The sequence below is a fragment of the Nodosilinea sp. FACHB-141 genome, from assembly GCF_014696135.1.
In the GTDB taxonomy this organism is placed as follows: Bacteria; Cyanobacteriota; Cyanobacteriia; order Phormidesmidales; family Phormidesmidaceae; genus Nodosilinea.
Window position 1 is genome coordinate 630973 of record NZ_JACJPP010000007.1, and the last position, 113192, is coordinate 744164.

The window sequence follows — 113192 nt, forward strand, 5'->3', positions numbered from 1 at the left end:
GACATGGGCTTGGCCGGTGCGATCGCGAACTTTTACAGGCTACCAGATGAGGCGAGAGTAGATGGGCAAGTCAGTGGATGGGTGAGAGGGGTAAGGGGATGAGGAGGTGGAGTGACTAACGGCCAAGGTCGTGGAGGCGATGGATTTCGGTGGCGCACTGGGTGGTGATGACCTCTAACCCCTCGCGGGCAGTGGAGGGGGGCGGGGCTATGGGGGCACCAATTCGAATGGTCAGGGGGGTAGGGCGGGGTATCGACGAACCCTTGGTGAAAATGCGTTGGGTGCCCCAGAGGCTAACGGGCAGCAGCGGTACCTGGGCTTTGGCCGCAATCAACGCCGCGCCGATTTTAGGCTCAGGAATGCGGCCATCGGGTGTGCGAGTGCCCTGGAGAAAAATGCCCACTGCCCAGCCCTGCTCCAGCTGCTTGAGGGCTTCGCGAATGGCGCTGCGATCAGCGCTACCCCGCTTTACTGGGTAAGCCCCGTAGAGGCGAATGGCTTGACTGAGCACCGGCACCTTGAACAACTCTTCTTTGGCCATGTAAGAGACGGGACGGCGCACGGCGGCGGATAGCAGCGGCGGGTCAAAGTCGCTGGCGTGGTTGGCAACTACCACCAGTCCTCCGGTTTTGGGCACCTGATCGGTACCGTAGACCCGGCCCCGAAAATATAAGCCCAGCATCGGGCTCACCACCGACCATTTGAACAGGTGGTACCACAGCAGGTTAACGGGGGGTTCGCGATCGCGACTCATGTCGGGCTTATTCTGTAAAACCATCAAAGTCCCTTTACCAAGGAGATTAGGACTGCCGTGGGAGCTCAGCCTGCGCTGGCGACCTGCTCTAGATTGCCTACGTTTACCAGCGCGAGTTCTTTGCAGGTGCGCTTGGTCAATCCGGTGAGCACGTTGCCCGGTCCCACTTCGACCACCGTATCAATCCCCAGTTCTGGCAACGCCAGGGTGATTTCGCGCCAGCGCACTGAACCCGTCATCTGCTGGACTAGACGCTGCTTCAACACCGACCCGTCAGTGGCAGGGGTAGGGTCTACGTTAGAGAGCACGGGCACTTGGGCCGTGGCAAAGGAAATTGGTTCTAAAACTGCCTGAAATGTTGCGGCAGCATCGGCCATCAGCGGCGAGTGGAAGGCACCGCTGACGTTGAGCTTCACGGCCCGCTTAGCTTTCATGCCTTCCATCACGGTGGTCACGGCCTCTGGGGTGCCCGAAATCACCACCTGACCTGGGTTGTTGTCGTTGGCCAGCACTACTCCAGGAGTAGCTTCGATTTTGGCAGCTAGCTCGTCGGCGTCAAAGCCCAACAGAGCGGCCATCATGCCGTCAGAGGCTTGGGCCATCAACTCGGCACGACGCTGCACTAGGGTGAGTCCGGTGGCGAAATCAAAGACTTCAGCAGCGTAGAGGGCGACATATTCTCCCAGGCTGTGACCGGCTACAACTGCTGGCTGGTGGCCCTGCTCCTTGAGCAAATCGACCAGAATGCTTTCTATGACGTACAGACAGGGCTGGGTATAGAGGGTGTTCGAAACCTTATCGTCAGTGTCTTGAACCACATCGAGCACTGACCAACCCAGGGTGGCCTCGGCTTCGGCAAAGCGCCCTTGGGCCAGGGCCACGGTGGCGAGGTCTGTCCCCATGCCGATCGCCTGGGAGCCTTGCCCAGGAAACACCCATGCTGCGTTTGTCATGCCTCTACCTTCCCGACTTGCGTGGCGATCGCGACCAGCCCCAACACCTGCCTTACCTCCTCCCCAGATTCAGGGATGGTTTGCAAAGTGATCAGCGCTGCCAGAACTACACAAGATACTGTCTCACAAAATGCCCATTGAAACCGCTGTGGAGAGGAGGGCTATCATGAGGGAAAGTCCCAAGTTGACCACAGTGACTTAGCAAAAAGAGAGGGGTGACTGTTACCCATAGGTGTTGAAGGTGCTATTGCCTAGCCCCATTGAATGATGGCAGAGCCCCAGGTTAGCCCAGCCCCAAAACCGGCGGTAGCAATCACATCTTCAGACTTGATTTTTCCTGCCCGCACGGCTTCGTCGAGAGCAATGGGGATAGAGGCGGCGGAGGTGTTGCCGTGACGGGCCATGTTGCTGACTACGCGCTCAGTGGGCACATTTAGGCGATCGGCTACTGCGTCAAGAATGCGCTGGTTGGCTTGATGCAGCACCAGCCAGTCGATATCGGCGGTGGTGAGGTTGGCCCGGAAGAGCGCTTTTTCGATCACTTCGGGGACGCGGTTGACGGCAAATTTGTAGACCTCGCGCCCATTCATGGTGATGGGGGCGAAGGTGCCTTTCTGAACGGTGATGTCTCCAACTAGCACCTCTGGTTCAGGCTGGTAAGCTAGGTTCAGGCAGTGATTTAAGGAGCCATCACTGCACAGCTCGAAGCCCAGCAGGCGATCGCGCTCAGCCGCCCGTAGAACCACGGCTCCTGCCCCGTCGCCAAACAGCACGCAGGTGGTGCGATCGTCCCAGTCCGTCCAGCGTGAGAGTACGTCGGCCCCGATCACCACCACATTCTTGAACACCCCAGTGCGGATATATTGAGCTGCCGTCACTAGAGCAAACACAAACCCTGAGCAGGCGGCAGTGAGGTCAAAAGCCACAGCGCGGGTTGCTCCCAAAGCCTTCTGTACCTGACAGGCCGTCCCAAATAAATCGTCGGGAGTAGAGGTGGCCAGCACAATCAAATCAACCTCTTCAGCGCTCACCTCGGCCATGGCTAACGCATTGCGGGCTGCCTCCGCCGCCAGAGATGCAAGGGAATCTTGAGGAGCTGCTACATGGCGCTGACGAATGCCGGTACGGGTCGCAATCCAGTCATCGGAGGTGTCAACGCGCTGGCTTAGATTGTCATTGGTAAGTTGTACGGTTAGGCAGGCTGAACCGCTGCCCACCAGTGACACACCGGGCATAAACTGTTCCACGGGTTATTCTCCGTCTGCTGCGGGGATGGCCACCCGCTGATACTGGGCCTGAATGCGGTCTTGAACGCGGTTGTCCACCGCCTCTTTGGCAAGTCGAATAGCGTTAAACACCGAGGGCGCCTGGGAGCTGCCGTGGCTAATCACCGTCACCCCAGCTACACCCAGTAATAGGCCACCGCCGTGCTCGGCGTGGTCGACCCGCTGCTTAATGCGACGCAGGTTAGGTTTGAGGATTGACGCCCCAATCTTGCCGCGAACGCCCTGGGGCAGCTCTTCTCGCAAAATTTGCAGCACCGACTCACCCACCGCTTCGGCAAATTTGAGTAGCACGTTGCCCACAAAACCGTCGCAGACCACCACATCAAACTGGCCAGAGAGAATATCGCGTCCCTCAGCATTTCCCGCGAAGGGAATGTTGGGGTTTTCTTCAAACAGTTGATGAGCCTTTAAGGCCAAGTCGTTGCCTTTGCAGGGTTCTTCGCCAATGTTGATTAGCCCAACACGGGGGGTATCGACTCCCAGCACGTAGCGGGAATAGATGGTGCCCATGATGGCGAACTGTTCTAGATACTTGGGGCGGCAGTCAACATTTGCTCCCACGTCTAAAATCAGCACCGATTTGTTGGCGACTACGGTGGGAAACACGGCCCCGATCGCCGGTCGGTCAATACCCTTCAATCGCCCCAAACGCAGCAGGGCGGCAGCCATCGCTGCCCCAGAGTGCCCTGCAGACACCACTGCATCGGCCTCATTGCGTTTGACCAAGTCCATTGCCACGTTGATGGAGGCTTGGGGCTTTTTGCGCAGGGCGCTCAGCGGCTCTTCGTGCATTTCGATGCTGCCCTCGGCGGGCACTAGCTCAATGCCCACCAGCTGCTCCGGACTAGCCGTAGACGCCTTGATTTGGTCAACATCGCCGACTAAAGCGACATCGACATCTAGCTCGGCCTTGGCGCGAATGGCACCTGCAACGATCTCGCCTGGGGCGAAGTCTCCCCCCATGGCATCAATGGCAATGCGTGCCCGGTTAAAACCCATCTGCTAAATCTGTTAAAAACCTGAGCAAATTCTAGCAGACTACCCTACCGACTATTCTTCGCCGGGCTCCACTATCCGCTGAAACAGGTAGCCGGTACCCCGAGCGGTGAGAATCAGCTCTGGGTTGCTAGGGTCGTCTTCGAGCTTGGCCCGCAAGCGAGAGATGTGCACATCGACCACGCGGGTATCAACGTGACGCTCGGGTGTGTAGCCCCATACTTCCTGCAAAATTTCGGAGCGGGAAAAGGGCTCTCCGGAGCGGCTAACCAGCAGCTCAAGCAGGCTGAACTCCATGCCAGTGAGGCGAATGCGCTCGTCGCCTTTGTACACCTGGCGCTTGTTGGTGTCGATGCGAATGGTGTTGACAGAGATGACGCCAGAGCTGGGAATGCCAGTCATACCGGTTTTGTCGACCCGGCGTAGCACGGAGCGAATGCGGGCCTCTAGTTCTTTGGGAGAGAAGGGTTTGACTACGTAGTCGTCGGCCCCAAGCTCTAGGCCGGTGATGCGATCGGCCACATCGCCCAGGGCGGTAAGCATAATAATAGGAATATCAGACTCTTTGCGTAGCTCTTGGCAGACGCCGTAGCCGTCGAGCTTGGGCATCATCACATCGAGCACAACCAGGTCAGGAGCGGCGTTGCGAAAGGTTTCTAGGGCTTCTTCGCCATCGGCGGCGGTGACAACGTCATAGCCAATCATCGATAGACGAGTCTCGAGAATTCGCCGAATGCTGGCCTCATCGTCGACCACTAGAATTTTTTCTTTGTTGTTTTCCAAGGCTTTCAAGGCTCCCTACATAACGTCATATTCTATAAACAATCGCAACGTTTAATGATTAACTTTTGAAAGCTAATTAGTTGATTAAGCTAAACAACCGTGGGCACCGCCACAGCAGCCCTCTCAAACGCTGCCGAAGCAGAACCTACGACGTTTGATTATTCTATGTGTATTGATTCATGCTGCATGCGTGGAACATCTGTGCTTCAGGCTTTTTTAAGGTTTATTGCGCAGCAGCAGCCGTGTTTTGGAGCCAAGTATCGCCCTGAATAATCGGCGGGGCAAGGGTAGTGATGGCTAAATCTCGTTCAATTTTTGTTTGCAATGAATGCGGAGCTGAGTCGCCTCAGTACTTTGGCCGCTGCCCCGTGTGCAACAGCTGGAATGCTCTGGTGGAGCAGGCTCAGCCTGCTAAGGAGACGACCGCTCGGGCCTCTGCTTTAAGCCGTAGTCGGGGCGGGTCAACGACGGCTAAGGCCAGTCAGCCACGTCTGGCGATGACCCTTAACCAGATTCAAGACCATCCTCAGGCGCGTCTGCCCTCGGGCTATGGGGAGCTTGACCGAGTGCTGGGCGGTGGCATTGTGCCGGGGTCGCTGGTGCTGCTGGGGGGTGACCCCGGTATTGGCAAATCTACCCTGCTGCTCCAGGTGGCGAACCAGCTAGCAGCGCGGCAGCGGGTGCTGTACGTGTGCGCGGAGGAGTCGGGTCAGCAGGTGAAGCTGCGGTGGCAGCGGCTAGGGCCGGTGGGGAGTATTGAGGTAGGGAGTAGGGGGGAGCATCCTAAAGGGAAGAAGGGAAACGGGAAGCGGGAAGAAATACAAGAAGAGGCGGAGCTGGAGGAGTTTGAGCCAGCTGGGTTGGAGGCAGTGGATTCGCAGTTGTTTTTGCTGCCGGAGATTGACCTAGAGACTATTTTGATGGAGCTAGAGTCGCTGAAGCCGACGGTGGCGATTATCGACAGTATTCAAGCGTTGTACTATGCGGCGCTGACGTCGGCACCGGGGTCGGTGTCGCAGGTGCGGGAATGTACGTCGGCGCTGATGCAGTTGGCGAAGCGGGCGAATATTTCTCTGTTTATCGTGGGTCACGTGACGAAGGAGGGGGCGATCGCAGGTCCCAAAGTGCTCGAACACCTAGTTGATACGGTGCTGTACTTTGAGGGCGATCGCTTTGCCAGTCACCGACTGCTCAGGTCGGTCAAAAACCGGTTTGGCGCCACCCACGAGCTGGGCGTGTTTGAAATGGTCGATCGCGGCCTGGCAGAGATTAGCAACCCCTCGGCGCTATTTCTGGGCAACCGGGACGAGCAGGTGCCGGGTATTGCCACCATCGTCGCCTGCGAGGGCACTCGGCCCCTGGTGGTGGAACTGCAATCGCTAGTCAGCCCCACCAGCTACAGCTCGCCCCGGCGCTCAACAACCGGGGTGGAGTACAACCGGCTGCTGCAAATCTTGGCGGTGCTAGAGAAGCGGGTGGGCATTCCTCTGTCTAAGCTAGATGCCTACGTGGCATCGTCCGGCGGGCTGGCAGTGGGGGAACCGGCGGCGGATCTGGGCATTGCGATTTCGGTGGTGGCCAGCTTTCGCGATCGCCTCGTCGATCCAGAACTCGTGCTGATTGGCGAAGTGGGTTTAGGCGGGCAGGTGCGGCCGATTTCTCAGCTAGAGCTGCGGCTGAAGGAGGCGGCGAAGCTGGGCTTTAAGCGGGCGATCGTGCCTAAAGGACAATCGGTAAAAGTAGACGGGCTGGAGATTGTTGAGGTGTCGCGGGTGGTGGATGCGATCGCTCACGCGCTGAAGGGGAGTGGGTGACGGATATGCCTGTCGAACTGTGGACGTAGCGACAGTACCGAGAAGACTAAAATAATGTAAAGAACCTTAAATACCGCCCTTGGAGGTGCGCTATGACCCCTAACGTCGAAATTTACACCTGGAGCAGCTGCCCCTTTTGCATTCGTGCCAAGCGACTGCTTGATCAAAAGGGCATTGCTTACACCGAGTACTGCATTGATGGTGATGAAGCCGCTCGCAGCAAAATGTCTCAACGGGCTAACGGGCGGCGATCGCTGCCGCAAATCTTTATCAACGACCACCACGTGGGTGGCTGCGATGACCTTTTTGCTCTAGACGCTAAAAACGGTGTCGAGCCTTTGCTAGCTGGTTCTCCTGCTTAATATTGCTGACGCAGATAGAACCCAAGGTTTTAGTTCTACAAAAAAGCCCTAGCCTGCGCAGGCTGGGGCTTTTTTTAAGGGTCGATTTATATAGGATTAGCTGTGAGCAGCGGTCTCAGCGTGGCTCTTGGCCTTGCTGTCGTGGCCGTTAAGATGGCCGTTTTGGTTGGGCTTGCGGGGTTGAATGAGCCCATAGCCGCCGTGGTTGCGCTCGTAAATCACGTTGATTTCCTCAGTTTCTGCATTGAGGAACATATAAAAATCGTGATCGATGACCGCTAGTTGCTCCAGTGCCTCTGTCACAGACATGGGCGACATAGCGAAGTACTTAGTGCGAATCACCTCTTCAGGAAGCTGGGGCTCGCTAGTATTGAGCACGTGGGTGACATCGGTCAGCGGCGCTTCATTCAGGTAGGCCTCGGTCGTTTTGCCCAAACTGCCCTGCATGCGAGTGTTGCGCTTTTCTTTAAACTTGCGCAGTTGGCGGCTAATTTTGTCGGCTACTAGGTCGATGCTGGCGTAGAGATTTTCGCTGCTTTCTTCGGCTCTAACAACGGCTCCGTCTACGAATAGGGTAACTTCAGCGGCTTGATTGGCCCCAATTCTGGGGTTCTTGGCTACGGATAGATGGACATCAACCTCGTTGGTGAGGTGTTTGAAGTGACTCACCGCCTTGAGGATTTTTTGCTCTACATGCTCCCGAATCGCGTCTGTGATCTCAATATTTCTGCCATGGATTACCAGCTTCATAAAGCGGACTCCTTGATACGTCGGCTTGGTTTCACCCTAACACCTTGTATTCTGCACAACAGCGTCCGTTAGAATCCTTTGCATGGGTTGATAATTCTTGATTGCAAAACCCAGGAAAAATGGGCTATTCCCGCTGATTTACGCTTGACAGGAATGAATCAAAACCACGGGGAATCAACGCCCGGCTGCGATATTTACGAGCTGGGGGTCATGCCCTTTACAGAAGCTTGGGCGTTGCAAAAGACATTAGTAGAGCGCCACCGGGAGCACTCTCAGCCCGATTGCCTGCTCTTGGTCGAGCATTCCGGTGTCTATACCTTGGGCCAGGGCTCAACCCTAGACCACCTCAAGCTCCCGGCTGAGGAATTGCCTTATCCGCTGTTTCGTATTGAGCGGGGGGGCGAGGTCACTCACCACTGCCCCGGTCAGCTAGTGGGCTATCCCATTCTCAACCTGAAACGGCACCAGCCCGATTTGCACTGGTATTTGCGCCAGCTGGAGGAAGTGCTGATTCAAACGCTGGCCCAGTTTGGCGTGAGCGCAGGGCGGCAGGTTGGGCTAACCGGAGTATGGGTGGGCAACACTAAGCTGGCAGCGATCGGCATTAAGGTGAGCCGCTGGGTGACGATGCACGGCTTTGCGCTCAATGTATGTCCCGATTTGAGTGGGTTTGAGGCGATCGTGCCCTGTGGCATTGCCGACAAATCGGTGGGTAGCCTGGCCCAATTTTGCCCAGGCATTACGGTGGAGTCGGTGCGACCCGTCGTGGTCACTCGCTTTGCTCAGGTGTTTGGGGTAAAGCCCGTCATACAGAATGTCGCCCGACTGGGCCTTTGAGCTCTTTGACCGCACAAATGCTGCACCGTCCCCAGCGCTTGAGTTCTCCCGTGGGGCAGTGGCAGTGACACTGGGGGCAGAGGGGCTGCTGGGCCGCCAGCTGTTGGGTCAGGCCCGCCCAGCGCTCAAAGCTCTCTTCGGCTGTTTCGGGCCGCTGGGGCGATCGCGGGATGGCTCGAGGTTCATAGCTGGGATGCTGCCGCAGCCACTCAGGTAGTTCTGAGGCAGCCGAGGTCGTAGTGGTTTTACCGAACTTATTTTGTCGATACCAGTCGCCGCTTGAAAAGCGAATGTCGCTGAGGTGGAGGTGGAGGCGATCGTTGAGCTTGGCCAAAATTCGCCGCCGCTCTAGCGTCAGGGTTTGAGCCCACATGGGGTTGACTACCGCAACGTGCAGCACGTCTTGATCGAGCCGCACGGGGGCGGCCTGACGGGCTACCCCATCGCCTACGACGGCGGCCCAACTGTTGAGCACCTGGCGAAAATGGCCCCGACTGCGCCAGCGAGGCTGCTGTTCAAAGTGGTTAATGACGTTGTGGATAGAGTCGAGGGGCATGGGCGATCGCAAGTTGCGCTGTTATTTAGAGGGAATAACCACCAAATCTCTACTGAGGAGAGCGATGTCCATCTCGTCACCTGCTCGCTCTACCCGGAATGAATTTAGCTTAGCCTGCCTGCGCTGAATCATTGCCGCTGCTGCATAGGCGGCTCGGCAATTTTAGGAAACACAGATTACCCTAAATGAGGGCCTTTCGACTTTGGGGCCAGCTCTCAATCGCCGCATAATATAATTTACTCCTGACCCATGGCTTCCATTCTTGACCCGCCCATTTTGACCAAAGTCGCCAAAATGAAGGAGCGGGTTTGCTGGCAGCATCCGATGTTAATGCAGCGCCGCATCGACCAGACTCGGCTGATTTTGGAGGACGGTCGCAGCGATGACAGAGAGTTCTCGTTTTTGGTGATTGGCGATAGCGGCTCTGGTCCTCACCCCGACCATCACCCCCAGCGGCGCATTGCCAAGCAAATGCTTCCCCATCTGCAAGACTGCCGCTTTTTGCTGCACACGGGCGATGTGGTCTATCAGGTGGGCTCTAGCGAGCAATATCCAGAAAATTTCATTAAGCCCTACCGGGAATGGCTAGTGGGGGGCGATCGCCCCGATCGCATCGCCTTTGACGACATGGTGTTTCAGTTCCCGTTTTTGGCGGTGCCGGGCAACCACGACTATTACAACTTGCCCCGGCTCTACAGCATTTTGGTGCAGCTGTCCCGGCCCGTGCGTAAGCTGCTAGGGCTTAACCTCAATCCCAATGTGGGCTGGCACGGTTCTGGCATAGGCGATGCCTATGCCCGCGCTTTTTTAGATTACTTAAAAACGCTGTCGGATGAAGATCTAGATGCTCACCTCGAGCGCCACTATGGCCCTTGGGGCGAGAAAACCCTGGGGCTGCGCTACCAGCCGGGAGAGTTTACTCGGCTGCCCAACCGCTACTACACCTTTCGCTACGGCGGCATCGACTTTTTTGCCCTCGACAGCAGCACCTTTAACGACCCGGCCCTGTCGCCTCAGCGGGCCTCAAATGCGGCCTATCGAGGCCGGTTGCTGGCCCAGCGAGAGGCAATTCAGCGTCAGCAGCAGGAGGTGCGAGACGAAGCCATGCACCTACAGCGCACCGACCCCCATGCCCAGGAGCGCTTAGACGACCTTCAAGCCAAGATAGAGCAGATGGAGGAAATGCTGCTCGATATCGAAAAGCAGGTGCACCCTCGACCCACCACGCTGGTCGATACCGAGCAGCTGCTATGGCTGCGGGACGGGCTAATTGCCTCTTGGCAGGATAAGGCGGTACGAGGCCGCATTCTTTTCTTTCACCACCCGCCCTACGTGACTGAGAACACCAAGTGGGGCCAGGGGCAGACGATGGCCATTCGCCAGAATCTGCGCTGGGTGCTCGACCAGGTGGCGGCGGCGGTGCCTGAAATTGGCACAAATCGCCCCCCAGTTAACCTGGTGCTCAACGGCCACGCCCATTGTTTTGAATATCTCAGAACCGAGGCCACGGGCTACGCCGACAGCCACATGAATTATTTAGTCTGCGGTGGCAGCGGTCTGAGCCTACGACGGCAACGACCGGAGGGCACCATGCTCTACGAACCCCTGGGGGCCGACCCCGATGGGCAAATGGAGTTTAAGCTGGTGGCAAAATCGCAGTTGTATAAAGGCCTAACCGGCCACAAAGCCGAGCGACGGCGACCTTACTCCTTTGTGCGCATCGATGTCACCCAGGATGAGGTGCCCCAATTTATTGTGACGCCCCACATTTCGGAGCGATCGCACCAGAGCTGGGAGGACTACGCGCTGGATCCGCTTGTGCTGGAGTAGGTGAGTAGATGGAGCGTTGGGAAGAGATTCTGCGGTTTTGGTTTGGCGATTCAGAAGATCCGGCTAGCGAGTACGGTCAGCAGCGCCGGGTCTGGTTCAAGAAAGACCCAGCGTTTGATGACACTATTCGACAGCGGTTTTTGACTGACTATGAGCAAGCTTCAACTGGTGCTCTGGCGACGTGGCGGCAGCAACCGCGATCGTGCCTTGCCTTGGTGATTCTGCTCGATCAGTTTCCTCGTAATCTGTTTCGGGGCAAGGCGCGCAGTTTTGCCAGCGATCGCGCTGCCCGAGACATCGCCAACTACGCCCTGACCCAGGGCTACGACCAGCAGGTTTTGCCAGTGGAGCGCATTTTCTTTTACTTACCACTGGAGCACAGCGAAAATCTAGCCGATCAGGAGCGGTCGGTGGAGTTGGTGCGATCGCTCCACGCTGCCCATCCTGAACTTGAGAATTTCCTTGACTATGCAGTGCGCCACCGAGACGTGATTGAGCGGTTTGGCCGGTTTCCCCACCGCAACGAGATTTTGGGGCGAGAGACAACGGCCGAGGAGGCAGAATTTTTGAAGCAGCCAGGGTCAAGATTCTAAAAAGTTTTGAATTTCGAGGTCTAAGTTTTGAGTTCGCCAATGAAAACTCAAAATTCAAAACTTACCTCTCACCCACCCAGCCGATATCCCTTGCCGTAGACCGTGTGAATAATTGGCGCGGTGCCTTTGGGCTCTATTTTGCGGCGCAGCAGGCGCATTTGGGCAGCGACCACGTTGCTGCTGGGGGCGTCTTGGTCATCCCAGACGCTTTGATAAATCTGCTCGTGGGTGAGCACCTGATTGGCGTGGCGTAGCAGGTAGGCCAGCAGGCGAGTTTCTTTTTCAGATAGTTCGACGGGCTGACCCTGGCGATGGGCCAGCTGGTTAGATTCATCTAGGGTGAGATCGTTGAAGGTGAGCCGGGGCTGGGGGGGCTCTAGATTGGGCGATCGCCGCAGCAGCGCCCGCACCCGCGCCAGCAGTTCGCGCAGCTCAAAGGGTTTGACCAAATAATCGTCGGCCCCAGCATCGAGACCATCAACGCGATCGTTGAGAGTATCTTTGGCCGTGAGAAAGAGCACGGGGGTGTTGTCTTGGCGCGATCGCACCTGCCGACAAATCTCTAACCCGCTCAGCCCCGGCAGCATCCAGTCGAGAATGAGCAAGTCGTAGCCGCCTTGGCCAGCTAGATCGCAGCCCGTCTCTCCGTTAGTAGCCACATCCACCTCGTAACCTTCCCGATTGAGCAAGCGACTCAGCGGGTCGGCGAGTTCTACTTCGTCGTCAACGAGCAGGATCTTCATTTTCCCTAAGATAGGCAACAGTGGTCTTTGCCCAAAGACACAACCTCATTATGGAGCTGACGCCAATGAGGAGTCTTGGGCCTAGCGCTAAGGCAGGCGAAAGCCATTCATCAGTTTAAGCTACGCCGGTGATGGACAATCTATCACCGGCAGTCGCGGATCGCCTGCTCCAAAATCGCCAGGCCTTCGTCTAGTTCCTCGTAGGTAACGGTTAACGGCGGGGCGATGCGCCACACACTGCCCATGCCAGGGAGAGCGGTGATGTTCATACTCAGCCCTAGTTCTAGACAGCGGCGGGTGATAGCGGCCCCGGTTTCTGGGTCAGGTTCACGGGTGGTGCGATCTTTAACCAGCTCTACCCCCAGCAGCAGCCCTCGACCGCGCACATCGCCGATCGCCTCGTAGCGATCCTTGAGCTTGAGCAATCCGTTCTTCAAGTAGGTCCCCATGGTTGCGGCTTGCTCCGTCAGATTTTGGCTGGTCAATACCCGCAGCACCGCTAGCCCTACCGCCGCAGGCATGGGGTCAGATACATGGGAGGTGTAGTAGATAAAGCCTTTCTCATAGCAATCGGCCTCGATCGCCTCGCTGGTCACGGTCGCCGCCAGGGGCAAGCCACCTCCCAGGGTTTTCGACAGGGTGAGAATGTCGGGCACCATGCCCAGTTGTTCAAAGGCAAAGAAGCTGCCCAGACGACCAAAGGCGGTTTGGGCTTCATCCAAAATTAGCAGCATGCTCCGCTCTTGGCAGTAGCCCTGCAACCGCTGAAAGTAGCCCTCGGGAGGCACGACCACACCCCCGGCGCTGAGCACTGGTTCTACAATCAGCGCGGCGTATGCCCCCACCGACTGGCTGTCAACTAAGTCAAACCCCACCTCTAGGCAGGTCATGTCGCACTGGTCTTGGCAGTGGCGAATGGGACAGCGGTAGCAGTTGGGCGTGGGCAGCGCTAGGTTGCCTGGGATGGCGGGGCCGTAGCCTTTGCGGGCCGACACAAAGGTGCTGGCGCTGGCTCCGGCGGTCATGCCGTGCCAGGAGGCGCTTAAGCCCACCACCTCAAAGCCGCCGGTGTGCAGTTTCGCCATGCGCAGGGCGGCTTCGTTGGCTTCGCTGCCGGTGTTGAGAAATAGGGCCTTTTGCAGGGTGGGGGGCAAGAGTTGGCAGAGGGAGTCGGCCAGTTCTATTACTGCTGGAGACAGCATGCCGCTGAACAGGTGCAGCACGTCTTCGCAGGCTTTGTGGATGGCCTGCACCACATCGGGATGGTTGTGGCCTAGAGTGGCGCACATCTGCCCAGAGGTAAAGTCGAGAATCTTGCGGCCCTGGCGATCGTAGAGATAGCTGCCCCGCGCCCGCTCGATCAGCATAGGAGCAAAGCTGCCCCCGTAGCGCACTAGGTGATGCTCAACGATGTCCCACATTTCCTCATCCGAGGGGACACTTGCCGTAGGGGGAGTTGCGCTGACGTCATGGGTAGAGTCGGGCATGGCGGATGGGGAGAAGGGGCATGTCTCCCTAGATTAGCGAGAATTTCATTTTGCTTGAAACTGCACCGCTAGTCAGCCCAACCCTTGGCCCGCTCGACGGCCTTTATCCACAGGGCAAAGTTTTCCTGCGCTGCGGCTTGGCCAGTACTGGGTTCAAACACGCGATCGATCGCGCGGCTCTCCACCAGAGTGCGATAGTCATCCCAAAAGCCGACCGCTAGGCCTGCGGCAAAGGCGGCTCCCTGGGCGGTGACGTCTAGCATCTGAGGCCGCTCAACGGGAATGCCCAACACGTCGGCCTGAAACTGCATGAGAAAGTCGTTGTTGCAGGCCCCGCCGTCGACCTTGAGCTGACTAATGGGGGTACCGGCATCCTGGTTGACGGCGTCGACGACTTCTTTGACTTCGTAGGCGATCGCCTCTAGCACCGCCCGCACCATGTGCTCTCGCTGAGTACCGCGAGTCAGACCCAGGAAGGCACCCCGAGCGTTCATGTCCCAATGGGGAGCACCGAGGCCACTGAGGGCGGGCACAAAGTAGACGCCGCCGTTGTCGCGAGCATTGCGGGCAAGAATTTCAGTCTCCGCCGCGCTGGAGATAATTTGCAGGCCATCGCGCAGCCACTGGATGCAGGCCCCAGCGGTAAACATGCTGCCCTCGATCGCATAGCCCAGATGGGGCCGCAGCGGATCGAGCGTTGCTTCAGACCAGGCCACGGTGGAGAGCAGATGGTGCTGCGATCGCGCCACCTCATCCCCCGTGTGGGAGACCAGGAACGCACCAGTGCCGTAGGTGCACTTGAGCAGGCCGGGGCGATCGCAGCCGTGGCCGTAGAGCGCCGCCTGCTGGTCGCCAAAAATTGCCGCGATGGGGATTTCGGCACCCCAAACAGTCGGATCTGTATGGCCAAACACCCCCACGCTGGGCTTAATTGCAGGCATGATCTGGGGCGGAATGCCAAATAAATCCAGCAGAGTGTCGTCCCACTGGCCGCTGGCAAGGTTGAGCAGCATGGTGCGGCTGGCATTGCTGTGATCGGTGGCATGGACCTGCCGCCCGGTGAGGTTCCACAGCACCCAGCTATCAATTGTGCCTGCCAGCACCTGGTCAAAATCAACCGGCGGATCCACCTCTTTCTTGGCCTGCTCTAGCAGCCAGGCTAGCTTGGTGGCGGAGAAGTAGGCGTCAAGGACTAGGCCGGTGCGATCGTAAATATCCTCCGCCTTTCCCTCATCTCGCAGCTGGTTGCACAGCGGTGCCGTGCGGCGATCTTGCCAGACGATCGCATTGGCGAGGGGGCGACCCGTGCGGCGATCCCACAGCAGGCAGGTTTCACGCTGCACTGTGAGGCCAATGGCGGCAATATCGGTGGGCTGGAGTCTGGCTTTGGTAAGGGCCGACTCTATGGCCCAGGCGATCGCATCCCAAATCTCGCGGGCGTCGTGCTCAACCCAGCCGGGCTGCGGGTAATACTGGGTGAGTTCGCGGTAGGCTTGACCGGCGATCGCCCCCTCCTGGTTAAAGATGATCGCTCGGTTGCCGGTGGTGCCCAAATCTAGGGCCATGATGTAGTTGGCAGTCATCTAGAACTCTCATTGATGGTCTCAGCTGTACCCACGACGCTACCGGTAGCGGTGTCTTTCATCATGCTATTAAACTTGGGCTTTCGGCCTTAACCACTCGAAAGTACGGTATCCCCCTCCCCCGCTAAGTGGGCAGTTGTGGAACAATTTTGATCAATCGACGGGATACTACCCCCCGCTGTTGTGCGTCGAATTTGCTTTATGAGGTCTGCTCCCTTGAAACAAGGACTCTGGATACCCCTAAGACGGCTGCTGGCCATGATCGCTGCGGCGGTGATGATGTTCAGTGGCGCGATCGCATCTCCGGCTGAAGCCCAGTCGGCGGCAGCAGCGGCGATCGGCAACGAAAGTTTTGTGGCGGCGGCTGTGCGCCAGGTTGGCCCAGCGGTAGTTCGCATTGACACCGAAAAAACGATCACTCGCCAGACACGGGATCCGTTTTATGACGATCCCCTTTTGCGCGACTTCTTCGGCGGTATGCCGCGTCAGCCCCAAGAAGAACTGTTGCGGGGCCAGGGTTCAGGGTTCATCATCGACGACACCGGCAATATCTTGACCAACGCCCACGTGATCAACGGTGCTGATCGGGTGGTGGTTACCCTCAAGGATGGCCGCAGCTTTGATGCCGTGGTGGAAGGGGTAGACGAAGTCACCGACCTGGCCGTGGTCAAAATTGATGATGGCGAAGACGATGTGCTACCCATCGCCACCCTGGGTGACTCTGACCAGATTGAAGTGGGTGACTGGGCGATCGCCGTTGGCAACCCCCTCGGCCTCGACAACACCGTCACCCTCGGCATCGTCAGCACTCTCAAGCGCACCAGCAGCTCCGTAGGTATTCCCGGCAAGCGGCTAGAGTTTATTCAGACCGATGCCGCCATTAACCCCGGCAACTCAGGTGGGCCGCTGGTCAACCAGCGGGGCGAAGTGATCGGCATCAATACCGCCATTCGTGCCGACGCCATGGGCATTGGCTTTGCCATTCCCATCAACAAGGCCAAAGAAGTTAAAGACATGCTGGCTCGGGGCGAAACGGTTGCCCACCCCTACATTGGCGTGCAAATTGCCAACCTCACCCCTGAGCAGGCCAAGCGCAGTAACGAAGACATCAACTCGGGCATGTATCTCCCCGAAGTCAATGGCGTCCTTATCATTCGCGTGCTCGAAGGCACCCCTGCCGCCGATGCCGGTCTGCGTCGTGGCGATGTGATTTTGCAGGTCAACGGTGTCCCCATTCGCAGCGCCGATGGGTTGCAAATTCAGGTTGAAAATACCCGGATTGGCGATGCGTTGGAGCTTAAGATTCAGCGGGGCGATCGCCCCCTGACGGTGCAGGTCAAAACCGCTGAGCTTCACGAGCAGGCTAGTTAACACTACCCATTTACCCTTTTACCTATCCCTTGAATTAGGAGACTTTTCATGCATTCCACTGAAGACATCGGTACCCGCAAAATTCTTTCTGCCGTTAGCCACGGCTCAATTTTCTTTAACACTCTAGTCGTGTCTGTTGGCGTTCCTATCGCCATTCTGCTGATTTCTAATGACTCAGTCGTTAAAGAAAACGCTAAGGAAGCCATAAACTTCCACCTAAATATATGGTTTTGGAAGGTAGTCGCAGGAATTTTGGCCTGGGTGCTGATCGGCATTCCGCTGTTGTTGGTTGTGTTTCTTGTGGACTTGATTATGCCTATCTTTGGCATCTTCCACAGCATCACCAACCCCAACACAGCATTCCGATATCCCCTCATTCTGCGCCTGTTTTAGGGGCTGTGATCGATTAACTGCTGCTGGCTCAAGAATCAGCGGTTCCAGTCCCTAAACCTTTTGGGGGTGGGCGTGGCAACGCTAACGTAAAGAGGATTGTAGTGAGAATTGATGATAGGCCTAAGAGGGCGTTTGAGAGGTAATTTGCTGTAGCTTTAGCCACCTACCGATCCCCCTAAATCCTCCTCAGAAAGAGGGATTTAGGGGGATTCCCACTTTTGCTACGACATGGAATTTTTCAAACACCCTCTAACATATTGTTCACAGAGTTCTCCATGGCCTAGGGTGCGGTTCAAAAACACGGTGGACTTAGCTACGTCAATCTAAGGTAGTCTGCCGCTCTACCCAGTCCAGCGCGCGGTTCCACGCCCACCAGGGGTCGCTATCTCCGGCTTGGCGTTGTCCGGCGCTGCCGTTGTAGTAGCCCACGTGGCCACCGTAGTCAGTGAGCATCAAGTCGATCTTGGGGTTGGCCGCACAGACCTTCTTTAGGTCGGGGATGATCTCTGGGCTAAACAGCGGGTCATCGGCAGCGTAGAGAATCAGCGTCGGAGTCGTTAGATCGGCCATGAAGGGCAGCGGGCTGCTGGCGTTGTAGTAGTCTTCGACTGAAGCAAACCCCAGGCGGGGAATCACTAGTTCGTGGTCAAAGCCCCAGATGCTGTTGGCGCGATCGATCGCAGCTAGGTCAAAGTGGTCGGGGTGAGCCTCGTAAAGGCGTTGGGCTAGGCGCTTGAGTTCTTGGGCGATCGATCGCTCTAAAAACTTGCCTAGCGGATCGGCAGTCAAGTAGCGTAGCGATCGGTTGGAGTCGAGGCTGGGGCAGATCACCACTACTCCGGCAATATCTCCCGGTGCTAAACCACTGTCGGATGGCAGCTGCATGGCTGCTTTCGCCCCCCACAGTGCCAGTTGCCCGCTGAGGGAATAGCCCATAAACCAGAAGGGTGGCGCACAGCCAAGCGCCTTTGCTTGGGCCGCCAGAGCCACATAATCCTCCCCTTCATAGATGCCATCGGAGGTGAGGGTGGGCGAAAGGTCTGCGGTTTTGCCGTGGGCGCGCCAGTCAAACACCACCAGGCCATAGCCTTGATGGTGGGCTTTGCGGCCCAAAATCTCGAGCTGCCACTGGTCGTCGAGGCTGCCGGTAATGCCGTAGGTGGCGACAATGGTGCCCTTTGACCGCTCGGGTACCGTCCAGCGACCAAAAATCGGCACATCCCCCTGGCCTGTGAAGATATGGTCTTGGTAGGTGACGGGCGGCAGGTCAATGCTCTGGGGCCAGGTTTGGCTCGACACCAGGGTGGTGTAGAGGGTCATGGCCAAACCATTTTGCAAAAACCAGGGGGGCACAAAGGGAGGCATAGGTTCGTGCTAATACTGCCTTCAGCATTCCAGAGAACCCGTTGCAGCACCATCCCCCTGCTGGAGAAAAATGTACTATGGCGGTGGCGACGCAGCTGAGGAATGGGTGATGGCGACCCCCAGGGTTGAGAGCGATGTAGTGCGAGTCGGCATGGTCGGCACGGGCTTTGTAGCGCGGCTGCGGGCCGATGCGCTACGGGCGAGCGATCGCGCCTCCCTGGTCGCCGTGGCCGGCCACAACACCGCCGATACCCAAGCCTTTGCCGCGCAGTACAACGCCGTCGCCGTAGACAACTGGCAAACCCTAGTCGATCGCTCTGACCTAGATCTGATCGTGGTCTGCCACATCAACCGCGACCACAGTACCGTGGCTGCCGCTGCCCTCGAGGCCAACCACCATGTGGTGGTGGAATATCCCCTGGCGCTGAGTGCCGACGAGGCTCAGCTGCTGCTTACCCTGGCCAAGGCCAAGCAGCGCCTGCTGCATGTCGAACACATCGAGCTGTTGGGGGGCACCCATCTGGCGGCGAAAGCTAGTTTGGAGGCGATCGGTCAGCCCTTCTACGCCCGCTACTGCACCTTAGCCCCTCGCCGCCCTGCTCCTACCACCTGGACCTATTGCCCTGAGCTGTTTGGCTTTCCGTTGGTGGGGGCACTGTCGCGCCTACACCGGCTGATCGACTGCTTTGGGCCAGTGGCGCGGGTCTACTGTCAAAACCACTACAGTGACCTCGCCCCTGGCCCCGAAGGTCTGACCTGCTACGCCACCTGCCTCTGCACCGCCCAGCTCACCTTCACCTCAGGGCTGATCGCAGAGGTGACCTATGGCAAAGGTGAGGCTCTGTGGCAGACGACGCGGCGGCTAGAGGTGATTGGCAGCGACGGCTCGCTTTGCCTAGACGGTGACCAGGGTGCTCTGACCGACGCCCAAGGTACCCGCGCTATAGAGGTCGGCTCTCGCCGAGGGCTGTTTGCGGCTGACACCGCCCAGGTGATCGAGCATTTGCTAACCGGGCAGACACTATACTGCACACCCGAGGCCAGCCTCTACACCTTGCAGGTGGCGTCGGCTGCCCAGCGATCGGCGGCGACGGGGCGGGTGGTCGACGTTGCTGCGCCTAGGCCTGCACCGTATAGCCCGCCTTCTGAATCGCCTCGGTAAGTGCCTCGGCGGTCACGCTGGCGGTAATGTCTACCGCCTTAGACGCGAGGTCGGTTTTGACCTCGGCGCTGGGGTCAACGGCCTGCACGGCTTGGGTAATGGTGCTAACGCAGGCTCCGCAAGCCATATCGGGCACGGTCACAGAAAGGGTGGTCATAGGGATTGGTGTGGGAAATTAAGGACTCAATCACTGTAGGCCATGGATATCGGCACGGGCACGATCGCTTTTGATCTGCTGGAGCGATCGCCGTTCCCTGCCTACATGTGAAAGTCTCTGCTGACCTTCGGCCTCAACTGAATTGGGTCTAACAGGAAGGGCTGTTACACTGCCATTCTCCCCACTCGGTTGACAGCAGCGCTAAGGTTGATCAAATGATTTGGTAGCGTTGATTCTAAGGGGCTAACGCCCTTGGAATCACAGGTCAGCAAATGGGAGCGACAACTATTATGACCGTATGTGAGTACAGGCCCGGTTTAGAGGGTGTACCGGCCACCCAGTCGAGCATTAGCTATGTGGATGGCCAGGCGGGAATTCTGGAGTATCGCGGCATTCCCATTGAAGAGTTAGCCCAGCGGGGCACCTTTCTCGAAACGGCCTACCTGTTGATCTGGGGCGGGCTGCCCTCCAAGCAGGAGCTGGAGGCTTTTGAACACGAAATTTGCTACCACCGCCGCCTCAAGTACCGCGTCCGCGACATGATGAAGTGCTTCCCCGAGAGCGGCCACCCGATGGATGCCCTGCAAGCCTGTGCGGCCGCTTTGGGCTTGTTCTACTCTCGCCGAGCGCTGGATAACCCTGTCTACATTCAACAGGCGGTGGTGCGGCTGCTGGCCAAAATTCCCACCATGGTGGCGGCGTTTCAGCTGATGCGCAAGGGCAATGACCCGGTGCAGCCTAGGGATGACCTCAACTACTCCGCTAACTTTCTCTACATGCTCAACGAGCGCGAGCCCGACCCTCTGGCGGCGCATATCTTTGATGTTTGCCTTACTCTCCACGCCGAGCACACCATCAACGCCTCGACCTTTTCGGCAATGGTGACGGCCTCGACGTTAACCGACCCCTACGCAGTGGTGGCCTCGGCGGTGGGCACCCTGGCAGGGCCGCTCCACGGCGGCGCCAACGAGGAGGTAATCGACATGTTGGAGGAGATCGGTTCGGTCGAAAACGTGCGCCCCTACGTGGAGCGCTGTATTGCCGAAAAGGCTAAAATTATGGGCTTTGGCCACCGGGTCTACAAGGTCAAAGACCCCCGTGCCACCATCTTGCAGGGGCTGGCTGAGCAGCTGTTTGCCAAGTTTGGTCAAGACGAGTACTACGCGATCGCTCTAGAGATGGAGCAGGTCGTTTCTGAAAAGCTCGGCGCCAAAGGTATTTACCCCAACGTTGACTTTTACTCGGGGCTGGTCTACCGCAAGCTGGGCATTCCGACCGATCTGTTTACGCCGATCTTTGCGATCGCTCGGGTGGCTGGCTGGCTGGCCCACTGGAAAGAGCAGCTGGGCGAAAACCGCATCTTTCGCCCTACCCAGATCTACACTGGCCCCCACGACCAGCCCTATGTTGATCTGGCCGACCGTCCCCACATCTGGGATAAGCAGGGTTTTTCGGTGTCTCTACCCTCCTGATAGGCCACTGATGGGTCAGACCCCCCTGGGCACTCTTCTCCCCTGCGCAGATTATTGATCTAGTGACGATTTTCAGGAACTCCTGCCCCTCTGGCGCTTGCGCTGGGGGGCTTTTGTTTGGGTGTGTGAGAGGTTTAAGGTGCAGGGTATAGGGTTTCAGGGGATTGGGAAGCGGGATTTTGAGTGCGGAACTATTTAGGACATCCCCGGAGCTTTATACCGTAAACCTTGAACCCTCCACCCCAGCCCCCACTGCTTACACCATTCCTTCAATACCCTCCCGCCAAAACTTCCTATGAATCCCACCCGTCTGGCTCGGTGGATGGGGGAAGATAACGGTAGAATCTAAAGTGTTTTCTCTCTGCCAGAGTTAACTGTACCGTTGCTAAGGACTGGCCCATGAATCAAGGAATTGACCTACAGGGTAGTTTTGTCACCGCCCTCGTCGACCTGGGACTGCCAGCTGGAGCGGCAAAGGCTCTGTGGTTGCCCTTGCCCATGGTGGTGATTCTGATTGGAGCCACGGTCAGCATTTTTGTGACGGTATGGCTAGAGCGTAAGATTTCTGCCGCCGCTCAGCAGCGGATTGGGCCTGAGTTTGCTGGACCCCTCGGTACTCTTCAGGCCGCTGCCGATGGCATCAAGCTGATCTTCAAAGAGGACATCACCCCCGCCAAGGCTGACCCGATTCTGTTTACGCTGGGGCCTGCGATCGTTGTGATCCCGGTGTTTTTGTCGTACCTGATTGTGCCCTTCGGCCAAAATCTGGTGATTACCGACATCGGCGTTGGCATCTTTCTATGGATTGCCCTCTCCAGCATTGCCCCCATTGGCCTGCTGATGTCGGGCTATTCCTCTAACAACAAGTACTCCCTGCTGGGGGGCTTGCGGGCAGCGGCACAGTCCATCAGCTACGAAATTCCCATGGCGCTGGCGGTGCTGGCCGTGGTGCTGATGTCAAACAGCCTGAGCACTATCGACATTGTCAATCAGCAGTCGGGCTATGGCATTTTGGGTTGGAATATCTGGCGACAGCCCGCCGGGTTCCTGATTTTTTGGATTGCGGCCCTGGCGGAGTGCGAGCGTCTGCCCTTTGACCTACCAGAGGCGGAGGAAGAGCTGGTGGCCGGCTACCAGACTGAATACACCGGCATGAAGTTTGGCCTGTTCTACGTAGGCTCCTACGTCAACCTGGTGCTGTCGGCGCTGATCGTCTCGATTTTGTATCTGGGCGGCTGGGAATCTCCCATCTCGGTGAGCTGGTTAGCCAGTTTGATTGGGGTCAGCGAAACTACCCCCTGGCTCCAGGTCATCACCGCTTCCCTCGGCATTGTGATGACCCTGTTCAAGGCCTACGCCCTGGTCTTCATTGCGGTGCTGCTGCGGTGGACCGTGCCCCGCGTTCGCATTGACCAACTGCTTGACTTTGGCTGGAAGTTTCTGCTGCCGGTAGCGTTGGTCAACCTGTTGCTGACTGCCGCCCTCAAGCTGGCGTTTCCGGTTGCCTTTGGTGGCTAGCTCAAAGCGCTTGCCCTACCCTGTAAATAGGTGGCTTCTGGTAGCTAGCCTCTGCTGAAAGCTCAACTACCCCACTGACAACCTGTACCACTGCGGAGATTTTCCCCATGCTGGGTTTTCTTAAACAAGTCGGCGATTATGCCAAAGAGAGCTTACAGGCGGCCAAATATATCGGTCAGGGGCTTTCTGTAACCTTTGACCACATGAGTCGCCGACCGGTGACGGTGCAGTACCCCTATGAGAAACTGATCCCCTCAGAGCGGTTTCGGGGACGCATTCACTTTGAGTTTGACAAGTGCATTGCCTGTGAGGTGTGTGTGCGGGTGTGCCCCATCAACCTGCCTGTAGTTGATTGGGAGTTTGATAAGGCGACTAAGAAAAAAGACCTGAAGCACTACAGTATTGACTTTGGGGTCTGCATTTTCTGCGGCAACTGCGTGGAGTATTGCCCCACCAACTGTCTGTCGATGACTGAAGAGTATGAGCTGGCTGTCTATGAGCGCCACGAACTGAACTACGACAACGTAGCCCTGGGTCGTTTGCCCTACAAGGTCACCCAAGACCCGATGGTCACTCCCCTGCGGGAGCTGGCCTACTTGCCCAAGGGCGTCATGGGTCCTCATGATCTGCCGGTCAACGCTCGACGGGCGGGCCAGATGCCCCAAGAAATTTTGGAGGCGGCTCAGAAAGAGGCTAAAGCGGCTGAAGGCGAAGCTCAGGCTAGCGAAGCCAAGCCTAAGGAGTAATGCACCCGTTAGGGTTACGTGGTACATTCGCCTAAGCTAAGACCACGGCTGCGATCGCTCAATTTTTACAGGAGTCAAAACTGTGACGCTAGCGGAAGGGGTACAACTCGTTGCCTTTGGCATCCTAGTTGCAATGACGCTGGGGGGTGCCCTGGGGGTCGTGCTGTTAGACAACATTGTCTATTCGGCGTTTTTGCTGGGGGGCGTATTTACCAGCATGTCGGGCCTTTACATCTTGCTCAATGCAGGGTTTGTGGCCGCCGCTCAGGTGCTGGTGTACGTGGGTGCCGTCAGCGTGCTTATTCTGTTTGGGATCATGCTGGTAAATAAGGAACAGCAGTTCACCCCCATGAAGCAAGCCTGGGTGGGCAAGGTTGCCACAGCCGGAGTTTGCGTCGGTCTATTTGCCCTGCTGACTACCTCAACCCTAAACACGCCCTGGGCTATTTCTACCGAGGTGCCCAAGGGTGAGATGGCCACTGTCGCCATTGGCATTCACTTTTTTACCGACTACCTGCTGCCCTTTGAGCTGGCCTCGGTGCTGCTGCTGATTGCGCTGATTGGGGCGATCGTGCTGGCCCGCCGCGAGTTGATTCCTGACATGGCTCCTGGGGATGCTTCTGAAGCATTGCAGCTACCGGAGCGGCCGCGCGAATTGGTGTCGTCGTCGGCAGGTCCAGAGTCAGAGAGCTAAACCTCTATTAGGCTGCTTTGGCGGGCTGAGAAACCCCTGACCAAAGCTCAAAACTGTTGTTAGGGATTGGAACGGATTCTTCTCAGCCATGCAACTAGAGTATTTTCTGCTTACTGCCGCTGCCCTATTCTGTATTGGCATCTATGGCTTGGTCAACAGCCGCAACGTGATTCGTGTGCTGATGTCTATTGAACTGATGCTAAATGCGGTCAACCTAAACCTGCTGGCATTTTCGAACTACCTCGACCCAGTGGGCATCAACGGTCAGGTGTTTGCGGTATTTGTCATTAGCATTGCGGCCGCAGAGGCGGCGGTAGGCCTGGCTATTGTGCTGTCGATCTACCGCAACCGTGACACAGTGGATATGGAGCAGTTCAACCTGCTCAAGTGGTAGGCCTGCCGAAGCGTAAGAATATCTGAATTGTAGAGGGGGTGGCATTGCTCTCTCTACAATTGTTTTAAAAGCACTGAGGTGTCGCTGTCTAGGGACGCTGGAGACGGTGTGCTCTCTCGCTCTGTACTGTCAACCCACGGCATTTTGTTGTGCAACTTGAGCAAGTCATCATTGTCCATAAGGCTGGTAATCGGCTGAGCCAAAAGTGGGCCGAGAAGTGCGCCCACCAGCTAGAGGCTCTGGGCAGCAAGGTCTTGCGCGGTCCCAGTGGGCCTAAGGACAATCCCTACCCGGTGTTTTTGGCCTCGGTGAGTCAGCCCATTGACCTGGCCATTGTGTTTGGCGGCGACGGCACGGCACTGACGGCAGCTCGCAATCTGGCCGCCGAGAATATTCCTATTCTGGCGGTCAACATTGGCGGTCATTTGGGGTTTTTGACCGAAAGCTCTGAAGAGATGGACGACACCGAGACGGTGTGGGAGCGGCTGATGAGCGATCGCTTTGCCGTTCAGCGCCGTATGATGCTGCAAGCCCGCATCTACGAAGGCCATCGCACCAACCTCGACCCGGTGAGCGAGGTCTACCTGGCCCTCAACGAAATGGCCATCAAGCCCGCCTCCCCCGATCGCATGATCACCTCCATGCTCGAAATGGAAATCGACGGCGAAGTGGTGGACCAATACCAGGGGGATGGTCTGCTGATTAGCACCCCCACTGGCTCGACCGGCTACACCGTGGCGGCGGGCGGCCCGATTATTCACCCCGGTATGGATGCGATCGTGGTGACGCCGATTTGCCCCCTGAGCTTGTCGAGCCGCCCGATTGTGCTGCCGCCGGGCTCAGTGGTCAGCGTGTGGCCCTTGGCTGACCCCGACCTCACTACCAAGCTGTGGACCGATGGGATATTGGGCACCGCCATCTGGCCAGGGCAGCGGGTGGATGTGCGCAGCGCTGAGGCCATGGCCCAGTTCATCATTCTGCGCCAGGACCACTCCTACTACGGTACTCTGCGCAACAAGCTCAACTGGGCCGGCACCCGCGTCAACTATGTGAACAACCATAGAAACTAGGGTGAAATCTGCTGCTCAAGAAATGTGGCGATCGCGGTGGATGTCATAGATCGCTTTTTCCCAACACCACTGCTCACTCTGGCTGGGATTGCGCAGCTGCACTTGCTCGACCAAGCGCTCGGCTACAGCTTGGTTGCCCCCTACTAAGCGCAGGAGCTGTCGCTGGGTGTGGCCCCGCACCGACCGACTCGGGACGGTGGTGGCTGGCGAGCGATAGGTGGCAGGTCGCCGTCGGCTCTGGCGACGATTAAGCCAGAAGATGAGCGCAATGATCAGTGCGATCGCCAACAAAAAAGATAAATCCATTCCAGCGGCATAACGTGGCTATAACCCTTGAACCCCTCAGCTAGAATTGGCTGCGGCCAATGGCCTCATGCTCAGGGCCGAATTGAGCTAACTCTAGTTCTACACAAAAATGCCGTCTACCGGCAGGTGGTCTCAAGGCCGCTGCCATTAAACCGCCAGGGTTTGCTAGTGTAATTTATATATTTGTCTAGCCTAGCCCCCGAGCTGCTGCTGCGGCAACACCACCGCCGCTGGGCTTAGGTAAGCGTTAAGTCCCTCATTTGCGCGTCGCTACCCATGCCAAGAACCCAACGCAACGACAACTTCATTGATAAATCCTTCACCGTCATGGCCGACATGATTTTGAAGATGATGCCCACTAAAAAGAGCCAGAAAGAGGCTTTTGCCTACTACCGTGACGGTATGTCTGCCCAAGCCGATGGGGAATACGCTGAGGCCATGGAAAACTACCGCGAAGCCCTGATTTTAGAGGAAGAACCCTACGATAAGAGCTTCATCCTTTACAACATGGGTCTGATTCACGCCAGCAACGGCGAGCATGAAATAGCCCTAGAGAAGTATAAGGAGGCGCTCGATCTGAACCCTCGCCTCTGTCAGGCCCTCAACAACATTGCGGTGATTTATCACTACAAGGGCGAGCAGGCTGAGGCCAGCGGTGACACCGACACTGCCGAAAACCTCTTTGACGAAGCGGCTCGCTACTGGCTAGAGGCGATCACCATTGCCCCCAACAACTACATCGAAGCTCAAAACTGGATGAAGAACACCGGCCGCATGAAGAATGACATTTTCTTCTAAGGCAAGCTCTGTAGCCCGTAGGGTGGGCACTGCCCACCACCGCTTGTCACTGTATCAATTGGATTTTGCCTTGGTGTTCCCCAGTTCGGGCGTTGGGTTCCACGCATTTCTCCTAACCTATAGCTGACGAGATTCAATTCCCTTTTCTGGATGACGTTTCCATGATCGATCTTGAACAAGTTCGCAAAGTTGCTCTGCTGGCCCGCCTAGAACTCACTGCCGAAGAAGAAGACCAGTTCACCGGGCAGCTCAGCGGCATTCTCGACTATGTGGAGCAGCTCAAGGAGCTCAACACCGACGACGTAGAGCCTACCACCCGTGCTATTGAGCTCAGCAACATCACCCGCACTGACAGTCTTCAGACCTTTGCCGAACGAGATGCTATTCTCGACTGCGCTCCCGATTGCGAAGATGGCTTCTTCAAGGTGCCCAAGATCTTAAGCGAGTAGTAGAGAGTTCAAACCTAACTAATTCAGCATTAATGGCCACCTAGTCCACGAACAGTGGACTAGGGTCCGTTTTCTTACGATTTCCTACTGATAGCGCTAGCAAATCTCAACCTATAGGACAATCGACCTCAGTTTGAATATGCGGCAGTCGCCGATGATGGCTGCTGCTTTGTTTTGTCCTGGGGTTTCCCTACGTTGAGGTGCCATGAAGCGTCGGCAGTTGGTTAAAACGACAACCTGGGGCGTAGCAGCGGCTACGACCGCGAGTATGGCCGCCTGCACCGGGGCTTCTTCCCCAGTGGCAGAGGGCACCGCTGAGGATTTGCCCCAGATCGATTGGCAAATGGCTACTAGCTGGCCTGCCGCCCTTGACACGATTTTGGGCGGGGCTCAGACCTTTGCCGATCGCGTCAGCACCATGAGCGGCGGACGGTTTACCATTTCACCCCGCTCCGCTGGCGAAATTGCTCCCCCGCTAGAAGTGCTCAATGTGGTCTCTCAGGGAGCGGTGCCCTGTGGCCACACGGCGTCGTATTACTACGTGGGGCGCAGCCCGGTGATGGGCTTTGGGGCCAGTCTGCCCTTTGGCCTCACCCCCCAACAGCAAAACGCCTGGCTTTATGAGGGGGGCGGGCTAGACAAGCTCCAGGAGTTTTACGCCCGCCAGTTCAATGTGATCCAGTTTCCAGCTGGGAATACCGGGGCGCAGATGGGGGGGTGGTTTCGCCGCGAGATCGCCAGCGTCAGCGACTTGGCTGGGCTCAAGATGCGCATACCCGGTCTGGGGGGCCAGGTGATGAGCAGGCTGGGGGTGACGGTGCAGACGCTGCCGGGGGGAGAGATCTTTCAGGCGCTGCAAACCGGGGCGATCGACGCCGCCGAGTGGGTTGGCCCCTACGACGACGAAAAGCTGGGGCTGAACAAGGTGGCTCAGTACTACTACTACCCTGGCTGGTGGGAGCCGGGCAGCACTCTCGAAGTGCAGATCAACCTCGACCAGTGGAATCAACTGCCCGAGGTCTATCAGCAGATCGTGCGTGCGGCGGCCTTTGAGGCCAACATGGAAATGTTGTCGCGCTACGAAACCCGCAACAATGAAGCTCTCCAGCGCCTAGTTGACGACGGTGTGCAGCTGCGTGAATATAGCGCCGAGATTATGACCGCCGCTCAAGAGGCCACCTTTGACCTCTATGACGAGTTTGCCGCTAACGACGCCGACTTTAAGGCCATCTATGACGACTGGCGCGGGTTTCGCGATCGCATTTATGCCTGGAGCCAGCTCAATCAGGGGGCCTTTGAGCGCTTTGTCTACAGCAATTTGAAGGCTGGGGGCGAGCCGCCCGCCTAGCACAAGGGCTGACGCTACGGTGGAGCTATTGGAGCGATCGCTCCACCAGCCAGCTCACTGTCTGGGGAAACACCATCACTACCACCAGCACTACTAGCTGAATGGCCATAAACGGCAGCGCGCTGCGGTGAATTTCGCGGGTGCTGATGGTCTTTGGTGCCACGCTCTGCAAATAAAACAGCGAGAACCCTACCGGCGGCGAAATAAACGCCGTCTGCAAATTCAGCGCCATCACCACCCCAAACCACACCATGTCAATGCCTAGAGCTTGGGCGGCGGGCACCAGCAGCGGCATGGCTATGAAGCAAATTTCAATGAATTCTAAAAACACTCCCATGGCGAAAATCACTAGGTTGGCCACTAGCAAAAAGGTCACGTAGCCCCCCGGCATGTTCACCAACAGATTGGTGATCAGGGTTTTGCCTCCTAGGGCATCAAACACCAGGCCAAAAAACGACGAGCAAAACAGAATAATCAGCACTACCCCCGTCACGATCGCTGTGGCGTGGGCGGCCTCTTGCAGCAGCTTGAGCGTCAGTCGTCCGTTGAGGGCGGCCAGCCCGCAGGCCCCCACCGCCCCCACTGCCCCCGCTTCGGTAGGGGTGGCAATGCCAAAGAAAATGCTGCCCAGCACCACAAAAATCAGCACTATTGGCGGCACGATCGCCTTCATCACTCGCTTTAGCAGATTCCAGGGGCTGATCTGGCGCATGGCTAGGGGCAGCGGCGGCGCGGTGCCAGGCTTAAAGTAAGCCACCATCAGCACATAGACCGCGTAAGCTCCAGCCAGCATCAGCCCTGGAATCAGCGCCCCTAGGAACAGATCGCCCACCGACACCCCCAGCTGGTCGCTCAGCACCACTAGCACCAAGCTAGGCGGAATCAGCTGTGCCAGGGTGCCTGAGGCAATGATGGTGCCAGCGGCCAGCTCTTTGTCGTAGCCGTGGCGCAGCATAATCGGTAGCGAAATCATGCCCATGAGAATGACCGTGGCGGCCACCACCCCAGTCGTTGCCGCCAGCAGGGTGCCGACCAGCACCACCGCCAGGGCCATGCCGCCGCGCAGGGGGCCAAGCACCAGGCCGATGGTCTCTAGCAGTTCCTCCGCCAGGCCCGACTTTTCGAGCACCGCGCCCAAAAACACAAAAAACGGAATCGCTAGCAAGGTGAAGTTGGCCATGGTGCCAAACCAGATGTTGGGCAGCAGCAAGAGGCGGGCGGGCTCAAAGGCCCCCAGCAGCCAGCCCACCAGGCCAAACACCAGCCCCGTACCCGCAAAAGAAAACGCCACGGGGTAGCCGCTCATCAAAATCAAAAAGAAGCCAACGAACATCGCGATCGCTAACCACTCGTAGCCCATGGCGCTCCTTACAAGGGGGACTAAAGAAACTGAATCTAAATCCTGAAAACTATCAACCGCCCGTCACCGCTCACTCCAGGGGCGGCAGGTCAGCCTCGGCCTCCGGCAGCAGCCTGCCCTCGATATAGCCGCACCACACTGCCCAGTACTTAATCGCCTGGGCTACGGCTTGGAGCAGCAGCAGCCCAAAACCCACCAGCACCATCGATTTGATCGGTGCCCTGGGCAGCCCACTGGCGTCGGAGGAAACCTCCCAGCGGCCCCAGGTGCCGTCGGGCAGCAGCCCCCACGACTGCATCACCGGGTTCACCGTCACCCACAGCCCCAGCACGCAAAAGGGAATCAGAAACAGCACCGTGCCCCAGAAGCTAATCATGGCCTTGCGGCGATCGCTCCAGCCCGACTCCAAAAAATCGACCCGCACATTTGCCCCCTGCTGGAGGATGTAGGGAAAGCTGAGCAAGAACGTGATCGAAAATAGGTACCACTGCCATTCAAGCAGTCCGTTCGAGGCCAGCTGCAAGCCCACAAAACGGCCAATGTAGCGGGCCATAACGTTGTAAAATCCGACAACAACGGTGAGCAGCACCAGCCAGCTCAGGCTCTTGCCAATCCACTCGCTCAAGTTATCGATGGCTTCAGCCACCCGCAACAGCCGTCCAATCAGTCCAGGACTTAGCACTCTTAGCTCCCCCGCCGACTCGCGTTGGAGTTGATAATACCGCCTAATGGAATGGGCTAGATGGGAGTCAACTCGCTAGCCCGGTCGTAAATGATTACGCCAACGCGATCGATGTGGTCAGCCAACGGTTGGCTCTCCAAGGTGTTGTAGTGCACAACATCAAAATAATAGGGCAGCGGCAGATCCTCATTGAGCACGTCGGCGAGCTGGGCGATGGTGCGCTGGGTTATGCGATCGCCCTTCACCGCTAGATCCACGTCTGACCCTGGCTTATAGTTGCCCTTGGCCCGCGAGCCAAACAGCACCACCGTTGTGATCTCCTCGAACTGGCGAAAGGCGCCAACGATCTGAGCCCTGTCGCTCTCTGTAAGACCGTAGGCGTTAGCCATCAGTCTTCACCTTGAGAACTTGGTAAAGTTCGGCCAGCAGGGGAAAGTAGTCGTTGCGAATGCTGGTTTCGACTGCGATCGCCGTGGCTTCATTGTAGGTATGCGTGGTCAGGTTGCGGTCTTGCAGAGCGTTCATCCAGCCGTGACCTTGGGCAATCAGACCGATCTGAAACCCCTGCTTAATGGCTTCTCTAGGGGTTTTAACCACAATCCCCTCAGCCTCCTCGTAGTCTTTCATCACCTTCCACGCCAGCTCAAAGGCCAATTCAAAGAACTGAATGATTCCCGCGCGCTCCACCAGCGAGGGTGACTCAATATCGAGGGCATCGCGCAGCAGCAAAAACGTGCGCTCGAAGTTAGCGAATCGCTGAACCCAGCGGGTATCGGGGGGATGCATGGGAGCGCTAGGCAAGGTGAACTCTTCTAGGTTAGGCGGGTCTGTGGTGCTCGTGCCAGTGGCGAGCGATGTCGATGCGGCGGCAGATCCAGACGCGATCGCGCCCCTGCACATAGTCTAAAAACCTCGCTAACGCCGCCGTGCGCCCCGGCTTGCCTGCCAGGCGACAATGCAGGCCAATGCTCATCATTTTGGGGCACTCCTCGCCCTCGGCGTAGAGGGTATCAAAAGAGTCGCGCAGGTAAGCAAAAAACTGATCCCCCGAGTTAAACCCGGCGTAGGTGGCAAAGCGCATGTCGTTATTGTCGAGGGTATAGGGGATTACCAGGTGCGGTCTACCGTACTCAGTGTTCCAGTAGGGCAGGTCGTCAGCGTAGCTATCGGCATCGTAGAGAAAGCCGCCTTCTTCGACCACCAGAGCACGGGTGTTGGGGCTGTTGCGACCCTGGTAAAAGCCTAGGGGGCGACTGCCCGCTACCTGGGTGTGAAGCTCCACTGCCCGGCGAATGTGCTCGCGCTCGGCCTCAATACCGAAGTACTGGTAGTCAATCCAGCGGTAGCCGTGGCTGGCGATCTCCCAGTCGGCCTCGACCATGGCCGCCACAGCTTCGGGGTTCCGGGCCATCGCCATGGCTACGGCATAAACCGTCAGCGGCAAGCCGCGACCCGTGAATAGTCGATGCAGCCGCCAGAACCCGGCCCGGCTGCCGTACTCATACATCGACTCCATATTCATGTTGCGCACCCCGGTTAGTGGTGCGGCCCCCACGCTTTCCGACAAAAACGCCTCCGAAGCCGCATCGCCGTGGAGAATGCAGTTTTCGCCTCCTTCTTCGTAATTGATCACAAACTGCACCGCAATTTTGGCGTTGCCGGGCCACTGGGCGTGGGGCGGGGTGCGGCCGTAGCCAACCAAGTCGCGGGGGTAGGAGGGAGTAATGGCCATAGGGAGGGTGAGTTTTGCGGCAAGATTTAGGCAGGATTTTAGGGGTTAAATCATGCTTTGGTCTAGCTAAATCACTGCGCAAATTGCCAATTTTTCATCACAAATCGGATCCCTCAAATTCGGGTTTCCGAAAGAAAACGCTTTCAGGTCACGAATTGTCCCTGCTACGCTCGTTTATGATCTACAGATCGGCTAATGTCGAAATACGGCTAAAGGCGGATAAGAATACAGGGGGCTGAGCTACGGTGTAGCATGAACTTTGTGTTCTTAAACATCAATTGACTCTGCTGGCGGCCTGGCTGACAGCACAACCACCACAGAATTGTGGCACTGGAGCTACGACTTTGTTGAACGGAAGGAGTAAACCCATGTCAGATGTCGCACTCTTGCCTAGCAAGAGGCAGGCTGCCCCCGTTCTTGACCTCGATGCTATCAATCGAGAGTGGGGAGAGGCTGACGCCACCAGTTTGGTGCAGTGGGGCCACAGTACCTTTGGTGACGGTCTGGTTCTCAGCACTAGCTTTGGCATTCAGTCGGCGGTGATGCTGCATCTGGTGACACAGGTGGTGCCTCAGATTCCAATTATTTGGGTTGATACTGGCTATCTACCGGTTGAAACGTACCGTTTTGCTGAAGACCTCACGACCCGCCTCAACCTCAATCTTAAGGTCTACCAGTCACCCCTCAGTCCGGCCCGCATGGAAGCACTGCACGGCCGCCTTTGGGAGCAGCATGACGTAGAGGCGCTAAACCGCTACGACAAAATTCGTAAGGTAGAGCCCATGCAGCGAGCCTTGGGCGATCTCAATGCCACGGCTTGGCTTACTGGGCTGCGATCGAACCAGACCGACCACCGCAAGTCGCTGGGGCGGGTGGGCCAGCAAGGGGGGCGTTACAAGCTGCTGCCCATTCTCAAGTGGACCTCTAAGGATGTGTACGACTACTTGGTGGCCCATGACTTGCCCTACCACCCGCTGTTTGATCAGGGCTATGTGACCGTGGGCGATTGGCACTCTAGCCGCCCGATCACGGCGGCTGACGACAACGAACGCGACACCCGTTTTAAGGGGCTCAAGCAAGAATGTGGTCTGCACCTGCCTCAGTCGCCTGAGGAGGCGGCCAGCTTAGACTCTAGTTCGCTGTAGGCAGGCTGGCGCGATCGCCCCTCCGCTTGAGCCGACATCCTGGTAGTGCCGCCTTTTTGCTTACGATTTAGCAATAGTGGCTGAAACAAAAAACTGCTTCTTTTGGGATGTTCTAAAGGCTGGATCACACCAAATTCTGCGGCGCTGCCTGCTGCTGATTTGAGCATTGTGCTAGTAGAGTCAGCTTCGAAAAGTTGAAGCGATCGCTCAAATCAACCAGCTTTTGTTAGAGAAGTGAAGGACCAATTTTTGGCCTGCCGCTTGAGTTTGCCAAACAAAGATGGTGCAGGCAGAGCGCAGTTTAAAGGCCTGAACTTAAGCTGGTTTCAAGTTTGAGAGCAGCTATCGAAAATATCGAGGACGGGCATACTAATAGCTAGTCTGTTTGTGGGCAAAAGTGGAGTTTGTCGAACGTGTATTATGCCGGGATCAACGTCTGCCCCAGGGGGGAGGTCTTCGTGTCTGAATTCTCCTACACTTTGGAGGTTAGACCAGAGGCATACTTCTAACCACGCAAAGACGCCCATCAACGGCATAGCTCATCCTTTTTGGTACATGCCCTGAATCCCTAATGTCCTCAGCTCCCCTACCTAACGACGAAGCGGGACGGTTAGAAGCCCTGCGGCGCTACGAGATTTTAGATACTCCTCCCGAAGCTGGATTCGATCGCATCACCGCTTTGGCAGCACGATTGTTTAATGTGCCCATGGCCCTGGTTTCCTTGGTGGATGAATCTCGGGCTTGGTTTAAGTCTTGTTATGGGTTTGAGGGGCAAGAAATTCAGCGGCACAGTACGTTTTGTAGCCATGCGCTGCTGTCTGAAGAGGTGTTGGTCGTGCCTGAGGCGCGCCACGACAGCCGCTTCGCCAATAACCCCCTAGTGCAGGATGAGCCAGGGCTGCGCTTTTACGCTGGGGCACCCCTGTGCAACCAAGACGGTTTTATTTTGGGCACGCTTTGCGTGCTTGATACTCAGCCGCGAGACGATTTTGGCCCCAACCAGAGGGCGATGTTGGCAGATCTAGCCGCCATGGTGGTCGACGAACTCGACCTGCGTTTGGCGGCCCACCGGGTCGATGCGATCGACCAAGCCCTGCTGACGATCACTCAGGGGGTAGCCACCCAAACGGGGGATGCCTTTTTCGCGGCTCTGGTGCTGCATCTCACCCAGACCCTGGGGGTTGACTATGCCTACATCGGACTGGTCGAAGGCGACGGGCAAGAGGCCATTCAGACCCTTGCCGCCTGTGCCCAGGGGCAACTTGTCGAAAACTTTGAGTATCTACTGCACCACACTCCCTGTCATCAGGTGCTGCTTAAGCGCGAACTGTGCTGTTACTCCAGCGGCGTCAGGGTTCAGTTTCCCGAGGCGACGCTGCTGCACCCCCTGGGCATTGACAGCTACGCGGCGATTCCCTTTTTTGACCCCGAGGGCATTCCGCTGGGTCTGCTGGGGGTGATGGATAGCAAACCCTGGAGCAACGTGCAGCTGATCAAGGCGCTGCTGCCCATTTTTGCCCTGCGCATTGCCACCGAACTCGATCGCCAGCGCACCGATGCCGCTCGTCTCCAGGTGCAGCAAGACCTGGAGCACTTGGTGGTTCAACGCACCGCTGAACTCTCCCAAACCAATCACCAACTACAGCTAGAGATTGAAGAACGCAGGCAAGCTGAAACCGCCCTCGCAAAAGAGCAGGAGCTGCTGCGGGTGCTGCTCGAAAACGTGCAGGCGGGCATTGTAGCCTGCGATGAAGTGGGCATTTTAAGCCTGTTTAACCAGGCGGCGAGAGACTTTCACGGCCTGCCAGAATCCCCCCTGCCCCCCGACCAGTGGGCAGACTACTATGACCTCTACCATCCCGATGGCAAAACCCCCTTGGGCAAGGAGGCGATTCCGCTGTTTCGTGCGCTGCAGGGCGAACGCGTAGTCGATGCTGAGATGGTCATTGCTCCCAAGGGAGATAAGGCGCGCACGGTGTTAGCAAGCGGACAGGCGATCGCCTCCCCAGACAGCAGCAGCAAGGGGGCCGTGGTAGTGATGCACGACATCACCGAACGCAAACAAATGGAAAATGCGCTGCGCGACAGCGAGGCCCGGCTGTTTAGCATTTTTGAGACCATTCCCAATGGCGTGGTTATTCTTGATGCCCAGGGGCAGTTGGTCAGCGCCAACTCAGCCGCTGAGAAAATTTTGAGACTGACTCGCAGCAATCTGGCCAGTCGAGCCTACAACGACCCGGCCTGGGTCATTACTGCGATCGACGGGCAACCCTTTAAGGAAGAAGACCTACCCTTTGCCCAAGTGATGCGCACCGGAGCGGCGGTACATGGTGTGGAACATGCCATCACCCACGACGATGGCACGCAGAGCATTCTGTGCATCAATGCATCGCCGCTCTTTGATACCGAGGGACACATTGCCAATGTCGTTGCTTCAATTAGCGATATTACTGCCCAGAAGCAGGCGGAGGCTACCCTTCAGGCCTCTGAAGAACGCTATCGCTCGGTGATTGAAACGGTGGCCGAGGGCATTGTGCTACAGCATGCCGATGGCAGCATTTTTACCTGCAACGCTAGCGCCGAAGAGATCTTGGGGCTGACGGCTGAGCAAATGATGGGGCGCAGCTCCCTCGATTCCCGCTGGTCATGTACCTACGAGGATGGCTCTCCCTTTGCTGGCGATCAGCACCCGGCGATGGTCACGCTGCGCACCGGTGAACCGCAGTCTAACGTGGTTATGGGGGTACACAGACCCGATGGCACCCTTACCTGGATTTCGATTAACACCCGGCCGCTGTTTCATCCCAATGACCCGACGCCCCTTGCCGTAGTGGCCTCATTTTCGAACATTACTGCCCGCAAATTGGCCGAGGCTGAGCGGGCCCAGCTGATTCGAGAGCAGGCAGCTCGTCTCGATGCCGAAGTGGGTCAGTTTCGCTCAGCGCTCCTGGTGGATATTAGTACTACGCTGGCCTCGCTGCTCAACCATACAGACACCCTAGAACGGGTTGCCGATCGGGTGGTGCCGTTTTTTGCCGACTGGTGTGCAATTGATCTGCTGCACCTGACCCAAGGCCCAGGTCAGAGCCTTGAGCGGGTGGCGATGGCGCACTGCGATCAAACTAAGGTCGAGCTGGGCTGGCAGCTGCATCGACAATACCCACCGTCGCTGGATGCTCCAGAAGGAGTGCCCAAAATTTTGTGCACGGGCCAAACCCAACTGGTGGTTGAGATTCCGCCAGCGATGCTAGAGGCGGCCGCCCACGATGCTAAGCACCTGCGTTTGCTGCAAGAGCTAGGTCTGAAGTCTTGTATCATTGCCCCGCTGATTGCTCGGGGCCAAACCCTGGGAGCAATTTCCTTTGTGATGGCTGAAACTGGCCGCCGTTACACCGCCAATGACTTAGCCCTGGCCGAAAACATTGCCCATCAAGTGGCGATCGCGGTGGATAACGCCCGTCTCTACCAGGCAGAGCAAACCGCTCGCAACGAGGCTGAGGCGGCTAATCGCATCAAAGACGAGTTTTTGGCGGTGCTCTCCCACGAGCTGAGGTCGCCCCTTAACCCTATTTTGGGCTGGTCGCAGCTGCTGCAAAAGCGATCGCCCGATGCCACCACGCTGACGCGAGGGCTACAGACCATTGAGCGCAACGCCAAGCTGCAAACTCAGCTGATTGCCGATCTGCTCGATATGTCTCGCATTTTGCAGGGCAAGCTCAGCTTGGAGGTTGCGCCGGTACAGCTTCAGACCGTCGTTGAAGCGGCGATGGAAACCGTGCGGCTGGCGGCGGAGGTCAAGGCCATCGACATGCGCACTCAGTTTGACCCTGCGGTTGCCCCTGTGATGGGCGATGCCGGGCGGCTACAGCAGGTGGTTTGGAACCTGCTAGCCAATGCGGTGAAGTTTACCCCTGAGGGCGGCCGCATTGAGATTCAGCTGCGGGCCATTATTCCAACTAACCATCAGGCTGGGTTACCCACTGCCAGTTCCCTGGCTCAGGCTGAGCTGACGGTGACTGATACCGGCAAGGGCATTGCCCCAGAAGTGTTGCCCTACATTTTTGAGCGCTTTCGCCAGGCCGACGGCAAGACTACGCGCCAGTTTGGTGGGCTGGGGCTGGGGTTGGCGATCGCCCGGCAGCTGGTTGAGCTGCACGGGGGCACAATCACCGTGGCTAGCTCTGGCGATAACCAGGGTGCTACGTTTACTGTACGTTTGCCCCTTCAGCGCCGCCTAAGCAATGGGTTGAATGGTACAGATCTTGCATCCCACCCACTAAGTTTGGGTCAGGCAAATACACTGGCCGGGATCCGCATTTTGGTAGTTGAAGACGAAGCCGATGCCCGAGAGCTGCTGGAGTTTGTACTAAAGCAGGCCGGGGCTACCGTCACCGCTGTGGCCTCTGCTGAAGAGGTGCTGAAACGGTTGCCTAGTTTGGACGTAGACATCTTAGTCAGCGACATTGCCATGCCCCAAATGGATGGCTATATGCTGATGCAACAGATTCAGGCTGAGCTAAACCGTCAAGGCCAGCGCTGCAAAGCTATAGCGCTAACCGCCTATGCCAGCGATCTAGACCAGCGGCAGGCTCTCGCAGCGGGGTTCCAACGCCATATCAGCAAACCCTTTGAGTCTGCAGAACTGATTGAGGCGATCGCTACTCTAGCTGCTGAATAGATATAGCTAACCCTCTTTGAAGGTAAAGCTGATTCATAGTCACCAAACAGACTTCTGTGTTGCAGTTCAGCCTTGTACTTGTCGCCAGAACTGTAGATTAATTCGAAACGTTAGCATCCAGTTTCTATTAACAAAAAGACAAAAGTGAAAGGTTGAAAAGTTCAAAGTGTGGTGTGTTTCTAAGACTTTAAAACTTACGCTTTGAGCCTTTCCAGTTCATAACAACGGAGGCGGTGGCTTACTAATAGGCTTGAGCCAATGTCAAACACCCCTTCACGTTTTAGCTAAACGCTTCGTCACTATGCTGAGTCTAGAAACGCAGTACAGCCAGCTATTTCATGGATAGCCTTTTATACGAAATCCGATTTGGCAAACCCCGATTCACAATCAGGAACCCTGTAGGGGCGTAGCATGCTACGCCCCTACGAATCAGGGGTATTTATTCGGGTTTGGGTATTAGTGGTGATGGTTGGCTTCAAGCAGGGCTGCAACCTTGGTGAGCAACTGGTCAAACTCGATCGGCTTGCGAATAAAATTGTTGGGCTCCAACGCCAGCCCTTGACTGGTTTGGAGAGTGTCATAGGCTGTAACAATCAAAATTGGCATTTGAGGGAGGGCGGGATTTTGCCGGATCTTTTTAGTGACTTCATAGCCATTCATATCTGGCATCATCACATCCATCAAAATTAGGTCGGGAGGAGCATTCTCAACCTTGGCTAGAGCCGATCCACCATTGCCGGCGGTCTCAACTTCATAGCCTTCTGTTTCTAAAACAGTTCTCAACAAAAACAAATTATCTTCTATGTCATCGACGACAAGAATACGAAAATCAGAGGGGGTACACACAGCAAAGGTTTTAAACAGGATTATATGATTACAGCTAGTTTAATGGATAAGCCATTCTACTTACCTCGAACTTGAGGCACAGATCAAAGTCATAAAAAAGGTAGGCATAAGCCTACCTTTTTACTGTCTGCTGTGTTGACAATTAACCGCGGGCGTTGTTAGCGAGGAGCAGCGCCGTAGGTGCGGGGGCTACGAGCACCGGTAGCGGCACCAGCAAGGGAAGCCACTAGGCCCAGCAGAGACCCTAGAGCAAATGACCAACCAACCTTGGCAGCATTGCCAGCAATGTTTTGGGCTTGCTCTTGACTCACGTTGGGGTCAGCGGCATTGGGCAGAGCATCGGTGGGCACCTGATTAACGACGGCGTCGGCTCCTTGGGCTACTAGACCAAAAGCACCAGCTACGCCACTCGAAAGCAGCCAGGCGCTAACGGCCAGGGTAGTTGCCCATAAAATAGCACCGTTGAGCAAAGCGGTTTTGCGGTTCATGGGGCCGCAGGCGCGAGAGGTAACGTAGCCGCCTAAGAACAAGGCAATCAGCAGGCTGATAATCGACCAGATGCCTACGGCAGTACCAACGTCGCCGGCGTTACTTTGGGCAGCATCTGAGCCAGCTATATTGGTGAGGCCCACGGCCGCACCTAAGGCAGTAAGCACGAGCTGAGTGGCGATCGCCACAACTAGACCGGCAATAATTGGACCCCAGCGTACCAGGTCATGGTAGCCGGTAACGGCAACGGGCGCTGCGTCTGCTATGCGCTGGCCTGGAACGGTACCGTAAGCAGGCTCTTCTCTGTAAGCACCGGAAGCACCGGGTTCATTGGTGTAGGACATGGAAACTCTTTACCTCTCTGTAGGACAACGCTAGGGGTTGATAAATCTTGTCCCCAATTTATGACGTTGTTTGGATGTGGCCATCTACACAGAGACACAAACTAAAACACCTAAAGAGGTAGATGCGGTGCAACGTATTGAGATGTCTAAAAGAGACTTAAACTACCCTACTGGTAGGAGCAAAAAGCGTAAAAGAGGCAATAAGAACATTGTTAGATTTTTTATTTACAAAAAGCAAGCAGCTCACCTTAGCAATTCTGCCCTTAGGTGTATGCCTCAAATGGGGTAATACTCCACCCTAGGAAAAGCTGCCAAGCGGCGATCGCCCTTTGGTGGGTGAGTTGGGCGGTTAGTTGTCGTGGCGATCGAGCGTGATTTAAGGAGATGCTGTGAATAAAGTATTAGGTATTGTGCTGGGCGGCGGTGCTGGAACCCGTCTCTATCCCCTGACCAAGACCCGGGCCAAGCCGGCGGTGCCCCTAGGTGGCAAACATAGGCTAATCGATATTCCCATTAGCAACTGCATCAACTCAGGTATCTCAAAAATTTACGTTCTCACTCAGTTTAACTCGGCTTCACTGAATGCACATATTTCTCGGGCCTACAGTTTTTCAGGCTTTCAGCAAGGTTTTGTAGAAGTATTGGCAGCCCAGCAAACCCCAGAAAATTTAGACTGGTTTCAGGGTACTGCCGATGCCGTGCGACAGTATCTGCCGCGCTTTGAAGACATGGATGTAGACGAGTATTTAATCTTGTCGGGCGACCACCTATATCGCATGGACTACAGCGATTTTGTGGAGCATCATCGACGCACCAACGCTGACATTACCCTGTCGGTGCTGCCGGTTGATGAGGCTCACGCCTCCAGTTTTGGGTTGATGAAAATTGACGATTCGGGTCGCATCATTAACTTTAGCGAAAAGCCCAAGGGTGATGCCCTCAAGGAGATGCAGGTCGATACGACCACCCTAGGCCTTTCCCCAGAAGGGGCCAAAGAAAAGCCATACATTGCCTCTATGGGCATCTATTTGTTTAAGCGAGACGTGTTAATCGATCTGCTTAAACAGAAGCCTGAATCACCTGATTTTGGTAAAGAGATTATTCCAAATTCTGCAAAAGATCACAATGTGCAGGCCTATCTCTTTAACGATTATTGGGAAGACATTGGTACGATCGAGTCGTTCTTTAACGCCAATTTGGCTCTAGTTAAGCAGCCTAACCCGCTGTTTAGCTTTTACGATGAGTCGGCCCCTATCTATACTCGCGCTCGCTACCTGCCACCTACCAAACACCTTAAGTGTGATATCACCGAGTCGATGATTAGCGAGGGCTGCATTCTTAAGGAGTGCCGCATTACCAACTCAATTATTGGCATTCGCTCTCGCATTGAGTCGGGCTGCACCATTCAAGACAGCCTGATTATGGGAGCTGACTATTACCAAGACAACTTTGAGCGCCGTGGTAGTTGTGACACGGCTAGAGTTCCCCTTGGTATTGGTGCCAACACCACCATTCAGCATGCCATTGTCGATAAGAATGCCCGCATTGGTTGCAATGTGCAAATTCTCAATAAAGACCGTGTTGAAGAGGCCGAACGCGAAGATGAAGGATTTTACATTCGCAGCGGTATTGTTGTTGTTCTGAGGGGGGCCGTTATCCCTGACGACACGATTATTTAGGCTGAGCTAGCTAAGTAGTGTAAACCACAAAAAAGAGGCTCTGGTCGCGACCAGAGCCTCTTTTTTGGCACGTTGTTATGGCTGAATCGAACATACTGAGAATGTTCATTGGATTAGGGCAGGTTCGGCGTAGGGGCATTGCACTGCAATGCCCTTACCAGAGAAGTTTGCCTATCAAGGTGTCCTAACTAAATCAACTGCTGCAATAGGGCGTTGATAACTATACTTAAGACCATAGTTATCACCACTGGCAAAATTTGGGCCTGTGCACTGGTGTATAGCCATTGCTCCGAGAGGTTACCCAGAGTGTCCTAACTGGTATGACCGAGGATGGCTCTGGGAGTGAAGTCTGACGTTCTGGGTTGCCTTGGCAATACTGCCGCTGCGATCGCTCTCCAGGATGGAATACTAGGCCGTCTCAAGTTTGCCTGCGGCATTCCCTTGCTGCGTGAAGTGAGCCTAATGCTGAATGTCACGCGTTTTAGGACGATCTCTGTAACTCACTAGCTTTTGAAAAGGGGGTAAAAGTCTTGCTTTTTAAGGGGGATCCTCACTTTTTCTGTTGTAAGAAACAGAACTTTTCAGACACCAATTAGACCTTTGCAATTCATTGTTGGGTAGTTTGCATTGACGCGAGCAATAAAAAGGGCGATCGCGCTACTAACGCGATCGCCCCTATCTGTCGGTGTTCTGTATCTAGCTGTATCTAGGTCCCGGCTGCCCAACCGCCGCCGATAGCAGCAAAGATGGCTGAAATCGTAGCGGTAGCAAAGATCCACCAGGAGGCCGCGGCGGCGGTTTTACGGGTGTCTTCCACCTGCTGGTAGGCCTGGTGCTTGATCTCGCTCAAGCGGCTCTCAACCGCATGTTCGAGCTGTTCGGCTTTGCTTAAAGCGCTGTTACGGACATCTTCGATCTGGTCGATGATGCGGTTGGCATCGGTCTCTGAGATCGCATCGTGGGAACTCATAAGTGCTACCAACGTGCCGCGATCGACTTGACCGAGACGTACCTTGAGAGACTCAAAACCTGCTTGAGGGTCATCCAAAAGTTGCTGCAAATCGCGGCGGATGCCGTAGTAGTTGAGTTCGGGGCGACCTAGGGAGTCAAGATAGTTGCGAATTCGGGACATAATGCCGCTCACAACCGACGTAACCCGCGCCTGCACATTGCGAATTTGGGAGACGACCTGGTTCCGCACCGACAGCACCTGATCGACCGCCGCCTCAGCCTCAGCCTGAGTCATATCGGGGCGCTGGGCCAGCAGAGCCACAACGGTATCGCGGTCGATTCTCGACAGGCGAGCTTGCAAACGCTCGGCCCCTAGGCGGGGATCGTTGAGCAGCAGCTTAAGATCGCGCTTAATGTCGTCAGGATTCAGCGCTGCTTTATCGGTGTTGCGCAGGTAGTCTTCCAAAGCCGTCTCGAAAGAGACAACCTGGGCCTGGGCCCGACGAGCCAGCCGCTGAGGCATGTGCAGAATATCGCGAACGGTACCCAGCACATCGTCAATAATGCGATTGGCTTCTGCCTCGCTGAGGTCTTCACGCTGGCTGAGCAACTGCACCAGGGTGTCGCGGTCCATGGCCGACAGGCGATCGCGCATGGCCCCCATCCCCGCCTGAGGATTGTTCACCAGTAGCTCTAAGTCGCGCTTAATGCCCTCGGGGTTAAGCTCGGGCTTGCCAGTTTCGAGCAGATAGCGCTCGATGGCACTGGTGGCTTCGTCGTACTTAGCCTTGGCCTGGGCCGTTAGTGCGCCCGGCGCATTAACCGTCTTGTACCAGGTCGATTCAACCTGGTCGAGGGTGCGGTTGATCTCAGCCTCAGAGAGATCTTGACGCTGGTTGAGCAATTGCACCAGGGTGTCGCGATCGAACTGGGCCAGGCGCTGACGCAGGCGATGGACCCCAGCATCGGGTTCGTGCAGCAGGGTAGCAATGTCGGCCTTGATGCCCTCAGGGTTAAGCTCAGCTTTGTTGGTGTTTTGCAGGTAGTGCTGTAACCCCATCCACTGGTTCTCAACTCGGGCTTTGGCTGCAGATTGCAGCCCGGCGGCATTAGCCCGCACGTTGTTCATCACCCCTTCTAAACGGCTAGCAACAGCCTGAATTTCTGCCTCACTCAGATCGCCACGGGTGCTCAGGGTCTGGGTAAGAGCCTCATAAGTAAAGGGCGAGAACCGCTCTTGCAGGTCATCAGCATCGGCGTAGGGATCGTCTAGTAGGCTGCTAAAGGCGCTGGCACCCGTTTCAGATAGCAGCTCTTCGCGCGGAGTTTGACGCAGGAACGTATAGACCTTGGTCTGTGCATCCTTAGCCGCTTCGAGGCGATAGCGCTCAGAAACTTCGCCCAGGGCTTGAGTCCGCACGACTTCAAGCTGGCGCGAGACCTCGGCAATTTCGCTCTTAGTTAGCAGCCCCCGCGAAGCCAAAAGCTCGGCGAAGAATGATTGATCCAAGTTCATTAGCTCTTGGCGCATCAGACCGGGGTCGGCAAAGGGATCGTAAATGACATCCCAAAACTCTTTCTGCATGCGCTGGGTGTTGAGCTGCCATGGGTAGGCGTTGAGTAGGTAGGTCTCAACGTCGGCTCTAACCACACTGTAGCGATCGCTGCCGCTTACCTCGCTGGTAACCGTGTCAACCTGGCTGGTGACCTCGTTCTTGAGCTGCTTGAAGCGATCGCTAATTTTTTGCACGTCTAGGTCGGAGAGGTCGGCTCGACCCATCACAACACCCATCAAGGTGGTTAGCCCCTGGTTGAGCGGGTTAGTCTTAGCCTCCTTGCCCTTACGCTGCTGGCGCATTTCGCCAAGAAACTCGTCTAGGCGGCTGCCCAGCGATTCGGCCAACAGTTCCTCTGGGTGGGCTGACTTGAGGTAGTTGACCAGTTCACCCAAGCTGTCGCCGCCGGAAGCTTTGCCCAGAGCCTTGCTCCAGGTTCCATAGAGGCGATCGGCAATGCGGCTGGCTTCTTTGCGGGAGAGGTCGGTGCGGCTGCTGACGAGCTTCTCGAAGCTGTCGCGGTTGAGCTGAGATAGGGTGTCGCGATCGGCGATCGAAGTCAGATCAGACTCGCGAAGCAGGCGCTCAAACTCAGCTTCTAACCCTTCAATATCTAAAGAAGGGGAGGCGAGAGAAGTAACGTACTCTTGCAGAGTGTCTTTGATATCTTTACCTGACCAACCGGCAGTGAGTTCGCGGCGCACAGCGGCAGCGGTGGCTTCGGCGGTCTCGATCAGCTGGTTGCTAGCCATCTTGGCACCCATGGCCCCGGTAGCAGCCCCCATCAGCGACTGAAAACTAGAGGTGGCAGTCTTAACCACCGACCCAATTAGCGACCCAACGGTGGTTGAGCTGAACCAAAACAGCAGGCAAAAGTAGGTGCCCCACACCACCAACCCGGTGATGGCGCCTAGCAGCGCGCTGGTGTAAAGGCTGAGCTTAACGGCTAAAAAGCAGGCAAAAAAGAGGGCCAAACTAACCGTGATTAAGGTCCAAAGGCCAAATTTGGTGGCAATTTTTTTGTCACCGCTACCAGAGCTGCTGCTACTGCTGCTACTCGATGAAGACTGGCCGATGTAGGTGAGGCCAGCGGCGACCGACAGGTTGGTTAGCAAAAGCTGGAAGCCAAAGGCCAAAATTACGCCCGAAAGTAGGGCGATAAAAAACTGGGGGCCAGAAAAAATTAGGGAGGCCTCTTCAGGGGTGGTAACTCCTGGAGCCACTACCTGGGCCAGAGGGCCACTTAATAGGTTTAATCCAATGTGCTCAATCACGGTACTGTTCCTTTGAGAATTGCAACTGTCTCGATGCCGCTTGGTCTACTCGTTTCTAGTAACTGTTAGTGGAGGTACTGAGAATGCAGTTTGGTCTGCCAAAGACTAGAAGGCTATGTGTGAGAATCAGCTTGGGCGATCGCTCCTAGTTCTTCGGAATATAAAACCGATGGAACAATGCCAGGCTGAAGCCACACAAAAAATAGAGTTATAAATGAAAAAATCTGAGTAGTCTGAGTCGCAACTCTAGATATCTCAGGACAACGATACAGCCTCTAGGCTTACATCAAACTCTATTAGTCGACATAAAGCATCTATCCCGCTGCCTAACTCTTTAGGGGGATAATATGTGAGCGTAAGCCTGTCTAGGTCTAGGATATGGCTGATGATGGGTTATCCCTGGGGAAGAGCGATCGCCCCCCAACCCAGTCTGGCACCGCAAAAATATTAGAATCCTGACCTTTGCCCAACAAAGACCCTAGCCTCTGCTAGCTAGCTCACCCTGACGGAATAGATCGCAGCATTTTTTCAACAGTACCGCAATCTGATGCCGCCAAAGCAAAGTGTTCCTGTAGGGGGATGGTGCTTACCAAACCGGTTTCTAAGCTGTAAAGGTGAAAAACGAAGAAGTAGAGGATTCACCAATGAGCATTCAAGATAGAGCCGAAGCAACCGGCAAAAATATTCAAGGCAAAGCACAGGAAGCCGCTGGCAAAGTAACCGGCAATACTTCTGACGAAGTGGAAGGTAAGTCTAAGCAGGGTGAATCTAGTGCCCAGCATGCCAAAGAGGATGTCAAAGATCAAGTCAAAAAAATCATTGATTAGTTTTGACTGACAATTTGCTGTAGACCATTGAAGGGAGAGCAGTTTTGGTGCTCTCCCTTTTTTGTTTGATCAATTTTTTGGAGTTAAGTGTTTTGGAGTCGAGCAACTCGTTTGGCCTCACTTAGTTAGTTTGCGATAGAGCGCACAAGCAGACCGCAAACCACAATATTCAGCTTCTTGTCCAAGGGCTGTCTGAAAAAAGACTAGTCACCGCACCTCTAATCAGCCGCGTCCTCTGCCTTCAATACTTAGACGTAAGCACTTGCCTTAAAGGGGAAAATCGGGAGACTGTAATCTTTTAATGTCAAGTTAGGACTTTTTAACTACCCCTTAACGAATGCTGCTTTCTAGCCTGCACTCTGTTGATAGACAGATTTATTTCTAGGGTTAAAAATTTTAAAGTTTATAAAAATTTATTTTGAATAGGTTAAGGAGATATCAATGGAGCTTGGCATTAAAGACAAAGTGGCTGTCATCACTGGTGGCGATTCTGGCATTGGCCGCGCTACCGCTAAGCTGTTGGCCCATGAAGGGGTAAAAGTTGCCCTGATTGACAAGACAACGACCCAGCTTCAGGACACGGTCGATGAGGTGAGTGCGATCGGTGAAGCCTTGGCGGTGCAGGCCGATCTGCGCAGCCTAGCCGACATCGAAGCCGCCCAGAAGGAAATTTTGAGCCACTTTGGTCAGGTCGATATCTTGGTCAATTGTGCAGGTATTACTGGGGCTACGGGTGACTTTCTCGACATTGGCGATGACGATTGGCAACAGGCGCTAGACATCAATCTGATGGGTGCTGTGCGCGTGTGCCGCACGTTTATCCCCGCGATGCGAGAGGCGGGCTGGGGGCGAGTGGTACTAGTGGCCTCTGAAGACGCGGTGCAGCCCTACATCGATGAAATGCCCTACTGTGCCTCTAAAGCTGGGGTATTAAACTTTGCTAAAAACTTGTCTAAAGCCTACGCCCAAGACGGCGTGTTGGTGAACTCGGTGGCTCCAGCCTTTATTGCCACTCCAATGACCGACGCCATGATGGAGCAGCGGGCTAAAAAAATGGGCACCACCGTTGACCAAGCGATCGCTACTTTTCTCGACGAAGAGCGGCCTCACTTAGAGCTTAAGCGCCGGGGCAAAGCCGAAGAGGTTGCGGCGGTAATTGCATTCCTCTGCTCTCAGCAGTCGAGCTTTGTGGTGGGAGCCAACTACCGAGTCGATGGTGGTTCGGTGGCTGGCGTAGGGTTGTAGAGGGCTTGCCCAAGACGAAATGCGTCTTGTGAAAGATGTGGTCGGTGCTGTGCCCCCAGCAGGATAAACGAGGTTTAACCCTTACTCCCGCGCGATCACCATGGACCTTGAGCCCCCCAGTCTACGTCTGCTGATCACCATGAATCTGGGTTTTTGGGGGGTGCAGATTGGCAACGGTTTGCAAACCGCCCATGCCAGCGCCGTTTTTGAGAGCCTGGGGGCCGAGGCCAGTCAGTTGCCACTGCTGTGGCTGGGGGCACCGCTAATGGGCCTGCTGGCCCAGCCAATTGTCGGAGAACTCAGCGATCGCACTGTCAGCCGCTGGGGCAAGCGGCAGCCCTATTTCTTAGGCGGTGCCGTGATTGGGGCGGCGATGCTGCTGGCGATGCCCCTGGCCACCAGTTTGATTCAGGCGGTGGCGCTGTACTGGGTGTTGCAGCTCGCCCTCAACGTCAGCGTTGCTCCCAGTCGCCCCTTTGTGGGCGATTTGCTTTCACCGGCCCATCGCACCCTAGGTTACTCGCTACAGGGGTTTTGCATCGGCCTCGGCACCATCTGCGCGGCGGGGCTGCCCTGGATTCTAGAGCACGTGTTTCAGCTAGAACCAGTCTCCCACATGGGCATTCCAGACGTGATTCGGGGGGCCTACTGGGTGGGGGCAGCCGTCTGCTTGGTGGGTTCCGTGGCCACCTTTTTGGCCGTGGATGAACCAGCCCCCCAAGCTGCTGCTTTTGCTGAGGAGTTGGTTGAGGAGGAGCGCCCGCCAATGCTAGGGGCGATCGCTGAGGCAATGGCAGAACTGCCCCCGATGATGCGGCAGCTAGCGGCGGTGCAGGCTCTGAGCTGGGCCGGCATCTATTGCATTTTTTTGTATCTGCCCAATGCGATCGCCCTCAACGTTTTGGCCAGCCCCGATCGCTCCCTGACCAGCTACTCCCACAACGTAGAATGGGCTGGCCTTTGTACGGCCTTCTATAACCTGGTCTGCCTGGGGGTGTCGTGGGTCATCCCCTCCCTGAGCCAGCGCTGGGGACGGGTAATGGTGCATGCCTGCTGCCTGATGGCGGGCTCGGTGGGGCTGCTGTCGCTGCTGCTGGTGCACAGCCGCTACCCGGTGCTGCTTTCGATGGTCGGGCTGGGCATCGCTTGGGCCAGCATCCTGGCCATTCCTTACTCGCTGCTGATGGATGACCTGGCGGAGGGCCAAAGCGGAGTTTATATGGGGATTTTCAATGGCTTTATCACGCTGCCTCAGATCGCCATGTCCCTGGGGTTTGGCTGGGTGATGAAGACCCTGCTGCAAGACAATCGCCTGTGGGCTCTCGCTTTGGGAGGCATCTTGCTAGGGCTGGCGGCGCTGCTGATGCTGCGTGTGACAGAACCCGTTAGAACAGCTGAAAACGAAGCGGTCAGCGCCTTGGCCCCAGTGACAAAATAGCTACAACGAGAGATTTGGACCTGCCTCCTTTGAGCGATGTGGCTAGTATCTCAAAAGCAGTAGCTTAGGCTCATGCAAACGCTACTCAAAGAGGTAGACTCCATGGATAATCAGAATTCTGAAGAGCGTAAGCCAATCAGTCAGCCCCTCACTCCCGAGGAAGTTTCCCCAGAGCAGCGGGCGGAGATGAAGCGGGCAATGAGAGAAGACGACCTGGTGCTCAACCCAGGCGATTACGTCGATGGCGAGAAAACCCTGGAAGAAAAGTCCAAGCAGGTGGCTGTTGACACGGCCGATATTACCGGCGATCGCATCGTAGTACCCACCTATTTTGTCGTCGACGACCCCGAGGAAGGCCAGAAAGCGCTGCACCACATCAAAGATGCAGAAGAAATTTCTGACGTTATTCGCCAAGCTCGCATTGACGAAGACGGCAATCGCACCTGGCGCTAAGGTTTGAGCAGGCCTTTGGTGACTAGCTCTAGAGGCTTGTTTTAGGGTTTAAGGTCTGCCCGTGAACCTTAAACCCTGCGGCCATCTAACCGGTCGCCTTTAGCTTGGCAGGCTACCACTGTCTACTTTGGCTTCATTTGACCATGAAAAACAATGCCCGTCAGCCCAACCCCTCCAACCTATCGGTGAGGGCCCAAAACAGTAGCATGCCTACTTTTGTGATGCGGGTTTCGCTGTCGCTTCTAGGGCTGCCGTTAGGGGGTTACATTCTCGGTAGCTTGGTTGATAGGCAGCTACAAGGGGAAATTTCTTGGGCGATCGCCGCCGCTCTCCTGGGCCTAACCGCAGGGCTAATTAACCTCTGGATGTGGATGAAACGCCCTGCACCCGAGGCTGACGTTTCCTCTACGCGGCTCTAGGAATGAGTTTTGCCCTCGCTAGAAAGGGGTAGGGCAAATGTTACTCTATAGGCTGGTTTGGCACATCGCTGAGCCAGCTAGCTGCTATGTTTGCCCTCGACGGGTACTAGGCCAAACGGCCTGCTTCAGCGATCGAGGTGTAGCTTTAGGCCTACGCCAAGATGCGGCTAGCTTGATGGACTGTATCGCTACTGCGCCCCTATGTTAGAACCCTCGTTGCTGCGCGCCCTAGTCTGGACGGACTATCGACTGGCGGTTTTATTCACCGTATTTTTGCCCCTAGTGCTGCTGCTCTGGGCCTTTGTGCAAAAGAACGAATCCATTCAGCACCTGCTCACCATTTATTGGAGGGTGGCAAGCCTGCTGATGATCACCGTCTATCTAATGATTGGCGGCTTTAACATCAGCTTTTTGTCGGGGCTGATGGCGCGCATCCTGATTCCGGTGGGGCTGTGGTTTTGGGTCGACCTCAATGAAGAGATTCGCGAGCAGCCCGATTCGCTGCTCAAGCTGCTGTTTAGCGCTTGGCGTTGGGCAATCACCATTTACAACATCATTGGCGGGGCGATCGTGCTTGGCTTTTTGCCCTGTGCCTTTTCCAACGCCCGCTTCGGCGCGGCCGACTGTCAAACCTGGCTAGAGCCGCCGCTGCTCTACAAAGAATATTTCCACGCGGGCTATACCAACGGTTTCCTGGGGTTCTTCGGCATTCTAGGGCTGGTCATTTATATGGCGTCTTTGGCCTGGTTTGTGTTTGTGCGCCTGGGCAAGCAGGGCCGCCAAGCGATTAACTAACCCGCCATGGCCCCCGGTTTTCGGCTAGAGCAATTTACCCTCAGACACCCTCAGCTGGTGCTGCTGGTGCGGGCCGCTATTGACGGCGAAGCCGACGAGGTGCTGATTTTCCGCGGCTTCTCTAGCTCGCTGATGCACCCCACAGCCGCCGACCCTGATGTGCCTGTGCTGCCTGAAAATGCCGAGATCACAGCGATCGACATCATGGTTGGCCCCTACAATCCTACTGCCCCCCAATACCTACACCGCGAGCTTCCCTGGGCCGAGATGCTGCCTTTATTAGAAGCTGCTGGAGTTTAGGGATTCCTTGAGGGCAAGGCAAGGGTATAGGAGTAAGAGGGCATAAGGATGGGAGCCAAGCTCTGCGCCTCACACCTTATACCCTGCACCTTGCACCCCCTTTACTCCTCTACTCTTCTGTCTTTTCTTCCCTCAGATGCTTCGGCTGCCACCCTTCGTGATTTTTTTGCGGAGCGCGGGAGACGACGAGGCAGTTGTCTGGGGCATCCTTACGCACTACTGACCCAGCAGCGATGGTGACGTCGCTGCCAATGGTAATAGGGGCGACGAGTACGCTGTTGCTGCCGGTTTTGGTGCGATCGCCAATCACGGTTGGGTGCTTTTTATAACCGTCGTAGTTCGCTGTAATCGTCCCCGCTCCCACATTCACCTTATTGCCTAAGGTAGCGTCGCCTAGGTAAGAGAGGTGGGCTACATTGGTGCCCATTCCCAAGGTCGATTTCTTAATCTCTACAAAGTTGCCAATGCGACAGTTGTCGCCCACCACCGCTGCGCCCCGCAGGTGGGTGTAGGGGCCAACCCGCGTACCATAGCCTACGGTGCTGTCGCTAACTACCGAAAAGGCGACAGTAGCGTAGGCTCCAATCTGGCTGTTTTCGACCAGGCTGCCGGGGCCGATGCGGCTGCCGGTGCCCACCACGGTTTTGCCCCGCAGATGGGTCTGGGGCTCGATGATCACATCGGGTTCGAGCTGAACTGTGGTGTCGATGGTGGTGCTGTCGGGATCGATCAGGGTGACTCCTGCTGCCATCCAGTGGTCTTTGATGCGGTCTTGCAGAATGGCGTAGGCCTCGGCCAGCTGCTTGCGGCTGTTGATGCCGAAGATCTCCTGGCAGTCTTCCACATCCACCGCCATAGCTGGGGTCATGTCTTTGACGACGTCGGTGAGGTAGTACTCCTGCTGGTCGTTGTCGGCGCTGAGGTGGGGCAGCACCGTCATTAGCTGGGCCCAGTTAAAGCAGTAGACTCCGGCATTGATGCGTGGGTTTTGGCGCTGGGCGGGGCTACAGTCGCGGTGCTCAACAATCTCGGTAATCAGGTTTTGCTCGGTGCAAAACACTCGCCCGTAGCCCGTCGGGTCGGTGAACTGGGCCGTGAGCAGGGTGGCGGCGTTGCCCTTATCTTGATGGGTTTTGACCAGGGTTTGAATGGTTTCGGGCCGCAGCAGGGGTACATCGCCATTGAGCACCAACAGATCGCCGTCAAATCCCTCTAGGTGGGGGATCACCTGCTGCACGGCGTGGCCGGTGCCGAGTTGTTCGGTCTGTTCTACAAAGGTGAGGCCGGGGATGTGGGCTAAGGCCGCTTTCACTTGGTCTTGACCAAAGCCGACAACGATGATGGTATGGCTGGGGTTGAGATCGGCTAGCCCATCTAGCACGCGCTCGACCATCGATTTGCCCCCCACTGAGTGCAGCACCTTAGGCAGGCTCGATTTCATGCGGGTGCCGCGCCCGGCGGCAAGAATGGCGACAGCGACCATGGGTGATGTCCTTAGTGGGGATGGCTCGAAGGAGTATATCGCGGTTTGGGGAGGGGTGGGGAGGAGGTGAGTGGATAGGGGGATGGATGGATGGGTAAGGGGGCAGGGGTTTAGGGGGGGGGGGATGGAGTAGTGGTGGGTAGAGAGGGGGTGAGGCTGCGGAAGTAGCGGCTGCCGACGAGGGCTAAGAAGCCCAAGTAGGCGATGATTTGAAGTAGATACAGGTGATCGCGGTAGCCGAGCAGGGTTTTGAGGACGACGCCGGGGAATTGGCGATCGGGCAGAATGATACTGCCATCCCACACCAGCGGGCCGAGGATACAGGAGCTTTGGGCGAAGCAGAGGTCGGCGGTGGGGTTGATTTGGCTAATGGCTGCTAGGGCGGCATCCAAATTCTTAAAGACTGAAACCACTAGGCCGCCGACGATGAGCAGCAGCAGTACACCCATCACCTGAAAAAAGCGCTTGAGGTTGATGCGCAGGCCCCAGCGAAACAGGGCTAGGCCAATGAGTACGGCACCGAGCAGTCCACCCACAGCCCCTGCTATGGCGGATACGCTGGTTTCGACGTTGGTGAAAATAAACAGTACCGTTTCAAATCCCTCGCGCAGCACGGCAATGCAGACCAGGCTAAAGACGCTCCAGCCAGCGGTTTGGGCCTCGTCAAGGGCAGATCGCACCGTACCCTCAATTTCGCCCTTGAGGCTGCGGGCCTGGCGGGTCATCCACAGCAGCATCCAGCTCAGCATGATGACGGCGATCGCCCCAAACAGCACATTCAACAGCGGCTTGATCACCGTTTGCAGACTGGGCAGCACCTGCTGAATCTGCTGGAGCCCCAACCCTAGGGCAATGCCGAGCATGACGCTACCGGCTAGCCCTGCAGCGATGCCAGCGTAGGCCCAGGGGTTGAGGCTTTGGCGGTTGGCCTTGGCCAGGCAGGCCAGCACAATGCCGACGACCAGGGCGGCTTCAACCCCTTCGCGCAGAGTGATAAAAAACGTGGGCAGGGCAGCGGTGAGATCCATGCTTGGGGCCATGCTTAGGTTGGGAGAGCTATTGGTATTGTGTCAAACAACCCCGCCCTTTGCTGGAAATCTGGGGCTGCAACGGTCAGAAGGCGTGTCGGAATGGAGACGAGCGAGTTCCTTAACCATCGACCACAACCCAGGCTCCGCCCCGTCGGCCGTCGCCCACGCCCGAGAGGGTGCCATCGGCATCAACCGCTACGGCATGGACGCCGCCAAAAAACATGCTGGGGGCCTGCCACCAGGTGCAAACGTCATTGCCGGTAATGGCTTGGGCCGCGATCGCCGCCTGCTCATAACCCGGCTCTAAATGCAGTGCGCCCCGTTCCCAGTGGAGCCGGGGCGCACTGACGGCGGCTTCGATATCCATGCCAAAGTCGAGTACGTTCGACACCACCTGCAAAATCGCGGTGCGAATGCGGTTTGAGCCGCCCGACCCCAGCACCAGACGGGGCTTGCCGTCTTGCAGCACCAGGCTGGGGGCCATCATCGACGACATCCGCTGGTTGGTCGGCCACTGGTGAAAGCCTTGGGGGTTGAGGTCTTCTTCGCCCAGCATGTTGTTCATCATGATGCCAGTGCCGGGGATGACGTAGGCCGAGCCTTCGCCGTTAGAGGTGGTGAGGCTAGCGGCGTTGCCCTCGCCATCGATCGCGCTGATGTGGGTGGTGCTGCCCCACTTGCTGCCCCCCCGGTTGAGAACGGCCTGAAACTGCTCTAAGTAGGGAGTTAGATGGGTCACACCTAAGAATTCTTGAGCGATCTCGCTACGGTAAAGGTGATCGTCGTAGCCCTTTTGGCGAGCCAGGTTGGTGAGGCCCATCACCTCTCGCAGAATGGCGACGTGGCGCGGGCTACCGTGAGCCGTCAGGGCAGGGGAAGACTGGGCCAACAGGTGCAGGGCAAAGGCAATCAGCGTGCCGCCAGAGCTGGGGGGCGGGTTGGTGAGCAGGGTGGCGCTGCCGTAGGGCACCGCTAGCGGTTCGCGCTCGACGACCTGGTAGGTTTGCAGATCCTCTAGGCTGAGGTAGCCGCCGTGGGCCTGGCAGTTTTGGGCGATCGCATGGGCCAAATCTCCCCGATAAAACAGGTCAGCTCCCTGCTGCACCAGGTCGTCCAAAAATGCGGCAAAGTCAGATAGATAAAAGCGATCGCCCGCTGTTAGCAACGTGCCTCCCGGCGCATAGATCGCCCTGGCCTCGGCGGTTGCCGTGAGAATGGAGCCCAAAATTTGAAAGCAGCCAGCGCGAAACGGCTCTACTGCAGTCCCCTGGGTAGCCCAATGTTGGGCAGGGGCTACGATCTGCTGAAGCGGCAAGCGACCTAGCTTTTGGTGAACGTGGAGCAGCCCAGCGATCGCCCCCGGCACTGCTATCGACCCCAGGCCAATGTGAAACTCCTGGATGGTGTCGCCAAAGTTGGCGTGGATGGGGTAGAAGTCGGGCGATCGCCCCGTTTCCCTTGATCGAGGCGTTTGGCAAAAAAAGTCGAACAGTCGGTTCTCGCCTGCCGCCGTGTGGGTCAGCAAAAATCCGCCCCCTGCCAGGGAGGTTAAAGACGATTCCACCACGCAGGCGGTGAAAGCGGCGGCGATCGCGGCGTCAAAGGCATTGCCGCCCTGGCGGAGCATCTCAGCCCCAGCTTCGGCGGTGAGGGCGTGGCCTGCCGCAACTGCGCCTCGATTGGTTTTAGGAGGAATACTCATAGCTGAGTAGTATATCCCTCGCGCTGCTAAGGCAGATTGCCCGCCGCCAAAATCTGCTCCACTGACAGCGACAGCTCAGGAAATGTGGGCGACACCAGGAGCTGATCCCCAAAAAATACGGCTTCGTCGTAGAGCCCTTCATTGAAGGTCAGCACCGTCACTTTAGACTCCAGCGGATCGACAATCCAGTATTCGGGAATCTCTAGGGCAGCGTATTCTGTGCGCTTGTAACGATAGTCGCGGGTAATGGAGTCGGGGCTAACGACTTCTACAGCGAGCAACGGAGGCGTTTGGGCGATCGCCGCCCGATTCACCAGTTCACCAACTTGTTCTGGTGTTAACACATAGACATCCGTCAACCGCGATTTTCGCACCCCAGTACGCACTCCGGCTTCCCGAAAGCAGAACCAACCCAGACCCAGGCGAGCGATTTCTGCATCCAGGCACTGCTCAATGAACTTGGCAATCAGCATGTGCCGAAAAGTCGGCGGAGTCATGGCAACCAGCTCTCCATCCGCCAGTTCATAACGGTTTTCAGTGCCGTCATCGTAGGCAATGTAGTCTTCAAAGCTAAGAAGAGCTGCTGTGGTGGAGGGGATCATGGGTTGCTCCGCTTTCCCTAATTGTGCCACGGCTCTAAGAAGGGTAAGAATGCCTGATCGCTATCTCTAGCTCCAGTCTTCGCGGCCCCGGCCTAACCCCTTATAGACCTCGCCCTGCTGGTGGATGGCGCGGGTTTTTTCGAACAGTTCGGCTTCGGTGAGCTGCCAGCGGTTGAGGGCCTTTTTGAGGTCGGTCTGAATGTCGCGGGCACCGGGAAAGCCTTCGTAGCGAGTCATCAGCCGGGCCAGCTCGACTAGGTTGAAATCGGTGGCTTCACCCGCCAAAAGCTGGTTTACCACCTGGCGATCGGTCTTGTACTGGGGGTGTTGCTGGTCTTTAGTGATATCAGCCATAGGACAGTGACCTGGTTCGATCAGTTTTGTAATAACGTTATGCGCCTGAAACCGCTATCCAGAACGACTAACTCGCAGCAGCTTACCTTGGAGCGACGTCTCATTGCAGATAGCATCGTTAATCCGCTGGGCTAGTCCGAGAAAGTCTCGATTCTCGGAGCAAACAATGATTCCGGCATGGTGAGAATTTAGCTGGTGTAGCTTAATAAAATCACGACGGTTTTGAGTTACAACAGTGAGCTGATTGGCGATCGCATAGACCAAAACGTTAGGATCAGTCGCTCCTGCTTGCCCGGCTTCTTGAACGGTCACGACGTTGTGGCCAAATCTACGCAGTGCTTCTACAACGGGACGAGGAAACTGCTCATCAGCATATAGCCCAGCCATAGCTAAAGTTTAGGGGTGCCGTCCGCAGCGTTTTCCTGCTCTTGAAGGGCGATCGCAATTTCCTCCGGGTGGGCATCGGCGTAGGCCCAAACATTGACCAAATCTGCCGCTGTTAGGTGAGGGTAAGACTCTAGCAGTTCTGCATCCGTAGCGCCCTGCTGCCGCAGGCTGATAAATAGCCAAACGGGTAAGCGAGTATTGGCAATGCAAGCATCACCACCCATTACCTCAGGGATTTTGGTAACGCCCAGGGAAGGCCGACTTAAGGTTTCAGTCAGAATCTGTATGGCGTCTCCCTTTTCTGCAGCGGTGAGGGTTTGAAGCTGAGTTTTCAGCGATTGAGAAGTCATAGGAGCGCTCAATAGCTAAGGGCTTCAGCTTCGGTCACAGGGGCAGATATCTCGGGGACAGCGGCTTCAATTAACCCGCCGCCCAGAACCCGATCGCCGTCGTACCACACTGCCGCCTGACCGGGGGTAACACCAAACTGGGGCTCGTCAAACACAATGCGCACCCGATCGCCCGTGCCATCGACCGCCGGCAGGGGAACCAGCGTTGCTCCCACCGCCTCACTGCGGTAGCGAATTTGCACTGACACCTTCATCGGCTCCTGGGGGGCGGCGATCGACACCCAGTTCACCCGCTGCACAGTGCAATCGGGCAGATGGGCATCGCTGCGATCGGCGACAATCACATGGTTTTTACCCATGTCAAAGCCCACCACGTAGAGCGGGTTAGCGGCGGCAATGCCCAGGCCCTTGCGCTGGCCAATGGTGTAGTGGTGAATGCCGGTGTGCTGGCCGAGCATGCGGCCTTCGGTATCGACAATGTCGCCGGGCTTGGGAGCCAGATATTTATCCAAAAAGGTCTGCATCGAGCCGTGGTGCTCGATCAGGCAGAGGTCTTGGCTGTCGGGTTTGGCGGCGGTGTGCAGGCCCAACTCAGCGGCCATACGACGGGTTTCGGTCTTAGTCTGGTGACCCAGGGGAAAGTCGCAGGCGGCCAGCAAATCTTGGGTGAGGTCGTAGAGAAAGTAGGACTGATCTTTGGCCGGGTCGACGGCGCGGCGCAGCTCATAGCGGCCCGTCTCAGTGTTTTGGGTGATGCGGGCATAGTGGCCGGTGGCGATGCGATCGCACCCCAGCTCCTCATTGGCATACTGCAGCATCGGCCCAAACTTGACCGCCCGGTTGCACTGCGAACAGGGCAGGGGCGTAATGCCGCTGCCGTAGCCTTCTACTAAATAATTAATTATTTCTCGCTCAAACACCTCGCGGCTATCGACCACGTGGTACTCAATGCCCAAATCTTCGCAGAGCTTGGCAGCATCGACCATGCCCTCAGAGCAGCACTGACCCTTACCCTTCATCAACCACAGGGTGAGGCCCACTACGTCGTACCCCTGCTGGTGCAGGGTTGCCGCCGCTACAGAGCTATCTACGCCTCCGGAGAGCCCGACTACAATCCTTTCCATGGCTGAAATGCTGCGCCTAAATTGCGAGAGAGTGCAGGGGTGAGATCTCACCCGTAAGGGTGATTGATCCAGCTTCCCATTCTAGCTCACGGTCTTTAGCCTTACGGAGAGTTCGCCGTCGTTGGGGCTAAACTGCCAGCGGCACGGTTTCGATCAGCGGGCAAATATCCCCCGGTTGTGGGTGAGGTTGTGACTCGGCCCAGCGATCGCGATAGTCCTCTAAATCGGCCTTAAATGCCGTCATCTGTTGAATCTGGTCTTCTAGCTGTTGAATCTTGTCTTGCAGCAGCGATTGCACAAACCCACAGGGCACATCCCCCCGCTGATGCACGTTGAGCACATCTCCCACATCCTCTAAAGAAAAGCCCAACGCCTGAGCCTTTTTGATGAACTGCACCTGGTGTACCGCTGTAGGCGAATAGTAGCGATAGCCGTTATCGCCGCGCTCCGAGTGCAGCAGGCCTAAACTTTCGTAATAGCGCAGTGCCCCCACCGCAATACCGGTTTGTTTAGCAACATCGCCAATTTTTAGCCGGGTTGCCACAGTCATAGCGAGCCTCCGATATCAACATCCCTATCCTAAACTCTCTAGCTCCCTAGAGGGTCAAGGCTTCCCCTCCTCCGTTACTAACCACTTTCCTCTGTGAAAACGGCTACCGACGCCACTGGCAACTTAGCCATCTCTAGCCCACCCACCATCTGCCGCCGCTACACTGGTCAACGAGACCTATGTTGATAGTTTTGCCCTGAGATTTATGACTCGGACTGCACGATCTAAGCGCCGCCGTACCTCTTCTAAAACGCTGTCGTTGATCCTTGGGCCTCTGGGGATCGCGGCGCTCATGGTCGCCCTGCTCGGCGGGCTATGGTACCGCAACCGCCCTCAGTCAGTGGCTTTTGAACCCAATACCACCGTTGGCGCAGCGGCGATGGCGGCGATCGAAACCTTTCCCGACCAGGGGCAGGCCCACGTTAGTCCTGGTGAGGCGGTCAACTACGACAGCGACTTCCCCACCTCTGGCCCCCACGATCCCAATCCTGTTTTGCCGGGGGTCTACACCCAAGAGCAGCGGTTAGAAGAACTGGTGCACTCCATTGAGCATGGCAACATCGTGATCTATGTTGACCAGCCTGGCCAAGCTGCGATGGACACGCTCACGGCTTGGGCCAAAGACTTTCCAGGCCTCTGGGATGGACTGGTAGTGGTGCCCAAGGCCGGTCTGGGCAAAGAAGTCGTGCTCACTGCCTGGACGAAGAAGCTAATTTTGCCCGAATTTGAGCCAGAAGCCGCCGCCACCTTTATCGACGCCTACCGCGGGCGGGGCCCTGAGAACCCAGTGCGGTAGATAGGGGAAGGGGTAAAGATTGGGGAAGTTGCGAACCGAGAAAATCTCCCTGTGATCGGTGATCCCAACGGGAGCAAGCGGTTGTCTGCCTGATGCAGGAGGGTCTTCCCGAGCCACGTCCTTAAGTTTCATGCTGCGGCCAGCGTTGGCCGATGGCCCTGGGCACCCTAGGCTCAATAGTCTGTAAGGTTAGCCAATGCTGACATCATCGCCCCATCAATTGTTTATGGTTAGCGGCAAGGGCGGCGTGGGCAAAACCACTCTTTCCTGCGGATTCGCGCGGCAGCTGGCCCAGCAGCACCCCGACGAAACGGTGCTGCTGCTCTCCACCGACCCGGCCCATTCCCTCGGGGACGTGTTGCAACTGACAGTGGATAACACGCCCACCCCTCTGCCCGATCTGCTGAATGTACAGGTGCGCGCCCTGGATGCGGCAGCGTTGCTAGAGCAGTTTCGGGCCGACTATGGCACCGTGCTAGAGCTGCTGGTCGAGCGGGGCAGTTTTGTGGAGGGCAATGACCTCAGCCCCGTGTGGGACATGGGCTGGCCCGGCCTTGATGAGCTGATGGCCCTACTGGAAATTCAGCGGATTTTGCGCGATCGCGAAGCCGATCGTGTCGTCGTCGATATGGCCCCCAGCGGCCACACCCTCAGCCTGTTTGCCCTGATGGATTTTCTCGATACCCTGCTAGAGGCACTGGGGCAATTTCAGCAAAAGCACCGCACCCTAACCGAAACCCTGGCGGGTCGTTACACCCCTGACCATGCCGATCAGTTCATCGCCGACATGCGCCACGATTTAGAGCAGGGCCGGGCGTTGATTCAAGATAGCGATCGCACTGCCTGCTGGGTAATTGGTATTCCTGAGCCGATGAGCTGGGCCGAGAGCGATCGCTTCATCACTGCCTTAGGACGGTTGGGAGTTCCCATCGGCGGTCTAGTGATTAACCGCGTGCTGCAAGAATCGGGCCAAGTTTTAGACAGCCATCGCCGGGTGCTGGCCGAGTTTGAGGCGATCGCTCAAGGGCAGCCGGTGCTGTGGGTGCCGGCTCAAACTCAGGAACCTTTAGGCGGCGTCGCCCTCGATGCCCTCATGCCCCAGCTCATGCCCCTAACCTCAGCGCAGACGCTAGCCGATCCTGCCGCCGAGATCTCCCCCATACTCCAATGGCCGCAGCCGATTTCCCCAGGCGTGGAGGACTTTGTCTCAGCAGGGCGACGGCTGATTGTGGTGGGCGGCAAGGGCGGCGTGGGCAAAACCACCGTGTCGGCGGCGCTGAGCTGGGGGTTGGCCGAGCGCCATCCCGAGGCCAACCTGCGGGTCATGTCCATCGACCCAGCCCACTCCTTGGGCGATGCCTTTGGCCAGCCCCTCGGTCACGAACCCACCCTGCTGTTGTCCAACCTCCAGGTCCAGGAGGTCAGCGCCGACATGGTGCTCGACCAGTTTCGCACCGACTACCTGTGGGAATTGGCCGACATGATGGCGGGTGATGGCGACATTGCTAGCGGCATTCAGATGGCCTACGGTCCCGCCGCCTGGCGGCAGATCGTCGCTCAGGCCCTACCTGGCATTGACGAAATGCTCTCGCTGATTACCGTGATGGATTTGCTAGAGCGCAACGAGCAGCAGCTGATTGTGCTCGACACCGCTCCCACTGGCCATCTACTGCGGTTTCTGGAGATGCCTACGGCTTTGGGCGATTGGCTAGGGTGGATCTTCAAGCTCTGGATTAAGTACAAGGATGTGGTGGGCCGGGTGGAGTTTATGGGCCGCCTGCGCACCTTGCGCCAGCGGGTGCTGACTGCCCAAGATAAGCTCAAAGACCCCCAGCACACCGAGTTTATTGGCGTCGTACAAAACCAGACGGCGATTTTGGCCGAGGCCAGTCGGCTAAACCACACCCTGGGCGATCGCGGCATTGCCCAGCGCTACATTGTCCACAACCGCTATCAAGTCGGTAGCGACCTGCCCGCTGAGCTATTTCCTCACCAGTGTGTGGTGCGGCTACCGGCACTGGTACCCAGCCCTAGTCCGTTTGGCCAGGTGAAGCAGGCGGCCCATCTGCTGATTGCTCCAGAGTCTCCCTAGGCTTAAGGCGGCTAAATTTAGCCCAGTTTCTAGGCCGCCGCTGTCAGTTTTGAAGCCCAGCGGGGCATACTAAAGCCAGTTCTGGGCTAGATTGGGCGGGCATTCAAACCCACACTCGGCGATCGCTATATTCTTCAGCCCTAGCACAGACTTTCCGAAAACCTGAACTATACTTAATGGCACCGCCTACCATGGCCTTCGACACCGCGAGAGGAATCAACTGTGGCAAATCATAGGATTTTGGTCATCGATGATAGCCGGGTGATTCGCATGCGGGTGCGCGACATGCTTCCCCAGGGCAATTTTGAAGTCATTGAAGCCCAAGATGGTGTAGAAGGCATGGATGCCATTCGCAGCCAACGCCCCAACCTGATCATGCTCGACTTCTTGCTGCCCCGCATGAGCGGCTGGGAAGTCTTCCAAGAAATTCAGGCGAATCCAGACCTCCAGAACATTCCCCTGGTGCTGATGTCTGGCCGCAAAGAAGAAGTCACCGAAAAAATTACCGAGCCCTTCGAGTACTTCGAGTTTATTCAAAAGCCCTTTGAGCAAAAAGAACTGATCGAAGCAATCAAAGCGTCGATGGTTAAGGCTCGCAAGCCACGTCGTACCCCCATGACCGCCCCCGCCGCCACGGCTGCAGCGGCGTCATCCGGTGGCGGCGATGTGAGTGCCGCCGAATTCCAAGCTCTTCAGGCTCAGGTGACACAGCTGCAAGGCGAGGTGGCCCAGCTCAAAGGCCAGCTAGGCAAAATGCTGGCCTACATTAAGCAAAAGCTGAAGTAGAGCAGTTAGGGCAGCGGCGATCGCAACAGGCGTTGCGTTGGCGCAGCCGACCGAGACTGGCATTGCACCCTAAGCCTACTCAACTTTCAAGTCATACAACCGTCAGCGGGGTTCAACAGCCCCGCTTTTTGCTGTGCTATGGGCGGCGCCATTGTTGTGGTTATGGTGTTCTGTGTCGTCAGGCAGCTCTGTGAATGCCTGCTGCGGCACCCCGATGGCAATGCCCGCCTTGTCAAAGGCAATACGCAGGCGGCGGCGAAATTCACGCGCCACCAAAAACTGCTTGAGGGGTCGAGTACGGATCCAAATCAAAAGAGTGAGGCCGGCGTGGGTTATGCTCTCAACCCCCAACATTTCGACCGGGTTGAGAATGGCATAGCGCCACTCGGGGTCGCTGGCCATAATCTGGGCAGTTTCGTGTAGAACCCACAGAGCTTCATCGACGTTGGTTCCATAGGCCACATCGACGAGGATGTTGGCCCGCGACCAGCCGCGGCTGAGGTTTTCGACTTGGGCAATGAGGCTGTTGGGCAGGGTGACCAGACGGCCATCTTCGCCGCGAATTTGGGTGATCCGCAGATTCAAGTTTTCCACAATGCCGGTGGTGGTGCCGGTGGTCACCAGGTCGCCGATGGCGTACTGGTCTTCTAGCAAAATCAAAAAGCCGTTGACCAGGTCTTTAACCAAATTCTGAGCGGCAAAGGAAATGGCCAGGGCAGAAATTGCCCCAAAGGCCAGCAGTGACGCTGGGGCAATTCTCAGGGTTTGTAGCACTAGCAGGGTGGCTAGGGCATAGATGACGGCCGTCTTTAGTCCTTTGAGGGCACCAATAATGGTCGAAATGCGCATCGATTTGCGCTGAATGTCGTCCAGATCGCCTAGCTCGTTTTTGCTCCAGGCCTGGGCTACTCGCTCAATGGCCAGGTTGGTCACGCGGTTGAGCAACCCGGTGAAAAACCAGGTCAGCAGCAGCAGCACCGGAATTGAGAACAACCCAAAGGCATAGCTGCGGGTTTGCGGAAAAATGTAGAGCCCGCTGGCGATGCCTGTAACCCACACGAAGGCGATGCCCCAAAACATTAGCCAGCGCAAGAAGGCTACGACCTGAAGCCGCTGGGCCAGGGTGAGCTGGTAGCTAAACACCTGCAAGAGCTGCTGCTCGGGGACATCGGCTCCGGGGGGAATGGGGAGATTATTTTGGTCAGTTTGCTTTTGCTCTAGCTCGCTCTTGCGCCTGCCCAGCACTCGCCAGATGCCGGTTAGCACAAGGGTGAGCAGCAGGCTGGCCAGCAAAATCCAGACGGTGCGGCGAATCTGCCGCCGACGAGCTTCGGGCAGGCGGCTGTCGACTGCCTGCCGTAGCGAGTCGCGCAGCACGACCTGCCAACGATCGGCCAGATCGAGCTGCGACGCCCCGTTGTACTGAGCATCGGTGTCGGTAATGGTGAGCAGGACCCTCGGTTCGACCAAGCCTGCTCCGATCGCAAATAGCACGGGCTGGCCGCTAATGGTTTCAATGCTCACATTAAGGGAGGAGCTATTGACGGCGTTGTCGTCAGATATGGGCGTCAGGGTGCGGTCGACCACCTGGCTGAGATTGGTCTCGATTTGCCGCGCGCGCACTTCAACGGGCACCTCCGCGCCCGATTCATTGCGGTTAAATACCGCTGGGGAGGCAATATCGAAGAGGGGATCGCCATCGAGGGCGACTACGGTGGTCTCAAGCAGGCCAATGCGCTCGACCCCAGCTGGGGGTAGGGTGCTGTTGCCGCCGAAGGGGTTGGAGATTTGGGCCACGGCTGGGGACAGACCCCAGCTTAGGGTGAGCAGCAGTCCCAGCAGCGCTAGCAGCAGCTGCATCCACCGTTGGGGACGGCTAAACCTAGTCGTCGGTTTGGGTGTGGGTCTGGGCATAGAAGAACGCGATCGCAACGACAGTGCAGGGTAGGTTTACCCCTGGGTTGTTTTAGCATTCTGACAACCTCAGTTGCACAGCCTAGTCCAGAACCCTGTCAAACGTGAACCCCACTTTCCTCGCAAATTTGGATCCAAAACGCGGAAAATAGGGCTCCAGCAATGCTTGAAACCGTTGGCACAGTGTGCACGATGCGATTAAAAAATTGCAGCGGTAAATTCGGCTTAGGAGCGGCGACGTTAGAAAAACCAGCCGTAGCTGTGTAGCCCCTTGCCCAGAATATTGACCCCCAGGTAGCACACCCACACCACCACAAACCCGGTGGCGGCAAGGATGGCCGGGCGACGCCCCTGCCAGCCCTTAGTGATGCGGGCGTGGAGATAGGCGGCAAACACCAGCCAGGTAATCAGCGCCCAGGTCTCTTTAGGGTCCCAGCTCCAGTAGGAGCCCCAGGCTTCATTAGCCCACACTGCCCCAGCAATGATGCCGATGGTGAGCAGCGGAAAGCCCAGACCAATCATGCGGTAGCTGATGTTGTCGAGGGTGTCGGCCAAGGTCAGCCGCTGGGGTGAGAGAGTGACGGTAGCGGGTTTTTCGAGCACCGCCGCGCCCCCGGTGGACATGGTCATCACCGCGGCGGCCTCGGCGGCGTCATCCTCAGCTCGGCGCAGCTTGACGTTGCGAAAGCCGCCGGTGCCGACGGAACTGCCTTTGAGTTCTACCGCCTGGCCACGGGTGACGAGGAGAAATGCGATCGCTAGCAATGCTCCTACCAGCAGCGCCGCGTAGCTCAGCAGCATGACGCTGACGTGCATCATTAGCCAGTTCGACTTGAGAGCGGGCACCAAAGGCTCTGAGCCCTGCATGGTGTCGGGCAGGGTCAAAGTGGCAAAGGCGGCGATCGCCATAGCAATGGGCGCGGTGACGGCCCCCACCAGCGAGCTGCGGCTCATGCGCTCGGCCACCAGGTGCATGGCGGTGATGCCCCAGGCCAAGGCAAACAGCGATTCGTAGAGGTTGCTCATGGGGAAGTAGCCCCCCTCAATCCATCGGGCACCGAGCAGGGCGGCGATGGTGAGGTTGCCTACGGCCATGGCGGCGGTGCCCAACGATGGCAGAACGGTGGCCTTGGGAAACGCCACGCCGCACCAGTAGAGCAGCATTGCCGCAAACAGCACCGCAAAGGATGCATTGTCGAGCCAGCCCTGGAACGCAATCAGATCCATGTTCGGTAGCCATGAGGAGTCTTTCCTATCGTACCGATTTTTTGGGCCGACTTTTGCGGGTTGAATTGCCGAGGCAACGATGGGAGTTACTGAGGAGTGGATGGGGCAGTATCGGGAGCCGCCTCGGGGGAGCCTTCTGGCGTAGGAGTGGCTTGGGGCTCGGCTCCGCTAGGTAGGGGACCGGGGCGATCGCCTCGCTTGAGCGCCGCCGTAATGTCGTAGCGCACCTGGCGATCGCTGAGCACCGTCGCCGTTACACCAATCGCCTCAATGGCTTCAGAACTCAGCAGCCCGTCCTGGGGCAGGGGCGGCAGCAGCAGGTTGTTTTCCACCCCGGTGAGGGTCTCTAAATTGATAAAAAAGTGGCCGTTGTTGGGGCGCGGTGCGTTGCCGGTAGTGGTCTGAAAGAGGTCATTTTCGCCCAGGCTGCGGTTGGGGATTGGGGCCACCTGCTCGGCAATGCCCTGACCCACGGTAAAGAAAGTAATGTCGCCGTCGAGCCAGCCGTGAGCCATCACCAACGAGTCGAAAGGCGAGGTCCAGCGGGTGACGGGCACGCCGCCCAGCTCCGTAGTCTCGATCGCAAAGCGGTAGCGGCTCTCCATCACGGCGTCGAGCTGTTCAAAGGTGGCAGTGGCGGCTTCGCGATCGTTGGTTTTGACCATCAGCACCAGCGCTGGATTCGGCAGCGGTGGTGCACTGCCATCGCCGGCTGGTGGGGGTGGGTTGAGCACCCCCAGGGCAAATTCTCCAGCCATCCAGGGCAGCAGGTTTTCTTGCAGACTTAGGCCAGTAGCGGTTTGCAGCCCTAGGGATAAATCGCTGGCTCGTACTGGCAGCAGGGCTGAGAGCTGCTCGCCAGCCTCAAAGTCTTCCCAGAATTGTTGAAAATCGCCCCCTGACACCGCTACCAGAGTACCTGTGGGCAGTCGCTGGGGCATCTGGTCAGCCTTGTTGCCGGTGGCCAAGGCCTGGGGGCCGGGCTCTAGCCAGCTAATGCCCTGGAGACCAACGCCGCGGCTTTGCAGCGCAATCGCCCCCACCAGCCCCCGTGGTGTCTGAAACGCCCGCAGCCGCTCGGGGGCAATGGGTGGGTCAGCGGCCGCAGCTATGGTTTGCGACAGGGCCGGCACATCCACATAAAAGCGGGCTAGAGGCCGGGTTTCGGTAAGTTGCTCGAAGGCTTTGCCCACCCCAGGGCGAGTGACCAGCGATTCGCCCCCCCGGTAGGTGTCGATCGCCCGCTTTAGCAGGGGCAACTGAGGACTGAGCACCGCCGTCTCGGCGTCAAGCACGGCGGCGTAGAGGGGAGTCTCTGCCTCACTATTGAGCTGCTGTAGAGTAACGCCGCGGTAGGGGGCATCTTCTACCGATTCAGCTTTTCCCAGCCGCTCGCCCAGGTCGTTTTGGGCGCGGTTAGCATCAGCAATGGGGATCACCACCAGCAGGTTTGAGGCCAGGGCCAGTTCAGGGGCGGGCAGTGACGGGGGCAAGTCGCTGGGGCTGGTCTCGACGGGTAGCACCGCCAGGCTAATCTCGGGGCCAACCCAGGGCTGAATGTCGCGGGCAAAATCGAGGTCTTGCTCGGCCAGCAGGCGATCGCGCCACTGCACTAGCTGCTGGTCAAACTGGGCCTGGGTGGCCTCGGTACCAAACTGCCGCAGTCGTCGCCACTGAGCCTCATCGCTGCTCAGGGCCACCACCGCCAGCGCATCAGCCGGAATGGCACTGGCCCCAGCGGGCAGCGTTTTGGCTAATTGCCCGTGCCGAGAGGTGGCCCAAAAAGTCAGCGCACCGCCGCCAATAAAGAGTAGAGCTGCGCCCAGGGGCAACAGCAGCGGAGGCTTTTTCTGCAGCAGCTTAGAATGCAACACGATAGTAGCCTGGCCAATTTGCCCTGCCACTCTAGCAAAGAACTTCGCCAACGAACCACGGATTGCGGCGCGCCCTAGCGAAAGCGAAAGTCGTATCCGGCATAGCGATCGCCCTCATAGAGCACCACCAGCCAGGTTTGCGGGTCAAACTCTAGAGGATAGGCCTCGCGCTCAGCAGGTAGCCCCGACTCAGTTTTGCCCGGCGACAGCACGCAGTAGGGCACTTGAAGAAACTCTTGCACCGTGGCCTTAGGCGCTTGCAGCTCGGTTTCTAGAAGTTTTTTGATTTGGTCGCGCGAGACTAGCGCCTTGGGCTGTTCTTGCCGAATGCAGGTAAAGGCCTCGGCCTCTTGCACCTTGGCCTGATCGGGGTTGGGCGAAATCAGCAGGGCGGCCAAAGCGAGCATTGAACCCCCCGCCATGCCTCCAGCCATGAGCACCTGGCGGGGCTGAGGTTGGTCTGGAAAGGCTCCAGGAGCAGTCCGCCGAGGGTGGGGAGCATGGGCATAGGGGCCAGGCTGAGGTCGCACCGATCGCGGCGGCATCGATTGGGGATTCACCGGGTGAGGATGCATCGGCTGGGGTTGGGGCTGGGGAGGCTGATAGTGGGCCGACACAGGGTAAGAAGAACGTTGAACCATGGCGTTGACCTTTGCTGTCTACCGTTTGAAATCTAAGGGGGTGCCCAACTTTGCCGAGTGGCCAAAGTAAAGACTCTAGCCATCCCGGCTTCGCTCAATGCGAAACACCAGCACTGGGGATGCTTGAGCACAGCTCTATGCCAGCAATGGGGTGCCATTGAGGCTAGAACGAGATTAGCCGCCGGGGATATCGCTCCCAAAGGGAGCAGCCGTGAGCAGCGCAAGCGAGTAGGGAATTGCTAAAATCAAGTATAGTACAAGAATACTATTTGGCAAATAGATGGGCCAGTTGTTTTTTGTTACGGTTTGAGAGTTGACTTTTCTTGCTATCGCTTCCCTGGGGATCGCCGTGGCTGAGTATGGAACGCCATGAACAGAACCCTTGTCTGGTTTCGCCGCGACCTGCGCATCTCTGACCATGAACCGCTGCTGCGGGCGGCTGGGCGAGGGCTGGTGGTGCCGGTGTTTGTGTTCGATCGCGCCCTGCTGCACCACCCTGAAACCGGTGCGGCGCGGGTGGCGTTTTTGCTGGCCGCCCTGCACGCTCTGGATGCAGACCTGAAAGCCTTGGGCGGGCGTCTGATTGTGCGATCGGGCGACCCAGTTCAGGTATTGCCCGATCTAATTAAAGAAACTGACGCCGATGGCATCTATGCCTACACCGACGTCGAACGCATTTATGGCCGGGTGCGCGATGCTCGCCTCAACCAGGCCCTAGACCGGCGGGGGATGAAAATCCGCTGGTTTGAGCCCGTCGCCAGCGCCGCCGATCTCATCCCCTACCCCCAGTACCGTGAGCTGTGGTATCGGGAAATGGGCCAACCCCTGGTGCCTACACCCCAACAGGTTTCCGTACCGCCAGAGATCCCGAGCGATCCGTTACCGGCCCTAGACGCCTTGGGCCACTGGGCTGACGAAAAGCCCATTCCCCCCGCCAGCACCGCCGCTGCCCGCGCCCTGCTGCAAGGCTTTTTGGCCGACAAGGCCGATCGCTACTATTGGCAGCTGTCGTACCCTAGCGCCGAGGCCACCACGGGCCTCAGCCCCCACATTAAATTTGGCGTGATCTCGGTGCGGGAGTGTGTGCAGACCATTCGCAACACTCCCGATTTCGGCGACAACCGAGTGCGCCGCAGCCACCAGCAGCTGATTTCGCGTCTGCGGTGGGGCAACGGGTTTACCCAGCGGTTTCGGTATCTGCCGCAGCTAGAGCTGCGATCGCTCTACCGAACCTTTGACGACGATGGCTGGGCCTTTGACCCCGATCTCTACCAAGCCTGGCAGACCGGCCACACCGGCTTCCCGATTGTGGATGCCGCGGCTCGCTGTTTGCAGGCGACCGGAGGCTATCTGGCGCTGAACTTTCGCACCCGCGCCATCTATGCAAGCTTTCTCAGCAACCTGTGCGGCATCGACTGGCGCTACGGAGCGCTGCATTTTATGCGCCACTTAATAGATGGTGACTGCCCCATCGACCATTACCAGTGGGCGATGCAGTCGGGGGTGACCCACTGCGTCGATAAAACCTGGACGCGCATCTATAACCCTGGCCAAACGGCGGTCGATCGCTGCGACCCCGAGGGCGAGTTTATCAAGCGCTGGCTGCCAGAGCTGGCGGATGTACCCCCAGGGCAGCTCGGCAGTCCGCCGACTCTCTCGGGCTACCCAGCCCCAATTTTGAACTATAAAGCGGCTCGCCAGCGTCGGGTCAAACTGCTCGAAGCCCAGCGGGGTAAGTTTCTCAACGCTAGAAATCTGCTGCCTCACCTGGCGCAGATGCCCAAGGATTTAACGCCCTTTGGTACGGAGGTCTATGGGGGTGAAGTGGCTTGGGCTGAGGATGCGATCGCCGATCTCTTCCCCGCCGCGCTGCCGTTAGCTGATCTGGATGTAGCGCAAGCGGCGGCTCTGCGCACCTGGTTTGTAGCCCGTGTCAATGTGCTGCCGCCGAAGTCGCGGCGACGAAAGCCGCAGGTCCCAGCTACAGATCCCAATATTCGCCAGCTCACGTTGCTGGGGGACATCAAATAGCCCAGGCTTTTTTGAGCCCTTGGAGCCGGTAGTAGGCAGCTTTAGGCTGGTTTTCGCGGTTTAGCAGCCCGCCAAAGGGCCAGAAAACGGCTTGGTCTGACAAATCCCACCAGGAGACCACTTCAATCTCGGGCCTGCTGTAGCCCAGAGTGTAGATTTGCTCGACCCAGTCGGCCTGAACCTGCTCGCTCCAGGGGGCGTGCCACAGGCCCAAAGCTTCGCCCATGATGGAATTTTCATCGGTGCCAGTGTTGGAAGAACAGCCCATTTCGGTGATATGGATGGGCTTGCCCAGGCCGACGAAGCGATCGAGCAGGCGATCGATTTCGAACATATCCTGGTCGGGATAGTAGAGCTGTAGGCCAATAACCTCAAAATCGATAGCAGTGGCCAAACAGGCTTTGAGGTACTGATAGGGGCTACGCTGGGGCGGGCCGTAGATCGCCACATTGCGAGCCCACGGGCAGCAGCTATTGACCACCCGCTTCACTTTGGGATTGCCCTCTTTGGCGGCCTCGCAGGCCATGCGGGTGAGGTCGAGAAATTGCGCTTGGTCGTAGCCGAGGGCGTTGGCCCAAGGGGCACCGTGGGCTTCGTTGATGACATCGTAGGCAGGAATGCGATCGCCGTAGCGCTGCGTAATTGCTAAAACTCGCTGCCGCAGGGTGGCTTTGATCTCCTCATAGGGCAGCGAGCTTACCCAGTCGGGCACAATGCCGTCGAAGAACCACACCAGGGGATGCCCCTTCGCCGGAATGCCAACGCTTTGAAGCCAGGCCACCTGGGTATCGGCTTCGGCGTAGTCGGGCTGACCACGCTCGGGTTCCATCGGTTTCCAGTAAAACGGTACGGTGGCGGTGGTGAAAAGGGCCTCGAAGTGGCGATCGTACTCCGCTCCCAAGCCAGGGTGGGCAAAAGCATTGCAGCCGAGTTTGAAATTTTGGCGCGGTGGGGTGCGGGCAATGCGCTGGCGGGCGCGGCTGAGGGTGGCTTCTTCTCCAGCCCATAGCCCTTCCACCAGGGCGTTGTTCCACAGCGGAATCTGGGTTTGTAGGTCGGGGGCTTGGCTAGCCTGGGTGAGGTAGGCCTGAGCGCGGTGGAGGCGATCGCGCACGCTCTGAGGAATACCGTAGCCCTGGCGCTGCCAGCGATCGCACGCTTGGCTAACTCGGTAAAGGCGATCGCGCGCAAATGCCCCATTCAGCACCAGCGGAAAATCCGTTGGTGTAAAGCCGCGCCCCTGGTTGTCAGCGTAGAGAGTGACGTCGCCAAAGCCCTCGACGGGGAGCTGAAGGGCGATCGCGAAGCGACCCGCTGGCGGCTGGGTGGTGAGAATGCCGTCCTCTACGGTGCGATCGGGGTGGGGAATGGGTTCGTCGTCTAGACCCAGAAAGTAGAGGCGGCTGAGTTCAAACTTGGGTAGCGGATCACTGTTGGGCAGGTAGGCATGCAGGGTGAGCGGCGGTGGACTGGCGAGAAGTTTCTCTTCTGCTTGGCCGAGCCAGTATGAAGTGGCAAGCGTGCTGGTGGTGTAGCGAATAAAGTGGCGACGTCTCACTGAAGCACCTGACCGAGATATTTCAAGATTTGCAGAACTCCGTCGAGTTCTTGGTTGGAGGTCAATGCCGCAAAAACCCTTGATAGGTTGTATCGTCGACCCTGGTTTGCCTCTAGCTTCACAAAAACTGAGTCATCCCCGTTGGTCATGAGGGCGAACCTAGGTTGCTCATGATTAGGGGTCGCCATTAAGTAGGCCAGGGTCTGGGGTAGAGCAGACCAGACCGAAATAGCTGTTTTTTTTGATTCAAACACCACCACCCAAAGCTGGTCTTTTAAGACCAATACTTCGAGCCGCCCTTGCAAAATTTCCTCTGGATCTTGCAGGGTAAGCTGAACCGATTCTTCTGCTTTCACCCTAAAGGGTGGGTCATAGAACCCAGCTAGGGTAAGCAGGGGAGAGGCAAATAGCAATAAAACCGTGCTTTCGAGCAGGTGTCCTTGCGATCGCTGATATAGATAGCGCTGCCGCAGGTCAGCCAGTCCCGCTTTTTCGGTGTCACTGAGGCTGGGCAGGTCAGAGCTCCATTCCCAAAAGAATGTTTCATCTTCTGTGCGGGTCAGCTGAAACCGCTGCTCGGCCTCTGCCAGGGTTGTAATCGCCTCTGTGATGGCAACCGACATCGCTTTCACCCGCTAGTGTGCCTCTATTTTACTGGCCTAACCGCTACCGGCGCGGCTCAGCAGCTGTCATGACGGGGTTGTGAAATAGCAGTATCAGCTTGTTCCGAGGCATGGTTTTTATCATCTAGGTTTGGCCTCGTTGCAGGTAAAGCCGATCAGATTCAAACTTTTATCTGCAACTGACTACACCACGCGATTTTCTTCAATGCAGCGGGCGTACCAGTGGTAGCTGGCTTTGGGAATGCGCTGCTGAGTGGCAAAGTCCACATAAGTGACGCCAAAGCGGCGATCGCGTCCATAGGCCCACTCAAAGTTATCCATAAAGGTCCAGAGGAAATAGCCCATCAGTGGATAGCCCTCTTGCACGGCGCGGTGGGCCGATCGCAGGTACTGTTGCAAATACTGAATGCGATCGAGATCCAGTACTTCTCCGGCGGGCGTGAGTTCATCCTGGGCAGCGCAGCCATTCTCGCTGATGAAAACGCGTAGCTCGGGGCGCTGAAGGGTATCGCTGATGTGGCGCACGCCCCAGTAGAGGCTGTCGGGCAAGATATGCAGCCAGGGCATGTGCATGCGCGGGTAGCTCTGGGGAAAGGGCAGGCTTTCAAAGCCCCTGGCATTGTCAGCCGCTCTCATATAGACTCCCGTGTAGACATTGAACCCGAGAGAATCCAGCGGTTGGTGAATGGTGGCTAGGTCGCCGGGCAGAATGTCGGGGGCATTCTTGCCCAAGTCTGCCAGCAGTTGGGGATTGTATTCCCCGGTTAGGGCCGGGTAGAGAATGCCGCCGTTGGTGCCCGTCAGGGGAAAGGCCGCCTGGGCAGCGGCGATATCCGCTGGGGTATCGGTGAGGGGGACGGTGGCGAGGTAGTTATCGACTAGCGCTACTTGGCAGGGCTGAGGCGAGGCGGCACGAATGGCCTGGCAGCCCAGGCCGTGGGCCAGCAGGGCGTGGTGGGAGGTTTGCCAGACTTCTTTGCTAGTTTTGACTACGGTGCCGGGGGCCATTTCGGGAACGTGGCCGACGCCGTAGCCGATGTGGGTAAAGCAAAAGATTTCGTTCAGGGTCATCCAGTGGGTGATGCGATCGCCCAGCTTCTTCACCACCACCGTGACGTAGTCGGCAAAGTCTTGCGCCATCTGGCGACTGCGCCACGAGCCGTACTCGTCTTCGAGGGCTTGAGGACTATCCCAGTGAAACAGGGTGGCGTGGGGAGTAATGCCAAACTCCAGCAGGGTATCGACCAGCTCGCTATAGAAAGCTAAACCGGCATCATTCACCGCGCCGCGCCCCTGGGGCATAACGCGGGGCCAGGAGATGCTGAAGCGGTAGTGGCGCACACCCAAGTCAGCCATCAGGGCGATGTCGTCGCGGAAGCGGTGGAAATGGTCGCAGGCGATCGCCCCGGTGTCGCCATAGAGCACCCGCCCTGGAGTTTGGCTAAAGACATCCCACACGCTGGGGCCTCGGGCCTCGGCAGCACCTTCAATCTGGTATGACGCAGTCGCTACCCCCCACTGAAACCCTGGCGGAAATGTGTATACCATCGCTTTGTCCTAATACTGTTTTGTACGCCGCATTACTCAATTGAAGAACGCTTTAAAGAGCTTGGGTAATAGCTTGTTCCCTGTGAACAAGGACACAGAATTTTCTTTAAAGCAGAATTGGGGAACTAAAATCCTGCAAAAAACGTCTCCTCAAAAATTCTCAAAGCCAGTCTCTCTCGCCTAAGTAAATACTACCTAGGGCTGATTTTCATCAAGTTTTATTGCATGTATTCTGATCGATATGTTACGCTCGCTGCTGCTTGCGCGATCGGTAGGTTTTTCTCAATTGATGGCTATGCCCGAGCGACAGCTTTCCCATGGGTCGTGCCTGTGGGCATAGCGGTGTTTACTGGTTTAACCCACTCTAGTAACCCTTGTATAGATGAGGGTTCAGAGCGCTTCGAGGCCAAACTTACTGAAGCCGTCGGTTTATGTCTCAATTCAATTCTAAGCATTATCAGCCTTCAAAACAACGGCTTAATTGGCTAGAAGGTATTCGGCTATTAGCAGCCGTTGGCATTCTGCTCTATCATGCCCAGCTGCTGTTTACGAAGTACGCTTACACTCCCCAGCCCACTGGGCTGCGAAGCAACTGGGCCACCATTGCTGAGGCCAACGCTCATCTCGGCCAAAATGTGCTGGCTTCTGCGATCGCTTTACCGGTTTGGTTTGGCTTTCAGGCGGTCGATATTTTTATTTTAATTGCTGGCTTTGTGCTGGTTTTGTCGCTGCGCAGCAAAGCCCAGGCTGTCGGTGCAGGCGAGTTTATTCAAAGTCGCCTGCTGCGAATTCTCTGGCCATTTTGGACCGTAGCCTGGCTGGCCTATCCCATTCTTTGGCTGATTGGTATTGCCAACAACAGCTATCGACCGTCGCCATGGGATACCTTTGCTGGGGCTACATTTCCGTTGCTATTTGGCTTTGACGGCGAACGTTTGTTGGCGACTAGCGGCCCCTGGTGGTTTATTCCCCTAATTATTAGTTTCACGCTAATTTCTCCTATCCTCTGGCAACTTCTAAACCGCTGGGGAACCCGCAATTTGCTGCTGGTGAGTTTAGTGGTCACGTTGCTCTATCGCTACGCAGCGGTCTACCACTTTGGCGGGCATCTGACCTACTCTATGCTCGACACGCCCAACAACTGGTTGCCCTTTGTCTCATTTGTGGCCAAGCTGAGCACATTTGTCGTCGGCATGGCTATGGCAGAGGCCTATTGCCAGCACCGTGGCCCCTTGTTTTGGCGGCCTCAGCGGCTGCTTTGGATTGGGCTAGTGGTCTACGCTGCGGGTTTTATAGCGCAGTTTTATCGAATGGGCTGGGTGGTCTGCGATCTGCTGTTACCCATCGGTTTTGTCATGATTGCGGCGGTGGTACTGCGATCGCTGAGCAATGTGCCGGCGCTATCAGCGGCTATGGGGCGGCTGGGTGTCCATAGCTATAGCTACTTCTTAATTCACGGCTTTGTAATCGATCGCACGATCAATCTGTGGGTGCAAGATAGCGTTTGGCGCTACTGGGTTGCTCTACCGCTAATGGTCGTTGGCACCCTAGCGTTGGCCATGATTGCCGATGCGGCGTGCCCCTTTATCCAGCGCAGCGCTGTACAGCTATGGCGCGACATTGACTATTTGCTGATGCAAGACCCAACGGCTGAAGGTGCTAGCTGGTGTCCGGTGGTGGGCGATCGCGTCAGCTACAAGGGCAGCCGAGACTGGATTGTGCAGAAGATTGAAACTCTGCTCGACGAAGGCGAATCCTATCTTTGCCAAATTTCAGAGGGTCGCCGCACAATCTGGGTCAACGCCAACCATTTAAGCCTGGTTGAAGCTACGTCGAGGGTGCACAGCCCCTACGCGCCAATTAAAACTGTTGTTTAAGCCAGGAGTTGCACTGTAGTGACCAAAACGTGGTCTAGCGAAATTCAAAAGGTCATCTTTACCCACGTGCTGCTGATTGGCCTGCCCACCGTTTTTTATGGATATTTGCTGCTTAGCGGCTGGGGTTTGATGGGGCCACGGGCTGTGGTATTGACGCTTTTTTTGTTCAATGCGGTGATTATCATCGTCGAGTCGAGCAATGCGTTATTTCGCCGGTTTGCAACCCATCGCCATCGGCTTAGCCCTCCGTCAGAGCAGACCCGAAACCAGGTCAAAGCCTGGATGGGAGTGCGAGGGGCTGAGTACCCCTCTCCCCTCGATCCGGTGCCCCGCTGCTCATTTTTAGTGGCCGCCTACTTGCCCAACGAGCAGAACATTATCGTTGAGACTCTGCACCATTTGCTCACTCACATCGAGCGACCGGCGGACGGGTTAGAAATTATTTTGGCCTACAACACGCCTGTGGATTTGCCCATTGAGGCTGAGCTACATCAGCTGGCCAGGCAGCATGATGAGCTGATCATTTTGCGGGTCGAAGGCAGCCGATCTAAGGCCGAAAATATGAATGCCGCCCTCGACATTGCGACGGGAGAAGTCACCTGTGTTCTCGATGCCGATCACCATCCCAGTGCCGACTGTTTTAGGCGGGCGTGGCACTGGATTGCTCAGGGGTACGATGTTATTCAAGGCCGCAACGTCATTCGCAACCATGACGAAAACTTTCTGGCTCAAAACGTGGCGATCGAGTTTGAGCAGATGTACGGCATTAGTCACGCGGCGAAGTCGTTTCTGACTGACACCAGCATCTTTGGTGGCTCGAACGGCTACTGGCGAACCTCGGTGCTCAAACAAATTCGCTTCAACCCCAACCGATTGACTGAAGATATTGACGCCTCTTTGAGAACGCTGCTTAACGGCTACAAAATTTTGCACGATCGCAGTATCGTAACCAGTGAGCTAGCGCCCGCCTCGCTCAAAACACTTTGGTTTCAGCGCAAACGCTGGGCCCACGGCTGGCTAGAAGTGTCGCTGCTCTATCAGCGCCGGTTGTGGCGATCGCCTCACTTCAACAACTGGCAAAAATTCTACTGGACGTATCTGCTCTACTACTGCGAATCTTTCGCCCTAATTTCGCTACAGCTCTTGCCGGTGCTGCTGGCCTTTTTGCTGGTGCCCGGTGCGGTGTCGGGCCAGATGCAAGTTTATTTTTGGGTTGCCGGTGGCCTGTCGCTTTTCAGCGGGGTTTACCAAATTCTAGCAACGGCAAAGGTTGCGTCTAGGCGTTATCCGCTGACTTACTACATTAAGCATGTGCTGTTTTTGCCTTTCTACGTCACCCTCAAAAACTCGATCGCGATCGTCGCTATCTACGACTACCTCAATGGAGAAAATACCTGGGTTGTGACCCCTCGCGATACGCGATCGCAGAAGCGGTATCGCCTTAAGCAGGGGTAAGGGTTTCGGTTGGTTTCGCGCCATGTATCTGGGGCATACTCTCAGCGTGCCTAGCAGCTCGCCCCAGGAAGTTTATCAACTATGAAGCTAAACGCCCGTAGGCAACGGGTATCCCCCCTAAAAGACAAACCTTTGCGGAACCCAGGGCAATCCCTTGATGAAGAGCTACAGCGTTTGTGGGATGAAGACCTCAACACGTGGCTGAGCCTGTTTTTGCTGCCCATCATCTTTACCGCATACGAGTGGTGGCGTGCAGTGAGCAACACCCCGCCGCAGCCTTTAGGAGCCCTCATAGTCACCATCCCAATTTCGAGCTGTGCCTGCTTTCGGCTCTACCGATTGAGACTACAGCTCAGGCGCCTGAGGATGGCGCGAGATGGAGAGAAGGCGGTTGGACAATACCTGTCAGATTTGAGAGAAAAAGGCTATCGAGTCTTCCACGACATTGTGGGAAAGGGGTTCAACGTCGATCACGTGGTGATTTGCGATCGCGGCATTTTCACCATCGAAACTAAAACCTACAGCAAACCATCGTCTGGAAAATCCACTATTCACTTCGATGGCGAAACCATTCAAGTTAACGGCCAGATGATGGAGCGCAATGCGGTTGAGCAAGCCAAGGCACAGGCTTACTGGGTCGCAGAAGTACTGAAGGAAAGTACCGGCAGATCTTTTGCTGTTAAGCCAGTGGTGGTTTTCCCAGGATGGTTTGTGGAGTCGTCTAAGACAAAAGGGCCCTCTGACCTCTGGGTGCTGAACCCCAAAGCTCTGCCCAGTTTTATCGACAACGAACCGCAGCGGGTTACCCCAGAAGATGTCAAGCTCGCGGCTTACCATCTATCTCGCTACATTCGTACCTCTTAAAGCTGGAGTTAGTTCAAACTCCAGCGGCTCTCAACTAGCATCTTTTACAATTTGATGGTGTAGAGCCAACGATGATGACCCTCGACCAACTTCAAACCGAACTGCTAGCGCTTTCACCCCAAGAAAAAGCGCAAGTCATTCAACTGCTGGTCTCTAGCCTCAGCGGTACCTGGGTTGGCATTGAGAAAACCCCTGGCGTTATGGGCGGTGATGCCTGCATTCGCCAAACCCGCATTCCAATCTGGCTGCTAGTTAGCCTTCGTCAGCAGGGCGCAACGGAAGCCTTTCTTCTAGAAGACTATCCCGACCTCACTGCCGCAGACCTCACCAATGCTTGGCTTTACGCCAGCACCCACCAATCCGAAATTGAAGCTGCCCTTCAACGGCAAGCGGCAGCCTGAGCATGGCTCGACTCTACGCCGATGAGGGTTATCCTCGCCAAGTCAGCCGACTGCTCAAAGACCTAGGGCATGACGTGCTGACCGTTCAAGAGGCAGGACAAGGGAATAAACGCATCCCCGATGAAACAGTGTTAGCTTTCGCTATCAGTCAAAATCGAGCTGTGCTAACCGTTAACCGAGGTGACTTCATTCGGCTGCACAACCAAAATTCTGGTCACGCTGGCATTATCGTTTGTACAGAAGACATCGATCGCCAGGGGCTTGCTAACCGAGTACACCAAGCGATTCTTGAAGCAGGAACTTTGGCAGGACAATTGATTCGCGTAAATCGTCCCAATTCCTGAATTGTGGCTACGACATTCTGACGCTGTGGCTAAAGGCTTTTCTCCATAAAGGAGCTGTTGGGGTCGGCGGTGTAGTCGCCAAAGGGGCCTCGGTACTCAAAGCCGTAACGCTCGTACAGGGTGCGGGCCGGGGCAAAAGCAGGGAAAGAGCCCGTTTCTAGATACAGGTGGGTGTAGCCCCGCTGCCGAGCAACATCAATAATGTGTTCCAAAATGCTAGAGGCGATGCCCTTGCGGCGATGGGCAGCAGGGGTACGCATCGACTTAACTTCGCCGCTGGTGGAGTCGAGTTCCTTCAGCGCGCCGCAGCCCAGGAGGTCATTGCCATCCCAGGCCGTCCAGAAGGTGATGTTTGGTGCTCTCAGCTGCTCCAAATCCAGTGCGTGAACGCTGCCGGAGGGCGTAATCTCGTGCATGTTTTCCAGATGCTCGCGCAGCAGGGCGATAATCTGAGGTCCGGTCAGATCGTCTTCGCGGATGTGCATTTGGCTCACCTCCCTAACGTGTTGGGAAATTTTACCGTTGGGAAATCTGACCAAACCGTTGCCACTGAACCGGGGGCGGCATGAGAAATTCGTAAGCCCCTGCCGCCTGCCCCGGCGCGGCGGTGAGCACAATGTCAAACGAGAGCGACAGGCGCAGCTCGTCGGTATGGTTGGGCGTTACCCCATGGCGCTGTTTGGCGGGGAAGACAATCAGCCGTCCTTCAGTGGGTAAGTAGAGAGCCTGGTCTTGGTTGAGGTAGTTCCAGGTAGAAATGATGTCGGTGTTTTCGCTGCCCAAGCCGGGGCTGACCTCGTTGGGGCGGGCATCGTCTAAAAAGGTGAGACAGCCCGCCGCATCGGTGCCCGACTCGGGCACGGCGACGTAATACACAGCGCTGACGTGGGCGGTGTTGTGGCAGTGGGCACCGACCTCCTGCTGGGGGCGCGACACCACGGGCCAGGCCCGCTGAATGTAGAGATCGATCTGGCTGAGGTCGAGGCCAAGCTCGGTTAGGTAGTTCACCACATGGGTTTCGACCTGGGCGACTACCCAGGCAAAGCGGGGATCGGTGTGCACTTTTTCGACGCCGTGCAGATCGCCCGTCCAGGCCATTTCGGGAAAGTTGCGGGGTTCGCTGCCGTTGGCTTCTAGGTCAAGAATGGCCTCGGAGAGAGCCGCTTTGTGCTGGGCTGCATCGGGCAGGTCGTTGTAGTAGACGGCAAGGGGAAACCAGGTATCGACGGGCATTGGTGAGATGGGGGGGTTAGGGAGATGAGGGAGTGAAAAGGGAAGCCTTCAGCGAGGGCAAACGGGGTTGGCGCGGGTCTCTGCTGGATTGTAGTGTTTAGTCTGATATAGCTCGACCGACCAGTTTAAGACATTGCTCAGCTTATCAGCCTAGGAGAGGCCAGCGATGGAGTGGATTACGACCCGACCCATTGCCCACCGGGGCCTGCACCAGGGGACAGCGGTGCCCGAGAATTCGCTGGCAGCCTTTGAGGCGGCGATCGCGGCCCACCACCCCATCGAACTCGATGTGCAGCTACTGGCCGATGGTAATCTAGTTGTGTTTCACGATCGCGACCTGAAGCGACTGACGGGTCACAAGGGCCGTATCGCCCACCACAATCTCCAGAGCCTCAAGCAGTTTCGCCTCTATGACACCGAGCAGACCATCCCCTCGCTGGCCGAAATGCTGGCCTGTGTCAATGGTCGAGTGCCCCTGCTAATTGAGATTAAGAATGAGAAAAAGGTTGGCCGCCCTGAGCAGGCCTTGGTAAAAACTCTGGCGGGCTACCGGGGAGAGTTTGCGGTGCAGTCGTTTAACCCGCGATCGCTCCAGTGGTTTAAGCGCCATGCTCCCGACATTATCCGAGGGCAGCTGGCCAGCAAACCGCAGCAGTTTTTGCGCAGCAATCTGCTGCTCACCTGGGCCAGTTCGCCGCATTTTATTTCTTATAACGTTAAGGCACTGCCAACCCTACCCACCACCCTGGCCCGCCGCTACTTTAATCTGCCTCTGCTGGCCTGGACGGTGCGCAGCCAGGACGAATGCGATCGCGCCATTCAGTACGCCGACAACTACATTTTTGACCAGTTTTAGCCCGGCCTCGACAGACATCAACTTGCCCCTTATTCCCGCTAGGGGCAGGCTGAGTAAATTATCGAAACGCTCCTGGTATTGCGGTATGCCCCTCTCGATCAAAGGTTTATGGGCTGTGGCCAAGGTTCAGATGCACCTGGCGCTAGGGTTACTCATGTCTCGTCAAGCCGTCTGTCCCTTAACCCAAGCGTTGAGCCTGGCGGAGCGTTATCCTGGCTCCGTGGTCTCAAGCACCGATGAAACCCTATTGCAGCCCGCAATCTCTGTCGTGATCCCAGCTTTGAATGAGGCGAGACAGTTGCCAGCGGTGCTAAACACGATCCAACCGGCCAACCCGGTGGAGGTGATTGTGGTGGATGGCGGCAGTGTAGATGGTACTGCCGAAGTGGCCGAGGCACTGGGGGCCAAGGTGGTCAGGTCGGTTCCGGGGCGATCGCACCAGCTCAACTGTGGGGCTGCCGCCGCTACCGGCCCCCTGCTGCTGTTTCTCCACGCCGACACCCGTCTGCCCGCAGGGTTCGATCGCACCATTTGCCAAACCCTGGCCCAGCCTGGAGTGTTTGCCGGAGCCTTTCGCCTCGCCATCGACGGCCCTAGCCGAGGTCTGCGCTGGGTGGAATGGGGGGTGAATTTGCGATCGCGCCTTCTGCAAATGCCCTACGGCGACCAGGCGATCTTTCTCAAAGCCGAGGTCTTTCACAATATGGATGGCTTCCCCAACCTGCCGATGATGGAAGACTTTGAGCTGATGCGGCGGCTGCGCAAAGTGGGGAAGGTGGCGATCGCGCCTGCTGCCGTGGTGACGAGCGATCGTCGCTGGCGCACCCTCGGCATTCTCCGTACTACCCTGGCGAATCAGGCAATGATTGCTGGCTACCTACTCGGCGTTGATCCCCACCAACTCGCCCGCTGGTACCGCAGCTTGGGGAAGCCTAAGCACTGAGCGACACAAGTTAAGTCTTAGGAATCGCTCAGCTCATTGGCCACAGGTTTAATCACTTCTTGCAGAGCTGCTTGCAGCACGTCATCACTGACACCATGCCGTCTCAAGCTTGCAATTAGCTCAGATACATGATCCTCTTCAAGTCGCTCTAAATCGACTCGCAACCCTTGACCAATATAGGCCCGAGCTAAAGGTTGATACCCAGAGAAGCCGAGTAGAGGGGCAATCCGCTTAAGGTCTTCAATCACGTCTTCAGGCATGCGAATGGTGATTGTTGTCATAGGCCGATTTCTGTCTAGCCGTTTCTTCAAAGCATCAGCTTTCATAGTATTCACGCTCCTGGCGGGTTGCCCTTCGGGCCGAAATAATCCGAATGGTGTCGCTTTCTCGCTCAATGTAGACAACGTATAGAAGGTTCCAACGCGTATCTAAACCGATGACGGCATCACGTGCTTCATCGTTACGGCTGGCATCAACCACCACCAGCAAGGGGTCAAAGAATACTTGCGCAGCCTGCTGAAACGTTACACCGTCGTGCTTTTGAGGGTTGAGCTGAGCCTTTTCATCATTCCAGACAAAGGAGACTCCATTGAGTACGAAGTAAACGTCCATACCTTGAAATCGTAGCTAGGTCGTAATGACAACGTCAATACGTCTCAGTTAAGCAAGCTCTACCCACCCATCTACCCCGATAACAACCCGCCGCTTAGTCGCTTCATCACCCGGCCGGCAATATCGGCGTAGCGCACCTCGCCAGCCAAAATTTGACCCAAACGTTGGGTGGCTGTGGGTCGCTTAATGCCCACTCGGTAACCAATCCCCGGCACTCGAAAGAATAACCCAGCAATGCGCTTGGCCCAGGGCATATCTTCGCCCCAGGTAGCGTGCATGGTGGCGGTGTAGTTGGCTAGGGCTTGGGGATCGCCGCCCAAGGCCGCATGAATCGCTTCGGCGGCCCGCACGCCGCTAATCATGCCGGGGCGAATGCCTTCGGCACTGAGCGGATCGACAATGGCAGCGGCTTCGCCCACTAGCACCGCTCGATGGGTGTGCAAAGGATGGTTGCCATCCCACAGCTTCAGCGGGTGGCTGTAGACCGTACCCTGATCGAGGCTTATCCCAAAAGACTGGCTGTATTTTTCCAAGGCCTTTCTGTAGTCTGCCGGGGCTTGGCCTAAGAAGGTCGCCGCCCCAATTGAGTAACCGTGTGCTTTGGGAAAGTTCCAGGCGCAGCCCTGCTTAACGAGGCCAAACTCAAAGTTGATGGCGCAGTCATCCCCCAGAGGGGCAAGCACTTCTAACACGCTGGCGGTGCGCAGGGCCAAATCAGGAAAGCCTAGCCATTTGGCCATGGGGCCGGTGGCCCCGTCAGCGGCTACGAGGTAAGCCGCTTCCAGCATGCCAGCCGTAGTGGTTACTTGCCAGTAGTCGCCCTTATTCTCAATGCTAGTAACAGCCGTACCATCCTTTAGCTGTGCCCCCAGCTTTTGCGCCTGCTGCACTAAAAAGTGGTCAAACACCTCGCGCTTCACCATCCAGATTGGGTCGGCGGTGGCGAGTTCGGCTTCAATGGGGTCGCCCAGCTTGTAGGTGTAGCGCACCCGGCGCATGGGGCGATCGATCGCTGGGGTAAAGTCGAAATCAAAGAACTCCGCCACGCTGGGTGACACTGCACCGCTACAGGGTTTGTAGCGGGGTAGCGAATCCTTTTCTACGATCAGCACCGAGTGCCCCTGCTTGGCCAGGTAGTAGGCAGTAGATGCTCCGGCAGGGCCGGCCCCTACAACAATAACGTCGTACATCGGGTTCCTAAAACGGTAGATGGGGCACAAGGGGGCTTGCCCTCATCCTACCGTTTTAGCGGTTTGGGAAAACCAGCCTTAAAAATAGGTGCCCCCCCTGGGCATTGCGCGTTTAGGAAGCTCGGGGTTAAGTAAACAGGTTGAGACGTAGTGAGATAAAGCCTAACTTTCGACGACTGCCCCCTAGCGCTGAGCCATTTACTTTTTAGGTACTATGCAACGCAATTTCTTTAAAGCTCTCAAGGTTAGTGCGTTGGGCTGTTTGGCCTTAGGCGTGCTGGCTAGCTGCGGTGGCGGAACCCCCACCGCCACGGCCCCTGAGGCCGAACCCACCGAACCTACCGAAACCGCCAGCGCCGAGGGCGAAACCGGCACGTTGGTGATTCGCGCCAATGGCGAAGATTTTGTGCGCCAGGGATTCACTACTAAAGACGGCTGGGAAATCGAGTTTGACAACCTCTACGTGTCTTTGGCCGATATCACTGCTGCCCAGACCGATCCTCCCTTTGACCCTGAGGTGAACGATACCTTGGAGGCCAAAGCCGAAGTCAAGGTCGACGGTACCCAAGTGGTTGATCTGGCCGAGGGCGATGAAGCGGCTGAGCCCGTGGCCGTGGGTGAAGTAGAGGCTCCGGCGGGGCGCTTTAATGCCTTGGCTTGGCGCATGGTGCCTGCCGAGAGCGGCCCTTCAGAGGGCTACTCGATCTGGATGCAGGGCACAGCTACCAAAGAGGGCGAAGAGATTCCGTTTACCGTCAAGGTGAATGAAGAGCTGGCCTTTACCTGCGGCGATTTCGTGGGCGACAATCGCAAGGGCATTCTCACCGCTGGAGAAGAAGCTGACCTAGAAGCTACCTTCCACTTTGACCACCTGTTTGGCGACGGCAGTGCCCCCGCTGACGACGGCATCAATACCGGTGCCCTAGGCTTTGAGCCCCTGGCGGCCCTGGCCGAAAACGGTGTGGTCGATGTCGATAGCTCTGCTCTCCAAGCAGAGCTATCAGAGGCCGATTACACCACATTCCTCTCGATCTTGCCCAGCCTGGGCCACGTGGGCGAAGGCCACTGTGCAGAAACTAAGCTGGCTACCCTATGAAACTAAACCTGACGTTGGCACTAACTGTAGGATTGGCTGGCTGGGCGTTGCCGGCGATCGCCCATGGCGTCACGGTGGAGCATCGCCAGATCAGCAGCGTTGAGATCAACGCTCAATTTGAGACTGGAGAGCCGATGGCCAACGCCCAGGTGCTGGTCTATGCTCCCGATCAGCCCGCCGAACCCTGGCAACAGGGCACCACCGACGACCAAGGAAAGTTCAGCTTTACACCAGACGCAGCCCAGCCCGGCAGCTGGGAAGTCATGGTGCGCCAGGCGGGGCACGGGGTGGTGACCACCATTCCGGTGGGGAATTCCTCTCCTGAGAACTCCACTTCTGACCCTGGGACAGAGGCGGCAGACGAGCCCAATTCTTTAATCTCTCGTAGTACTGGCCTATCTCCAGTGCAGCAGGGTATTACTATTGGCTCTGTAATCTGGGGCTTTATCGGCACCGCTCTATTTTTTGCCAGAGGCAAGCGCTAGTGCACATTCCCGACGGAATCTTACCAGCCCAGGTCTGCGCGGCTGGGTACGCCATGACTGGAGTAGCAACCTGGTATTCCCTGCGGCAGATTAACCGGAAGCCCGACCCCGCTGCCGAAATTCCAAAGGCGTCGCTGTTGACGGCGGCGTTTTTTGTAGCCTCTTCTATTTATATTCCGGTGCCGCCCGCTAGCGTCCACCTGATTTTGAACGGGCTACTGGGAGTGGTGCTGGGCTATTTTGCTTTTCCGGCTATTCTGATTGGCCTATTTTTTCAAGCGCTGGTGATTGGCCACGGGGGCATCACCACCCTGGGGGTGAATGCGGCGATGATGGGCATTCCGGCATTGCTGGCATACCACATTTTTCAGGGCCGTAACACGGTGGGCAAGATGCTCAAAGAGCCGACCCGCACGGGGGTGTTTTCTTTTTTGGGCGGTGCCCTGGGCCTGGGGATCGCGGCCCTGATCTTTCTGGCGCTGATTATTTTCAACATTCCCGCTGAGCTCAATGCGGGGGCGGAGCGGGCGGCGGTGCTGACGCTGTCGGTGGGCCACGTGCCCCTGGCCGTGATCGAAGGCATATTTACGACCATGCTGGTGCTGTTTTTGCGTCGGGTAAAGCCCGAGCTGCTGGAGGGTTAGGCCACCATGGGAGCTGCTAGTCTCGATACCTATGTACACCGTGAGTCGGTGATCCACCGCTGGTCGCCCCGGCTGAAACTGGTTAGCCTGGTGGCGCTGATGTTTGCCTTTGCCATGGTGCGTCAGCTGACCCTGGTGCCCTGGATGCTGGGGTTGGCAGCTGCGCTCTACGGGCTCTCGGGGCTGCCGGTGTCGTTTTTGCGGCAGCGGCTGAGCTATCCGGGGCTGTTTATTCTGTCGCTGGTGGTGGTGCTGCCGCTGACGGTGGGCGATACGGTGCTGGGTCAGTGGGGCTGGCTGACTCTGCGCCAAGAGGGGTTGCAGGCGACGCTGCTAATTGTGGGGCGGTTTTTGTCGATTTTGACCCTGGGGTTTATTTTGCTGGGGACGACGCCGTTTTTGACGCTGCTACACGCGATGCGATCGCTCGGTTTGCCCACCATCTTGGCGGATATGACGCTGCTCTCGTACCGCTATCTGTTTGAAATTGCCGCCATGCTAGCCACCATGCAGCAGGCCATGCGGCTGCGGGGCTTTGGCCAGCGGCGGCAGCGCTGGCTGCGAATAAACGGTCAGATGATGCAGCAGCTAGCCATGCTGGCCGGCAATCTGCTGATTCGCAGCTATGAGCAGTCAGACCGGGTCTACCGGGCTATGCGCCTGCGGGGCTACGGCTACGGAGGCAAGATAGCGGTGGGGCAGAGCGCTGCGGCGCAGCCCAGCACCCTAAGCTGGGGGCTGGCGGCGGCGGTGCTGACAGCAGCGGTCAGCCTAGTAATCGCTGAAGGACTTTTGCGCCTGTGAGGGATACGCCAATGATGAATTCAATCTCGACTGGGTTTGACCCCTTAGCCATGGCTCAAAAGCCTCAGCGAGAGGCGATCGCGGCCCGCGATCTCAGCTTTGGCTACCCCGACCAGCCCGAGGTGCTGGGGAATATTTCGCTGACCATTGGCCAGGGCGATCGCGTCGGCATTATTGGCCACAACGGCTGCGGCAAGACCACTCTATTTATGCTGCTGTGCGGCGTGTTCACCCCTGCTGCTGGGGAAATTTACCTGTTTGGTGAACCGCTCAAGCCCGGCCAGTTTCGCCCCGAAGTCGGCCTGTTGTTTCAAGACCCAGACGACCAACTGTTTTCTGCCTCGGTGCGCGACGACATCGCCTTTGGCCCCCAAAACATGGGCCTCGACTCGGCAGAGGTAGAGGCGCGGGTTGCCCAGGCTGCCGATATGGCGGGCATCACCCACTTGCTCGATCGCCTGCCCCACCACCTGTCGGGCGGCGAAAAACAGATGGTGGCGATCGCCGGTCTTCTGGCCATGACCCCCCAGATCATTCTCTATGACGAACCCACCGCCAGCCTTGATCTGCGCACCCGCCGCCGCCTGATTCGCTTCTTGCAAAACTCCACCGAGACCGTGCTGATCTCCTCCCACGATCTAGAATTTGTGCTGGAGGTGTGCGATCGCGTCATTCTGATCGACGAAGGCCGCATCATCGCCGACGGCTGCCCTCGCAAAATCATGGGCGATCGGGCGCTAATGGAAGCCCACGGCCTGGAGAAGCCCCATTCGCTGATTCCCCACATTGATCCCCACCACGGGGGGTAGCGAGTAGGGAGTTTTGAATCAGCATTCTTGAGAACCGTAGGGTGCATTCGCGGCCATACCCCTATCCAGCAACGCCCTGATCGCTTTGATGGACCGCAATGCACCTCTGGAGAATCGTGCATAGATAAGCAGGATTTGCCTTAAGAATAGATTTTTGTCGTTGGGGCTGCCGCGCTAGCGACGTGGACGATTGGTGTCCAAGGCGAGGGCGGCGCTCCAGGCTTCTTTCACTGCTGCCCGAACTAAGAAAAAAGGGGTTCCTGACTTGTGCAGGAACCCCTTTCGCTATCTCTCTCTCTCTCGTCTCAACTGGCTAACAGGCTCGATCTAGTCGGGCTTTTTCTCCGGCATCATGCACTTATCGGAGTCGCAGCCAGCGGGGCCAGCTTCAATTACCTCGCCCGCGTCGTAGCGCGACAGGGCAGCGTGGAAGTTTTCGGTGCCGCGCCGCGCCTCTACCTGCTGCTTGAGAGCCTCAAAAGTGACTTTGTCGATGGGCTCAAAGGGTAGGCGAGGGAAGGTTTGCAGGTCGTCGAACCGGGCCAGCAGAGCAGCGGAAATGTAGCCTTCGTCGTTTTGGATGGTTTGGTAGATGCGCTCGGCCAGATCCTCCAGCTCGGGTTCGCGAAACTCGATGGTGGCCGAGGTGTTGTGGGTGGTGTAGTGCTTCTGCACCTGCATGTAGAAGTCAAACTGAGCCGCCGCCGAGAATTTCTCGATAGCGATTTCGTCCGCCCCTGGCACATTCGCCCAAGGCACCTCAACCGGAATTTCCACCAGCCACTCGGTGCAGCGGGGATCAAAGGGATCGTTGAGCAAACCACCGTTCTCGTCCTTGTCGGACTGGGAGGGCACGATGGAGTAGCCGTAGTCGATGCAGGCCATCGCCACGGGATCATTCTTGCGGAAGGTGATGCGGCGAATGAAGCGCTGGGCCTTAGGGGGGTGCCAGCCGGGGCTAGCGCCCGTGAGCAGCGACTTAGTGCCTGCGGGCTGTACGGTAGTGCAGCGGTTGGGGCGCACCAGGCCGTGGCGATCGCAATATTCCCCCACCACCCGATGCACAGTATCCTTCCAGCGGGTCAGGTACTCTTGCTCTTTGGCCTTGAAGTCCAGCCCCTGCATGGTGTTGGGGCGACCCGCCTCCCACCAGCGCAGCCACTCGACTCCAAAGGCGATCACGAAAAAGTCAAACAGCCCAGTGAAGGAGACGCCGACGATTGGATCCTCTAGGCGCGACTTCTGGTAGCGAGGTTCCTGAAACTGGTGATTCAGAAGCACCGCGACGGAAAGGGCGGCGGCGGTGAAGGCGTCTTCCTGATCCTTTAGGTTCTTTGGGTCGAGCTGGTTGAGGTGTACTTCCGCCAGGTTGCAGTGGAAGTTGGCCCCCAGGATCTCGCCGCAGGGGTTAAGACCGTAGCGATCGTCAGCTCCGGCCCGGCGCTTGGCTTCCCCGGCCCACTGGATTGCGCCTTCGCCAGAGTAAAACTGCTTGCGAACCGAATCGACGCAGTCTTGCAGGCTGGGCTTGGTGTGGAAGACGCGGGTGTGGTTAGCCATGCGCAGCACGTCGCGCTCGGGGTCGATGCGCCAGTTGCCCTCGGCGTCTTGCTGCCAAAGGTTGTCTTTGGCGCTAGCGGCCAGTTCGTCGTTGCTGTCAAACTGGCGCATGCCCGCGCTGCGGCGGATGTTGCCCGCCACCACGCAAGCGGCGGCTTCGTCGATTAGCAGGCAGCACTCGACCGAGTTGAGCTGGCGGCGCAGCGCCTTGTTGAGAATGCTGGCGCAGCGGTCGTAGAGCAGCGATAAACGGACGGGGTTGGCCACGCCGCCAAAGCCCTTGAGTTTTTCGCCAGCGGGGCGCACGTCGCGTAGGTCGATGGTGACGCTAACATCCCCCGTGAAGCGATCGTCGGTAGACAGCTCCAACAGGGTTTCATAAGACTTGACCCAACCCTGGCGGCTGTCGCCGACGCGAATGGTGACTTGGTTACCCTCGATGGTGATCTCAGTGACTTCGCGGCGATCGGCCACGGGGGTTTCACCAATATCGCCCGCCATGGTGACAATCAGGCGGTTGCGAATGACGGGAATTTGATTGATGTACTTGGGTTCGAGGATTGCTCCAGTGCCGCAGCCCATCATGGCCAGATCCATCATCAGGCCGAAGGCGCGCCAGTCAACCACATCGGTGCTGGTGCAGTTATAGGCCCCAGAAAAGTTTTCGGGCTGCTTGCTCCAGTCGGTGCCGCCTACCCACAGCCAGCGGCCCGAGGGCAGGGCTTTGACCTGGCGCTGCATGCGGTTGAGTAGTGCCGTCTCTTCATCGGTGAGGTTGCCGAGTTCGACTAGACCGGCCAGGGTGCGATCGCACACCTGATCCCAGGTTTCGCGCTGCCCCTCTACCACCTCGCCCCGACGGCTGTAGGTACGATAGAACACAGGAAACGCCGCCGGAGCTGCCTCAGGGAAAGGCCCCTGTGACCGGGTACGGGGAAGTTCTTGAACCATGGGATCAGCCTTTTGCTAGCGAGAGAGTACGTAGACCGGCGCATCGCTCATACCCAGAGGTAAAAACCCACATGTATCGGTAGATTCTCGTCTGAGCCGAGTAAAGCGCCCCAATGGTCGATCATCATACCCGATTATTTTCAGATGTAGTGTCTAACAGTCACCTTTCTCCAGAAATAGCGCTAAATCTAGAGGCACCTAGCTGCATAGAGTTCAATTTATTAGGATCTCAAGTTGTGTTGCAAGGTCAACCCTGATCCCCAGGTTTTTGGCATTATTAAATTAGGATCCAAAACTTTCTATACAAGCCGTTTCTAAACAATGAGAGGCCCCATGGAAAAAGTTTGCTGGGAGCAGTTTAAGCACCGCTACGACGGCCCCGACGGCCAGCTTAAAGCTTGGGCTGACTATCAACGGGCCTATCAGCAGTGGCGGCGATCGTGCCTGACAGATGCGGCGTCGCTAGGGCCGAGCCATCGCTAACCTCTTCTTCCCTTTAAGATGGAGACACTTGTCATCCTAGAGCGTTGCTATGGCGCAAACAATTGCAGCCCGAAAAGTCAAACTCCACGATCTCAAGACAAAGTTTGGTCTGCAACAGGTGCACGATGATGCCTTTTTTACAGAATGGCAGCACGACTTACCCGAATTAACGGTTTCAGAGCAGCGATCGCTGGATCGAATTAAGCAGAACTATCTCTATCTGCTTGAATATCCTGTGATGGAAAGCATTGTCAAAATGGTGGTGCTTTCTCCCCTGCTAGATTTGGCTGGATTTTATGAGCCGCCGTTTCGAGTAGATGGTGAAACCTCCATCCAAGTTGCGGCAGAGGATGAAGGGGATATCATCCAAGGCGCCATTGATGTCGTAGTGATTCAAGGGCAGCTGTGGGTCACAGTCATCGAGGCAAAAAACTCCGAGTTTTCGATCACGAAAGCTATTCCCCAGGCTTTGGCTTACATGCTGGCGGCACCCAACTCAGAGAAACCAGCGTTTGGCGTTGTCCTGAATGGTAGCGAGTTTCTATTCCTCAAGCTTGTGCCAGGAGAGGCGCCTCGATATGCCGCGTTTGACTTATTTTCCTTACTCAATCGGGGCAATAACCTGTACTCTGTTTTGCGCTGCTTGAAACGGTTCAGGAGTTTGCTCGAGACTTAACGTCACCCCGTTGGAACGAGCCTTGATGCGTTGGAGACATGGCGCTTTTAGGGCAACTCAACGATGCGTCCAAAAAGATAGCCGAGAAATCTAAAGTCCCTCGGCCATTATGACTTTACTGGTGCGGCGCTAGGGCTAAATCTAGCTGACAGGCATAGCAACAGATTCAACCGATGCGGTCGTTGCCGCTGTCTGATCGGTGAGCTTTTTGGCTTCCAGGTAAGCCGCCAGCTGCTCTTCAATATTCTGCCGCACGAGCTGGCGAAAGTCGATGAAGTGCTCGGCCTGGGCACACACCGATATGTAGTTGGCGGCCACCGCCGGGTAACGCCACAGCATAATGGCCAGGTTGATCCAAAATCGCAGGCGGGTTTTGCGCAGCACGCCCTGCCGCCACACCACAATTAAAAAGGCGCGAATGGTGACCCAGTTGACATCGGGGGCACCGGCAGAAGTAGTGCGGTTTTTGTAGTTGCGCTTTTGGGCCTCCCCCAGCATCAAGAAGTGGCGGAAAGTGCGGTTAAGCACCGTCAGCGGGTCGTAGAGATCCCAAAACACCTGGATATATTCTTCGGTGATTTCTTCGATGGGCCGGGTGGGCACGAAGTTCATCAGGGTAGTCTGGTTGATGTCGGCGCTCTTGCTCAGCAGGCGACCTTCTTTCTCTAAGCGGTGAGAAAGAGCGGTGTCGGGCAGGGCTTGCAGCATGCTCACCAGCGCGGTGGGGATGGCGGTCTGCTCAACGAATTCGTAGATGCGCCGACCGGCCCCAGACTTTTCGCCGTCGAAACCAACGATCAGCCCGGCCATGACCCGCAGCCCCGCCTGGGCGATGGAGATCACCGACTCCGAGAGGGGGTCGCGCATGTTCTGAAACTTTTTGGTCATGTTGAGGCTTTCGTCATCAGGGGTTTCAATGCCCAAAAAGACGGTGCCGAAGTTGCAATCGACCATCATCTGCATCAGTTCTGGATCTTGGGCCAGGTCTACCGAGGCCTCGGTGGCAAAGGAGAAGGGATAGCCGTGCTCCTCCATCCAAGGTTTCATGGCTTTGAGCAGCAGTTTGACGTTGCGCTTGTTGCCGATAAAATTGTCGTCGACCATGAAAATGCTGCGCCGCCAGCCCAGGTCGTAGAGGCATTGCAGCTCGGCTAGCAACTGCTCGGGGTCTTTGGTGCGGGGCTTGCGGCCGTAGAGCACGATGATGTCGCAAAACTCGCACTGGAAGGGGCAGCCGCGAGAGAACTGCACCGACATCTCGGCGTAGGCGTCCATCTCGAGCAGGTCATAGCGGGGCACGGGGGTGCTGGTGACATCGGGCTTCTCGCCGCCAGAGCGGAAGGTGCCGCTGCGATCGCCTCGTTCCACTGCCTCCACAAACATGGGCAGAGTAATTTCCCCTTCGTCGAGCACCAGAAAATCAGCTCCGGCGGCTTCAGATTCTTGGGGAATGGCGGTGGGGTAAGGGCCGCCCACCGCCACCAGCTTGCCGTAGCGCTTAGCGGTCTGTACGGCGTCTAAAAAATCTACGCGGTGGACGATCATCGCCGAGATGATGACAATGTCGGCCCAGCGCCACTCGTCGTCGCGCACTTCCCGCACGTTGCGGTCTACCAGCTTGTAGTCCCAGGTTTGGGGCAAAATCGCCGCTACGGTCACTAGCCCTAAGGGGGGCAACTGCGCTTTCAGCCCAACCAGCTCTAGCGTTTTGTCAAACGACCAAAAGCTTTGAGGAAAGCGTGGATAAACCAAAAGAATATTCATAGAGACCGTATGGGTATCCTCGCCATGCTACGGGAGTTATCTGAAATAATCAAACGCAAAACTTGAGAATGTGATACCTAACGGTAACAAAAACTTTAGAAAAACCTGAGGTATGGATCCTCAATTTGTCGATCTTACTGACCGCGATCGAATGTGGGTATCGGTTTGTGCATCACTTAAAGACGGGGAAACTCGCGATTAGTTCGCTGACGACCGACGAGTTTTGGCCGGAGAATGACAGTTGTCGCAATGTCCACACCCCCCTAAGCGCTGCGCCTCGCTGCGAAAACCAAAGGCTACGAGCAGAGCCTGCCAGCGACATTGACGGCTGTGGAGGAATTGATGCATCTGCTGGCTGGCTGACTCCTGCGATCGCACCGGTTGCTCTGCCCGGCCAATGAGCTGGTACTGAAACGGGCTCACCCACTCTAACTGGCCGACGCTGTGCAGCCACGATAGGGAAATGGCCCCGTGCTCAAACTGCTGGCTAATGTCGCGCACGTCTCCCTCAAGCGGAATTTGGGTCACCAGGCGCTGGGCTTTTTGCTGTAGGGCCTGGGTTTGAGCCTCAAAGAATTTCGCCCGTTGGCGATCGCCCGGCTCCAGCCAGCCCGTCGGCTCGCTCACCAGGGTCAGGGCCTCGGCGGCGTTGCCATCGCGTCCGGCTCTTCCTACTTCCTGCACGTACTCGGTAATGGTGCAAGGAGCTTGGTAGTGGACAACCCAGCGAGTTGACTGTTTGTTAACGCCCATGCCAAAGGCCGAGGTGCAGACCACAAATTGAAGTTTGTCAGCCATCCAGTCGGCCTCAATTTGGCGGCGATCGCGGCTGCTCAACCCGGCGTGGTATGGCGCTACCCGATAGCGATCGCCCAACTGCTGGGCGATCGCCTCGCTATCTTTGCGAGTGCGCACATAGACTAACCCCGCCTGGTTGGAGTGCTGCTGAAGGTAGCGCTTTAACACGCCCTTGCGCTGGCCCTCGCTGACCACAGCCTTCACTCGCAGATTTAAATTAGGACGGTGGGGATTAAGCCGCACCACCTGAGGCGACTGAAGCTGTAGCACCTCGCGTAAAACGGTTTGGGCCACAGGGTCGGCGGTGGCAGTAAAGGCCGCAATGGGCAGGGTGCTACCATCTGGGCGGCAGTCCAGCAGCGCTTTTCTCACCGTCCCCAAGCGGCGATAGGCGGGGCGAAAAGTTTCACCCCATTGCACCAGGCAGTGGGCTTCATCCAAAATTATGCCATTGAGCCGGAGTTTCGGTTGGCAGAGCCGTTCCCAGACGGGTGGGCTGAGCAAGGTCTCAGGCGAAACGTAGAGCAGCCGCAATTCTTGACGTTCTAGCGCCCTGAGGGTGCGGTGGCGAACGGGCGGTGGCAGCTGACTGTGGAGGGTGGCAGCGGGCAGGGCTTTGTCGTGCAGCTCTTGCACCTGGTTTTCCATGAGCGCTACCAGGGGCGAAACCACCAGCGTCAGGCCCGACTGCAGCAGCGCCGGTAATTGAAAGCAAACCGATTTTCCGCCACCGGTGGGCAGCACGACCAAAATATCTTGACGATTGAGCAATGCCTTGACGATCGCATCTTGGGGTGGGCGAAAGTCGCTATAGCCCCAAATCTGCTGAAACGCCTGGAGCACCCTGGCCCAGGCCACGGACTGTTCTGCCATCGCCACACCCTAAATCGTGCCTTCAGGATGCCCAGCTCAGCCCCACGATTTAGCCTACAGTTGGCAGCCTGCATACAAGAAAGGGGATCGAGCCTAAACACGATCCCCTTTCTATAAATGGCTACCTTTGCCTTAGAGGGCATTGGCAAACGGGTGATTTATCCCCAGTTCTATTCAAAGATGAAGGGGAAGTTGTAGCCTACGCCCAGGGAGATGCCCAGGGCAAAGCCGCTGGTGACTCGGAAGTTGCCCACGGCGTTAAAGGTAAAGTCGCGGGAGATGGGTACGTCGGCCCCGGCGTTGATCAGCAGACCCACATCGCCACTGGTGGGAATGTCGACCCCAGCCCCAACGTAGGGCTGAGCGCGGAACCCCTCGTAGCTCAAGGTGCTGAAGTTGTAGGTCACCGGAATGGTGAAGCTCGACCGGTTATTGGTGATGGTAGCCCCAGGCCGCACCGAGAATCGGGGCCCAAGGGAAATTTTGCTGATGACGTTGAAACCAAAGCTAGACAGCCCACTGTCGCTGCGATTGCCGATGCCGATGTTGCCACCCACGCCCAGGTAAGCAGGGCTGATCTCGTAGGCCGGGCGAGTGGTGCCCTGGGCCAGATCGATAGAATCGTTGGCGGTGGGAGCGGCCTCAATGGTGGCCGCCGTCAGAGCCGACTCAATACCAGTGGTGTCGAACGAACCTTGATCAGCGGTAAGCGACTCAGCCTCGGGCAAAGCGAGCAGGCTGGCATCAGACTCCGCTGGCTCCACCGGGGCGATCGCTTCAACGACGGGCGCTTCAGCCGCTGCAGGCACTTCAGCGGTGGTGGCTTCGTCAGCTACAACAGGTTCAGTGGTTGCTTCAGTAGAGCTTTCGACTGCTTCAGCTAAGGTATTTTGGGTCGGCTCTAGCTCGGCCAGGTGGTTGTGGGCCAGGGCTGGGGCAGCCATACCGGCTACGGCCGCCAAGCTGAGAGCCAGAGAAACTTGCTTTAGATACGCCATGATTCGTTCACTCCTCAGATTTTTAACAATCAAGTCTCATTGGCTAAATGCCAACGATTAATCGCTCTTGAAATCGCAATGTCGTAGTGAGATTCAGGAAAGTTAAAACTATTCCATCGCTACAGATTCACACACCACATGTGCCTCTGAAATTGGCTGAATTGTACCATCTTCAGCCTAGGGGCGAGGCTATGTTAACAACATTCTGCACCTACTTTGGATAGGCGCGACTCTACATTAGGGCAGATCAATATCGAAGGGTGACTAGCATTTTGGAACATTTGCCCTAACCCTATGGACTGACCATGTGCTGAACTATGAGACTAGCCAACCGAGGTAAAATTTGTCGGTTTTTGCTGTGCACAGAGCTTTCGATAAAAGTTACTAGCAAACCAGGTTCGCCGCTGGGTAGCTCAAAGTAGGCGGCGTCGTGGCGCACCTTGCTGGTATACCCCGCCTTTGAATAGAGCCGAGTGCCCCGAGGTAGGCCTTCCCCCAAAAAGCCGGTGAACTGGTCTTCTTCACCGGGTGCTGGCGGGGCAGTGGGTTGATGGCGTGCCAGCAGAGAGAGCATGGTCTGCGATCGCGCCGCCGACACCGCTACTCCGCCAGCAATGCTGTGAATCAACCGGGCTATGGCGTCGGTGGTGAGCCGATTGCGATTCTCGTAGTGCTCGCCCACAAAAGCCCGCTCGCGACCGTAGGGTCCATCGCCCCAGGGCTTTTGATTCATGTTTACCCCAACCAACTCAGGCCACGGCAACGACTGAAAGAAGCGGTTGATAATGTTGCGCTGGTAACACCAGGTTTCAAAGGGGCCAGGGGGCAGCTCCGGGCCACTGGTGGTGCCGCTTAGCAGATCGACAACTAGAGAAGTCGCGTCATTGCTAGAGTCTACAATCATGTCCTTTAGCGCCCGATCTAGCTCCGCCGATGGTGAAATCATTCCCTGCTCCACCCACTCATGGGCGGCTACCAAGTAAAACAGCTTCACCACGCTGGCTGGGTAAATCAGCTCAACTCCTCGATAACTGGCCCCCTGAGGGCGGTGTTGCCAAAAATCATCGGCACTCAAAGCCCCGCCAGTATTGACGATGTAGGGTGGGTCATAGACCACCCAGGTCACGGCAATTTGAGTAGGCGTCAACGCAAACTCAGCCCGCACCTGCTCTAATACCTGTTCTAAGGTCGCTTGCAGGTCAGGATCGGGGGCGAAAAATGTCGTCATGCCAGTGCTTGTGTTCTGGGTAACCGCTTGTTGATTAAATCATCCTTCACCATAGCGGTGGATGGGTGCGGGGGTGGATGGGTACGAGGGCGGAGTGGATTGGTGGGCATGCCGGATCGTCTATGCCCTAATCCTTACCCTTCTCAAATTCGTCCTGGCTCAGTATATAGATCGTTCTGTTGGAGGTTGGTGGTGCAAATCAAACGCCGTGAGGTGGGGTTGACTGTAGACGACAGCCTGATGCGGCTTTATGTGGTGGAGCCTGTTGTTTCTGGCCAATATCCCGGCATTTTGTTCTACTCAGACATTTACCAACTGGGAGGGCCAATTCTGCGTTTAGCCGATCGCCTAGCTGGATATGGCTACGTGGTGGCAGCTCCAGAGATCTTTCATCGACTAGAGCCTATTGGCACTGTGATTGAACCGAATGACTTGGGTCGCCTGCGGGGCAACGACGCCGCCAGTCGCACGGAGGTGGCTCAATACGACGCCGATGCAGCGGCAGCGCTGCACTGGCTTCAGACCTCGGACACCGTCGCCCCCGGTCAGCTCGGGACGGTGGGCTTTTGCATTGGTGGCCATTTGTCCTGTCGCGCGGCGCTAAACCCTATCGTTAAGGCGGCGGTGTGCTGCTATCCAACTGGCATTCACAGCGGCAAGCTCGGGAAAGACAGAGCCAACACCCTAGAGCGTCTGAGCGAAATTAACGCCCATCTGCTGCTGGTCTTTGGGGATCAAGATCCTCACGTGCCCGCTGAGGGTCGCGATACGATTCTCAATGCCCTGACCACCGCCAGTGTTGACCATAAAACCCTGATCTACCTGGCCAACCACACCTTCATGCGCGACGATGGCTACCGCTATGACCCTGCCGCCACTGACGCGGCCTGGGCGGAGGTGGTAACCTTTTTGGCCCACGGTTTTGGCACCGCTGCGCCACATTCTTGAGGGCCTGGGTATGTTAGGCCATGGCCAGGGGGCGGGCATTCTGTGCAAATCGCAACTTTCTGTCCTACGACCTAAGGTATACGGTTAGAGTAAGAGGTGTTTAGCGGGTTCACTAATACCTCGGTGAGAGGGTTTTGCGGGGAAGGGTTTCCCTTTCGATTTGCCGCTTTTAGACGATTGAGCCTGCACAATCCCTCAACTTATCTAGGCGGCTGACTGCGCCCATTGTTTTCCCATCTGCCACGCTTGAATAGGGTTCCCATGGCACCTCAGATCGATGGCCTTTCCGGGCCGGTCTTCAACCAACGCAGCATGATTACCGCGCTGTCTCTGGCTAACCAAACCAGTTCTCTTACCAACCGGGTGCGCGATCTGCCCACCCCACAGTTCATCAGTCTGCTCGACCAAATCACGGCAGAGTTTGAGCATTTTCTGCGCGCCATCGACATGATCAACAACGAGTCGTTGGAGGTTATGCTGGAGCAGATTTTGGAGGCGTTTACCCTCAAGATCGGCCAAATTCTTCAGGCTGAGCGCACCACTATCTTCATGGTGGATCAGGAAAAGCAGGAGCTGTGGTCGAAGATTGCCCAGGGAGATGGGGAGCGATCGCTCGAAATTCGCGTGCCTATGGGCAAAGGCATTTCGGGCCACGTGGCTACCCATGTGCTGCCGCTGAATATCCCCGACGCCTACGCGGACGATCGCTTCGACCCCACCCACGACAAAAAGACCGGCTACCGCACCCGCAGCATTCTCTGCATGCCGGTACTCAGCAAAAAGACCGACAACATTGTGGCGGTGGTGCAGCTGCTCAACAAGCTCAACCATGCTCCCTTCGACGAGCAAGACGAGCGCCACTTTAAAGAGTTTGCCGAGTCCCTGGGGGTGATTCTCGAAAGTTGTAACTCGTTCTACATCGCCGCCCGCAACCAGAAAGGCGTAGCCGCTTTGCTGAAGGCAATCTCGTCGCTAGAGCAGAGTTTGGATCTGGAGAAAACCCTGCAGTCGGTGATGGGAGAAGCCCGTCAGCTTATGCAGGCCGATCGCAGCACCCTGTGGCTGATCGACGATGAGAGCGGCGATCTGTGGTCAAAGGTGAAGTCGGGCGACGGCAAATCGCTGGTGGAGCTACGCATTCCTATCAATAGCGGCATTGTGGGCCACGTAGCCACCACGGGCGAGGTGCTCAACATCCCTGATGCCTACCAAGATCCGCGCTTTAACCCCGATGCTGACAAGCGCACCGGCTACCGCACCCGTAACATCCTCTGCATGCCCGTGTTTGATTCGGGCGGCAAGCTGATCGCCGTCACCCAGCTGATCAACAAGGCCCAGGGCACCTTCACCACCTCCGACGAAGCCTTCATGCGGGCCTTCAACATTCAGGCGGGTGTCGCCCTAGAGAACGCCAAGCTGTTTGAGAGCGTCTTGGTCGAAAAACAGTACCAAAAAGACATTCTGCAAAGCCTCTCCGATGCGGTTATTTCTACCGATATGGAGGGGCGAATCATCACCATTAACGATGCCGCCCTACAGCTAATTGGCTGCCCCGAGGACACTGACCATAGCCGCACCATTCGCGATCGCTGGTGCGCTGCCCTGCTCCACCGCCCGGTGTGGGAGGCGATCCCCATTGAGAGCCTGCGGTTTCGCCTCGAAGACAGCCTCGGCCAAGGAGCGCGCCACTACGTGCCAGAGCAGAGTTTGCGGGTGGCGATCGCCCCTGGTCCCGGCACTGAGCTAGACCCGATCTCAACGCTGGCTCTGCCCGACAGCGACAATCCTGCCCTCTACCGACCTTGGGGCGATCCGGCCGCAACCCCGGTACCCCAAGAGGTGGTGCAGATTTTCGAGCGCAGCATCAATCTCACCGTTAATCCCTTGACTAACCCCGAGGGCGGCGTGCTGGGCGGCCTGCTCGTGCTCGAAGACATCAGCCAAGAAAAGCGGATGAAGAGCACTCTCTACCGCTACATGACCCCCGGTGTTGCCGAGCGGGTCATGGCCCTGGGCGACGATCTGCTGATGAAAGGCGAGCGCAAAGATGTCACCGTGCTCTTCTCCGATATTCGCGGCTACACCACCCTGACCGAAGACCTGGAAGCCGACAAAGTCGTCGAAATGCTCAACGCCTACTTCGAAACCATGGTGGAGTCGGTGTTCCATTTCGAGGGCACCCTCGATAAGTTCATTGGCGACGCGCTGATGGCGGTATTTGGTGCGCCTTTGCCCCTAACTAACCACGCCTGGGCTGCTGTGCAAAGCGCCCTCGACATGCGGCGACGGCTGGCCAAGTTTAACAACGAGCGCGGTGCCCTAGGGCAACCCAAAATTCGCATTGGCATTGGCGTCAGCTCCGGCGAAGTTGTCTCGGGCAACATTGGCTCCCAGCGCAAAATGGAGTACACCGTGATCGGTGACGGGGTCAATCTCAGCTCCCGCTTAGAGGGGGTGACCAAGGAGTATGGCTGCGACATTGTGATCAGCGAGTACACCTATGCCCTCTGCGCCGACAGAATTTGGGCCCGCGAGCTAGACCGCACCCAGGTTAAGGGCAAACAGCGCGCCGTTGGTATCTACGAACTCATCGACCAGCGCGATGCCCCGCTCACCGCCGATACCGAAGCCTTTCTCGACCTCTATGCCCAGGCCCGCAGCGCCTATACGGCTATGCAGTTTGAGCAAGCGCTGCGCCTATTTGAGCAGGCCCAGCAGATGCGTCCTAAGGACAAAGCCGTGACTGTGCACCTGAGCCGCGCCCGGCAATACCTAATGCAGCCGCCCCCCGAAGACTGGGATGGGGTCTATGTCATGACGACAAAGTAGCGAACAGGCCGTCGGTGCATCGGTTTGAGCCATGGTAGAACCAGGGCCAAACCGATGCACCGACGGCCATCACCCGGCATCTGACTCAGCCCATCTATGGGAGCCTATCTATCGAAGAAGGAGCAAACCCGGTAGGATGGGGGTTGTGTTCAAAACGAACACTTTTAGGTCGTTCTGTCGCCGATGAGCCCACGCATGTCTCTGTTCGACTGGTTTGCCAATCGCCGTAAGTCAGGTCCCATTAGCGAAGACCGCCAGGAGCGAGAAATTGCCGATGGTCTCTGGACGAAGTGTGAGCACTGCGACGTCCTCACCTACACCAAAGATTTGCGCACCAACCAGTGGGTCTGTAGCGACTGTGGTCACCACCACCGCATCTTCAGCGACGAGCGCATTCGCCAGCTAATCGACGCTAACACCTGGCAGCCCCTCGACACCCACATTCAGCCTCAAGATCCGCTCAAGTTTAAGGATCGCAAGGGCTACGGCGATCGCCTGCGCGATACCCAGGCCAAAACCAAACTCACCGACGCTGTGCAAACCGGCCTAGGCGAGCTAGATGGCCTGCCCGTCGCCCTCGGCGTCATGGACTTTCGCTTTATGGGCGGCAGCATGGGCTCGGTAGTCGGCGAAAAACTCACCCGCATGATCGAGCGCGGCACCGCCACTAACCGACCGGTGATCATCGTCTGTGCCTCCGGTGGAGCCCGTATGCAGGAGGGCATGCTTAGCCTGATGCAGATGGCCAAAATTTCGGGCGCGCTCCAGCAGCACCAGGCCGCTAAACTGCTCTACATGCCGGTGCTCACCCACCCCACCACTGGGGGCGTCACCGCCAGCTTTGCCATGCTGGGCGACATCATTTTGGCTGAGCCTAAGGCCACCATCGGCTTTGCCGGTCGCCGCGTCGTCGAGCAAACCCTGCGTGAAAAACTGCCCGACAATTTTCAAACTGCCGAATACCTGCGCGAACACGGCTTTGTCGACTCGATTGTGCCGCGCACCCAGCTCAAGCAGACCTTGGCTCAGTTGATTCGTCTGCACCAGCCGGTTGCTGCCCCCGCTGCTGTTGAGAACCATACCCCCTGGACCAATGGCCTCAATGCCGCAGAGCCAACCCATATTGGCGTCGATTTATAACGGCGAGCATTGGGAATGGCCCCCTTCGGTGGCATGATAGACATTACGTGAATAATTTAATGGGGAAAACTCCGTTGAATTACATCTAAATCCAAGCCCAGGCGTGGAGTTTTGCCTGATGGAAAACTTCAGAACCTGAGTTGGACTTAACATAGCTGTGTTGATTTCATACCCAAGCCCTATACATTCGAGGAGAACCATGTTGAAGAGATGCATTTGGCTAGTTGCGGTCGCACTCTTCTTTGTCAGCCACCTGGTCATGGGAGACGCTGTCGCGGCTGAGCTAGATGAAGCCACCCGCACCGTACAGCTCAATCCCGATGGAGACACCTATGTGTTGTCTCTGGAGCAGGTGACCCGTGGCCGTCGCCAGTTTAACTACGCCTGTGGCACCTGCCACGTCGGGGGGATTACCAAAACCAACCCCACCGTTGGCCTCGATCCGGACTCCCTAGCCGGTTCCTTGCCTCCCCGCGATAACCTTGAATCCCTGGTGGCCTACCTGAAAGAGCCGATGACCTACGACGGTCTGACCGATATTTCTCAGGTACACCCCAGCAAAAAGAGTGCTGATATCTTCCCCAAAATGCGTAGTTTGACCGAGGAAGATCTCGTGGCGATTTCAGGCCATATTCTGCTTCAGCCCAAGGTGATTGGCGACATGTGGGGAGCTGGCAAAACCCGCTTCTCTGCTCCTCAAGTCTAGGGACAGTTAGTTTGCTTGGGGTCTCTTCCCATCGTTTTGATGGATCAAACTCTGGAGATTGCACCTGAAATTTCTGTCCGCAGGGTTTCGCAGGTGTTAGAGACGGCAATTACTCCAGTGCTGAGGCCCCAAGTGACCACGCAAAGCAGGTAATATGCCATAGGAAGGCTGTTCAACAGCCTCCTGACTGATTGAACTAGAGATACGAGCTTTAGAGGTAGTTATGCAACGTGTATTTCGCGCCGCCCAGCGTTTGGGCTTGGTTATTCTGTCTGCTCTGTTAGTAGTGGGTACTCTCACCCTGGCCTCTGCCCCCGCTGCGGCCACCAACTACGACGTAAAAATGGGTTCCGATGCAGGTCTGCTGGTGTTTGAACCTAGCACCGTCACCGTTAAGCCTGGCGACACCGTGACCTGGGTTAACAACAAAATGGCCCCCCACAACGTCGTGTTTGATGCTGCTGGTGTGCCCGGCGACAAGGCTCTGGCCGACAGCATTTCCCACACTCAGCTGACCTTTGCCCCCGGCGAAAACTACGCCACCACCTTTACCAGCGACATGCCTGCTGGTACCTACACCTACTACTGCGCTCCCCACCGTGGAGCTGGCATGGTAGCCAAGGTTATTCTAGAGAACTAGTTTTCTAACTCTGAGGTGCTTAGAGCCTCAGAGTCAACAGTAGCTGTGAAAAAGGGTGTCCCATGGGATGCCCTTTTTTGCTAAGGGACGTCCTAATGAGTTTTTCTTCACGTTTGCTGTGTACACTACTAGCCCACAAACGCTTGTATAGACTATGCAGGTAAAAGACCTCACCCCAGCAGAATGGCCCTGGCTTCTGCTGCTGGATGCCGATCCGTCGCGAGAGCTAGTCGATGCCTACATCCATCAATCGACGGTGATGGGGTTGCTGGAGGGGGATGCTGTGATTGCAGTGGTCGTGCTACTACCGCGCGATCGCCAGGTCATCGAAGTAATGAACATTGCCGTTGCCACCAGCCACCAAGGTAAAAAGCTGGGGAAACTGTTGCTGGCGGCGGCTATTGAGCGATCGCGCCAACTGGGCGCCAAGCGCATGGTTGTGGGCACCGGCAACTCTGGTATTGCTCAGCTAGCGTTTTACCAAAAGATGGGCTTTCGGCTAGAGTCGATCGATCGTGACTATTTTGTGCGCACCTATCCAGAACCGATTTATGAAAACGGCATTTGGTGCCGCGATCGTGTCATTCTTACCTTAGATTTTTAGCCTGCCTTAATTTCTAGAGGATTAGGATGACCAAATCAAAGCCCCACCTCTATCGGGTAGAAGTAATATGGACGGGCAACACCGGGTCGGGCACCCAGAGCTACGGCACCTACGATCGCGCCCACACCATTACCGTTGACGACAAACCGGCGATCGCGGCCTCTGCCGACCCAGTCTTTCGGGGCGACAAAACTAAATACAATCCCGAAGAGCTGCTGGTTGCCTCGCTGTCAAGCTGCCACATGCTGTGGTATCTGCATTTGTGTGCTGAGGCCAAGGTGATCGTCACCCGCTATGTTGACTATCCGATTGGCACGATGATGGAATCGGGGGACGGCGGCGGGCAGTTTTCTAAGGTTTTGCTCAGGCCCATTATCACCATTACGCCGGAGAGCGACTCAGAGCTGGCGACACAACTTCATGGGCCGGCTCATCAAAAGTGCTTTATTGCTAATTCGGTGAACTTTCCGGTGCAGTGCGAACCGTCGGTGCAGCTTGAGCCCTAGGTAACTTTCCAATGGCTGCACTCTGAGGAGGGGTTATTGATTTAAAAGCTCTGCGATCGCTTCCCGAATAAACGCCTCATCCTCCGGGTTTTGGTAGGGGTTGCCCGCTCGATGGCCCCAGATCGACGGGATAGGCCGGTACTCCGCGTTGGGAATCAGCTCTGCCTCGGCTTTGCAATCCTCGGGAGTGAAGTACAGATCGGTAGTGGCGGGCATAACCAAAGTTTTAGCGGTGATTAACCCCATCGCTTTGGCATAGTCGCCTTGGTAAACCGGGTTATCGCCCACATCGCAGCGCAGCCAAGTGTCGATCATAGCCAGCAGATTGTGAGGGTCGCGCTGGCGGTAGCCCGCCTCCCAGCCCCGCAAAATATAGTCTTCAAGGGAGTCGTAGCCCCAGGCCAGGTAGGGCTTAGCTCGGTAATAGGCCTGGGAGGCGGCCCAGCTAGCGTAGATTTGGGCAAAGGTGTGAAAGCCGCGATCGGGAGTGCCCTCAAACCGTTCGCCGTTCCAGGTGGGATCACTGGTGAGGGCGGCCCGCAGGCTATAGAGAAAGATTTTGTTGTGGTCGGTGGTTTTGGCGGTGCCGCAGAGGGCGGCCAGGCGCTGCACGCGATTGGGGTAGAGCGCGCCCCAGTGGTAGCCCTGCTGCGCCCCCATCGACCAGCCGTAGACTAGGGCCAGCTGGTCGATGCCCAACTCTTGCGTAACTAGAGCTTGCTGGGCGCGCACGTTGTCGTAGTGGGTGAAGTAGACGCCGGGCTGGGCCACGACGGGGCAGTTGCTAGGCGAGGTCGAGAGGCCATTGCCCAACATGTTGACCATCACCACACACCAGCGGCTAGGGTCGAGAATGCCGCCAGGGCGCACCAACCAATCAACATCGGTGTGCTGGGCTCCGTAGGACGTGGGGTAGAGGATGGCGTTGCTGTGATGACTGTTCAGCTCTCCATAAACCTGATACACCACTTCCACTTGGGGCAGTACAACACCGCACTGGAGGGGAAATTCCTGAAGCGTAAACCGCCCCGATGTGACCATACTCATTAGCTAAAATCTGCCGCAATGCTGCGATGGGCTCGCACATAGCCAGCATCTATGCAGGCGAAGTAGGGCTTGAGCTGCCCGTGGGCCGCTGGCAGCGCCTGAAACGGAATTGATGGGTAGAGGTGGTGCTCAGCGTGGTAGGGCATGTTCCACATCAGCCAACGTAGAGGCCAGAGGGTGAGCGTGGTGCGGGTGTTGATCAGCGGGTTGGCATCGTTGGGGCAGCCGGTGTGCTCAGCCAGTAGCACAACCCGCAGTAGGGGTTGACCCACCGCCAGCGGTAGCACCCAGTAGGTGAACAAAAACCACGGCTGGCCCAGCAGGGTAGAGACTACCACCACCGCCGCATAGGTCAGCAGCTGAAGTTGCACCGAACGAACCACCTCAGCGTGGGAGCTTTCGGGTAGATAATATAGACCGTCTAGTTGCCTAAGGGCGACTTTGCTGTGGCTGCGCACCTTGCCGATCCACCAGGAAATGCCGCTCATCTGCCAGGCGTAGTTGCTTAAGCTGGTAGGCTTGTCGTCTTCTAGCTCAGGGTCTTTGCCGGGGATTTGGGTGTAGCGATGGTGCCACTTGTGGTAGCGCCGGTAAAACGTACTGTTATAAAACGACAGCAGCCCTGCTAGCCAGGCTGCTCCGTCATTGAGACGGGGATTAGCGAAGGCGGTGCGGTGGCAGCACTCGTGCATGGCACAAAACATTAGCGCTAGGCTGGCCCCGTAGATGACCAGGGCGGGCAGCGCCAGCCCCAAGGGAGCAGTGGCCCAAAGGTAGCCGCTGATGGACATCACTGCTAAGTGGCCCAAAAATTGCCTGGCCCCAGCCCAGTTCGATCGCTGGTTGAGGGTGGCCAAGGCCGCCGCTGATAAGATCTGGCGTGGCTGACGAGGTAATGGTCTGACTTCGACGGCAGGGGTAGTATTCGTAAGCATGGTTAACGTTCGGGTAGAAAATGTCTGGGCAACGTCAGATAATTAAAAAATTGGGAAGCAGCCTAGCTGCGAAATGCTCGGTTGCTCAAACCACTGTTCCCACAACGACCTACTAACTAAATCGGCCATCACAACAATTCTCTTTCAACTTGTTATGACAAGTGAGCTTAGCACAATTATTCGGGGTGACAAAGCCGTTTTGAGGAATGTCTGCCGTCTGTCGATGGTTTCTTGACCATGGCTACTCCGCTACATATCAGCATTTCTGAAAAGCTGCGCCACCAGATCGAATCGGGGGTGTACAAGTCTGGCGATCGCCTGCCCAGTGAGCACCAGCTGATGGAAACCTTTAGCGTCAGCCGCATTACGGCCCGCCAGGCGGTAGCGAATTTGGTTAGCCAGGGATTGGCGATCGCCTATCGGGGCAAGGGCGTCTTTGTCACCCCGCAGAAAAAGGTCACCTACTCTCTCTCCAGCCCGCTGGTGTTTTTAGAGCAAGACATGGCCCGCCAGGAGGTCGCCTTTTCCTTTGAAAGCCTGATATTTGAGCCTACCCCGGCTCCGGCTGAGGTGGCGGCGGTGCTGGGCATTGCTCCTGAGTCTCGCGTTTACCAGCAAAAAAAACTCTTTCGCATGGATGGGGCCGCTGGAGCGGTTGATCTGTCGTATCTGATCGCTGATCTGGGCAAGCGGTTGGCCCCCCTGCTCGAACAGCAGATGAGTTTCCCCACCCTCGCCCAAAACGGCATTCCCATCGAGCGTATAGACGGCGTAATTGAGTGCACCCATGCCGACTACGACCTAAGCGGTTACCTGGAAGTGCCCCTAGGCCACGCTCTCATGGTTTACCGCTACACGGCCTACAGCAGTGACCAGCAGCCGGTGCTGCATGGGTCTACCATCTCCCGCGCCGATCGCTTTTGCTATTCTCTCAGCACGCGATCGGGTCGTTAGAACCAGTGAACCAGCACCGTGTGCCCAGTCTCTGATCTAGCCTAGAGCAACTGGGCGACTCAGCTAGCCTCGTTATACTGATCACACGCGCCAAGGCCGCAACCTTTGGGGAAGCCGTGACGTCAGCAGATAAATCGGTAGGAGGTCACGATGCAACATCGAACCCATCAAGTTATAACGGCAGTAGCGTTAACCGGCTTGGGCCTAGGAGCTTTGGTTGCTCCAGCGGGGGCGGCTGAGTCAGTGCGTCTCAACTACCGAGGGTTTAGCCGCACGGTGCCCGTGGCGTTATTGACTGCCCTAGCAGAAACCGGTGACTCCTCCGGCTCGCTTGCCGGGCTGCTCAACCAGGCGGGGCAGAACCCAGCGGAGCTGCGATCGCTACTAACTCGCCCTCTACCCGTCAACTCAGTTGTGCTCGATCGCTCTCTCAACAGCGGCCCCGGAGAGTGGGCCCTCGATCAGCTCGGCGACTCTATCCATACCAGTAAAGGCGAGGCCGATCGCCAGGCGCTGCGAGCGGCCTTGGTGCTATCCGCTAGCGACGATAGCCACATCACCCTGCTAGAGGTGCTGCAAAAGTACCCCACTGAAGAAGTGGTGCTGGAGGGCGATCGCATTCAGGATGCCTACAATAGTCTGGCCAGTTTTCTGCGGCCCCTGTCAATTTTTCTATAGCCGCTGCTTGAGAACCCCTAGCAGCTCAACGGTTCAAAAGCGAAACCGCTACCATCCCTACCACAATCGCTACCACCAATAGCGTCAGTGGCTCCAGCTTGAACTCTGAGCCTTTGCTAGAGCCCGTGGCGTAAAAGAATGCGGCAAACACCAGCAATATCACAACCAGATCTAGGCCAGTAAACACAATGCATTCTCCTATGGCCGACTGGAACCTAATGCCCAGCGGTAGCGGTAAAAACTTTGCTTGACCACAAGTGCAGATCTGGCTACAGCTGTTTCGTTTCGCTACCGACTTAACTCAGTATTTTAGTCGTCCTAGCAAAAACTGAACTCTGAAATAAAAGCGTAGATCTCGCCCTAACAGAATTTTTCCCCCTAGCATTTCTCCCATGGGGAGCGCGGGATATTTGTCAAGGGGGCATGAGTTTTTGGTCACCATTCACGCCAGCGCCCCTGTTTAAGCAGGATTACAGCTCACCAGCTAACCGTAACTCTCCAGCAATCTACGTAAAGGATATTCCAACTATGACGACCCTAAAAGTTGGTATTAACGGGTTTGGTCGCATTGGTCGCCTGGTACTGCGCGGCGGCATCAAAAACCCCAATCTTGAGTTTGTCGGCATCAATGACCTAGTCCCCCCTGAGAACCTCGCTTACCTACTCAAATATGACTCCACCCACGGTCGTTTCGACGGCACTGTTGAAGCCGTAGCCGACGGTATTGTCGTAGACGGCAAAAAAAAACCCTGCATGGCCATGCGCAACCCAGCCGAACTGCCCTGGGGAGATCTCGGCGCTGACTACGTGGTCGAATCTACCGGCCTGTTTACCACCTTTGATACGGCTCATCAACACATCGACGCTGGTGCCAAGCGGGTGATTCTCTCTGCTCCCACCAAAGACCCCGACCGCGTACATACCCTAGTTGTTGGCGTCAATCACGAAACCTTTAATCCTGCCAATGACATCATTGTGTCAAACGCTAGCTGCACCACCAACTGTCTTGCCCCTGTCGCCAAAGTCCTTAATGACGCCTTTGGTCTAACCGAGGGGCTTATGACCACTGTTCACGCGGCCACCGCCACCCAACCCACCGTTGATGGCCCCTCTAAAAAAGACTTTCGTGGCGGTCGCGGGGCTAGTCAAAATATCATCCCTGCCTCTACCGGGGCGGCCAAGGCCGTGACCCTGGTGCTGCCAGAACTCAAGGGCAAACTCACCGGTATGGCGTTTCGAGTGCCGACCCCCAACGTATCGGTGGTCGACCTTACCTTTAGAACGGAGCAGCCCACTAGCTATGAGGCCATCTGTACAACGGTCAAAGCCGCCGCCGAAGGCCCTATGAACGGTATTTTGGGCTATACCGAAGACGCTGTAGTTTCCAGTGATTTTATTACCGACCCCCACTCCAGCACCTTTGATGCCGGGGCGGGCATTGGCCTAAGCGAGAATTTCTTTAAGGTAGTGGCTTGGTACGACAACGAGTGGGGCTACTCGATGCGGGTGGTCGATCTCATGCTCTTCATGGCCCAAAAAGAAGGCATTCTCTCTGGCATCAAAATCCCCGCCACGGTGTAGATCAACAAAATACAGCGGTGGCCCCTGCGCTTAGGATACAAATCCTGACTACTGGCAAAAACTGAGGCAGCGCCTTGACAGATAGCTATTGCTTCAAGGGGTGAGGCTAGATGTCCTCACCCCTTGAAGCGGTGGTTATACCTGAGGAAAAGCCCTTTGCCTATCCTGCCTAGGCTGAGGTCGCGCGGTGTCTCCCTAAAACGCGGCGCGGGTGGCCATGTCGCGGGGGCGTTTTTTGATCATTGTGGGGTCGAGATAGGTGATTGCTTCGGCACACGATCGCACCCGTTCAATCGGCTCAAACACATTAACCTGGTAGACGATTTGGTTGTCCCAGTCGAGGGCGGTGAGCCAGCCGCTGCGGGGGTGGTAAACGCCGGTATCAATATCAAGCCAGCCGCGCCCGGCGACAATTTGGCCAGGGTCTACGCCGGGGAAGGTAAAGGTGATGGTGTGGCCCGTAATGATCAGCTTGTCGGAGAAAAAGGGTGTCAGGCTACTGTGGAAGGTTTCGCGGATCCAGCACATTTCGTAGCTGCTCTGCTCGGCAACGGGCAGCATGGGGTTGACCCCGGCATGCACCAGCCACAGATCGCCTAGGTCAATGTAGAGGGGCAACTGGCGCAGCCAGTCAAGGTGGTCTTCAAGGGTGGCGGCAGACCCGTGGTAGCTGGTCAGGGTGGCCTGGCCACCGCTAAAGATCCAGCCCTGAAGGGTGGGAGGGTTGATTTTGCCGTCGACAAAGGTATCGAGAATCAGCTGTTCGTGGTTGCCCCGCACGCAGCCAGCGGCGTTACGGCGCACAAAGTCGACTACGTCAGCGCTCTTAGGGCCGCGATCGATTAGGTCGCCGACACAGTAGACTTTATCGTCGGGTTCTGGGGCGATCGCCTCCCACAGCCGCTGAAGGCCGTCGAAGTGACCGTGAATGTCGCCAATAAAAATGCGTCGGGGCATGGGGTAGGAAATCCATTACCTTTATTATGCCTTAACCCCCAACTCAACTCCTGGTTTTTCGTAATGCTTAAGTGTTTAAAGGCAATTCAACACAGAGTTTCTAACTGAAGTTAGAGATTTGGGATTGTTTAAAGGTAAAACGCTTACTTCTAAGGGCAGATGAGGTTTATTCTCATTGTTCTCAGGCATAATAAAGGCCAGCTTAAAGCACTTACCCCATGCACCAATCCCGATCTCGTAGCCCGCTGCCTACGTCTTCTGCAAATCGAATGCCTGCTCAGCGGCGACGAGGACGGCGGCCAGCACAACCCTGGCGGCGCTTAGCTCGTCATACTCCAGTCTTTGAGCTGAGTGCTCGGTTGGGGGTGAACTGTTTTTTGGGGCTGGTAGCAGGCGTGTCGCTGGTGCGATTGGTGCCCTATCTTCAAACTCAGGTGCAGCAGCTCGAGACAGTGCGCCATGAGCTTGACCAAGCGGAGGTAACCCACGCTCGCCTAAGGGCTGATTTCGATCGCTACTTTGACCCAACCCAAGCCGGTCGAGTAATTCAAGAGCAAACGGGCTATCGCACTAAGTCAGAACGGCAGGTGGTCTGGACGGATTAGGTGAGCCTAGACGGCAAATGCAAGCTCCCGCTGACTGCAATGCTTGCAGTCCTACTTGCCTCACCGATAGCGCTACATCTGATTCCTGAATATATTGGAATGCTCAATGTCCAGGCCAAAGAGGTAGCAACGGATGAATATGAATCAGTCTGTTTGATTCAAAACATCTCGTGTTGATGACTCACTCACAACCTTTAATAAGCAAAAAAAGCTTGGACTAATCTACGGAAAAATTATTTTTGCTGTGATTGCAAATCTGTCATCAATATGTTAATCCGCTCGGCGACATCGGCTTTTGCATTTGGATCAGAATCATGCAAAAACACATCTAGCACAAACCAACGACACAGCGGCGGGTCAATAAAAATTAATCTTAGAATCAGTTGATTCAAAACCTCTGTCACGAGCTCATCCGGTAAGCGCCGAATTTCATCTCGAATGGCTAAGGCCGTCTCTAAGTCTCGGCTCTCACCGACTTTTGTTACAGCTTGAACCACAGCCTCAACCAGTTGGGGTAAATTGATTCCCGACTGACTCAATTCGTTAGATAGGGGTTGATCGTCCAAGGGAATTGCGTGTTAGAAGGTGAGATAGTAGAAAGGCTGGTGTAGGCAATGCTAGCTGGCAGTCGAAAAGGTAATTGCATCCATTGCCAACTACTCGCTGCACAGCCTGCAAGCAAATAATCGTTTCAATACGAAGCATAATAGATAACTTACCTAAGTTGAGCTAAGACTGCTGTATTGGCATCTCTCTTTGGGCTGATTTATGAAAATTTGGCCTTCTATCCAAGGTATGAAGCCGATTCTATCCTTTGAGGTAGATGATTCATAAGGGGAGGTATGTTTGCCCTTTGGAAAAACCTTTCGCCGCAGAAATTTACTACCTCGCTGTCTCAACCGTCATCCTTTAACCACCATCCTTACCAAAAGCAGTCGTAGAAGTTTATGACAACCGCTCAAACCCTCACTGAGACCAATAGCTTCGACCTGAAGCAACTGCTTAAAGTTTTGACTGAAGTGAAGAAAGGAAACTTCTCAGTGCGAATGCCGGTTGATCAGACGGGTATCGCAGGAAAAGTTGCCGATACGCTCAATGACATCATTGACAAGAACGAGCAGATCACCACTGAGCTAGAGCGGATCAGTGGAGTGGTGGGGAAAGAGGGTAAGACGAATGAACGAGCTTCGTTGGGTGGAGCAAAAGGCTCGTGGAAAGCCTGTGAAGGGTCAATCAACACGCTGATTGTGGATTTAGTGCAGCCGATGGCGGCGATTACACGGGTGATTCGATCTGTGGCCAATGGTGACCTGTCGCAGGCGATCGCAACGGAGATTGAAGGGCGATCGCTGCAAGGGGAGTTTCTGCAAACGGCACAAATCGTTAACACGATGGTGTCCCAGCTTCAGTCCTTTGCTTCTGAGGTGACGCGGGTAGCGCGGGAAGTGGGAACTGAAGGTAAGTTGGGCGTGCAGGCCGAAGTAAAAGGGGTGGCCGGCACCTGGAAGGATTTGACCGATAACGTCAACTCGATGGCGGGGAACCTGACGGCGCAGGTGCGGAACATTGCCGAAGTGACGACCGCTGTAGCCAATGGCGACCTATCCAAGAAAATTACGGTGGATGTTAAAGGCGAAATTCTCGACCTGAAAAGCACCATCAACATCATGGTGGATCAGCTCAACTCCTTTGCCTCTGAGGTAACGCGGGTAGCGCGTGAGGTGGGAACCGAAGGAAAATTGGGCGTGCAGGCGCAGGTGCCAGGGGTAGCGGGCACCTGGAAGGATTTGACCGACTCCGTGAACTCCATGGCCGGTAACCTGACGGCGCAGGTGCGGAACATTGCCGAAGTGACGACGGCCGTGGCAAACGGCGACCTATCCAAGAAGATTACGGTAGACGTAAAAGGTGAAATTCTCGATCTGAAAAGCACCATTAACACAATGGTGGATCAACTCAACTCCTTTGCTTCGGAAGTAACCCGGGTGGCGCGAGAAGTAGGCGCTGAGGGTAAGTTGGGCGGACAGGCAGAGGTGCGCGGCGTGGCTGGCACCTGGAAAGACTTGACCGACTCAGTAAACTTCATGGCTGGTAACTTGACTGGCCAGGTGCGAAACATTGCCGAAGTGGCAACGGCGATCGCCAACGGCGACCTATCCCGCAAAATCACGGTCGATGTCAAAGGTGAAATTCTGGAGCTGAAGAACACCGTCAACACAATGGTGGATCAGCTGAATTCCTTTGCCTCTGAGGTGACGCGGGTGGCGCGGGAGGTGGGCACCGAAGGAAAACTGGGCGTGCAGGCGGAAGTAAAAGGGGTGGCCGGCACCTGGAAAGACCTGACCGACAACGTGAACCTGATGGCTGGCAATTTGACCGGGCAGGTACGAAACATTGCTGAGGTGGCAACGGCGATCGCTAACGGCGACCTGTCCCGCAAAATCACGGTCGATGTCAAAGGTGAGATTCTGGAGCTAAAAAACACCGTCAACACGATGGTGGATCAGCTGAACTCCTTTGCCTCGGAGGTGACACGGGTAGCGCGGGAAGTGGGAGCTGATGGAAAACTGGGCGGGCAGGCGCAAGTGCGTGGGGTTGCCGGCACCTGGAAGGATTTGACTGACTCGGTAAACTTCATGGCGGGCAGTTTGACCGCGCAGGT

General features: G+C 56.7%; 111 protein-coding genes (2 of these 111 only partly in view). 58 read left to right on the top strand and 53 right to left on the bottom strand.

Annotated elements, in window-relative coordinates; translation table 11 throughout:
- The 6 genes from H6F59_RS06285 to rpaB all read right to left on the bottom strand — a co-directional run.
- Positions 1-5, bottom strand: partial view of a DUF2288 domain-containing protein gene (locus tag H6F59_RS06285; RefSeq protein WP_190696528.1) — the 5' portion only. It extends 301 nt beyond the left edge of the window; only the first 5 of its 306 coding nucleotides appear in the window; its start codon is at positions 3-5; its stop codon lies off the left edge, out of view.
- A 110-nt stretch (positions 6-115) separates the two neighbouring features.
- On the bottom strand, positions 116-754 hold the full coding sequence (locus H6F59_RS06290; RefSeq protein WP_190697230.1) for a lysophospholipid acyltransferase family protein: 639 nt from the start codon (positions 752-754) through the stop codon (positions 116-118).
- 65 nt (positions 755-819) lie between these two features.
- Positions 820-1707 (bottom strand): ACP S-malonyltransferase, encoded by an 888-nt coding sequence (gene fabD, locus H6F59_RS06295; protein WP_190696531.1) that lies wholly within the window; start codon positions 1705-1707, stop codon positions 820-822.
- A 251-nt stretch (positions 1708-1958) separates the two neighbouring features.
- On the bottom strand, positions 1959-2942 hold the full coding sequence (locus H6F59_RS06300) for a beta-ketoacyl-ACP synthase III (protein ID WP_190697232.1): 984 nt from the start codon (positions 2940-2942) through the stop codon (positions 1959-1961).
- A 15-nt stretch (positions 2943-2957) separates the two neighbouring features.
- Positions 2958-3992 (bottom strand): phosphate acyltransferase PlsX, encoded by a 1035-nt coding sequence (gene plsX / locus H6F59_RS06305; protein ID WP_190696534.1) that lies wholly within the window; start codon positions 3990-3992, stop codon positions 2958-2960.
- Between the two features lie 51 nt (positions 3993-4043).
- Positions 4044-4772, bottom strand: a complete 729-nt coding sequence (gene rpaB, locus H6F59_RS06310; protein ID WP_026072530.1) for a response regulator transcription factor RpaB — start codon at positions 4770-4772, stop codon at positions 4044-4046.
- 293 nt (positions 4773-5065) lie between these two features.
- Here rpaB and radA point away from each other — a divergent pair, with 293 nt between their 5' ends.
- Together radA and grxC are read left to right on the top strand one after the other, a co-directional pair.
- Positions 5066-6586 carry a DNA repair protein RadA gene (radA, locus tag H6F59_RS06315; protein ID WP_190696536.1) on the top strand — a complete coding sequence of 507 codons (1521 nt, stop codon included), beginning with the start codon at positions 5066-5068 and terminating at the stop codon, positions 6584-6586.
- Positions 6587-6678: 92 nt separating this feature from the next.
- Positions 6679-6948: a glutaredoxin 3 gene (gene grxC, locus H6F59_RS06320; protein ID WP_190696538.1), complete on the top strand. Its 270-nt coding sequence runs from the start codon at positions 6679-6681 to the stop codon at positions 6946-6948.
- 96 nt (positions 6949-7044) lie between these two features.
- On the opposite strand, the gene hpf is transcribed toward grxC, so the two are convergent.
- On the bottom strand, positions 7045-7698 hold the full coding sequence (gene hpf, locus H6F59_RS06325) for a ribosome hibernation-promoting factor, HPF/YfiA family (protein WP_190518439.1): 654 nt from the start codon (positions 7696-7698) through the stop codon (positions 7045-7047).
- Between the two features lie 153 nt (positions 7699-7851).
- On the opposite strand from hpf, the gene lipB reads away from it, so the two are divergent.
- Positions 7852-8535, top strand: coding sequence for a lipoyl(octanoyl) transferase LipB (gene lipB, locus H6F59_RS06330; RefSeq protein WP_190696539.1), 684 nt, complete (start codon positions 7852-7854; stop codon positions 8533-8535).
- On the opposite strand, the gene H6F59_RS06335 is transcribed toward lipB, so the two are convergent.
- Positions 8504-9091 carry a DciA family protein gene (locus H6F59_RS06335; protein ID WP_190696540.1) on the bottom strand — a complete coding sequence of 196 codons (588 nt, stop codon included), beginning with the start codon at positions 9089-9091 and terminating at the stop codon, positions 8504-8506. The two genes, lipB and H6F59_RS06335, sit on opposite strands and share 32 nt — an antisense overlap.
- Positions 9092-9340: 249 nt before the next feature.
- On the opposite strand from H6F59_RS06335, the gene H6F59_RS06340 reads away from it, so the two are divergent.
- Positions 9341-10921, top strand: a complete 1581-nt coding sequence (locus H6F59_RS06340; protein WP_190696541.1) for a metallophosphoesterase — start codon at positions 9341-9343, stop codon at positions 10919-10921.
- Positions 10922-10929: 8 nt separating this feature from the next.
- Positions 10930-11514: a DUF924 family protein gene (locus H6F59_RS06345; RefSeq protein ID WP_190696542.1), complete on the top strand. Its 585-nt coding sequence runs from the start codon at positions 10930-10932 to the stop codon at positions 11512-11514.
- A 68-nt stretch (positions 11515-11582) separates the two neighbouring features.
- On the opposite strand, the gene rppA is transcribed toward H6F59_RS06345, so the two are convergent.
- The 3 genes from rppA to glpK form a co-directional block, all read right to left on the bottom strand.
- Positions 11583-12257, bottom strand: a complete 675-nt coding sequence (gene rppA, locus H6F59_RS06350; protein WP_190696544.1) for a two-component system response regulator RppA — start codon at positions 12255-12257, stop codon at positions 11583-11585.
- Positions 12258-12400: 143 nt separating this feature from the next.
- Positions 12401-13744, bottom strand: coding sequence for an aspartate aminotransferase family protein (locus H6F59_RS06355; protein WP_190696553.1), 1344 nt, complete (start codon positions 13742-13744; stop codon positions 12401-12403).
- A 68-nt stretch (positions 13745-13812) separates the two neighbouring features.
- Positions 13813-15327: a glycerol kinase GlpK gene (gene glpK, locus H6F59_RS06360; protein WP_190696555.1), complete on the bottom strand. Its 1515-nt coding sequence runs from the start codon at positions 15325-15327 to the stop codon at positions 13813-13815.
- 258 nt (positions 15328-15585) lie between these two features.
- On the opposite strand from glpK, the gene H6F59_RS06365 reads away from it, so the two are divergent.
- Together H6F59_RS06365 and H6F59_RS06370 are read left to right on the top strand one after the other, a co-directional pair.
- The gene (locus H6F59_RS06365; RefSeq protein WP_190518984.1) at positions 15586-16698 is read left to right on the top strand and encodes an HhoA/HhoB/HtrA family serine endopeptidase; all 1113 of its coding nucleotides are present in this window, start codon (positions 15586-15588) and stop codon (positions 16696-16698) included.
- Between the two features lie 48 nt (positions 16699-16746).
- Positions 16747-17091 carry a DUF4870 domain-containing protein gene (locus H6F59_RS06370; protein WP_190696557.1) on the top strand — a complete coding sequence of 115 codons (345 nt, stop codon included), beginning with the start codon at positions 16747-16749 and terminating at the stop codon, positions 17089-17091.
- A 318-nt stretch (positions 17092-17409) separates the two neighbouring features.
- On the opposite strand, the gene H6F59_RS06375 is transcribed toward H6F59_RS06370, so the two are convergent.
- On the bottom strand, positions 17410-18456 hold the full coding sequence (locus tag H6F59_RS06375) for a YheT family hydrolase (RefSeq protein WP_190696559.1): 1047 nt from the start codon (positions 18454-18456) through the stop codon (positions 17410-17412).
- A gap of 70 nt (positions 18457-18526) precedes the next feature.
- On the opposite strand from H6F59_RS06375, the gene H6F59_RS06380 reads away from it, so the two are divergent.
- On the top strand, positions 18527-19618 hold the full coding sequence (locus tag H6F59_RS06380) for a Gfo/Idh/MocA family protein (RefSeq protein WP_242021287.1): 1092 nt from the start codon (positions 18527-18529) through the stop codon (positions 19616-19618).
- Here the strand turns inward: H6F59_RS06380 and H6F59_RS06385 are convergent.
- The gene (locus H6F59_RS06385) at positions 19575-19775 is read right to left on the bottom strand and encodes a heavy-metal-associated domain-containing protein (RefSeq protein WP_190696561.1); all 201 of its coding nucleotides are present in this window, start codon (positions 19773-19775) and stop codon (positions 19575-19577) included. The genes H6F59_RS06380 and H6F59_RS06385 overlap by 44 nt on opposite strands.
- A gap of 290 nt (positions 19776-20065) precedes the next feature.
- On the opposite strand from H6F59_RS06385, the gene H6F59_RS06390 reads away from it, so the two are divergent.
- From H6F59_RS06390 to H6F59_RS06415, 6 genes are all read left to right on the top strand, one after another.
- A complete protein-coding gene (locus H6F59_RS06390; protein ID WP_190518413.1) occupies positions 20066-21247 on the top strand; it encodes a citrate synthase in 1182 nt (393 codons plus the stop codon).
- A 399-nt stretch (positions 21248-21646) separates the two neighbouring features.
- A complete protein-coding gene (gene nuoH / locus H6F59_RS06395) occupies positions 21647-22765 on the top strand; it encodes an NADH-quinone oxidoreductase subunit NuoH (RefSeq protein ID WP_190696566.1) in 1119 nt (372 codons plus the stop codon).
- Between the two features lie 110 nt (positions 22766-22875).
- Entirely contained in the window at positions 22876-23511 is a 636-nt protein-coding gene (ndhI, locus tag H6F59_RS06400) for an NAD(P)H-quinone oxidoreductase subunit I (protein WP_242021327.1), read from the top strand.
- 82 nt (positions 23512-23593) lie between these two features.
- Entirely contained in the window at positions 23594-24205 is a 612-nt protein-coding gene (locus H6F59_RS06405) for an NADH-quinone oxidoreductase subunit J (protein ID WP_190696569.1), read from the top strand.
- An 88-nt stretch (positions 24206-24293) separates the two neighbouring features.
- Positions 24294-24599, top strand: coding sequence for an NADH-quinone oxidoreductase subunit NuoK (gene nuoK / locus H6F59_RS06410; RefSeq protein WP_073606437.1), 306 nt, complete (start codon positions 24294-24296; stop codon positions 24597-24599).
- A 149-nt stretch (positions 24600-24748) separates the two neighbouring features.
- Positions 24749-25669 carry an NAD(+) kinase gene (locus H6F59_RS06415; RefSeq protein ID WP_190696571.1) on the top strand — a complete coding sequence of 307 codons (921 nt, stop codon included), beginning with the start codon at positions 24749-24751 and terminating at the stop codon, positions 25667-25669.
- A 15-nt stretch (positions 25670-25684) separates the two neighbouring features.
- Here the strand turns inward: H6F59_RS06415 and H6F59_RS06420 are convergent, their stop codons facing one another.
- Positions 25685-25975: a hypothetical protein gene (locus tag H6F59_RS06420; protein ID WP_190696573.1), complete on the bottom strand. Its 291-nt coding sequence runs from the start codon at positions 25973-25975 to the stop codon at positions 25685-25687.
- Positions 25976-26251: 276 nt separating this feature from the next.
- On the opposite strand from H6F59_RS06420, the gene H6F59_RS06425 reads away from it, so the two are divergent.
- The 3 genes from H6F59_RS06425 (at position 26252) to H6F59_RS06435 (ending at position 28570) form a co-directional block, all read left to right on the top strand.
- A complete protein-coding gene (locus H6F59_RS06425; protein ID WP_190696575.1) occupies positions 26252-26773 on the top strand; it encodes a photosystem I assembly protein Ycf3 in 522 nt (173 codons plus the stop codon).
- A 161-nt stretch (positions 26774-26934) separates the two neighbouring features.
- Positions 26935-27222, top strand: a complete 288-nt coding sequence (gene gatC / locus H6F59_RS06430; RefSeq protein ID WP_190696578.1) for an Asp-tRNA(Asn)/Glu-tRNA(Gln) amidotransferase subunit GatC — start codon at positions 26935-26937, stop codon at positions 27220-27222.
- 205 nt (positions 27223-27427) lie between these two features.
- Positions 27428-28570 carry a TRAP transporter substrate-binding protein gene (locus H6F59_RS06435; protein WP_190696581.1) on the top strand — a complete coding sequence of 381 codons (1143 nt, stop codon included), beginning with the start codon at positions 27428-27430 and terminating at the stop codon, positions 28568-28570.
- A gap of 25 nt (positions 28571-28595) precedes the next feature.
- On the opposite strand, the gene H6F59_RS06440 is transcribed toward H6F59_RS06435, so the two are convergent.
- The 5 genes from H6F59_RS06440 to puuE form a co-directional block, all read right to left on the bottom strand.
- Positions 28596-29930, bottom strand: a complete 1335-nt coding sequence (locus H6F59_RS06440; RefSeq protein WP_190696584.1) for a TRAP transporter large permease subunit — start codon at positions 29928-29930, stop codon at positions 28596-28598.
- 70 nt (positions 29931-30000) lie between these two features.
- Complete coding sequence (locus H6F59_RS06445) at positions 30001-30594, bottom strand: TRAP transporter small permease subunit (RefSeq protein ID WP_190697238.1); 594 nt, start codon at positions 30592-30594, stop codon at positions 30001-30003.
- 74 nt (positions 30595-30668) lie between these two features.
- Positions 30669-31001, bottom strand: a complete 333-nt coding sequence (locus H6F59_RS06450) for a nucleotidyltransferase domain-containing protein (protein WP_190696587.1) — start codon at positions 30999-31001, stop codon at positions 30669-30671.
- Positions 30994-31398: a nucleotidyltransferase substrate binding protein gene (locus tag H6F59_RS06455; RefSeq protein ID WP_190696590.1), complete on the bottom strand. Its 405-nt coding sequence runs from the start codon at positions 31396-31398 to the stop codon at positions 30994-30996. The genes H6F59_RS06450 and H6F59_RS06455 overlap by 8 nt, the downstream gene beginning before the upstream one ends.
- Positions 31399-31429: 31 nt before the next feature.
- On the bottom strand, positions 31430-32338 hold the full coding sequence (puuE, locus tag H6F59_RS06460) for an allantoinase PuuE (protein WP_190697242.1): 909 nt from the start codon (positions 32336-32338) through the stop codon (positions 31430-31432).
- A gap of 374 nt (positions 32339-32712) precedes the next feature.
- Here puuE and H6F59_RS06465 point away from each other — a divergent pair, with 374 nt between their 5' ends.
- Positions 32713-33489 (top strand): phosphoadenylyl-sulfate reductase, encoded by a 777-nt coding sequence (locus H6F59_RS06465; protein ID WP_190518393.1) that lies wholly within the window; start codon positions 32713-32715, stop codon positions 33487-33489.
- Between the two features lie 571 nt (positions 33490-34060).
- A complete protein-coding gene (locus tag H6F59_RS26275) occupies positions 34061-38167 on the top strand; it encodes a PAS domain S-box protein (protein WP_190696593.1) in 4107 nt (1368 codons plus the stop codon).
- Positions 38168-38623: 456 nt separating this feature from the next.
- Here H6F59_RS26275 and H6F59_RS06475 read toward each other — a convergent pair whose 3' ends face one another.
- Positions 38624-39013 (bottom strand): response regulator, encoded by a 390-nt coding sequence (locus tag H6F59_RS06475; protein WP_190518389.1) that lies wholly within the window; start codon positions 39011-39013, stop codon positions 38624-38626.
- Between the two features lie 158 nt (positions 39014-39171).
- On the bottom strand, positions 39172-39846 hold the full coding sequence (locus H6F59_RS06480; protein WP_190696596.1) for a hypothetical protein: 675 nt from the start codon (positions 39844-39846) through the stop codon (positions 39172-39174).
- Positions 39847-40235: 389 nt separating this feature from the next.
- Here H6F59_RS06480 and H6F59_RS06485 point away from each other — a divergent pair, with 389 nt between their 5' ends.
- Positions 40236-41525: a glucose-1-phosphate adenylyltransferase gene (locus H6F59_RS06485; protein WP_190696599.1), complete on the top strand. Its 1290-nt coding sequence runs from the start codon at positions 40236-40238 to the stop codon at positions 41523-41525.
- Between the two features lie 342 nt (positions 41526-41867).
- The gene (locus H6F59_RS06490) at positions 41868-42032 is read left to right on the top strand and encodes a hypothetical protein (RefSeq protein ID WP_190696602.1); all 165 of its coding nucleotides are present in this window, start codon (positions 41868-41870) and stop codon (positions 42030-42032) included.
- Positions 42033-42231: 199 nt separating this feature from the next.
- On the opposite strand, the gene H6F59_RS06495 is transcribed toward H6F59_RS06490, so the two are convergent.
- Complete coding sequence (locus H6F59_RS06495) at positions 42232-45306, bottom strand: YrzE family protein (protein WP_190696605.1); 3075 nt, start codon at positions 45304-45306, stop codon at positions 42232-42234.
- Between the two features lie 644 nt (positions 45307-45950).
- On the opposite strand from H6F59_RS06495, the gene H6F59_RS06500 reads away from it, so the two are divergent.
- From H6F59_RS06500 to H6F59_RS06530, 7 genes are all read left to right on the top strand, one after another.
- A complete protein-coding gene (locus H6F59_RS06500; protein WP_190518386.1) occupies positions 45951-46133 on the top strand; it encodes a CsbD family protein in 183 nt (60 codons plus the stop codon).
- A gap of 441 nt (positions 46134-46574) precedes the next feature.
- Positions 46575-47378 carry an SDR family NAD(P)-dependent oxidoreductase gene (locus tag H6F59_RS06505; RefSeq protein ID WP_190696608.1) on the top strand — a complete coding sequence of 268 codons (804 nt, stop codon included), beginning with the start codon at positions 46575-46577 and terminating at the stop codon, positions 47376-47378.
- Positions 47379-47478: 100 nt separating this feature from the next.
- A complete protein-coding gene (locus H6F59_RS06510; protein WP_190696611.1) occupies positions 47479-48816 on the top strand; it encodes an MFS transporter in 1338 nt (445 codons plus the stop codon).
- A gap of 102 nt (positions 48817-48918) precedes the next feature.
- Positions 48919-49269: a hypothetical protein gene (locus H6F59_RS06515; protein ID WP_190518381.1), complete on the top strand. Its 351-nt coding sequence runs from the start codon at positions 48919-48921 to the stop codon at positions 49267-49269.
- Positions 49270-49412: 143 nt separating this feature from the next.
- A complete protein-coding gene (locus tag H6F59_RS06520; RefSeq protein WP_190696614.1) occupies positions 49413-49688 on the top strand; it encodes an AtpZ/AtpI family protein in 276 nt (91 codons plus the stop codon).
- A gap of 201 nt (positions 49689-49889) precedes the next feature.
- Entirely contained in the window at positions 49890-50483 is a 594-nt protein-coding gene (locus H6F59_RS06525) for a DUF3177 family protein (protein WP_190696617.1), read from the top strand.
- A 6-nt stretch (positions 50484-50489) separates the two neighbouring features.
- On the top strand, positions 50490-50783 hold the full coding sequence (locus H6F59_RS06530; protein ID WP_190696620.1) for a hypothetical protein: 294 nt from the start codon (positions 50490-50492) through the stop codon (positions 50781-50783).
- Between the two features lie 109 nt (positions 50784-50892).
- Here the strand turns inward: H6F59_RS06530 and glmU are convergent, their stop codons facing one another.
- The 9 genes from glmU to H6F59_RS06575 all read right to left on the bottom strand — a co-directional run bounded on the left by glmU (position 50893) and on the right by H6F59_RS06575 (position 58366).
- Positions 50893-52266, bottom strand: a complete 1374-nt coding sequence (glmU, locus tag H6F59_RS06535) for a bifunctional UDP-N-acetylglucosamine diphosphorylase/glucosamine-1-phosphate N-acetyltransferase GlmU (RefSeq protein WP_190696623.1) — start codon at positions 52264-52266, stop codon at positions 50893-50895.
- Positions 52267-52376: 110 nt separating this feature from the next.
- Positions 52377-53294: an FTR1 family protein gene (locus H6F59_RS06540; protein WP_190697245.1), complete on the bottom strand. Its 918-nt coding sequence runs from the start codon at positions 53292-53294 to the stop codon at positions 52377-52379.
- Between the two features lie 121 nt (positions 53295-53415).
- A complete protein-coding gene (gene ggt, locus H6F59_RS06545) occupies positions 53416-54999 on the bottom strand; it encodes a gamma-glutamyltransferase (RefSeq protein WP_190696626.1) in 1584 nt (527 codons plus the stop codon).
- A gap of 26 nt (positions 55000-55025) precedes the next feature.
- Entirely contained in the window at positions 55026-55601 is a 576-nt protein-coding gene (locus tag H6F59_RS06550; RefSeq protein WP_190696628.1) for a Uma2 family endonuclease, read from the bottom strand.
- 66 nt (positions 55602-55667) lie between these two features.
- A complete protein-coding gene (locus tag H6F59_RS06555; RefSeq protein WP_190518369.1) occupies positions 55668-55955 on the bottom strand; it encodes a DUF3288 family protein in 288 nt (95 codons plus the stop codon).
- Between the two features lie 54 nt (positions 55956-56009).
- Positions 56010-56342 (bottom strand): DUF5615 family PIN-like protein, encoded by a 333-nt coding sequence (locus tag H6F59_RS06560; protein WP_190696630.1) that lies wholly within the window; start codon positions 56340-56342, stop codon positions 56010-56012.
- Positions 56343-56344: 2 nt separating this feature from the next.
- Entirely contained in the window at positions 56345-56692 is a 348-nt protein-coding gene (locus tag H6F59_RS06565; protein WP_190696631.1) for a DUF433 domain-containing protein, read from the bottom strand.
- An 8-nt stretch (positions 56693-56700) separates the two neighbouring features.
- Positions 56701-57816, bottom strand: coding sequence for a tRNA 2-thiouridine(34) synthase MnmA (gene mnmA / locus H6F59_RS06570; protein ID WP_190696633.1), 1116 nt, complete (start codon positions 57814-57816; stop codon positions 56701-56703).
- 127 nt (positions 57817-57943) lie between these two features.
- Complete coding sequence (locus H6F59_RS06575; RefSeq protein WP_190696635.1) at positions 57944-58366, bottom strand: heavy metal-responsive transcriptional regulator; 423 nt, start codon at positions 58364-58366, stop codon at positions 57944-57946.
- A gap of 205 nt (positions 58367-58571) precedes the next feature.
- Between H6F59_RS06575 and H6F59_RS06580 the strand changes: the two genes are divergently transcribed.
- The 3 genes from H6F59_RS06580 (at position 58572) to H6F59_RS06590 (ending at position 62040) form a co-directional block, all read left to right on the top strand.
- Positions 58572-59162, top strand: a complete 591-nt coding sequence (locus H6F59_RS06580) for a DUF3105 domain-containing protein (protein WP_190696637.1) — start codon at positions 58572-58574, stop codon at positions 59160-59162.
- 196 nt (positions 59163-59358) lie between these two features.
- Positions 59359-61254: an ArsA family ATPase gene (locus H6F59_RS06585; RefSeq protein WP_242021288.1), complete on the top strand. Its 1896-nt coding sequence runs from the start codon at positions 59359-59361 to the stop codon at positions 61252-61254.
- A gap of 222 nt (positions 61255-61476) precedes the next feature.
- Positions 61477-62040 (top strand): response regulator, encoded by a 564-nt coding sequence (locus tag H6F59_RS06590; protein ID WP_190518360.1) that lies wholly within the window; start codon positions 61477-61479, stop codon positions 62038-62040.
- A 102-nt stretch (positions 62041-62142) separates the two neighbouring features.
- On the opposite strand, the gene H6F59_RS06595 is transcribed toward H6F59_RS06590, so the two are convergent.
- From H6F59_RS06595 to H6F59_RS06610, 4 genes are all read right to left on the bottom strand, one after another.
- Positions 62143-63954, bottom strand: coding sequence for a mechanosensitive ion channel family protein (locus H6F59_RS06595; RefSeq protein WP_190696640.1), 1812 nt, complete (start codon positions 63952-63954; stop codon positions 62143-62145).
- A gap of 240 nt (positions 63955-64194) precedes the next feature.
- Positions 64195-65181, bottom strand: a complete 987-nt coding sequence (gene ccsB / locus H6F59_RS06600) for a c-type cytochrome biogenesis protein CcsB (protein WP_190696643.1) — start codon at positions 65179-65181, stop codon at positions 64195-64197.
- Between the two features lie 86 nt (positions 65182-65267).
- Positions 65268-67055: a DUF3352 domain-containing protein gene (locus H6F59_RS06605; protein WP_190696646.1), complete on the bottom strand. Its 1788-nt coding sequence runs from the start codon at positions 67053-67055 to the stop codon at positions 65268-65270.
- A gap of 74 nt (positions 67056-67129) precedes the next feature.
- On the bottom strand, positions 67130-67696 hold the full coding sequence (locus tag H6F59_RS06610) for a hypothetical protein (RefSeq protein WP_190696649.1): 567 nt from the start codon (positions 67694-67696) through the stop codon (positions 67130-67132).
- Positions 67697-68065: 369 nt separating this feature from the next.
- On the opposite strand from H6F59_RS06610, the gene H6F59_RS06615 reads away from it, so the two are divergent.
- Positions 68066-69727, top strand: a complete 1662-nt coding sequence (locus H6F59_RS06615; RefSeq protein WP_190696651.1) for an FAD-binding domain-containing protein — start codon at positions 68066-68068, stop codon at positions 69725-69727.
- On the opposite strand, the gene H6F59_RS27250 is transcribed toward H6F59_RS06615, so the two are convergent.
- The 3 genes from H6F59_RS27250 to H6F59_RS06630 all read right to left on the bottom strand — a co-directional run bounded on the left by H6F59_RS27250 (position 69720) and on the right by H6F59_RS06630 (position 73456).
- Positions 69720-71285 carry an endo-1,4-beta-xylanase gene (locus tag H6F59_RS27250; RefSeq protein ID WP_190696654.1) on the bottom strand — a complete coding sequence of 522 codons (1566 nt, stop codon included), beginning with the start codon at positions 71283-71285 and terminating at the stop codon, positions 69720-69722. The genes H6F59_RS06615 and H6F59_RS27250 overlap by 8 nt on opposite strands.
- Positions 71282-71908, bottom strand: coding sequence for a type I restriction endonuclease subunit R (locus H6F59_RS06625; protein WP_190696657.1), 627 nt, complete (start codon positions 71906-71908; stop codon positions 71282-71284). The genes H6F59_RS27250 and H6F59_RS06625 overlap by 4 nt, the downstream gene beginning before the upstream one ends.
- Before the next feature lie 183 nt (positions 71909-72091).
- Positions 72092-73456: a GH1 family beta-glucosidase gene (locus H6F59_RS06630; protein WP_190696677.1), complete on the bottom strand. Its 1365-nt coding sequence runs from the start codon at positions 73454-73456 to the stop codon at positions 72092-72094.
- Positions 73457-73887: 431 nt separating this feature from the next.
- Here H6F59_RS06630 and H6F59_RS06635 point away from each other — a divergent pair, with 431 nt between their 5' ends.
- From H6F59_RS06635 to H6F59_RS06655, 5 genes are all read left to right on the top strand, one after another.
- On the top strand, positions 73888-75333 hold the full coding sequence (locus H6F59_RS06635) for an acyltransferase (protein WP_190696679.1): 1446 nt from the start codon (positions 73888-73890) through the stop codon (positions 75331-75333).
- Between the two features lie 18 nt (positions 75334-75351).
- Positions 75352-76788 carry a glycosyltransferase gene (locus tag H6F59_RS06640; RefSeq protein ID WP_190696682.1) on the top strand — a complete coding sequence of 479 codons (1437 nt, stop codon included), beginning with the start codon at positions 75352-75354 and terminating at the stop codon, positions 76786-76788.
- Between the two features lie 81 nt (positions 76789-76869).
- Entirely contained in the window at positions 76870-77652 is a 783-nt protein-coding gene (locus H6F59_RS06645) for a nuclease-related domain-containing protein (RefSeq protein WP_190696685.1), read from the top strand.
- 74 nt (positions 77653-77726) lie between these two features.
- Positions 77727-78053, top strand: a complete 327-nt coding sequence (locus H6F59_RS06650; protein ID WP_190697252.1) for a DUF433 domain-containing protein — start codon at positions 77727-77729, stop codon at positions 78051-78053.
- Positions 78054-78055: 2 nt separating this feature from the next.
- On the top strand, positions 78056-78397 hold the full coding sequence (locus H6F59_RS06655) for a DUF5615 family PIN-like protein (protein WP_190696688.1): 342 nt from the start codon (positions 78056-78058) through the stop codon (positions 78395-78397).
- A gap of 29 nt (positions 78398-78426) precedes the next feature.
- Here the strand turns inward: H6F59_RS06655 and H6F59_RS06660 are convergent, their stop codons facing one another.
- Positions 78427-78882 carry a GNAT family N-acetyltransferase gene (locus H6F59_RS06660; RefSeq protein WP_190696692.1) on the bottom strand — a complete coding sequence of 152 codons (456 nt, stop codon included), beginning with the start codon at positions 78880-78882 and terminating at the stop codon, positions 78427-78429.
- A gap of 31 nt (positions 78883-78913) precedes the next feature.
- Entirely contained in the window at positions 78914-79630 is a 717-nt protein-coding gene (locus H6F59_RS06665; protein ID WP_190696695.1) for a TIGR02466 family protein, read from the bottom strand.
- A 166-nt stretch (positions 79631-79796) separates the two neighbouring features.
- Between H6F59_RS06665 and H6F59_RS06670 the strand changes: the two genes are divergently transcribed.
- Together H6F59_RS06670 and H6F59_RS06675 are read left to right on the top strand one after the other, a co-directional pair.
- On the top strand, positions 79797-80486 hold the full coding sequence (locus tag H6F59_RS06670) for a glycerophosphodiester phosphodiesterase family protein (RefSeq protein ID WP_190696698.1): 690 nt from the start codon (positions 79797-79799) through the stop codon (positions 80484-80486).
- A 115-nt stretch (positions 80487-80601) separates the two neighbouring features.
- A complete protein-coding gene (locus tag H6F59_RS06675) occupies positions 80602-81429 on the top strand; it encodes a TIGR04283 family arsenosugar biosynthesis glycosyltransferase (RefSeq protein ID WP_313887133.1) in 828 nt (275 codons plus the stop codon).
- A 17-nt stretch (positions 81430-81446) separates the two neighbouring features.
- On the opposite strand, the gene H6F59_RS06680 is transcribed toward H6F59_RS06675, so the two are convergent.
- The 3 genes from H6F59_RS06680 to H6F59_RS06690 all read right to left on the bottom strand — a co-directional run bounded on the left by H6F59_RS06680 (position 81447) and on the right by H6F59_RS06690 (position 83231).
- On the bottom strand, positions 81447-81755 hold the full coding sequence (locus H6F59_RS06680; protein WP_190696701.1) for a hypothetical protein: 309 nt from the start codon (positions 81753-81755) through the stop codon (positions 81447-81449).
- On the bottom strand, positions 81745-82041 hold the full coding sequence (locus H6F59_RS06685; RefSeq protein ID WP_190696703.1) for a BrnT family toxin: 297 nt from the start codon (positions 82039-82041) through the stop codon (positions 81745-81747). The genes H6F59_RS06680 and H6F59_RS06685 overlap by 11 nt, the downstream gene beginning before the upstream one ends.
- 71 nt (positions 82042-82112) lie before the next feature.
- Entirely contained in the window at positions 82113-83231 is a 1119-nt protein-coding gene (locus H6F59_RS06690; protein WP_190696705.1) for a geranylgeranyl reductase family protein, read from the bottom strand.
- Between the two features lie 214 nt (positions 83232-83445).
- On the opposite strand from H6F59_RS06690, the gene H6F59_RS06695 reads away from it, so the two are divergent.
- From H6F59_RS06695 to H6F59_RS06715, 5 genes are read left to right on the top strand one after another with little or no spacing between them, the layout of a single operon-like run.
- On the top strand, positions 83446-84327 hold the full coding sequence (locus H6F59_RS06695) for a DUF4382 domain-containing protein (protein ID WP_199325620.1): 882 nt from the start codon (positions 83446-83448) through the stop codon (positions 84325-84327).
- The gene (locus H6F59_RS06700; RefSeq protein WP_190518320.1) at positions 84324-84812 is read left to right on the top strand and encodes a carboxypeptidase-like regulatory domain-containing protein; all 489 of its coding nucleotides are present in this window, start codon (positions 84324-84326) and stop codon (positions 84810-84812) included. The genes H6F59_RS06695 and H6F59_RS06700 overlap by 4 nt, the downstream gene beginning before the upstream one ends.
- Positions 84812-85456 carry a cobalt transporter CbiM gene (cbiM, locus tag H6F59_RS06705; RefSeq protein WP_190518318.1) on the top strand — a complete coding sequence of 215 codons (645 nt, stop codon included), beginning with the start codon at positions 84812-84814 and terminating at the stop codon, positions 85454-85456. Before H6F59_RS06700 ends, cbiM begins: the two co-directional genes overlap by 1 nt.
- Positions 85457-85462: 6 nt before the next feature.
- A complete protein-coding gene (gene cbiQ / locus H6F59_RS06710; RefSeq protein ID WP_190696707.1) occupies positions 85463-86260 on the top strand; it encodes a cobalt ECF transporter T component CbiQ in 798 nt (265 codons plus the stop codon).
- 14 nt (positions 86261-86274) lie between these two features.
- Positions 86275-87069 (top strand): energy-coupling factor ABC transporter ATP-binding protein, encoded by a 795-nt coding sequence (locus tag H6F59_RS06715; RefSeq protein ID WP_242021292.1) that lies wholly within the window; start codon positions 86275-86277, stop codon positions 87067-87069.
- A gap of 327 nt (positions 87070-87396) precedes the next feature.
- Here H6F59_RS06715 and nrdJ read toward each other — a convergent pair whose 3' ends face one another.
- Entirely contained in the window at positions 87397-89580 is a 2184-nt protein-coding gene (gene nrdJ / locus H6F59_RS06720) for a ribonucleoside-triphosphate reductase, adenosylcobalamin-dependent (RefSeq protein WP_190696709.1), read from the bottom strand.
- A gap of 333 nt (positions 89581-89913) precedes the next feature.
- Here nrdJ and H6F59_RS06725 point away from each other — a divergent pair, with 333 nt between their 5' ends.
- Both H6F59_RS06725 and H6F59_RS06730 read left to right on the top strand, forming a co-directional pair.
- Positions 89914-90063: a hypothetical protein gene (locus tag H6F59_RS06725; RefSeq protein ID WP_190696711.1), complete on the top strand. Its 150-nt coding sequence runs from the start codon at positions 89914-89916 to the stop codon at positions 90061-90063.
- A gap of 49 nt (positions 90064-90112) precedes the next feature.
- Positions 90113-90739, top strand: a complete 627-nt coding sequence (locus H6F59_RS06730; protein WP_190696714.1) for a type I restriction endonuclease — start codon at positions 90113-90115, stop codon at positions 90737-90739.
- A gap of 141 nt (positions 90740-90880) precedes the next feature.
- Here the strand turns inward: H6F59_RS06730 and H6F59_RS06735 are convergent, their stop codons facing one another.
- From H6F59_RS06735 to H6F59_RS06750, 4 genes are all read right to left on the bottom strand, one after another.
- Positions 90881-92503, bottom strand: a complete 1623-nt coding sequence (locus H6F59_RS06735; protein WP_190696716.1) for a B12-binding domain-containing radical SAM protein — start codon at positions 92501-92503, stop codon at positions 90881-90883.
- 198 nt (positions 92504-92701) lie between these two features.
- Positions 92702-94174 carry an ATP-dependent DNA helicase RecQ gene (locus H6F59_RS06740; protein WP_190696719.1) on the bottom strand — a complete coding sequence of 491 codons (1473 nt, stop codon included), beginning with the start codon at positions 94172-94174 and terminating at the stop codon, positions 92702-92704.
- 170 nt (positions 94175-94344) lie between these two features.
- Complete coding sequence (locus H6F59_RS06745; protein WP_190696723.1) at positions 94345-95172, bottom strand: hypothetical protein; 828 nt, start codon at positions 95170-95172, stop codon at positions 94345-94347.
- Positions 95173-95464: 292 nt separating this feature from the next.
- Positions 95465-96400 carry a serine hydrolase gene (locus tag H6F59_RS06750; RefSeq protein WP_190696726.1) on the bottom strand — a complete coding sequence of 312 codons (936 nt, stop codon included), beginning with the start codon at positions 96398-96400 and terminating at the stop codon, positions 95465-95467.
- Between the two features lie 192 nt (positions 96401-96592).
- Between H6F59_RS06750 and H6F59_RS06755 the strand changes: the two genes are divergently transcribed.
- From H6F59_RS06755 to H6F59_RS06785, 7 genes are all read left to right on the top strand, one after another.
- Positions 96593-97348 carry a dienelactone hydrolase family protein gene (locus H6F59_RS06755; RefSeq protein WP_190696729.1) on the top strand — a complete coding sequence of 252 codons (756 nt, stop codon included), beginning with the start codon at positions 96593-96595 and terminating at the stop codon, positions 97346-97348.
- A 261-nt stretch (positions 97349-97609) separates the two neighbouring features.
- The gene (locus H6F59_RS06760) at positions 97610-100177 is read left to right on the top strand and encodes an adenylate/guanylate cyclase domain-containing protein (protein ID WP_190696734.1); all 2568 of its coding nucleotides are present in this window, start codon (positions 97610-97612) and stop codon (positions 100175-100177) included.
- Positions 100178-100372: 195 nt separating this feature from the next.
- The gene (gene accD, locus H6F59_RS06765) at positions 100373-101317 is read left to right on the top strand and encodes an acetyl-CoA carboxylase, carboxyltransferase subunit beta (RefSeq protein WP_190696737.1); all 945 of its coding nucleotides are present in this window, start codon (positions 100373-100375) and stop codon (positions 101315-101317) included.
- A gap of 199 nt (positions 101318-101516) precedes the next feature.
- Complete coding sequence (gene psbV / locus H6F59_RS06770) at positions 101517-102023, top strand: photosystem II cytochrome c-550 (RefSeq protein WP_190696740.1); 507 nt, start codon at positions 101517-101519, stop codon at positions 102021-102023.
- Between the two features lie 223 nt (positions 102024-102246).
- Complete coding sequence (petE, locus tag H6F59_RS06775) at positions 102247-102663, top strand: plastocyanin (RefSeq protein WP_073606532.1); 417 nt, start codon at positions 102247-102249, stop codon at positions 102661-102663.
- 154 nt (positions 102664-102817) lie between these two features.
- The gene (locus tag H6F59_RS06780; RefSeq protein ID WP_190696743.1) at positions 102818-103267 is read left to right on the top strand and encodes an N-acetyltransferase; all 450 of its coding nucleotides are present in this window, start codon (positions 102818-102820) and stop codon (positions 103265-103267) included.
- 26 nt (positions 103268-103293) lie between these two features.
- Complete coding sequence (locus H6F59_RS06785; RefSeq protein ID WP_190696745.1) at positions 103294-103773, top strand: OsmC family protein; 480 nt, start codon at positions 103294-103296, stop codon at positions 103771-103773.
- Positions 103774-103806: 33 nt separating this feature from the next.
- Here H6F59_RS06785 and H6F59_RS06790 read toward each other — a convergent pair whose 3' ends face one another.
- Complete coding sequence (locus H6F59_RS06790) at positions 103807-104820, bottom strand: alpha/beta fold hydrolase (RefSeq protein ID WP_313887134.1); 1014 nt, start codon at positions 104818-104820, stop codon at positions 103807-103809.
- Positions 104820-105755 carry a fatty acid desaturase gene (locus H6F59_RS06795; RefSeq protein ID WP_190696748.1) on the bottom strand — a complete coding sequence of 312 codons (936 nt, stop codon included), beginning with the start codon at positions 105753-105755 and terminating at the stop codon, positions 104820-104822. Before H6F59_RS06795 ends, H6F59_RS06790 begins: the two co-directional genes overlap by 1 nt.
- A gap of 237 nt (positions 105756-105992) precedes the next feature.
- On the opposite strand from H6F59_RS06795, the gene H6F59_RS06800 reads away from it, so the two are divergent.
- Both H6F59_RS06800 and H6F59_RS06805 read left to right on the top strand, forming a co-directional pair.
- Positions 105993-106709, top strand: coding sequence for a GntR family transcriptional regulator (locus H6F59_RS06800; protein WP_190696751.1), 717 nt, complete (start codon positions 105993-105995; stop codon positions 106707-106709).
- Between the two features lie 150 nt (positions 106710-106859).
- Positions 106860-107387, top strand: coding sequence for an alpha/beta hydrolase (locus H6F59_RS06805; protein WP_190696754.1), 528 nt, complete (start codon positions 106860-106862; stop codon positions 107385-107387).
- A gap of 25 nt (positions 107388-107412) precedes the next feature.
- On the opposite strand, the gene H6F59_RS06810 is transcribed toward H6F59_RS06805, so the two are convergent.
- Complete coding sequence (locus H6F59_RS06810; protein WP_190696757.1) at positions 107413-107574, bottom strand: hypothetical protein; 162 nt, start codon at positions 107572-107574, stop codon at positions 107413-107415.
- A 341-nt stretch (positions 107575-107915) separates the two neighbouring features.
- Between H6F59_RS06810 and gap the strand changes: the two genes are divergently transcribed.
- Complete coding sequence (gap, locus tag H6F59_RS06815) at positions 107916-108968, top strand: type I glyceraldehyde-3-phosphate dehydrogenase (protein ID WP_190696760.1); 1053 nt, start codon at positions 107916-107918, stop codon at positions 108966-108968.
- Positions 108969-109163: 195 nt separating this feature from the next.
- On the opposite strand, the gene H6F59_RS06820 is transcribed toward gap, so the two are convergent.
- On the bottom strand, positions 109164-109925 hold the full coding sequence (locus H6F59_RS06820) for a metallophosphoesterase family protein (protein WP_190696762.1): 762 nt from the start codon (positions 109923-109925) through the stop codon (positions 109164-109166).
- A 269-nt stretch (positions 109926-110194) separates the two neighbouring features.
- Here H6F59_RS06820 and H6F59_RS06825 point away from each other — a divergent pair, with 269 nt between their 5' ends.
- Entirely contained in the window at positions 110195-110530 is a 336-nt protein-coding gene (locus tag H6F59_RS06825) for a hypothetical protein (protein WP_190696765.1), read from the top strand.
- A gap of 233 nt (positions 110531-110763) precedes the next feature.
- On the opposite strand, the gene H6F59_RS06830 is transcribed toward H6F59_RS06825, so the two are convergent.
- The gene (locus H6F59_RS06830; protein WP_190696768.1) at positions 110764-111096 is read right to left on the bottom strand and encodes a hypothetical protein; all 333 of its coding nucleotides are present in this window, start codon (positions 111094-111096) and stop codon (positions 110764-110766) included.
- Between the two features lie 381 nt (positions 111097-111477).
- Here H6F59_RS06830 and H6F59_RS06835 point away from each other — a divergent pair, with 381 nt between their 5' ends.
- Positions 111478-113192: the 5' end (the start) of a HAMP domain-containing protein gene (locus H6F59_RS06835; RefSeq protein WP_190696770.1), read on the top strand. It continues 5038 nt past the right edge of the window; the window shows 1715 of its 6753 coding nt (coding positions 1-1715); it begins with the start codon at positions 111478-111480; its stop codon lies beyond the right edge, outside the window.

Excerpts from the sequence above, each read along its gene's own strand:
- petE (WP_073606532.1), top strand. The coding sequence starts at position 102,247 with ATGCAACGTGTATTTCGCGCCGCCCAGCGTTTGGGCTTGGTTATTCTG.
- gatC (WP_190696578.1), top strand. The coding sequence starts at position 26,935 with ATGATCGATCTTGAACAAGTTCGCAAAGTTGCTCTGCTGGCCCGCCTA.
- H6F59_RS06595 (WP_190696640.1), bottom strand. The coding sequence starts at position 63,954 with ATGCCCAGACCCACACCCAAACCGACGACTAGGTTTAGCCGTCCCCAA.
- hpf (WP_190518439.1), bottom strand. The coding sequence starts at position 7,698 with ATGAAGCTGGTAATCCATGGCAGAAATATTGAGATCACAGACGCGATT.
- H6F59_RS06665 (WP_190696695.1), bottom strand. The coding sequence starts at position 79,630 with ATGCCCGTCGATACCTGGTTTCCCCTTGCCGTCTACTACAACGACCTG.
- H6F59_RS06560 (WP_190696630.1), bottom strand. The coding sequence starts at position 56,342 with ATGGCTGGGCTATATGCTGATGAGCAGTTTCCTCGTCCCGTTGTAGAA.
- H6F59_RS06450 (WP_190696587.1), bottom strand. The coding sequence starts at position 31,001 with ATGGCTAACGCCTACGGTCTTACAGAGAGCGACAGGGCTCAGATCGTT.
- H6F59_RS06435 (WP_190696581.1), top strand. The coding sequence starts at position 27,428 with ATGAAGCGTCGGCAGTTGGTTAAAACGACAACCTGGGGCGTAGCAGCG.
- H6F59_RS06390 (WP_190518413.1), top strand. The coding sequence starts at position 20,066 with ATGACCGTATGTGAGTACAGGCCCGGTTTAGAGGGTGTACCGGCCACC.
- H6F59_RS06670 (WP_190696698.1), top strand. The coding sequence starts at position 79,797 with ATGGAGTGGATTACGACCCGACCCATTGCCCACCGGGGCCTGCACCAG.
- H6F59_RS06660 (WP_190696692.1), bottom strand. The coding sequence starts at position 78,882 with ATGCACATCCGCGAAGACGATCTGACCGGACCTCAGATTATCGCCCTG.
- grxC (WP_190696538.1), top strand. The coding sequence starts at position 6,679 with ATGACCCCTAACGTCGAAATTTACACCTGGAGCAGCTGCCCCTTTTGC.
- H6F59_RS06520 (WP_190696614.1), top strand. The coding sequence starts at position 49,413 with ATGAAAAACAATGCCCGTCAGCCCAACCCCTCCAACCTATCGGTGAGG.
- H6F59_RS06340 (WP_190696541.1), top strand. The coding sequence starts at position 9,341 with ATGGCTTCCATTCTTGACCCGCCCATTTTGACCAAAGTCGCCAAAATG.
- accD (WP_190696737.1), top strand. The coding sequence starts at position 100,373 with ATGTCTCTGTTCGACTGGTTTGCCAATCGCCGTAAGTCAGGTCCCATT.
- H6F59_RS06825 (WP_190696765.1), top strand. The coding sequence starts at position 110,195 with ATGCCTGCTCAGCGGCGACGAGGACGGCGGCCAGCACAACCCTGGCGG.
- H6F59_RS06465 (WP_190518393.1), top strand. The coding sequence starts at position 32,713 with ATGTCAGATGTCGCACTCTTGCCTAGCAAGAGGCAGGCTGCCCCCGTT.
- H6F59_RS06785 (WP_190696745.1), top strand. The coding sequence starts at position 103,294 with ATGACCAAATCAAAGCCCCACCTCTATCGGGTAGAAGTAATATGGACG.
- H6F59_RS06625 (WP_190696657.1), bottom strand. The coding sequence starts at position 71,908 with ATGTCGGTTGCCATCACAGAGGCGATTACAACCCTGGCAGAGGCCGAG.
- H6F59_RS06480 (WP_190696596.1), bottom strand. The coding sequence starts at position 39,846 with ATGTCCTACACCAATGAACCCGGTGCTTCCGGTGCTTACAGAGAAGAG.
- H6F59_RS06745 (WP_190696723.1), bottom strand. The coding sequence starts at position 95,172 with ATGGCGTATCTAAAGCAAGTTTCTCTGGCTCTCAGCTTGGCGGCCGTA.
- H6F59_RS06655 (WP_190696688.1), top strand. The coding sequence starts at position 78,056 with ATGGCTCGACTCTACGCCGATGAGGGTTATCCTCGCCAAGTCAGCCGA.
- H6F59_RS06630 (WP_190696677.1), bottom strand. The coding sequence starts at position 73,456 with ATGGTATACACATTTCCGCCAGGGTTTCAGTGGGGGGTAGCGACTGCG.
- H6F59_RS06505 (WP_190696608.1), top strand. The coding sequence starts at position 46,575 with ATGGAGCTTGGCATTAAAGACAAAGTGGCTGTCATCACTGGTGGCGAT.
- H6F59_RS06750 (WP_190696726.1), bottom strand. The coding sequence starts at position 96,400 with ATGACGACATTTTTCGCCCCCGATCCTGACCTGCAAGCGACCTTAGAA.
- cbiQ (WP_190696707.1), top strand. The coding sequence starts at position 85,463 with ATGGGAGCTGCTAGTCTCGATACCTATGTACACCGTGAGTCGGTGATC.
- H6F59_RS06795 (WP_190696748.1), bottom strand. The coding sequence starts at position 105,755 with ATGCTTACGAATACTACCCCTGCCGTCGAAGTCAGACCATTACCTCGT.
- H6F59_RS06380 (WP_242021287.1), top strand. The coding sequence starts at position 18,527 with ATGTACTATGGCGGTGGCGACGCAGCTGAGGAATGGGTGATGGCGACC.
- H6F59_RS06615 (WP_190696651.1), top strand. The coding sequence starts at position 68,066 with ATGAACAGAACCCTTGTCTGGTTTCGCCGCGACCTGCGCATCTCTGAC.
- H6F59_RS06555 (WP_190518369.1), bottom strand. The coding sequence starts at position 55,955 with ATGGCTGATATCACTAAAGACCAGCAACACCCCCAGTACAAGACCGAT.
- H6F59_RS06510 (WP_190696611.1), top strand. The coding sequence starts at position 47,479 with ATGGACCTTGAGCCCCCCAGTCTACGTCTGCTGATCACCATGAATCTG.
- H6F59_RS06650 (WP_190697252.1), top strand. The coding sequence starts at position 77,727 with ATGACCCTCGACCAACTTCAAACCGAACTGCTAGCGCTTTCACCCCAA.
- H6F59_RS06565 (WP_190696631.1), bottom strand. The coding sequence starts at position 56,692 with ATGACTTCTCAATCGCTGAAAACTCAGCTTCAAACCCTCACCGCTGCA.
- H6F59_RS06610 (WP_190696649.1), bottom strand. The coding sequence starts at position 67,696 with ATGGTTCAACGTTCTTCTTACCCTGTGTCGGCCCACTATCAGCCTCCC.
- mnmA (WP_190696633.1), bottom strand. The coding sequence starts at position 57,816 with ATGGAAAGGATTGTAGTCGGGCTCTCCGGAGGCGTAGATAGCTCTGTA.
- H6F59_RS06290 (WP_190697230.1), bottom strand. The coding sequence starts at position 754 with ATGAGTCGCGATCGCGAACCCCCCGTTAACCTGCTGTGGTACCACCTG.
- H6F59_RS06345 (WP_190696542.1), top strand. The coding sequence starts at position 10,930 with ATGGAGCGTTGGGAAGAGATTCTGCGGTTTTGGTTTGGCGATTCAGAA.
- H6F59_RS06455 (WP_190696590.1), bottom strand. The coding sequence starts at position 31,398 with ATGCATCCCCCCGATACCCGCTGGGTTCAGCGATTCGCTAACTTCGAG.
- H6F59_RS06300 (WP_190697232.1), bottom strand. The coding sequence starts at position 2,942 with ATGCCCGGTGTGTCACTGGTGGGCAGCGGTTCAGCCTGCCTAACCGTA.
- H6F59_RS06800 (WP_190696751.1), top strand. The coding sequence starts at position 105,993 with ATGGCTACTCCGCTACATATCAGCATTTCTGAAAAGCTGCGCCACCAG.
- H6F59_RS06715 (WP_242021292.1), top strand. The coding sequence starts at position 86,275 with ATGAATTCAATCTCGACTGGGTTTGACCCCTTAGCCATGGCTCAAAAG.
- H6F59_RS06440 (WP_190696584.1), bottom strand. The coding sequence starts at position 29,930 with ATGGGCTACGAGTGGTTAGCGATCGCGATGTTCGTTGGCTTCTTTTTG.
- H6F59_RS06805 (WP_190696754.1), top strand. The coding sequence starts at position 106,860 with ATGCAACATCGAACCCATCAAGTTATAACGGCAGTAGCGTTAACCGGC.
- H6F59_RS06695 (WP_199325620.1), top strand. The coding sequence starts at position 83,446 with ATGCAACGCAATTTCTTTAAAGCTCTCAAGGTTAGTGCGTTGGGCTGT.
- nuoK (WP_073606437.1), top strand. The coding sequence starts at position 24,294 with ATGCAACTAGAGTATTTTCTGCTTACTGCCGCTGCCCTATTCTGTATT.
- H6F59_RS06540 (WP_190697245.1), bottom strand. The coding sequence starts at position 53,294 with ATGGATCTCACCGCTGCCCTGCCCACGTTTTTTATCACTCTGCGCGAA.
- H6F59_RS06700 (WP_190518320.1), top strand. The coding sequence starts at position 84,324 with ATGAAACTAAACCTGACGTTGGCACTAACTGTAGGATTGGCTGGCTGG.
- ccsB (WP_190696643.1), bottom strand. The coding sequence starts at position 65,181 with ATGGATCTGATTGCGTTCCAGGGCTGGCTCGACAATGCATCCTTTGCG.
- H6F59_RS06575 (WP_190696635.1), bottom strand. The coding sequence starts at position 58,366 with ATGACTGTGGCAACCCGGCTAAAAATTGGCGATGTTGCTAAACAAACC.
- H6F59_RS06530 (WP_190696620.1), top strand. The coding sequence starts at position 50,490 with ATGGCCCCCGGTTTTCGGCTAGAGCAATTTACCCTCAGACACCCTCAG.
- gap (WP_190696760.1), top strand. The coding sequence starts at position 107,916 with ATGACGACCCTAAAAGTTGGTATTAACGGGTTTGGTCGCATTGGTCGC.
- H6F59_RS06365 (WP_190518984.1), top strand. The coding sequence starts at position 15,586 with ATGATCGCTGCGGCGGTGATGATGTTCAGTGGCGCGATCGCATCTCCG.
- H6F59_RS06680 (WP_190696701.1), bottom strand. The coding sequence starts at position 81,755 with ATGAAAGCTGATGCTTTGAAGAAACGGCTAGACAGAAATCGGCCTATG.
- H6F59_RS06685 (WP_190696703.1), bottom strand. The coding sequence starts at position 82,041 with ATGGACGTTTACTTCGTACTCAATGGAGTCTCCTTTGTCTGGAATGAT.
- H6F59_RS06515 (WP_190518381.1), top strand. The coding sequence starts at position 48,919 with ATGGATAATCAGAATTCTGAAGAGCGTAAGCCAATCAGTCAGCCCCTC.
- H6F59_RS06500 (WP_190518386.1), top strand. The coding sequence starts at position 45,951 with ATGAGCATTCAAGATAGAGCCGAAGCAACCGGCAAAAATATTCAAGGC.
- nuoH (WP_190696566.1), top strand. The coding sequence starts at position 21,647 with ATGAATCAAGGAATTGACCTACAGGGTAGTTTTGTCACCGCCCTCGTC.
- glmU (WP_190696623.1), bottom strand. The coding sequence starts at position 52,266 with ATGGTCGCTGTCGCCATTCTTGCCGCCGGGCGCGGCACCCGCATGAAA.
- H6F59_RS06525 (WP_190696617.1), top strand. The coding sequence starts at position 49,890 with ATGTTAGAACCCTCGTTGCTGCGCGCCCTAGTCTGGACGGACTATCGA.
- nrdJ (WP_190696709.1), bottom strand. The coding sequence starts at position 89,580 with ATGGTTCAAGAACTTCCCCGTACCCGGTCACAGGGGCCTTTCCCTGAG.
- psbV (WP_190696740.1), top strand. The coding sequence starts at position 101,517 with ATGTTGAAGAGATGCATTTGGCTAGTTGCGGTCGCACTCTTCTTTGTC.
- H6F59_RS06740 (WP_190696719.1), bottom strand. The coding sequence starts at position 94,174 with ATGGCAGAACAGTCCGTGGCCTGGGCCAGGGTGCTCCAGGCGTTTCAG.
- H6F59_RS06425 (WP_190696575.1), top strand. The coding sequence starts at position 26,252 with ATGCCAAGAACCCAACGCAACGACAACTTCATTGATAAATCCTTCACC.
- fabD (WP_190696531.1), bottom strand. The coding sequence starts at position 1,707 with ATGACAAACGCAGCATGGGTGTTTCCTGGGCAAGGCTCCCAGGCGATC.
- H6F59_RS06580 (WP_190696637.1), top strand. The coding sequence starts at position 58,572 with ATGACTCGGACTGCACGATCTAAGCGCCGCCGTACCTCTTCTAAAACG.
- plsX (WP_190696534.1), bottom strand. The coding sequence starts at position 3,992 with ATGGGTTTTAACCGGGCACGCATTGCCATTGATGCCATGGGGGGAGAC.
- H6F59_RS06420 (WP_190696573.1), bottom strand. The coding sequence starts at position 25,975 with ATGGATTTATCTTTTTTGTTGGCGATCGCACTGATCATTGCGCTCATC.
- H6F59_RS06780 (WP_190696743.1), top strand. The coding sequence starts at position 102,818 with ATGCAGGTAAAAGACCTCACCCCAGCAGAATGGCCCTGGCTTCTGCTG.
- H6F59_RS06335 (WP_190696540.1), bottom strand. The coding sequence starts at position 9,091 with ATGCCCCTCGACTCTATCCACAACGTCATTAACCACTTTGAACAGCAG.
- H6F59_RS06730 (WP_190696714.1), top strand. The coding sequence starts at position 90,113 with ATGGCGCAAACAATTGCAGCCCGAAAAGTCAAACTCCACGATCTCAAG.
- H6F59_RS06760 (WP_190696734.1), top strand. The coding sequence starts at position 97,610 with ATGGCACCTCAGATCGATGGCCTTTCCGGGCCGGTCTTCAACCAACGC.
- H6F59_RS26275 (WP_190696593.1), top strand. The coding sequence starts at position 34,061 with ATGTCCTCAGCTCCCCTACCTAACGACGAAGCGGGACGGTTAGAAGCC.
- H6F59_RS06370 (WP_190696557.1), top strand. The coding sequence starts at position 16,747 with ATGCATTCCACTGAAGACATCGGTACCCGCAAAATTCTTTCTGCCGTT.
- H6F59_RS06790 (WP_313887134.1), bottom strand. The coding sequence starts at position 104,820 with ATGAGTATGGTCACATCGGGGCGGTTTACGCTTCAGGAATTTCCCCTC.
- glpK (WP_190696555.1), bottom strand. The coding sequence starts at position 15,327 with ATGACTGCCAACTACATCATGGCCCTAGATTTGGGCACCACCGGCAAC.
- H6F59_RS06375 (WP_190696559.1), bottom strand. The coding sequence starts at position 18,456 with ATGCCTCCCTTTGTGCCCCCCTGGTTTTTGCAAAATGGTTTGGCCATG.
- H6F59_RS06585 (WP_242021288.1), top strand. The coding sequence starts at position 59,359 with ATGCTGACATCATCGCCCCATCAATTGTTTATGGTTAGCGGCAAGGGC.
- lipB (WP_190696539.1), top strand. The coding sequence starts at position 7,852 with ATGAATCAAAACCACGGGGAATCAACGCCCGGCTGCGATATTTACGAG.
- H6F59_RS06645 (WP_190696685.1), top strand. The coding sequence starts at position 76,870 with ATGAAGCTAAACGCCCGTAGGCAACGGGTATCCCCCCTAAAAGACAAA.
- H6F59_RS06550 (WP_190696628.1), bottom strand. The coding sequence starts at position 55,601 with ATGATCCCCTCCACCACAGCAGCTCTTCTTAGCTTTGAAGACTACATT.
- H6F59_RS06355 (WP_190696553.1), bottom strand. The coding sequence starts at position 13,744 with ATGCCCGACTCTACCCATGACGTCAGCGCAACTCCCCCTACGGCAAGT.
- ggt (WP_190696626.1), bottom strand. The coding sequence starts at position 54,999 with ATGAGTATTCCTCCTAAAACCAATCGAGGCGCAGTTGCGGCAGGCCAC.
- H6F59_RS06820 (WP_190696762.1), bottom strand. The coding sequence starts at position 109,925 with ATGCCCCGACGCATTTTTATTGGCGACATTCACGGTCACTTCGACGGC.
- H6F59_RS06725 (WP_190696711.1), top strand. The coding sequence starts at position 89,914 with ATGGAAAAAGTTTGCTGGGAGCAGTTTAAGCACCGCTACGACGGCCCC.
- H6F59_RS06635 (WP_190696679.1), top strand. The coding sequence starts at position 73,888 with ATGTCTCAATTCAATTCTAAGCATTATCAGCCTTCAAAACAACGGCTT.
- H6F59_RS06735 (WP_190696716.1), bottom strand. The coding sequence starts at position 92,503 with ATGAATATTCTTTTGGTTTATCCACGCTTTCCTCAAAGCTTTTGGTCG.
- H6F59_RS06385 (WP_190696561.1), bottom strand. The coding sequence starts at position 19,775 with ATGACCACCCTTTCTGTGACCGTGCCCGATATGGCTTGCGGAGCCTGC.
- rppA (WP_190696544.1), bottom strand. The coding sequence starts at position 12,257 with ATGAAGATCCTGCTCGTTGACGACGAAGTAGAACTCGCCGACCCGCTG.
- radA (WP_190696536.1), top strand. The coding sequence starts at position 5,066 with ATGGCTAAATCTCGTTCAATTTTTGTTTGCAATGAATGCGGAGCTGAG.
- H6F59_RS06690 (WP_190696705.1), bottom strand. The coding sequence starts at position 83,231 with ATGTACGACGTTATTGTTGTAGGGGCCGGCCCTGCCGGAGCATCTACT.